The 115,343-nt window shown below is 59.2% G+C and carries 108 protein-coding genes (1 of these 108 running past the window's edge); 21 read left to right on the forward strand and 87 right to left on the reverse strand.

Translation table 11 applies throughout. The features are described 5' to 3' along the window. Positions 1–177 precede the first annotated feature (177 nt). A complete protein-coding gene (locus ACFOTD_RS00005) occupies positions 178–1,503 on the reverse strand; it encodes a hemolysin family protein (protein ID WP_378114649.1) in 1,326 nt (441 codons plus the stop codon). Positions 1,504–1,839: 336 nt separating this feature from the next. Between ACFOTD_RS00005 and ACFOTD_RS00010 the strand changes: the two genes are divergently transcribed. Next, positions 1,840–3,204, forward strand: coding sequence for a hypothetical protein (locus ACFOTD_RS00010; RefSeq protein WP_378114650.1), 1,365 nt, complete (start codon positions 1,840–1,842; stop codon positions 3,202–3,204). A gap of 141 nt (positions 3,205–3,345) precedes the next feature. Then, positions 3,346–5,361 (forward strand): Na+/H+ antiporter, encoded by a 2,016-nt coding sequence (locus tag ACFOTD_RS00015; protein WP_378114651.1) that lies wholly within the window; start codon positions 3,346–3,348, stop codon positions 5,359–5,361. A 27-nt stretch (positions 5,362–5,388) separates the two neighbouring features. Here the strand turns inward: ACFOTD_RS00015 and ACFOTD_RS00020 are convergent, their stop codons facing one another. The 5 genes from ACFOTD_RS00020 to ACFOTD_RS00040 all read right to left on the reverse strand — a co-directional run bounded on the left by ACFOTD_RS00020 (position 5,389) and on the right by ACFOTD_RS00040 (position 9,718). After that, positions 5,389–6,642, reverse strand: a complete 1,254-nt coding sequence (locus ACFOTD_RS00020) for a D-alanyl-D-alanine carboxypeptidase family protein (RefSeq protein ID WP_378114652.1) — start codon at positions 6,640–6,642, stop codon at positions 5,389–5,391. Between the two features lie 123 nt (positions 6,643–6,765). After that, a complete protein-coding gene (locus tag ACFOTD_RS00025; protein ID WP_378114653.1) occupies positions 6,766–6,942 on the reverse strand; it encodes a hypothetical protein in 177 nt (58 codons plus the stop codon). Positions 6,943–7,041: 99 nt separating this feature from the next. Beyond that, positions 7,042–7,692 carry a hypothetical protein gene (locus ACFOTD_RS00030; protein WP_378114654.1) on the reverse strand — a complete coding sequence of 217 codons (651 nt, stop codon included), beginning with the start codon at positions 7,690–7,692 and terminating at the stop codon, positions 7,042–7,044. Positions 7,693–7,757: 65 nt separating this feature from the next. Then, positions 7,758–8,792: a TIGR03943 family putative permease subunit gene (locus ACFOTD_RS00035; protein ID WP_378114655.1), complete on the reverse strand. Its 1,035-nt coding sequence runs from the start codon at positions 8,790–8,792 to the stop codon at positions 7,758–7,760. After that, positions 8,789–9,718, reverse strand: a complete 930-nt coding sequence (locus ACFOTD_RS00040) for a permease (RefSeq protein ID WP_378115664.1) — start codon at positions 9,716–9,718, stop codon at positions 8,789–8,791. The genes ACFOTD_RS00035 and ACFOTD_RS00040 overlap by 4 nt, the downstream gene beginning before the upstream one ends. Positions 9,719–9,915: 197 nt before the next feature. Here ACFOTD_RS00040 and ACFOTD_RS00045 point away from each other — a divergent pair, with 197 nt between their 5' ends. Then, a complete protein-coding gene (locus tag ACFOTD_RS00045) occupies positions 9,916–10,830 on the forward strand; it encodes a DMT family transporter (RefSeq protein WP_378114656.1) in 915 nt (304 codons plus the stop codon). A gap of 453 nt (positions 10,831–11,283) precedes the next feature. Here ACFOTD_RS00045 and ACFOTD_RS00050 read toward each other — a convergent pair whose 3' ends face one another. Together ACFOTD_RS00050 and ACFOTD_RS00055 are read right to left on the reverse strand one after the other, a co-directional pair. Further along, a complete protein-coding gene (locus ACFOTD_RS00050; RefSeq protein ID WP_378114657.1) occupies positions 11,284–12,078 on the reverse strand; it encodes a sugar phosphate isomerase/epimerase family protein in 795 nt (264 codons plus the stop codon). Between the two features lie 20 nt (positions 12,079–12,098). Beyond that, positions 12,099–13,097, reverse strand: a complete 999-nt coding sequence (locus ACFOTD_RS00055; RefSeq protein ID WP_378114658.1) for a phytanoyl-CoA dioxygenase family protein — start codon at positions 13,095–13,097, stop codon at positions 12,099–12,101. A gap of 217 nt (positions 13,098–13,314) precedes the next feature. Between ACFOTD_RS00055 and ACFOTD_RS00060 the strand changes: the two genes are divergently transcribed. Next, positions 13,315–14,139: a helix-turn-helix domain-containing protein gene (locus ACFOTD_RS00060; protein ID WP_378114659.1), complete on the forward strand. Its 825-nt coding sequence runs from the start codon at positions 13,315–13,317 to the stop codon at positions 14,137–14,139. On the opposite strand, the gene ACFOTD_RS00065 is transcribed toward ACFOTD_RS00060, so the two are convergent. Further along, a complete protein-coding gene (locus ACFOTD_RS00065; RefSeq protein WP_378114660.1) occupies positions 14,136–15,629 on the reverse strand; it encodes an MDR family MFS transporter in 1,494 nt (497 codons plus the stop codon). The genes ACFOTD_RS00060 and ACFOTD_RS00065 overlap by 4 nt on opposite strands. 498 nt (positions 15,630–16,127) lie before the next feature. Here ACFOTD_RS00065 and ACFOTD_RS00070 point away from each other — a divergent pair, with 498 nt between their 5' ends. The 4 genes from ACFOTD_RS00070 to ACFOTD_RS00085 all read left to right on the forward strand — a co-directional run bounded on the left by ACFOTD_RS00070 (position 16,128) and on the right by ACFOTD_RS00085 (position 19,347). Beyond that, a complete protein-coding gene (locus ACFOTD_RS00070) occupies positions 16,128–16,793 on the forward strand; it encodes an ABC transporter ATP-binding protein (RefSeq protein ID WP_378114661.1) in 666 nt (221 codons plus the stop codon). Further along, on the forward strand, positions 16,790–17,812 hold the full coding sequence (locus tag ACFOTD_RS00075) for an ABC transporter permease (protein ID WP_378114662.1): 1,023 nt from the start codon (positions 16,790–16,792) through the stop codon (positions 17,810–17,812). Before ACFOTD_RS00070 ends, ACFOTD_RS00075 begins: the two co-directional genes overlap by 4 nt. Before the next feature lie 93 nt (positions 17,813–17,905). Next, positions 17,906–18,580: a TetR/AcrR family transcriptional regulator gene (locus tag ACFOTD_RS00080; protein WP_378114663.1), complete on the forward strand. Its 675-nt coding sequence runs from the start codon at positions 17,906–17,908 to the stop codon at positions 18,578–18,580. Positions 18,581–18,654: 74 nt separating this feature from the next. Next, positions 18,655–19,347, forward strand: a complete 693-nt coding sequence (locus ACFOTD_RS00085) for a metal-dependent hydrolase (RefSeq protein ID WP_378114664.1) — start codon at positions 18,655–18,657, stop codon at positions 19,345–19,347. A gap of 85 nt (positions 19,348–19,432) precedes the next feature. Here the strand turns inward: ACFOTD_RS00085 and ACFOTD_RS00090 are convergent, their stop codons facing one another. The 5 genes from ACFOTD_RS00090 to ACFOTD_RS00110 form a co-directional block, all read right to left on the reverse strand. Continuing rightward, positions 19,433–19,885: a divergent PAP2 family protein gene (locus ACFOTD_RS00090; RefSeq protein WP_378114665.1), complete on the reverse strand. Its 453-nt coding sequence runs from the start codon at positions 19,883–19,885 to the stop codon at positions 19,433–19,435. 109 nt (positions 19,886–19,994) lie between these two features. Next, complete coding sequence (locus ACFOTD_RS00095; protein WP_378114666.1) at positions 19,995–20,189, reverse strand: cold-inducible protein YdjO-related protein; 195 nt, start codon at positions 20,187–20,189, stop codon at positions 19,995–19,997. A gap of 69 nt (positions 20,190–20,258) precedes the next feature. Next, on the reverse strand, positions 20,259–22,169 hold the full coding sequence (locus tag ACFOTD_RS00100) for an ABC transporter ATP-binding protein (RefSeq protein WP_378114667.1): 1,911 nt from the start codon (positions 22,167–22,169) through the stop codon (positions 20,259–20,261). Beyond that, positions 22,153–23,952 carry an ABC transporter ATP-binding protein gene (locus ACFOTD_RS00105; protein ID WP_378114668.1) on the reverse strand — a complete coding sequence of 600 codons (1,800 nt, stop codon included), beginning with the start codon at positions 23,950–23,952 and terminating at the stop codon, positions 22,153–22,155. Before ACFOTD_RS00105 ends, ACFOTD_RS00100 begins: the two co-directional genes overlap by 17 nt. A 21-nt stretch (positions 23,953–23,973) precedes the next feature. Then, positions 23,974–25,407 (reverse strand): aldehyde dehydrogenase family protein, encoded by a 1,434-nt coding sequence (locus ACFOTD_RS00110; protein ID WP_378114669.1) that lies wholly within the window; start codon positions 25,405–25,407, stop codon positions 23,974–23,976. Between the two features lie 202 nt (positions 25,408–25,609). On the opposite strand from ACFOTD_RS00110, the gene ACFOTD_RS00115 reads away from it, so the two are divergent. After that, on the forward strand, positions 25,610–26,065 hold the full coding sequence (locus ACFOTD_RS00115; RefSeq protein WP_378114670.1) for a Dps family protein: 456 nt from the start codon (positions 25,610–25,612) through the stop codon (positions 26,063–26,065). Positions 26,066–26,362: 297 nt separating this feature from the next. Here ACFOTD_RS00115 and ACFOTD_RS00120 read toward each other — a convergent pair whose 3' ends face one another. From ACFOTD_RS00120 to ACFOTD_RS00130, 3 genes are all read right to left on the reverse strand, one after another. Next, complete coding sequence (locus ACFOTD_RS00120) at positions 26,363–28,414, reverse strand: acyltransferase family protein (protein WP_378114671.1); 2,052 nt, start codon at positions 28,412–28,414, stop codon at positions 26,363–26,365. 410 nt (positions 28,415–28,824) lie between these two features. Then, a complete protein-coding gene (locus tag ACFOTD_RS00125; RefSeq protein ID WP_378114672.1) occupies positions 28,825–29,715 on the reverse strand; it encodes a radical SAM/SPASM domain-containing protein in 891 nt (296 codons plus the stop codon). Between the two features lie 29 nt (positions 29,716–29,744). After that, positions 29,745–30,338 carry a TVP38/TMEM64 family protein gene (locus ACFOTD_RS00130; protein ID WP_378115666.1) on the reverse strand — a complete coding sequence of 198 codons (594 nt, stop codon included), beginning with the start codon at positions 30,336–30,338 and terminating at the stop codon, positions 29,745–29,747. A 307-nt stretch (positions 30,339–30,645) separates the two neighbouring features. Between ACFOTD_RS00130 and ACFOTD_RS00135 the strand changes: the two genes are divergently transcribed. Next, on the forward strand, positions 30,646–31,350 hold the full coding sequence (locus ACFOTD_RS00135) for a PsbP-related protein (RefSeq protein WP_378114673.1): 705 nt from the start codon (positions 30,646–30,648) through the stop codon (positions 31,348–31,350). A 62-nt stretch (positions 31,351–31,412) separates the two neighbouring features. Here the strand turns inward: ACFOTD_RS00135 and ACFOTD_RS00140 are convergent, their stop codons facing one another. Further along, positions 31,413–31,685, reverse strand: a complete 273-nt coding sequence (locus ACFOTD_RS00140) for a DUF3886 domain-containing protein (RefSeq protein WP_378114674.1) — start codon at positions 31,683–31,685, stop codon at positions 31,413–31,415. Between the two features lie 125 nt (positions 31,686–31,810). Between ACFOTD_RS00140 and ACFOTD_RS00145 the strand changes: the two genes are divergently transcribed. Further along, on the forward strand, positions 31,811–32,458 hold the full coding sequence (locus tag ACFOTD_RS00145) for a metal-dependent hydrolase (RefSeq protein WP_378114675.1): 648 nt from the start codon (positions 31,811–31,813) through the stop codon (positions 32,456–32,458). A gap of 23 nt (positions 32,459–32,481) precedes the next feature. Here the strand turns inward: ACFOTD_RS00145 and ACFOTD_RS00150 are convergent, their stop codons facing one another. From ACFOTD_RS00150 to ACFOTD_RS00160, 3 genes are read right to left on the reverse strand one after another with little or no spacing between them, the layout of a single operon-like run. Next, a complete protein-coding gene (locus ACFOTD_RS00150) occupies positions 32,482–34,437 on the reverse strand; it encodes an LTA synthase family protein (protein WP_378114676.1) in 1,956 nt (651 codons plus the stop codon). Between the two features lie 16 nt (positions 34,438–34,453). Further along, positions 34,454–35,509 (reverse strand): M42 family metallopeptidase, encoded by a 1,056-nt coding sequence (locus ACFOTD_RS00155; RefSeq protein ID WP_378114677.1) that lies wholly within the window; start codon positions 35,507–35,509, stop codon positions 34,454–34,456. Beyond that, on the reverse strand, positions 35,506–36,048 hold the full coding sequence (locus ACFOTD_RS00160) for a GNAT family N-acetyltransferase (RefSeq protein ID WP_378114678.1): 543 nt from the start codon (positions 36,046–36,048) through the stop codon (positions 35,506–35,508). Before ACFOTD_RS00160 ends, ACFOTD_RS00155 begins: the two co-directional genes overlap by 4 nt. A 220-nt stretch (positions 36,049–36,268) precedes the next feature. Between ACFOTD_RS00160 and ACFOTD_RS00165 the strand changes: the two genes are divergently transcribed. Continuing rightward, positions 36,269–37,282 carry an LLM class flavin-dependent oxidoreductase gene (locus tag ACFOTD_RS00165; protein WP_378114679.1) on the forward strand — a complete coding sequence of 338 codons (1,014 nt, stop codon included), beginning with the start codon at positions 36,269–36,271 and terminating at the stop codon, positions 37,280–37,282. 162 nt (positions 37,283–37,444) lie between these two features. On the opposite strand, the gene ACFOTD_RS00170 is transcribed toward ACFOTD_RS00165, so the two are convergent. The 8 genes from ACFOTD_RS00170 to pyk form a co-directional block, all read right to left on the reverse strand. Continuing rightward, a complete protein-coding gene (locus tag ACFOTD_RS00170; protein WP_378114680.1) occupies positions 37,445–38,377 on the reverse strand; it encodes a manganese-dependent inorganic pyrophosphatase in 933 nt (310 codons plus the stop codon). A gap of 83 nt (positions 38,378–38,460) precedes the next feature. Beyond that, on the reverse strand, positions 38,461–39,135 hold the full coding sequence (locus ACFOTD_RS00175) for a DUF421 domain-containing protein (protein WP_378114681.1): 675 nt from the start codon (positions 39,133–39,135) through the stop codon (positions 38,461–38,463). Positions 39,136–39,240: 105 nt separating this feature from the next. After that, on the reverse strand, positions 39,241–40,887 hold the full coding sequence (locus ACFOTD_RS00180; RefSeq protein WP_378115668.1) for a family 10 glycosylhydrolase: 1,647 nt from the start codon (positions 40,885–40,887) through the stop codon (positions 39,241–39,243). 175 nt (positions 40,888–41,062) lie between these two features. Continuing rightward, complete coding sequence (locus ACFOTD_RS00185; protein ID WP_378114682.1) at positions 41,063–41,617, reverse strand: TraR/DksA C4-type zinc finger protein; 555 nt, start codon at positions 41,615–41,617, stop codon at positions 41,063–41,065. Continuing rightward, positions 41,614–42,333: a type 1 glutamine amidotransferase domain-containing protein gene (locus tag ACFOTD_RS00190; RefSeq protein WP_378114683.1), complete on the reverse strand. Its 720-nt coding sequence runs from the start codon at positions 42,331–42,333 to the stop codon at positions 41,614–41,616. Before ACFOTD_RS00190 ends, ACFOTD_RS00185 begins: the two co-directional genes overlap by 4 nt. Positions 42,334–42,429: 96 nt before the next feature. After that, complete coding sequence (locus ACFOTD_RS00195; protein ID WP_378114684.1) at positions 42,430–43,344, reverse strand: aldo/keto reductase; 915 nt, start codon at positions 43,342–43,344, stop codon at positions 42,430–42,432. Positions 43,345–43,410: 66 nt separating this feature from the next. Next, positions 43,411–44,835: an aspartate ammonia-lyase gene (gene aspA, locus ACFOTD_RS00200; RefSeq protein WP_378114685.1), complete on the reverse strand. Its 1,425-nt coding sequence runs from the start codon at positions 44,833–44,835 to the stop codon at positions 43,411–43,413. A gap of 220 nt (positions 44,836–45,055) precedes the next feature. Next, positions 45,056–46,471 carry a pyruvate kinase gene (pyk, locus tag ACFOTD_RS00205; RefSeq protein WP_378114686.1) on the reverse strand — a complete coding sequence of 472 codons (1,416 nt, stop codon included), beginning with the start codon at positions 46,469–46,471 and terminating at the stop codon, positions 45,056–45,058. A gap of 125 nt (positions 46,472–46,596) precedes the next feature. Here pyk and ACFOTD_RS00210 point away from each other — a divergent pair, with 125 nt between their 5' ends. Together ACFOTD_RS00210 and ACFOTD_RS00215 are read left to right on the forward strand one after the other, a co-directional pair. After that, positions 46,597–47,385: an AraC family transcriptional regulator gene (locus tag ACFOTD_RS00210; RefSeq protein ID WP_378114687.1), complete on the forward strand. Its 789-nt coding sequence runs from the start codon at positions 46,597–46,599 to the stop codon at positions 47,383–47,385. 143 nt (positions 47,386–47,528) lie between these two features. Further along, entirely contained in the window at positions 47,529–47,735 is a 207-nt protein-coding gene (locus ACFOTD_RS00215) for an alpha/beta-type small acid-soluble spore protein (protein WP_378114688.1), read from the forward strand. An 82-nt stretch (positions 47,736–47,817) separates the two neighbouring features. Here the strand turns inward: ACFOTD_RS00215 and ACFOTD_RS00220 are convergent, their stop codons facing one another. The 4 genes from ACFOTD_RS00220 to ACFOTD_RS00235 all read right to left on the reverse strand — a co-directional run bounded on the left by ACFOTD_RS00220 (position 47,818) and on the right by ACFOTD_RS00235 (position 50,624). Next, complete coding sequence (locus ACFOTD_RS00220; RefSeq protein ID WP_378114689.1) at positions 47,818–48,015, reverse strand: cation transporter; 198 nt, start codon at positions 48,013–48,015, stop codon at positions 47,818–47,820. 502 nt (positions 48,016–48,517) lie between these two features. Next, complete coding sequence (locus ACFOTD_RS00225) at positions 48,518–48,829, reverse strand: thioredoxin family protein (RefSeq protein ID WP_378114690.1); 312 nt, start codon at positions 48,827–48,829, stop codon at positions 48,518–48,520. Beyond that, positions 48,807–49,205, reverse strand: a complete 399-nt coding sequence (locus tag ACFOTD_RS00230; RefSeq protein ID WP_378114691.1) for a MerR family transcriptional regulator — start codon at positions 49,203–49,205, stop codon at positions 48,807–48,809. Before ACFOTD_RS00230 ends, ACFOTD_RS00225 begins: the two co-directional genes overlap by 23 nt. Positions 49,206–49,286: 81 nt before the next feature. After that, positions 49,287–50,624, reverse strand: a complete 1,338-nt coding sequence (locus tag ACFOTD_RS00235) for a deoxyguanosinetriphosphate triphosphohydrolase family protein (RefSeq protein ID WP_378114692.1) — start codon at positions 50,622–50,624, stop codon at positions 49,287–49,289. 257 nt (positions 50,625–50,881) lie between these two features. Between ACFOTD_RS00235 and ACFOTD_RS00240 the strand changes: the two genes are divergently transcribed. Next, entirely contained in the window at positions 50,882–51,418 is a 537-nt protein-coding gene (locus ACFOTD_RS00240) for a TVP38/TMEM64 family protein (RefSeq protein WP_378114693.1), read from the forward strand. A 482-nt stretch (positions 51,419–51,900) separates the two neighbouring features. Here ACFOTD_RS00240 and ACFOTD_RS00245 read toward each other — a convergent pair whose 3' ends face one another. The 15 genes from ACFOTD_RS00245 to ACFOTD_RS00315 form a co-directional block, all read right to left on the reverse strand. Then, on the reverse strand, positions 51,901–52,632 hold the full coding sequence (locus ACFOTD_RS00245; protein ID WP_378115669.1) for a FadR/GntR family transcriptional regulator: 732 nt from the start codon (positions 52,630–52,632) through the stop codon (positions 51,901–51,903). 28 nt (positions 52,633–52,660) lie between these two features. Further along, the gene (locus tag ACFOTD_RS00250; RefSeq protein ID WP_378114694.1) at positions 52,661–53,422 is read right to left on the reverse strand and encodes a LutC/YkgG family protein; all 762 of its coding nucleotides are present in this window, start codon (positions 53,420–53,422) and stop codon (positions 52,661–52,663) included. After that, positions 53,409–54,926 (reverse strand): LutB/LldF family L-lactate oxidation iron-sulfur protein, encoded by a 1,518-nt coding sequence (locus ACFOTD_RS00255; protein WP_378114695.1) that lies wholly within the window; start codon positions 54,924–54,926, stop codon positions 53,409–53,411. The genes ACFOTD_RS00250 and ACFOTD_RS00255 overlap by 14 nt, the downstream gene beginning before the upstream one ends. Next, the gene (locus tag ACFOTD_RS00260; protein WP_378114696.1) at positions 54,923–55,651 is read right to left on the reverse strand and encodes a (Fe-S)-binding protein; all 729 of its coding nucleotides are present in this window, start codon (positions 55,649–55,651) and stop codon (positions 54,923–54,925) included. The genes ACFOTD_RS00255 and ACFOTD_RS00260 overlap by 4 nt, the downstream gene beginning before the upstream one ends. A 240-nt stretch (positions 55,652–55,891) precedes the next feature. Further along, positions 55,892–56,662, reverse strand: coding sequence for a DeoR/GlpR family DNA-binding transcription regulator (locus tag ACFOTD_RS00265; protein ID WP_378114697.1), 771 nt, complete (start codon positions 56,660–56,662; stop codon positions 55,892–55,894). A gap of 23 nt (positions 56,663–56,685) precedes the next feature. Then, positions 56,686–58,161 (reverse strand): rhamnulokinase, encoded by a 1,476-nt coding sequence (locus ACFOTD_RS00270; protein WP_378114698.1) that lies wholly within the window; start codon positions 58,159–58,161, stop codon positions 56,686–56,688. A 29-nt stretch (positions 58,162–58,190) separates the two neighbouring features. Continuing rightward, positions 58,191–59,453, reverse strand: coding sequence for an L-rhamnose isomerase (gene rhaA, locus ACFOTD_RS00275; protein ID WP_378114699.1), 1,263 nt, complete (start codon positions 59,451–59,453; stop codon positions 58,191–58,193). Between the two features lie 96 nt (positions 59,454–59,549). After that, the gene (locus tag ACFOTD_RS00280) at positions 59,550–59,921 is read right to left on the reverse strand and encodes a sensory rhodopsin transducer (protein ID WP_282908988.1); all 372 of its coding nucleotides are present in this window, start codon (positions 59,919–59,921) and stop codon (positions 59,550–59,552) included. Positions 59,922–59,965: 44 nt separating this feature from the next. After that, positions 59,966–62,035, reverse strand: coding sequence for a bifunctional aldolase/short-chain dehydrogenase (locus tag ACFOTD_RS00285; protein ID WP_378114700.1), 2,070 nt, complete (start codon positions 62,033–62,035; stop codon positions 59,966–59,968). Positions 62,036–62,714: 679 nt separating this feature from the next. Continuing rightward, entirely contained in the window at positions 62,715–63,224 is a 510-nt protein-coding gene (locus ACFOTD_RS00290; RefSeq protein WP_378114701.1) for a GNAT family N-acetyltransferase, read from the reverse strand. A 101-nt stretch (positions 63,225–63,325) separates the two neighbouring features. Continuing rightward, positions 63,326–63,622 (reverse strand): antibiotic biosynthesis monooxygenase family protein, encoded by a 297-nt coding sequence (locus ACFOTD_RS00295; RefSeq protein WP_378114702.1) that lies wholly within the window; start codon positions 63,620–63,622, stop codon positions 63,326–63,328. Between the two features lie 51 nt (positions 63,623–63,673). Beyond that, positions 63,674–63,916 carry a hypothetical protein gene (locus tag ACFOTD_RS00300; RefSeq protein WP_378114703.1) on the reverse strand — a complete coding sequence of 81 codons (243 nt, stop codon included), beginning with the start codon at positions 63,914–63,916 and terminating at the stop codon, positions 63,674–63,676. A gap of 165 nt (positions 63,917–64,081) precedes the next feature. After that, positions 64,082–64,522 (reverse strand): GNAT family N-acetyltransferase, encoded by a 441-nt coding sequence (locus tag ACFOTD_RS00305; RefSeq protein ID WP_378114704.1) that lies wholly within the window; start codon positions 64,520–64,522, stop codon positions 64,082–64,084. 57 nt (positions 64,523–64,579) lie between these two features. After that, positions 64,580–64,804 carry a hypothetical protein gene (locus tag ACFOTD_RS00310; protein ID WP_378114705.1) on the reverse strand — a complete coding sequence of 75 codons (225 nt, stop codon included), beginning with the start codon at positions 64,802–64,804 and terminating at the stop codon, positions 64,580–64,582. 13 nt (positions 64,805–64,817) lie between these two features. Continuing rightward, entirely contained in the window at positions 64,818–65,660 is an 843-nt protein-coding gene (locus ACFOTD_RS00315) for a M15 family metallopeptidase (RefSeq protein WP_378114706.1), read from the reverse strand. Positions 65,661–65,803: 143 nt separating this feature from the next. On the opposite strand from ACFOTD_RS00315, the gene ACFOTD_RS00320 reads away from it, so the two are divergent. The 3 genes from ACFOTD_RS00320 to ACFOTD_RS00330 all read left to right on the forward strand — a co-directional run bounded on the left by ACFOTD_RS00320 (position 65,804) and on the right by ACFOTD_RS00330 (position 69,855). Further along, positions 65,804–66,622 (forward strand): SDR family oxidoreductase, encoded by an 819-nt coding sequence (locus ACFOTD_RS00320; protein ID WP_378114707.1) that lies wholly within the window; start codon positions 65,804–65,806, stop codon positions 66,620–66,622. Between the two features lie 92 nt (positions 66,623–66,714). Beyond that, a complete protein-coding gene (locus ACFOTD_RS00325) occupies positions 66,715–68,463 on the forward strand; it encodes an alpha-glycosidase (protein ID WP_378114708.1) in 1,749 nt (582 codons plus the stop codon). Positions 68,464–68,625: 162 nt separating this feature from the next. After that, positions 68,626–69,855, forward strand: coding sequence for a sugar phosphate nucleotidyltransferase (locus tag ACFOTD_RS00330; protein ID WP_378114709.1), 1,230 nt, complete (start codon positions 68,626–68,628; stop codon positions 69,853–69,855). 73 nt (positions 69,856–69,928) lie between these two features. Here the strand turns inward: ACFOTD_RS00330 and ACFOTD_RS00335 are convergent, their stop codons facing one another. Then, positions 69,929–70,918, reverse strand: coding sequence for an EAL domain-containing protein (locus ACFOTD_RS00335; protein WP_378114710.1), 990 nt, complete (start codon positions 70,916–70,918; stop codon positions 69,929–69,931). Positions 70,919–71,075: 157 nt separating this feature from the next. Next, positions 71,076–72,329, reverse strand: coding sequence for an NAD(P)/FAD-dependent oxidoreductase (locus ACFOTD_RS00340; RefSeq protein ID WP_378114711.1), 1,254 nt, complete (start codon positions 72,327–72,329; stop codon positions 71,076–71,078). Positions 72,330–72,596: 267 nt separating this feature from the next. Between ACFOTD_RS00340 and ACFOTD_RS00345 the strand changes: the two genes are divergently transcribed. Continuing rightward, a complete protein-coding gene (locus tag ACFOTD_RS00345; RefSeq protein ID WP_378114712.1) occupies positions 72,597–73,829 on the forward strand; it encodes an MFS transporter in 1,233 nt (410 codons plus the stop codon). A 17-nt stretch (positions 73,830–73,846) separates the two neighbouring features. Here the strand turns inward: ACFOTD_RS00345 and ACFOTD_RS00350 are convergent, their stop codons facing one another. Continuing rightward, positions 73,847–76,507 (reverse strand): ATP-binding cassette domain-containing protein, encoded by a 2,661-nt coding sequence (locus ACFOTD_RS00350; RefSeq protein WP_378114713.1) that lies wholly within the window; start codon positions 76,505–76,507, stop codon positions 73,847–73,849. Positions 76,508–76,606: 99 nt separating this feature from the next. Between ACFOTD_RS00350 and ACFOTD_RS00355 the strand changes: the two genes are divergently transcribed. Then, on the forward strand, positions 76,607–77,269 hold the full coding sequence (locus ACFOTD_RS00355) for a biotin transporter BioY (protein WP_378114714.1): 663 nt from the start codon (positions 76,607–76,609) through the stop codon (positions 77,267–77,269). 116 nt (positions 77,270–77,385) lie between these two features. On the opposite strand, the gene ACFOTD_RS00360 is transcribed toward ACFOTD_RS00355, so the two are convergent. Further along, positions 77,386–77,787: a hypothetical protein gene (locus ACFOTD_RS00360; RefSeq protein WP_378114715.1), complete on the reverse strand. Its 402-nt coding sequence runs from the start codon at positions 77,785–77,787 to the stop codon at positions 77,386–77,388. 157 nt (positions 77,788–77,944) lie between these two features. Between ACFOTD_RS00360 and ACFOTD_RS00365 the strand changes: the two genes are divergently transcribed. Next, entirely contained in the window at positions 77,945–79,009 is a 1,065-nt protein-coding gene (locus ACFOTD_RS00365) for a hypothetical protein (RefSeq protein WP_378114716.1), read from the forward strand. Positions 79,010–79,098: 89 nt separating this feature from the next. Here the strand turns inward: ACFOTD_RS00365 and ACFOTD_RS00370 are convergent, their stop codons facing one another. From ACFOTD_RS00370 to dapG, 35 genes are all read right to left on the reverse strand, one after another. Continuing rightward, positions 79,099–79,611, reverse strand: a complete 513-nt coding sequence (locus ACFOTD_RS00370) for a YlbF/YmcA family competence regulator (protein WP_378114717.1) — start codon at positions 79,609–79,611, stop codon at positions 79,099–79,101. A 40-nt stretch (positions 79,612–79,651) separates the two neighbouring features. After that, a complete protein-coding gene (gene miaB / locus ACFOTD_RS00375; RefSeq protein WP_378114718.1) occupies positions 79,652–81,256 on the reverse strand; it encodes a tRNA (N6-isopentenyl adenosine(37)-C2)-methylthiotransferase MiaB in 1,605 nt (534 codons plus the stop codon). Positions 81,257–81,428: 172 nt separating this feature from the next. Then, positions 81,429–81,614, reverse strand: a complete 186-nt coding sequence (locus tag ACFOTD_RS00380; protein WP_378114719.1) for a hypothetical protein — start codon at positions 81,612–81,614, stop codon at positions 81,429–81,431. Between the two features lie 100 nt (positions 81,615–81,714). Further along, entirely contained in the window at positions 81,715–82,581 is an 867-nt protein-coding gene (locus ACFOTD_RS00385) for a tetratricopeptide repeat protein (protein WP_378114720.1), read from the reverse strand. A gap of 29 nt (positions 82,582–82,610) precedes the next feature. Then, complete coding sequence (locus ACFOTD_RS00390; protein WP_378114721.1) at positions 82,611–83,567, reverse strand: ATP-binding protein; 957 nt, start codon at positions 83,565–83,567, stop codon at positions 82,611–82,613. Between the two features lie 145 nt (positions 83,568–83,712). Further along, the gene (gene pduL / locus ACFOTD_RS00395) at positions 83,713–84,291 is read right to left on the reverse strand and encodes a phosphate propanoyltransferase (RefSeq protein WP_378114722.1); all 579 of its coding nucleotides are present in this window, start codon (positions 84,289–84,291) and stop codon (positions 83,713–83,715) included. A gap of 135 nt (positions 84,292–84,426) precedes the next feature. Then, positions 84,427–85,014 carry an HAD-IA family hydrolase gene (locus tag ACFOTD_RS00400; protein ID WP_378114723.1) on the reverse strand — a complete coding sequence of 196 codons (588 nt, stop codon included), beginning with the start codon at positions 85,012–85,014 and terminating at the stop codon, positions 84,427–84,429. 551 nt (positions 85,015–85,565) lie between these two features. Beyond that, a complete protein-coding gene (locus tag ACFOTD_RS00405; protein WP_378114724.1) occupies positions 85,566–86,150 on the reverse strand; it encodes a hypothetical protein in 585 nt (194 codons plus the stop codon). Next, positions 86,140–87,921 (reverse strand): sensor histidine kinase, encoded by a 1,782-nt coding sequence (locus tag ACFOTD_RS00410; RefSeq protein WP_378114725.1) that lies wholly within the window; start codon positions 87,919–87,921, stop codon positions 86,140–86,142. Before ACFOTD_RS00410 ends, ACFOTD_RS00405 begins: the two co-directional genes overlap by 11 nt. Next, positions 87,918–88,598, reverse strand: coding sequence for a response regulator transcription factor (locus tag ACFOTD_RS00415; protein WP_378114726.1), 681 nt, complete (start codon positions 88,596–88,598; stop codon positions 87,918–87,920). Before ACFOTD_RS00415 ends, ACFOTD_RS00410 begins: the two co-directional genes overlap by 4 nt. Positions 88,599–88,752: 154 nt before the next feature. Beyond that, complete coding sequence (locus ACFOTD_RS00420; protein WP_378114727.1) at positions 88,753–89,619, reverse strand: 2-oxoacid:ferredoxin oxidoreductase subunit beta; 867 nt, start codon at positions 89,617–89,619, stop codon at positions 88,753–88,755. Continuing rightward, a complete protein-coding gene (locus ACFOTD_RS00425; RefSeq protein ID WP_378114728.1) occupies positions 89,619–91,364 on the reverse strand; it encodes a 2-oxoacid:acceptor oxidoreductase subunit alpha in 1,746 nt (581 codons plus the stop codon). The genes ACFOTD_RS00420 and ACFOTD_RS00425 overlap by 1 nt, the downstream gene beginning before the upstream one ends. A 217-nt stretch (positions 91,365–91,581) precedes the next feature. After that, entirely contained in the window at positions 91,582–92,523 is a 942-nt protein-coding gene (locus tag ACFOTD_RS00430) for a dipeptidase (RefSeq protein WP_378114729.1), read from the reverse strand. Positions 92,524–92,662: 139 nt separating this feature from the next. Continuing rightward, a complete protein-coding gene (locus tag ACFOTD_RS00435; protein WP_044877525.1) occupies positions 92,663–92,923 on the reverse strand; it encodes a stage V sporulation protein S in 261 nt (86 codons plus the stop codon). A gap of 217 nt (positions 92,924–93,140) precedes the next feature. Then, positions 93,141–93,935, reverse strand: coding sequence for a TIGR00282 family metallophosphoesterase (locus ACFOTD_RS00440; RefSeq protein WP_378114730.1), 795 nt, complete (start codon positions 93,933–93,935; stop codon positions 93,141–93,143). Positions 93,936–94,034: 99 nt separating this feature from the next. Next, positions 94,035–95,576, reverse strand: a complete 1,542-nt coding sequence (gene rny, locus ACFOTD_RS00445) for a ribonuclease Y (RefSeq protein WP_378114731.1) — start codon at positions 95,574–95,576, stop codon at positions 94,035–94,037. A gap of 337 nt (positions 95,577–95,913) precedes the next feature. Continuing rightward, on the reverse strand, positions 95,914–96,789 hold the full coding sequence (locus ACFOTD_RS00450) for a regulatory protein RecX (RefSeq protein WP_378114732.1): 876 nt from the start codon (positions 96,787–96,789) through the stop codon (positions 95,914–95,916). Positions 96,790–96,885: 96 nt separating this feature from the next. Beyond that, positions 96,886–97,944, reverse strand: a complete 1,059-nt coding sequence (gene recA, locus ACFOTD_RS00455; protein ID WP_378114733.1) for a recombinase RecA — start codon at positions 97,942–97,944, stop codon at positions 96,886–96,888. A 247-nt stretch (positions 97,945–98,191) separates the two neighbouring features. Next, on the reverse strand, positions 98,192–99,445 hold the full coding sequence (locus tag ACFOTD_RS00460; protein WP_378114734.1) for a competence/damage-inducible protein A: 1,254 nt from the start codon (positions 99,443–99,445) through the stop codon (positions 98,192–98,194). Further along, positions 99,442–100,059, reverse strand: coding sequence for a CDP-diacylglycerol--glycerol-3-phosphate 3-phosphatidyltransferase (gene pgsA, locus ACFOTD_RS00465; protein ID WP_378114735.1), 618 nt, complete (start codon positions 100,057–100,059; stop codon positions 99,442–99,444). The genes ACFOTD_RS00460 and pgsA overlap by 4 nt, the downstream gene beginning before the upstream one ends. Before the next feature lie 188 nt (positions 100,060–100,247). Then, on the reverse strand, positions 100,248–100,739 hold the full coding sequence (locus tag ACFOTD_RS00470; protein WP_378114736.1) for a YajQ family cyclic di-GMP-binding protein: 492 nt from the start codon (positions 100,737–100,739) through the stop codon (positions 100,248–100,250). Positions 100,740–100,884: 145 nt separating this feature from the next. Then, on the reverse strand, positions 100,885–101,046 hold the full coding sequence (locus tag ACFOTD_RS00475; protein ID WP_378114737.1) for a hypothetical protein: 162 nt from the start codon (positions 101,044–101,046) through the stop codon (positions 100,885–100,887). 80 nt (positions 101,047–101,126) lie between these two features. Beyond that, complete coding sequence (locus ACFOTD_RS00480) at positions 101,127–101,993, reverse strand: helix-turn-helix domain-containing protein (protein WP_378114738.1); 867 nt, start codon at positions 101,991–101,993, stop codon at positions 101,127–101,129. A 43-nt stretch (positions 101,994–102,036) separates the two neighbouring features. Next, positions 102,037–102,807, reverse strand: a complete 771-nt coding sequence (locus ACFOTD_RS00485) for a DUF3388 domain-containing protein (RefSeq protein ID WP_378114739.1) — start codon at positions 102,805–102,807, stop codon at positions 102,037–102,039. A 205-nt stretch (positions 102,808–103,012) separates the two neighbouring features. After that, positions 103,013–103,264 (reverse strand): DUF3243 domain-containing protein, encoded by a 252-nt coding sequence (locus ACFOTD_RS00490; protein ID WP_090115780.1) that lies wholly within the window; start codon positions 103,262–103,264, stop codon positions 103,013–103,015. Positions 103,265–103,345: 81 nt separating this feature from the next. Continuing rightward, positions 103,346–104,119, reverse strand: coding sequence for an elongation factor P 5-aminopentanone reductase (ymfI, locus tag ACFOTD_RS00495; RefSeq protein WP_378114740.1), 774 nt, complete (start codon positions 104,117–104,119; stop codon positions 103,346–103,348). Beyond that, on the reverse strand, positions 104,116–105,402 hold the full coding sequence (yfmH, locus tag ACFOTD_RS00500; RefSeq protein ID WP_378114741.1) for an EF-P 5-aminopentanol modification-associated protein YfmH: 1,287 nt from the start codon (positions 105,400–105,402) through the stop codon (positions 104,116–104,118). Before yfmH ends, ymfI begins: the two co-directional genes overlap by 4 nt. Beyond that, complete coding sequence (yfmF, locus tag ACFOTD_RS00505; protein ID WP_378114742.1) at positions 105,389–106,687, reverse strand: EF-P 5-aminopentanol modification-associated protein YfmF; 1,299 nt, start codon at positions 106,685–106,687, stop codon at positions 105,389–105,391. The genes yfmH and yfmF overlap by 14 nt, the downstream gene beginning before the upstream one ends. Before the next feature lie 90 nt (positions 106,688–106,777). Then, on the reverse strand, positions 106,778–107,584 hold the full coding sequence (gene sleB / locus ACFOTD_RS00510; RefSeq protein ID WP_378114743.1) for a spore cortex-lytic enzyme: 807 nt from the start codon (positions 107,582–107,584) through the stop codon (positions 106,778–106,780). A gap of 136 nt (positions 107,585–107,720) precedes the next feature. Further along, complete coding sequence (locus tag ACFOTD_RS00515) at positions 107,721–110,420, reverse strand: DNA translocase FtsK (protein WP_378114744.1); 2,700 nt, start codon at positions 110,418–110,420, stop codon at positions 107,721–107,723. A gap of 78 nt (positions 110,421–110,498) precedes the next feature. Beyond that, complete coding sequence (locus tag ACFOTD_RS00520; protein WP_378114745.1) at positions 110,499–110,771, reverse strand: YlzJ-like family protein; 273 nt, start codon at positions 110,769–110,771, stop codon at positions 110,499–110,501. After that, entirely contained in the window at positions 110,768–111,520 is a 753-nt protein-coding gene (locus tag ACFOTD_RS00525; RefSeq protein ID WP_378114746.1) for a ClpP family protease, read from the reverse strand. The genes ACFOTD_RS00520 and ACFOTD_RS00525 overlap by 4 nt, the downstream gene beginning before the upstream one ends. 246 nt (positions 111,521–111,766) lie before the next feature. Continuing rightward, positions 111,767–113,446 carry a ribonuclease J gene (locus tag ACFOTD_RS00530; RefSeq protein ID WP_378114747.1) on the reverse strand — a complete coding sequence of 560 codons (1,680 nt, stop codon included), beginning with the start codon at positions 113,444–113,446 and terminating at the stop codon, positions 111,767–111,769. Positions 113,447–113,680: 234 nt separating this feature from the next. Continuing rightward, entirely contained in the window at positions 113,681–114,556 is an 876-nt protein-coding gene (dapA, locus tag ACFOTD_RS00535; RefSeq protein WP_378114748.1) for a 4-hydroxy-tetrahydrodipicolinate synthase, read from the reverse strand. A gap of 56 nt (positions 114,557–114,612) precedes the next feature. Next, positions 114,613–115,343: the 3' portion of an aspartate kinase gene (gene dapG, locus ACFOTD_RS00540; RefSeq protein WP_378114749.1), read on the reverse strand. 487 nt of this gene lie beyond the right edge of the window; 731 of the gene's 1,218 nt are visible here — the last part of the coding sequence; the start codon falls outside the window, past its right edge — the gene reads right to left on this strand; it ends in the stop codon at positions 114,613–114,615.

Consider the following 115,343-nt stretch of genomic DNA (forward strand, 5'->3'; position numbering starts at 1 on the left):
GCCTCGAAGTCGGATGGCTTTGCCTTGCCCATAATCTGCTCAAAAAAGTCGCCATCGACCAAAAACGCAAACGGGACGAAGCAGGAAACTCCCCTGCTTCGTCCCGTTTGGCTATTTCGGCTTCATTTCAGCTTGTTGCTTCAACTTCAAAGGGCTTTTGGGACAGCCCCCCCAATATTAACCTTCCACCAGCGTCAACCTCGCCTGACCTTCCTGCCTCCGCGCGATTTCCAGCTTGCGGATCCGGTTGCGGTCTTTCTCGCGAATGATGAACGCCAGGTTCTCCTCCTCGTAAATCCACGGCACGTTCTTGGGCAGATCCGGCTGCATTGCGAACAGCCAGCCGCCGATCGTGTTGACTTCGTCGCTCGGCAGCTGCACCTCGAACAGGCGGTCGACTTCGTCGACGAGCGTCTTGCCGTCCAAGACGTACTTGTCCTCTCCGATCTCCTCGATCGGCTGAATCTCGTCCTCGTCGAATTCGTCGCGGATCTCGCCGACGATCTCCTCAAGGATGTCTTCGATCGTCACAAGACCGGCCGTACCGCCGTATTCGTCGTGCAGCAGCGCGATATGCTTGCGCTCGGCCTGCATCCGGATCAGCAAATCCTTGACGGGCATCGCGTCGGGTACGGAGAGCACCGGCTGCAGCAAGGCGCCAAAATCAAATTCGGGATTGTTGTCGTAATTCAAGAAAAACTGCTTCGTATTGACGAAGCCGATAATGTCGTCTTTGCTCTCGCCGGCGACCATGAATCGCGTATATTGCTCGCGCTTGATCGTCGCCAGATTTTCGGCGAGCGACTTGCTCCGGTGCAAGCACACCATATCGGTCCGCGGAATCATAATATCGCGCGCCAGCAGCCTGTCGAACTGGAAGATCCGGTTCACGTAGCCGAATTCCTCTTCGTTGATCTTGCCGCTCTCGTAGCTCTCCGACAGGATCAGACGGATCTCTTCCTCGGAGTGGGCTTCTTCGTGCTCGCTGGCCGGCTTCATGCCGAACATGCGGATGAGGCCGTTCGCGGAGCCGTTAAGCGCCCAGATAAACGGGTACATCACCTTGTAAAACCAGACGATAACCGGCGCGACAAGCAGCGAGATCGCCTCGGCCTTCTGGATGGCCAGCGTCTTCGGCGCCAATTCGCCGAGTACGACGTGCAAGTACGTGATAAGCGCAAATGCAATAATAAAAGAAAGCACGTGCGACACGCTCTCTCCGATCTGAAGCGAATGGAACAACGGCTCGAGCAGCTTCTCTACCGTCGGCTCCCCCAACCAGCCGAGACCCAGCGCGGTAATCGTGATCCCGAGCTGACAGGCGGACAGGTAGCCGTCGAGATTGGCGATCACTCGCTGGACGGCCACGGCATTTTTCTTTTTCTCCATCACCAGTTGGTCGACGCGGCTTGACCGGATCCGAATAATAGCAAACTCAGTAGCGACGAAGAAGGCAGTTAGCAGAATGAGCAACGCAACCCACACCAAGTTCAGCCCTAGCATTCGCAGTCACCCCCTTCAATCGCCAGACGGGCGATGGCTGCTGTGCGATAGACTAGCGGTCGTAAGCTGCGTAAATCAGATTCTGTGTCCACGTACGATTGTCTCCTCCTGCCCCAATATGGATTGTCCTTAATTGATCTAATTCATACATACGCTATAAACACCGATTTAGATTCAAAAAAATCCGATTTTTATCCCATACCCGGTTTTTTGAAACTTTAAACAGCCGCAACAGTCACTAATTTCCATTGACAACAAAGGAAACGCTTGCTAATATGTGAAAACAAATTATTCCTACATATTTTATGAGATTAATAAGGCGAAGGAGACTTTTTTATGAAAACAAACACGCTAGATACTCGCAAACTGCTTTTATCGGCTCTCGTCGCCGCTACGCTCGCAGGCGGATCGCATGCATTTGCCGCTGCGCCGGCCAATGCACAAAATCAAGCGCACGAGGTGCAAGCCTCGGAATACGCGACGTTTCTAAAGGATAAATTTTCGATCGCGCTGACGTCGGGCCTCACCAAAGGCGAATTCCTGTCCGCGCTTGCAGATGCCCTGAAGGCGCAGCCGGCTGAAAAGCCTCATACCTTCGCGGATCTCTCCGCCTCCGATCCGCTCTATCAGGATGCCGCGGCATTGTATGCCCTAGGCGTCATTACTGCGGATACCGTAGTGGCAGGACAACGCCTATCCGCCGTTAATGCGGTCCAAATCGCGGTCAAAGCAGCCGGACTCAAGGAACTGGCTTACACGTACCCGGCTTCCAAGACTGCAGCCGCGCTGGCCAAGGTTAAGCTGAAGCCCGAATGGCTCGGCACGACTGCCGCGCAGGAAGTAGCGGCCGCGATCGACACCGGTCTTCTGCCTGTCTCCTACTTCGGAGAAATAAAGCTTAAGGGCACGGCATCCCGCGAGCTCGCGGAAGTACTGATCGGCCAGACGCTTACCGTGCAAGGACTTTACAAGCACTTCCTCGGTTATGCCTCCGACGCCGACATTTACGCCAAGCTTCAGGACGCGTTCGCGCAGTCGGACATCATTCAGTCTCCCGAACTGCAAGCGGTCGTAGACGCCGCGCTGGAGCGCGACATCGTCACCGGCTACAACCTCAAGGACAGCCGGTACGAAGCTAACTTCGTCGACAGCCTGTCGCTCATCTACGGGCACTCCAACCTGAAGCATGCCCTTCAGCTGATCGGACTGCTGCGCAGCGAAGGCATCGATGCCAAGGTGCAGTTCGAGCCTAAAACGTCCGCCTTTATCTATTTAAAAGAATGGGGCGAGCCGGGCGTATCGGATCTGTACACGGTCAAGCAGATCGCGAACGGCAACTATATCGAATACGCCAAGGAATACGACATCGCGTTCGAATTCGCGAACGTCGCCGACAAGCAGCGGTTCGACGGCATCATCGCAGCCTTCGCCAAGAAAAACGAAGATGGGCAAACGGGCTTGCTGTACGGCTCGTGGTGGCAGCCGCTTTACTATTCGCTGACGGAGCTGCCCGGCTACAAGAAAATTACGAACAACAAGATCGAACACGGCCATTATTACGCGCAATCGTTCTCCCTTCAAAGCAGCTCGCAAGCGGTGGCCGCAGGCTTCCGCGAGATCGACCCGAGCGTCTCCGTGGAAAGCTACGATTTTTGGACGGACGTGCCTTTCTTTAATTATTTGAACGGCGAATCCAAATAATCGCACGATCCAAATGCTATACGTCGAAGGACCGCCAAAAGGCGGTCTTTTTCGCATGCACGAAATTGATCCGAAAATCCATTTGCGGGTAGTATATGTTAGGAAACGTTTCAACCGATATCGCGCGCGGAGGTCAGGCGAATGGAAGTCTTCGAAATCATATTGTTTATGCTCGCGATTATCGCCCTGTCGAACATCGTCAATCGGCTCCTGCCCGCCGTCCCCTTGCCGCTCGTGCAGATCGCGCTCGGCATGACGCTCGCGGTGCTGCCGATCGGTCATCATTTGAAGCTGGATCCGGAGCTGTTTTTTGTGTTGTTCATCGCTCCGCTGCTGTTCAACGACGGGCAGCGTACGCCCCGGGATGAGCTATGGGAGCTCCGCTTTCCCATTCTGCTGATGGCGCTAGGCCTTGTATTCGCTACGACCGTCGGGGTCGGCTACATCATTCATGCGATGATTCCGTCGATTCCTCTTCCCGCCGCATTCGGTCTTGCCGCGATCCTGTCGCCGACGGATGCGGTCGCGGTGACGTCGATGGCCGGCAGGGTGTCGCTGCCCAAGCGTATTTTGCGGCTGCTCGAAGGCGAAGCGCTCATGAACGACGCATCGGGCCTTGTCGCGTTCAAGTTCGCGATCGCCGCCGCCGTCACCGGCTCCTTCTCCCTCCTGAACGCCACTGGCAGCTTCCTTTTGATCTCGCTGGGCGGCCTCCTGTGCGGCACGATTATCGCAGCGCTGCTCATTCGGCTGCGGCTCTTTTTGAGGCGTTGGGGCATGGAAGACGTCACCGTACATATGCTCATTCTGATCCTTACGCCCTTCCTCATTTTCCTCGCCGCGGAGGAACTCGGCTTGTCCGGCATTCTTGCCGTCGTCGCCGGCGGCGTCGTCCATGCCGTCGAGAAGGACCGGATGGAATCCCGCATGGTGAAGCTGCAGATCGTCTCGAAGAGCACCTGGTCGGTCATTTTATACGTACTCAACGGTCTTGTCTTTCTGCTGCTCGGTCTGCAGATCCCCGAGGTCGTAAACGTAATCTTTTTTGAAAATCCGATCAATAACGGCATCGTCGTCGGCTATATCGCCGTCATCTTCGTCTCGCTGCTCGTCTTTCGCTTTTTGTGGGTGTACCTGTTCTGGGAAAATCGGTTCTCGCGAAAAAACGGCCGTTCCATGCGCGAAGGACTCGGAATGTCGGTGCTGACGTCGCTGTCCGGCGTGAGGGGGGCCGTCACGCTGGCGGGCGCCTTTTCGATCCCGCTCGTGCTCGATAACGGCGACGCGTTCCCCCAACGCGACCTCATCCTGTTTTTGGCTGCGGGCGTTATCCTCATCAGCCTCATCGTTGCCAGCATCTGCTTGCCGCTGCTCACGCGAAGCGAGGACGAAGGCCCGACCGAAGAAGAGGAAAAGCTCAACGCGGCGCGCATGGCCACGATCAAAGCGGCGCTGCGGTTTCTTGCCGAATCGATTAACGAAGACAACCGCCACGCCTCTCATGCCGTCATCGCCCAATACGAATCCAGACTGCGGCGCTTGTCCCTTCACGAAGAAGAGCAAACGGAGGGCTTCGAGCTCGCCTTCAGCGAAAACCAGGTCCGCTTGGTCGGACTTCAGGCGGAACGCAAAGAAATCGCGCGGATGTTCAAAGCCGGCGAAATCCCCGATTATGTGGCGAACCGCTTCAACGATTCGTTCGCGGCGCTCGAGGAGGCGTTGTCGCGCCGCTCCAGAATGCGCATATTGTTGCTGACCCGGGGGCTGAGAAAGCTTGGTGCGGCGATCATCAAGCCGAAGGAACAGGAACCCCGGCTGGACAAGAGCATCATCCGCAAAACGAAGCTGAAAACGTGCCAGGCCGCGATTGGCTCGATCCGCGCGCAAATGACGAAGGAGAACCGCAAAGCTGCGCTGAACGTGATCGGCCAATACCGGGAGATCATCCGCGCGATCTCCCGAAAAAACGAAAATCCGGAAGACGAGCTGCTCCAGCGCAAGCTCCGTCAAGAGATTCAGCTGCGCGCTTACCAAGTGGAACGGGATGAGATTCAAGCCTTGTACGAGCGAGGCGAAATCAAGCGGGACATGGCCAACGCGCTGCGCAAGACGATCAGCTACTCGGAGGCCAGCGTATTAGAAGGAGAGCTGGCTTAAGCCGGCTCTCCTCGTTCGTCTCATCGGTTATTCGCGATCGGATGTGCGCATGGACGGATCGCGGCCGCGCCTGACGCGCCGCAGCAGCAATATGGCTCCCCCTACGCCAAGCAAGACACCCGCGCCGAGTGCATAGACGCGAATGGAAGTACGGGAGGCCCCCGCGGTATCGAGCCCTGCGGAAGGTTCATTCTCGCCTTGCCGGCCCGCATAAGCGGAAATCGAAACCTCTTTTTTGACCGGAGACAGTTCGCCCGAATAGTAGGTCCCCTGCTCGCTCTCTAGCGCGACGTGACCGCTCGGGTCGACCGTCACGACCGGCGACGCGCTTTTCGGATAGACACCCCAAATCGGCTTGTCGGCGATCCATTCGCTTGCGGTTCCCGTCTCATTTTGCAGCTCGTAGCGCTCTCCCTTGGCAAAAAGCATCCGCACGCCGAAGTTCGCGAACCCGTAATCGAGCATCTCGGCCATATCTGCATAAGCGATGTTTTTCGAGCCGGCCTTAAGCACGACGCCGATGAGCGACATACCGTCCCGCTCGGCGGCTCCGACCAGCGTGTTGCCAGAGGCGATCGTATATCCGTTCTTAACGCCGGTCGCGCCAGGATAGTCGGTCAGCATTTTATTATGATTTTCGAGCGTAGTCGTCCATTCGAGACCTGTCCAAGGCAGCTTGCGCGTGGAGACGATCCGCCGAAATGTCTCGTTTTCCATCGCGTACCGGGTCAGCATCGCCATATCGGAAGCGGTCGTGTATTGATTCGGATCGGGCAGTCCGGACGGATTGACGAAGTTGGAGTCGTAAGCTCCGATCGTGTTACGCATAAACGCATTCATTCGCTCGGCGAACTTGTCCTTCGTGCCATCGACCTGCTCGGCGATCGCCGTCGCGGCGTCATTGCCCGAGTTGAGCATCATACCGTATAACAGCTTCTCCATCGTAACCTGCTCGCCTTCGGCCAGATAGACGCGAGTCCCCTCCTCGCCGCGGGCGGTTTTGGACACGGTCGCGATATCTGCCAAAGACGAATGCTCCAAGGCGATGATCGCCGTCGCAATTTTCGTGATGCTGGCCGGATACAGCCGTTCATTGCCGTTTTTAACGTAAAGCACGTTACCCGTATGCTGCTCGATGAGAATCGCAGCTTCGCTCTGCGCTTGCGGCGGCGCCGCTCGGTCGGACGAATCTGCCGCAGCTGCATAGCCTGCACTTATTATAGAAACGATCGTCGCGACGATCCAGGCTAACCCGATCCGCCGCCCGCCAAGCTGCCTCATCCAGCTTACCTCCGTCGCAATGTTCGACTGCCGACTGATTCCTGCGTTTTGCCTTTGTGCCGAAGTCCATACCCAATCGCTTCAATTCATATTTAATCGCGCATAAGTTGCCTTATGCCCGTTTTATTTCCTGCGCCGCTTGTAAATCGAGACGACGATCAGCATGGTAATGATAAGCCCGATGCCGAATACGATGGTAGCGGACATCGAAAATCCGGCGGCGCCCGCTTCCCCCGCTTCTCCCGCTTTTTCCTCGATAATCTGCCTGGCGCCCGAAGGCCATTCGATCGTTCCGTTCACGCCCAGTCTCCTTTCAGTTGACAAATAAAACCGCTAGCGGCAATAAGAAGGCGCCCTCTTCGCTAATCGAAGGGGGCGCCGGCTTGGCATGCCGTCGAATCAATCGAGCCCGTGCTCTTCGCGGATGCGGTACAAACCTTGAATCAATAAATCGGCCGGGTCGCGGTTAAGCAGATAATGCGCCATTAAAAAATGCAGCGGCATCGCGCACACGTTGTTCCCTTCCGTGATCGACGGGAACCCCGCCTCCACGACAGGTCCGTGCTCCTCGTGGAGCTCGAGATCCGCGTGCACCGGCTCCGGCGCGAACTCCTCGCGTACGGACTTGACGCAATGCGGCACGATGACCTTGTCGATCAACGCCTTCGCCTCGTCCTCGGACTGGGGCGGCATCGGCAGCAGCCTGCCTTCGGGCGACTTCATCAAATCGACGAAAAAGGATGACATCCACTGCGAAGGATCCTGCTTCGTCTGGAAGCCAGCGATCATCTCGCGCAGAAAAAATCCGCTGACGTAAGGCTTGCCCTCGGGCGACTTCACCATATAAGTAAAGATCGGACCGTATGCCTCGTGGTTCATCACCTGGCCTTCGACCTGTTCGTCGCCGAATTCCATTTTCAAGGCCGTCATGCCGTTGTAGTGTACGGCCGCGATCAGCTCCTGCGCCTTCTCGGCTTCGGTCTTGTCCGTTCCGGCCGCCTGCGCGTCCGGGTTCTGCTGCTCTTCTTTAAGATCGTTGTCGGTTGTCATCTTCTTCATCTCCTTGCCTTGCTACCATGATAGCATCCCGCGCCGAGAAGTGAAAGCGCTCTTCGTCAGAAATTCCGATAGACGTACGGATCGTCCGGCTTGGCGATCGGCTCCCATTCCTTGACCTTGAGCACCGGGATCATCTGCTTGAAAGGCTGATAGTATTCGCGCGTCAGCTTGCCGGTAACGCGGAGCCAGTCGTCGTCCGACAGCTTCGTGCCGGCCGGCATCTGGACGAGCATGCCGAACACGCCGGAGTCGGCGACGCAGTGTATGAAGCCGAAGCGAAATACGAAGTAGGACGAGGCGCCGACTTCGTCCCCTTTGTAGGCGAAGCCGTCGAACGTAATCGTTTTGTCCGCGAATTCGTCCGTGTAATTGTACAGAACCTCCATGCCCTTCAAATAATTCGTATCGTTCAATTCGACGGAGGACTGGGTCGCAAAGTCGGCCATGTCCTTCTGTTTTACTTTGTCGTAGTTTTCGGTGCTGTAGAACACGCTTGTGTCCGGCCGCAAAAACTGGTGATAGCCGGCGTCCTTGCGGCGCTGATCGAGCTCGGGAAAGGAGAAGCCCTTCGCCTTGACGAAGCTTGAATCCAGCGTCGCGACCGGCAGGAAGATGCCGGTAAATATAGGTACGGCAAGCACGAAATAGGTGAAAGCGCGCCGCCACCTGGTGCGGCCTACATGCGAATGGCCCGAATGCCCTTCATGATCGTGGCTATGGTCGTGATCGCGGCTATGGTCGTGATCGCGGCTATGGTCATGATCGTGGCTATGATCGTGGATATGGCGACTGCGTTGGCGGCGGTCATGGCTCGCATGGTTATGGCCCGCACGGTCATCATTCTCATGCTCGCGATCGCGCTCGCCCTCTCCCGCCGCGCCGCCCATCGCCGCCTGCGCCGCGGCCTCCTCGGATTTCCTTTCCGCCCGGTATACCTTGACGAATTGATACAGGCTGAGCAGCGCCAGCAGCACGATCGCGCTGACGGATAAGTAGGCGTATCTCATGTTAATATATTTGTCGAGATCCCCGGTCCGGTGCAGCAGCAGAAACATGAACGCCAGGCCGAACAAAATCGCGAATCGAATCATCCGAACAACCTCCCTACGATCAGCGAACCGCCTACGGTGAACGCCGCCACGAGCGCGATCAGCGCGACGACGAACCGCGTGCGGAAGGCGCTGAGCAGCATCAGGGTGTTTTTAATGTCGATCATCGGCCCGAACACCATAAAGGCGGAGAGCGATCCGATCGTAAAGCTGCTGCGGAACGATGACGCGATGAAGGCGTCCGCCTCCGAGCAGACCGACATGACGAATGCGAGCACGATCATGACGAGCGATGCCTTAAGCGGATCGCTGCCCAGCTCGAGCAGGTACGACGTCGGGATGTAAGTCTGCATCGCCGCGGCCAGAAAAGCGCCGATGACCAGGTACTTGCCGACGTCGAAAAATTCGTCGATGCCGTGCGATACGACCGAGGACAGCCTGGCGCGGGTCGATGGCTTGGCGGCCGTCGCGATCGACGGCTCGAGCGCGGCCGCGACTGGCGCGACGATGTTGCCGGAAGCCTCCGGCGCCTGTCGAAGCTGCGTTCCGCGGAAGATCAGCGCGACGGACAGCGACACGCAAAAGGCGACGGCGATCGCCAGTCCCGCGCGAATGCCGACCATCCGCCAATCGTTGCCGAAGGCGATAAAGGTGGCGAACAGGACGATCGGATTGATGATCGGTCCGGACAGCATGAAGGCGACGCCCGCGTTCAGCGGCATGCCCTTCATGATAAGCCTGCGGGTGATCGGGACGATCCCGCACTCGCAGGAGGGGAAAAGCAGGCCGATCCCGCAGCCGAAGCAGGTCCGCAGAAGGACGCCCTTCGGCATGATTCTGGCGATCCAGGCTTCCGTCACGAACGTCTGGATGACGCCTGATACCAGCACGCCGATCAGCACGAACGGAATGGCCTCCATGATCATGCTGATAAAGATCGTATTGAGTTGCAAAAACGAAGTCACTATAGAATCACTTCCGCTGAAAAAAGTATGAAGCCGATCCTTTCATTATGGATATTCTGCGTAAAATAGCAAACGCCGCAAGCAGCCATCGGGTGCAAGCGAACGCCTGCTTACTGGATTTAACTTCCACTTGCGAGACTTCCGATCGCCATATAAAATAATGTAATTTATGCTTGTTTGCCGAAAGGAACGTGCTTTCTTTGAACCCGATCTCCTCCAAGCCGCCCGTCGCTCCCGTTATCCCGCTGCTGGTCGGCATGATCGCGATCTCGTTCGCGCCGATTCTCGTCCGCTATTCAGACGCTCCCGTCTCCGTGCAGGGCATGTGGCGCATGCTGTTCACGCTCGTCCTCATGCTCCCCTTTATCCGGGGCGAACAACTGCGGGCGCTGCGGGCGATCAAGCTTGCCGACTGGTGGCTGCTGCTCGCCGCGGGCTTCTTTCTCGCCCTTCATTTCCTGCTATGGATGGCATCGCTTAGCTACACGTCCATCGCCAGCTCCACGTTGATCTTGTCGCTCGAGCCCGTATTCGTCATGATCGGCGCCTACTTCCTGTTCAAGGACCGCCTCACGCGCAAAGCGCTCGCAGGGCTCGCCGCAGCGCTAATCGGAATCGCGATCGTCGGAGCCGGCGATTCGGGCTTATCCGCGGACGCGCTGACGGGCGACCTGCTTTCCTTGCTGGGCACGGCAGCCGTCGCGGTCAACATGCTGCTCGCCAAACGAATCTTGGAGCGCGTGCCTTCCTTTTTGTACAGCCTGGTCGCGTTTGCCGTTACGGCCCTTTGCTTCTATCTATATAACGTCGGGACCGGCGCGGATATGACCGGCTATCCCTCGCGGGAATGGCTCGTCTTCGCAGGACTTGCGATCGTGCCTACCGTTTTCGGGCACTTGATCTTCAACTGGCTCCTACGCTACGTCAAACCGGCGACGATTTCCATGAGCGTGCTTGCCGAACCGGTCGGCGCGAGCATTCTGGGTTTGATATTGTTTGGAGAAGCGCTCGGCGTATGGCAGCTGGTCGGCGGCGCATTCGTCATCGCGGGCCTCGCGCTATATATGCGCTCCGAAGCGGAGGCTTACGATCGGCCGGCAGAAGCACAAAGCTGATAACGAAGCCATAATCGTCAAACGGGACGAAGCAGAGGAACTTCCCGCTTCGTCCCGTTTACGTATTTGGTCTGTCGTTACTTTTTCGAGCAGATGAATCCTTCCTTTCCTTCCTCGCTTCGCAACCGCTCTTGCATTCATTCTTTTGCCGTCAGTACGTCAGGCTTTTGGAGCTCTCCCGTTCTCCTTTGGCTTCGGTGCATGCCGTATTAAGCGGGCAGCCTTCGCAGTTTGCGCTGCGGTTCCAGATGAGGCTTTAGACATCCGGTGTCTGTCGGCCGCTGATGGACGCTGTAGCCGAGCGCGAATTCGCCTCGATTGTGCCGCGTTCTTGCGATGTAGCTCTACATAGAGCTTCCTCACCTTGGTTTTTATGGCGGTCTAGCCATGCAGACAAATAAATGAAAAGAGGCCGCCCTCAGTCATGTTCATGACTTTCGGGACAGCCCCACTTCATTTGGAAAACCGTTCGCGTACGCAATCGGTCATCCACTGGTTCACTTCCCACAGATCGGCAACGGGCTTATTCGTAAACGGCAGCGTGTGCATATAGCCCGGCGGCCCGAACTCGGCCGTAAAAGTAGCCTGCTCCGCCCCGCTTAGACGCTTCGCCTCTAAGATCCGCTCCCACCAGCCGAGATGGATCTCAAGCTCCGTCCGATATTCCGGAGCCCCCGGATGCGGCACCTGCGGCCCTTCTGGATAGCCGATCCGTCCGTGAATATGAATGGCGCGCTCGATCGCCAGCGTCAGATGCGCCTCCTGATCCTCGAGATGCGACTCGCATACGTTCATCCAATGGCTGAAATCGGCCGTTATGCGCAGCTCCGGAAATTTGCGGAGCAGCCTGGACGTCGTCCAGGGCGTAAACATCGCTCTCTGCCGATGAGTCTCATGCCCGATCGGGGTGCCGATACGCGACTCCGTCTCAAGCGCCGCTTCGAAAAAGCGGTCCTGCTCCGCTTCCGTCATGCTGTCTCGCGCGCTGTGCGAGACGATAAGCAGCGGCTTGAAAGAAGCCGCGTATGCCGCCCGCTCCGCGAAGCTGGACGCGTGATCGCCGTTCGTAAAAATTTGCGCGATGTAAGCCAGCCCGCGCTCCTCGAGCAATGTGCTGAATTCCTCGGCTTGCTCGGGAGCCGGCGGCGGCGTCTCGATACCTGCGTATCCCGCTTCAGCCGCACGGTTCACCTGCTCGGCCAGCGTTCCTTCCATGCCCCACAGCGCTTTAAAAAATTGAAGCCGCATCCCAATCATCCTCTCTTTTACTAACGCGATTCGTCTTTTCGTTCGCCGACCGGCATCATCATGCCATTGGGCATCCCCATCATGCGCACGTCGCCGCCTTCCGCTCCCTTTTCCGCCAAGTATACCTCTGTTCCAAACGACGGCGAAGCATACGGCTGATGCGTGGCGCCTCGCGCGAGAATCTGCTTGCCGTTTCCCGAATCTCCTTCAAAACCGTCATGATCCCAGGGAACCCACGATCTCGCATTGCAATAATGACACACGTAGGATCGGCGGAACCGGTCGTCCGTCTTGTTCGGGTACGAGCGGTGGAACAGATGCGAGTCGAAAAACAGGACGTCGCCCGGCTCCAGCACGACCGGGATCGGAGCCGGGTACTGGGCCACGATGCGGGACAACGTATTCACTTCGTCATCCAGATGGCTGACATTATGCACGGCATGCAGGTCCACGAAGGCATCGACCGCATGCACGTTGCCGCCCCCGACCTCTTCCGGCGGGTAAACCGGCTCGTGATTCGAACCCGGTACGACCCACAGGCAGCCGTTTTCCTCGTCTGCCCGTTCGAGCGCGATCCAGGCGCCGATCAGCGTATCCGGATGCGTCTTGATGTAGCAAGCATCCTGATGCCAGCCTTGGCCGCCCTTGCCCGGCGGATTCAGGAACATCATGGATTGCAGCGCATAAACGTCCGGACCGATCAGCGCTTCGACGACGTCCAGCACGTGCGGATTCAACATGCCTTGCTCGGCGGCGGCGTCGATCCGGGAGAGCATATGCACGCGCGTTGCTTGCGCAAACTCTTCTTTCAACGGATCGCGGCTGTTTTCCTGCACGGCAGCTTGCTGCTTTTTTTGCGTTCGCGTCTTTTCGGCCAAAGCATACAACGATTCGATGACTTCCTTGGAGAGCAAGCCCCGCACGATAAGAAAGCCCTCGCGATGATAATGCTTGTATTGTTCGACGGTCACAAGATGACGATCATGGGCTCTCGACTTCGGCGTATAAAAGACTGACATGACGCGCACGCTCCCTTTACAAGATGGAATAGCTATAATGTAAAGGTTTTATTCAAAACGCACCATGCATCGGATTAGCATTTTCGTATCTGATATTGACAATTGCCACAAGAATAACGGTATCTGTCACAAGTTTCTTATCCAAGTACAAATACTTTTTGTATCTCTCGTTGATTACAAGACGGATGCGCTTTAAGATAGTCATTGAGGTGAAGACATGACGTCCGGGATGCCAGATTTTTCGCTCGACCGCTTATCCAATGCCGTTGCCGGTTCGATCGTTTACCCGCCGGGCAGCAAGTTCGGACCGCGCATTCAGCAGGACATTCAGCTTGTCATGCTGTATGCCGGCGAGATGACCGTGACCGTGTCGGGCCGGCCGCTGCACGTTACGCCGGGACACGTTATTTTGCTGAAGCCGGGCTTGGAGGAATCGTTCGTTTTCTCGAAAAGAGAAGATTCCTGGCATCGCTGGATCGCCGTCCACTATGAGGGCTTGTCCGAACGGGATGTCGAGGCGCTGAATCGCCTCCCGGAATGCTTGCCGTTATCGGAAGAGATGAATCTCCTTGTGGATCTTATGCTTCGTCTTACCCGCCAAGGCGCTCCGACGGATGCAGACGTGCGAAGCCTGGGCCTCGCCGCGCTTCATCTATACCCCCGCGAGTCCGAAAAAGCGATGCTGCAGCGCGAAAAGCACCCCGCCGTCTACGCGGCGCTCGCCTATATCCACGAAAATTACGCAGAGGAAATGTCGTTGGCAGCGCTCGCGAACGCAACCGGGGCTTCGCCCGAGCATCTGGTCAGACTGTTCAAGAAGCACGAGCGAACGTCCCCGATTCATTACCTCTGGCAATACCGCGTGAACCGCGCCGTCGAATTGCTGACGCATACCGGCCTGACCGTCTCGGAGATCGCGGCGCGATGCGGCTTCAAGACGTCGCATCACCTGGCCCGTCTCGTCAAGGAAACGACGGGACGCACGGCTACCGACATCCGACGGGATTCCTGGAGCGGTTTTCGCGGCTCGCCGCAAACTTAATGCCCGGCCATCATGGCCGGATCGGGTTTATCTCCGCCGGCAGCTCCTTCATCCTGCTGCTTCGGCTTGCGGAGCAGCAGCGTCAGCGCTACGCCGCCGGTTACGATGCACGCGGACAAGAAAAACGTATCGCCGTAACCGGCTACAACTGCGCCGAGCGGATTGGCGTCCGCTCCCGCGCCGGCGGCGTGCGTTGCAATCTGAGACGTCAAATAGCCCGTCAGTCCTGCCACCGCGAATGACACGACGACCTGCTGCGCAGCCGTCGTCAGCGGCGTGACGCGGCTTACCAGGCGCCGAGGCGCGGAATTAAGCACATGCGTATTGAGCGGCATCATAGAAAAGCCCATGCCGAGTCCGATGAAGCAGATGCAGAGGATGATTTTCCACAGCGCCGTATCCACCGTTATGCCGGACAATACGAACAGCGAGACGGAAATGACGGTCAGTCCTGCAAAAGCGAGCGGACGCGCGCCGATCTTATCGAACAGCCGGCCGCTTATCGGCATGCCGATGCCAGCGCACAATGCCTGCGGCATCAGGATCCAGCCCGTCTCGAGCGCGGAATAATGCATGACGCCTTGCAGGTACAGCGGCACGATCAGCATCGCGCCGAACAGTGCGAGCTGAACGATCCACGTCAATATGATGCTGCGGGTGAAGTCGGACGATTTGAACACCTTGAGCTCCAGCAACGGCTGCTTCTGCTTCAGCTCCACGAAAATAAAGACGATCAGCGCGATGCCGCCGACGGTCAGGCCCGTAATCGTAGAAGCCTTGGACCAGCCGCTCCCGCCTTCGCTGACGCCATACGCCAGCATGGAGAAGGCGATCGGAGCGAGGCACATGCCGACCACGTCCAGATGCGGCGCCGCGTGGCGCTCGGACCGCGGCAAATACTTGGAAGCGAGCACCAGGGCGATTATGCCGATCGGCAGGTTGATGATAAATATCCAATGCCAGCTGACCGAATCGACGAGCCAGCCGGACAGCACCGGACCGAACGCCGGGGCCATCAGCATGGGAATGCCCAGGACGCCCATAATTGAGCCGCGGCGCTCGGGAGGCGCGATCTTGAACACCATGGCCATCCCGATCGGGGCGACCATGCCGCCGCCCAAGCCTTGCACGACGCGGAAAAGGATGAGCTGCTCCGGCGTTTGCGCGATGCCGCACAGCAGCGAGCCGACGGTAAATAGAGCGATCGTCAGCATGAAAATTTGCTTGGAGCCGAATTTATCCGTCATCCAGCCCGCGAGCGGAATAACGGCGGACAAAGCGAGCGTATAACCGGTGACGGTCCATTGAATCGTCTTGAGGTCGGTATTGAAATAGTCGACGAGCTTCGGAATCGCATTGTTGACGACGGTGCTGTCCAGAATAACCATGATCATGCCGACGATAATCGCCATCAGCGGCGGCAGTATCGCTTTTAAAGAGAAAGTGTCCTCCCCGGAGGCAATCTTTTTGGCGGGCGTAGAAGCTGACATAGGTTCCTGCTTTCTGCTCAATGAGCGGAATTTGGGCTTAGATGTACGGCCTGGAAGTCTGCAATAAATGGCTGATTGACAAATCAATGATCCAATAATATAATTGAAATAGAAATGTTATCGGATAGTTCATATTTTGATTTGCCTGGCAGCGCTAATGATTGTATCATAGCGTTATTTTTCGTTCAATTGATTTTTAGATTTTATTAGCAGCTTCAGTTAACCTACCATAAAGGTCCTCCTCGCGGAAATCAGAGGCGGGACCTTTTTTTTATTTCAAGCTTGCGCCTACGTTGATCGATCATCGTCTTTTTATCTTCCCCTTCTTCCAAACATTTGTTAAAATAAGACCGAAAATGAGTAAACACTCACTCGCAAGGGGCTGATCTGATGCCTTACACGCAAAACGAAATTCGAGACCCAAATGATCCGCCGTCAGAACCCCGCGACGCAATCACGCTCGAAGGCGTCGCCCGCAGCTTTGGAGACCGTCCGATTTTGAAAGAAATCTCCCTGCGAATCCGCCGCGGGGAGCTGTTCGGCCTGCTCGGCCCTTCCGGCTCGGGCAAGACGACGCTGATCAAGCTCATGACCGGCATCGATGCTGCGGACGCAGGGCGGATCACCGTGCTCGGCCACCGGGTACCTTCCCTCCCGCTGCTCGGCAAAATCGGCTATATGGCGCAATCAGACGCGCTTTACGGAGAGCTTACCGCCAGGGAAAATCTGAAGTTTTTCGGTGCGATGTTCGAGCTGCGCGGCGTCCGACTCGCAGAGCGGATCGGCGATGTCCTCGCGACCGTCGGCCTCACTGCGGATGCAGGCAAGCTCGTCTCGCGGTTTTCCGGCGGCATGAAGCGCCGTCTGTCCCTGGCCGTCGCGCTGCTCCACGAGCCCGAGCTGCTCATACTCGACGAGCCGACCGTCGGCATCGATCCGGCGCTGCGCGTGTCGATCTGGGCATCGCTGCTCGCGCTGCGCGAGCGCGGAACGACGATCCTGCTCACGACGCACGTCATGGACGAAGCCGAGCGCTGCGACCGGATCGGCTTGATCCGCGGCGGCTCCCTGACCGCCATAGGCAGTCCTGCCGACCTGAAGGCGGATACCGGGACGGAGACGATCGAAGAAGCCTTTATCCGTCTGGGAGGTGAACCCTCATGAGAGCCCGCGCCTTGTCCGTACGCATCTTCAGGCAATTCATGCGCGACAAACGCACGCTGGCGCTGCTGTTCGTCGCGCCGCTCTTCATCATGACGCTGGTCTACTGCATCTTCGGCGGTACGGGCAGCGCGCCCAAGATCGGAACGGCCGGTTTGCCCGATACGATCGCCGGCGCCTTGCGAACATCGGCGGCGGACATCGTTGCCTACGAATCCGAAGAGTCTGCTAGGACCGCGCTGGAAGATCGCAAGCTTGACGCATTGCTGACGATAAAGGACGACAAACCGACCTTGTTGCTCGAAGGCAGCGATCCTTCGCGCAGCCGCGCCGTGCTGCTTGCCGTGTCGGCCATGCAGCGGACGACGGCGTCAGCCGTTTTTCAGCCTGAGATCGCCTATCTCCACGGGATGCCGGGGATGTCCTCCTTCGACGCCTTCGGACCGGTCATGATCGGCTTTTTCTCCTTTTTCTTCGTCTTTCTGCTTGCGGGCGTCGCTTTTCTTCGCGAGCGTACGACGGGCACGATGGAACGGCTTATGGCGACGCCGATCCGCCGGCACGAGGTCGTGCTTGGTTACCTGGGCGGCTTTGGCCTGTTCGCGATTTTGCAGTCGGCGCTCGTCGCGTGCTTCGCGATCTATGTACTTGGCATGTTCATGACCGGCTCGATCTGGCTGATTCTCCTCGTCAACCTGCTGCTGACGCTCACGGCGCTCACGCTGGGCACGCTGCTCTCCGCGTTCGCGGGCTCCGAATTTCAGATCATTCAATTCGTACCGGTCGTCATCGTGCCGCAGGCTTTCTTTTCCGGCCTCTTCCCGCTGGACGGCATGGCGCCATGGCTGCACAAGCTGACGTATCTAATGCCGCTTTACTACGGCGGAGACGCTCTGAGAGGCATTATGATCAGAGGAGAAGGCTTCGGAGGTATCGCGGTCGATGTCGCCGTGCTGCTTGGCTTCTCATTGCTTTTCGCAGCGTTGAACGTCGTCGCGCTCAAAAAGCAGCGGGCCATTTAGCGCGGCGGCGCGGCGTATGTTACGATAGATCGGACAGGGCGCTGCACGGTGCGGCGCTCATGGCTTCATGACAAAAGAAGGAGCGACGGCTTGATGGACGCGAATGACGGCTCGATGGAGCCCTGGATGGAAGAGCTGCTGCAAGAGGGCTCGCTCGGCGAAGGCCAGCCGGTGAAGACCGAGAAGCAGGCGCGCATTCTGGCCGCCGCGATCGAAGTATTCGCCGCCAAAGGCTACGCCGGATCCTCCACGAGCGAGATCGCGCAGAAGGCGGGCGTTGCGGAAGGGACGATTTTCAGGCATTACCGGACGAAAAAAGAATTGCTCGTGTCCATCGTCACTCCGGCTATGATGCGGATGATGGCGCCGTTCGTCATTCGCGGATTCGGCGACGTGCTGGATGCCGAGCACGACAGCTTCGAGCAGTTCGTCCGCCGCATGATCGACAACCGCATCGCGTTCGTCAGCCGCAACAAGCGATTGTTTCGCATCGTCGCCCAGGAGCTTCCCTTTCACCCCGAGATGCGCGAGCAGTTCAAGTCGATCATCCTGACCAAGGTGCTCGCGCGCATGACGGCCGTGATCGAGAAGTTCCAGCGAGTAGGCCAGATCGCCCCGATGCCCCCGCATACGGTTGCGCGTCTGATGGCTTCGACCCTGATCGGTTATGTGCTGCCCCGGATGCTCCTGTCCGGCGAGGCCGGATGGGACGACGAGGCGGAGCGCGAAGCGACCGTTTCTTTTTTAGTCAAGGGCTTATCTCCGTAGTTTAGGCTTCGATCGGCACGGGTATATTTTAAAATTGCGAACCTATCCTCATTGATGGAAAGAAGGGAATCAGCTTGATCGTTACTTTTCTCGGACATGCATGCGTGAAGCTCGAGCAAGACGGCCGTTCGCTTATCATCGATCCTTACCTGACCGGCAACCCTCTGGCTTCCGCCTCCGCGGCCGACATTCAGGCGGACCACATTCTGCTCACCCACGGCCACGGCGACCATGTCGGCGATACGGTTGCCATCGCGAAGCGTACGGGCGCCCAGGTCGTCGGCACGCCTGAGCTGGCAACCTTCCTGGGCTGGCAGGGCGTCGAAAATACGGTCGGCATGAATATCGGAGGCACCTACGATCTCGGCTACGCAAAGGTCAAAATGGTGCAGGCGTTCCATAGCTCCGGCTATACGCTAACGGACGAACAGCGCATCGTCTACCTGGGGATGCCGACGGGCCTGATCGTCACCTGGGGCGGGCTCACCATTTTGCATGCGGGCGACACGGGACTTTTCGGCGATATGAAAATGATCGGCGAGCGCCACAAGATCGATCTCGCGTTCATCCCGATCGGCGATCATTTTACGATGGGACCCGAGGACGCGCTGACTGCCGCCGAGTGGCTCGATCCCAAGCAGGTCGTGCCCGTTCACTTCGACACCTTCCCGCCCATTCGCCAAGACGCCCAAGCCTATGCGCAAGCGCTTGAACAGAAGGGCATCAAAGGCACCGTGCTGAAGCCGGGAGATCGCCTGGAGCTGTAAGTATGCTTATGTATAAAAAGGAGACCCGAACTTCCGGCGCGACGCGCCGGGGCTCGGGTCTCTTTCTTTTTGAGCGGACAAAGGATCAGGCGTAGAACAGATAATAGACGGCCACGCCGATGCCGATGCCCCAGATCGCGCCTGCGAACACCTCGATCGGCCGGTGGCCGAGCAGCTCCTTCAGCTCCTTGACCGGATGAAGCTCGCCGTGCAAATCGGGCATTTTTCGCAAAAACCGATTCAGCACGGATGCCTGGAGCCCCGCATGCCGCCTGACGCCGGCCGCGTCGAACATGATGATCAAGCCGACGACCGCGGCGACGGCAAACGCCGGCGAATCGAGTCCGTCCTCGATGCCGAGCGCGGTCGCGAGTCCTGCCATGGCGGCGGAATGCGAGCTCGGCATGCCGCCGGTGCTGAAGGCCATGCCGGTCTGCCAGGAGCGCCTGCCGACGAACTGGATCGGCACCTTGACGGCCTGCGCCGACAGAATGGAGACGATCGCGGCGATGAGCGGAAAATTGGCGAGTAAGGACATAACGGCGGTCTCCCTTCTCCCGAGTGGGCGCTACCCGATCCTGCGGAGGCAGCCAATAGAGCTATTATAGCTTATTACACCCGAGAGGGGACAACCGATTCGCCTTGTGTCAGCGCGACCTCGATTTCACCTTTTTCACGAGCGCTGGCAGATGCTTCATCGTGCGGAGCATATCGCTCTTGCACATCGGGCACTTCTGTTCCTCGGTCGCGAACTCCTCGCGTACCCATGCCTTGCAGTCGGGACTTTTGCATTTCCAGATCTTCGTTAAAAACAGCTTGCCGCCTTCATCTTGCGATGTCAATCTCGGTGCCTTCCTTTCAAAACCCGTTATAAGTCAACTGACCTACTATAGGCCGTTCTGACGCCGGAGTCAAGTTCCGGTCGCCGAAGTCCCGCCGGACAACCCCGGCGCGGCGCCTGCGCCGAATTGGCTTTCGAACATGCGGAAGTATGCGCCTTTGCGCGCCAGCAGCGCCTCGTGCGTTCCCCGTTCGGCGATGCCGCCGTCCGCGATGACGAGAATCTGATCGGCGCCGCGGATCGTATTCAGCCTGTGGGCGATCACGAAGCTGGTTCGCCCCTTCATCACCGTCAGCAGCGCCTCTTGGATCTGGAGCTCCGTCCGGGTGTCCACGCTGCTCGTCGCCTCGTCCAGGATCAGGATCGACGGACGCGCCAGCATTACGCGGGCGATCGCCAAGAGCTGCTTCTGCCCCTGGCTCAGGCTGCCGCCGTTCTCGGCCAGCTGCGTGTCGTAGCGTCTGGGCAAGCGCCTGATGAAGGCATCGGCGCCGACGAGCCGGGCCGCTTCGGTCATCTCCTCGTCGCTCGCGCCGGGATTGCCGTATTTGATATTGTCGCGGATCGTCCCCGAGAACAGGTACGTATCCTGCAGCACGACGCCGAAGGCGCTGCGCAGGCTGCTTCGCGTATAGTCGCGGATGTCCCGTCCGCCGATGCGGATCTTGCCTTCGGTAACGTCGTAGAACCTGTTGAGCAGCTGCACGATCGTCGTCTTGCCGGCGCCCGTCGGGCCGACGAGTGCGACGCAGGTGCCGGCCTCCGCCTCGAAACTTACGCCGTTCAGAATCGGACGCGCCGTGTCGTAGCCGAACGATACGTCCTCGAAAACGACGTTCAGCGCCCCGGGCTCCAGCTCGGCGGCGCCCGGACGATCCGGCGTCTCCTCCGCCTCGTCCAGTACCTCGAATACGCGTTCCGCGCCAGCCACGCCGGACTGAAGCACGTTGTAAACGTTCGCGATGTCGTTAAGCGGTCTTGCGAACTGCCGCGAATAACTTAAAAAGCTGGCGATGATACCGACCGAAATATGACCTTTGACGGCGAGCACGCTGCCTACGACGGCAACCGTCGCGAAGCCGATGTTGTTGATCACGCTTAGCAGCGGCATGAGCAGTCCCGACCAGATCTGCGCCCGGATGCCGATCTCGCTCAAGCTGCGATTGACCTCATCGAATTCGGCAACGGACCGGCGTTCTCTTCCGAACGCCTTGACGAGCGACAGGCCCGTGACGCTCTCTTCGATCTGGCCGTTCAGCCTGCCGAGATAAGCCTGCTGTTCCTTGAACAGTCTGCCCGTCCTTCGGGTTACGACGCGCGCCAGCAGGTACACGAGCGGCACGGTCACGAGACCGGCCAGCGTGAGCAGCGGGCTCAGCACGAGCATCATGACCAGCGATCCGACGATCGCTACGGCCCCTCCCATCAGCTGCACGACCGTCTGGGACAGGCTCGTGCTCACGTTATCGATGTCGTTGGACAGCCGGCTCATGATCTCGCCGTGCCTGCGCTTGTCGAAGTACGACAGCGGCAGCCCGTGCAGCTTGGCGAACAGGCCGCTACGAAGCCGGCTTACGGCCCGTTGGGAGACGCCGGCCATGAGCCAGCTTTGAACGAAGGTGAGCGAGGCGTCCATCGCGTACGCCGCCGCCATTAACGCGAGCAGCACATGAAGGGCGCCGAAATCGACGGTGCCGGGGCCGTGCATCGCGTCGATGGCGCGGCCGATCAAATAGGGGCCGAGGAGCGCCGCACCCGCGCTCGCGAGCGTGAACAGAAAGACGATCGCAAGCAGTCTTCGCTCCGTCCGGAGATAAGACAGCAGGCGTCGCACGGTCGCGCCGAATGCCTTCGGCTTCTGGACGGGACCTCTGCCTCGCGGACCTGCCCCCGTGCCCCCGGCACCGCCCGGACCGCCGGGTCCGCGCACCGGCACGGCTTGCGCCGGCCGTTCGTTCGAGCGATCAGATGCCCGAGGCATGCGGAATCGCCTCCTCTCCGAATTGCGAGCGGCATATATCGCGATAGACGGCGCAGCTATGCAACAGCTCCTCGTGGGTGCCAAGCCCGACCAGCTCGCCGTCGTCGAGCACGGCGATTCGATCGGCATCGATGACCGACGAGATGCGCTGCGCGATCAACAGGCAGGTCGGCTTCGCGTCGCCGTTTTTGAGCGCCGCCTTGACCTTGCTCTCCGTGACGGCATCGAGCGCGCTCGTGCAGTCGTCGAGGATCAGGATCCGGGGATGCCGGATCAATGCGCGCGCGATCGAGAGCCGCTGCTTCTGTCCGCCGGACAGGTTAACGCCCCCCTGGCCAAGCATCGCGTCGTAGCCGTCAGGCAGCGCCATGATGAAGTCGTGCGCGCTGGCTGACCTCGCGGCCGCCTCCAGCTCCGACTGCGTAGCAGACTCGTCGCCCCAACGCAGATTGTCGGCGACCGTCCCCGTGAACAGGACGGTTCGCTGCGGCACGACGGCTACCATCTCGCGGAGCTGCGATACGTCCAGCAGCCGGTGATCGACGCCCCCGATGCGCACGACGCCTTCCGATTGGTCGTAAAGCCTAGGAACCAGCTGCACGAGCGTACTCTTGCCGGCGCCGGTCGATCCGACGATCGCAAGCGTCTCTCCGGGTTCGCAGGCAAGCGTCACGCCGCGCAGCGCCCGCTCGCCGTCCATCCCCTCATACGAGAATCCGACGTCTTCAAAAGAAACGCCGATCGGCCCGGAAGCCATAGTTGAGGCGGTAGGCATTCGTTGGCTTGCGGCGTCGATATGCGCTGCGGCGGGAGCGTCGTCGCGCCGGGGAGCGGACTCTCCTTCCGGAAGCGCCAGCACCTCCGCGATGCGTCCCGAGGAAGCTCGCGCCCGGATGAACATATTGAATACCCATGAGATCGTCATCAGCGAGAACAGAATCTGCGTCATATAGTTGACGAAAGCAATGATGTTCCCGACCTGCATCCCGCCATCGTCCACCCGGATGCCGCCGAGCCAGACGATGGCGACGACGCTCAGGTTCACGACGAGCGCGATCGCGGGGCCGAAGCCGGACATCGCGCGCAGCGTCGTCGTCGAACGCGTCTGATATTCGCCGTTGATCGTCTCGAATTTTTGCGACTCGTAGTCAGAACGGTTAAATGCCTTGACCGACCGTACGCCCGACAAGTATTCGCGCATCGCGCCGTTCAACCGGTCGAGCGCCGCCTGAACTTTGAGAAACAGCGGGAATCCGACGCGCATGTTTAAAATAATAAGCAAAACGACGAGCGGCACGACGACGACGAGCACGAGCGACAGCTGCGGATTAAGCCGAACGGCCATAAAAAGTCCCCCGATGCACAAAAGCGGCGCCTTTGCGAAAATCCGCATCATGCCGTTGGCAAAGTTCTGCACCTGGGTGATATCGTTCGTCAGCCTGGTCACGAGCGATGCCCGGTCAAAGCGGTCCGCGTCGCGGAGGGACAAATACTGCACGCGACGGAACAGATCGCCGCGCAGATCCGCCCCGAACCGCTGGGACACCCGGCTCGAGACGACGTTGCGTCCGAGCGCGGAGAGCGCGCCTGCGGCCGTAATCGCCAGCATCCAGCCGCCGTACTGGCCCACGACATGCAATTCGCGCGTCAGCACGCCCCGGTCGATCATATGAGACATGAGCGTCGGAAGCAGAAGATCGCATACGCCTTCGAGCGCGACGAGCGCGAGCGACAGCGAAAAAAGCAGGCCGTATTTCGACATGTATCTACGCAAATAGCGCAACTCGCTTGCCTCCCCGCCCTTCTAGTTGCCGGCCGAGCGCCAAATGATAAGCTTCAGCTCGGTCAGTTCCTCGACCGCGTAACGGACGCCCTCGCGGCCCAATCCGCTCTGTTTGACGCCGCCGTACGGCATATGATCGAGCCTGAAAGTCGGAATGTCGTTGACGAGAACCGTGCCGGCGACGAGACTGTCCGTCGCATGCATAGCCGTATCGATCCGGTTCGTATAGATGCCGACCTGCAGCCCGAAGTCCGAATCGTTAGCGCGGCTCACCGCCTCCGCGATCGATTCGACCTTGTTCACCATGACTACGGGCGCGAAGGCTTCGCGTCTCGACAGCACGGCATCGTCCGGCACGTCCGTCAGAACCGCCGGGGGCAGCATAGCCCCTTCCGGCGCGCCGCCGGCCAGAAGCATGGCGCCGCGGCTAACGGCGTCGTCGATCCAGTCCGCCGCGCGCTTCGCCTCCCGGGGCGCGATCATCGCCGAGAGATCCGTCATCGGATCGAGCGGATCTCCGACCACGAGCTTCGATACCGCGTCCGCAATACGGGAGGCCAGCTCGTCAGCAATAGAAGCCAACGCGTAAATCCGCTGCAAGGATATGCATACCTGCCCTTGATAACCGAATGCGCCTTCGACGCAGCGTCGGGCGACGGCATCGAGATCCGCGTCGTCGTCGACGATGACGGCGCTGTTCGAGCCGAGCTCGAGCGTCACGCGCTTAAGGCCGGCTTGCGCGCGGATGGATTCGCCCACGGCAGCGCTGCCCGTGAACGACACGGCGCCGACGCGGGGGTCGGCCACGATCTGCTCGCCGACGCGCTTGCCGTCGCCCGTCACGACGTTCAGCGCCCCGCCGGGAAGTCCCGCTTCATGGAGCAGCTGCGCGACAAAAAAAGCCGACAGCGGGGTCTGCGGCGCAGGCTTCAGCACGACCGCATTGCCTGCGGCCAAAGCGGGTCCGACCTTGTGGGCGACCAGGTTCATCGGAAAGTTAAAAGGCGTAATCGCGCCGACGACGCCGATCGGCTCGCGTCTCGTGTAGGCGACCCGTCCTTCGCCTCCCGGCGCTGCGTCCATCGGAACCGTCTCGCCATGGAGCCGCTTGGCCTCCTCGGCCGCGAACTTGTAGGTCGCCGCCGTGCGGTCAATCTCCGCGTAAGCGGCTTTCAGCGGCTTGGCCGCTTCCAGCGCGACGATGCGCGCCGCTTCTTCCCTGCGTTCGGTCAACAGATCCGACAGCCGCTCCAATATCGCCGACCGACGATAGCCAGGCATCGCCCGCATCGTCCTGGCGGCATCGGCCGCGGACGCGATCGCCAGGTCTACATCCTCGGGAGCCGCATCGGCGATCTCCGCCAGCTCCTCGCCGCCGTAAGGAGCGGTTAATTTGACGTACGACTTGGTCTCGTACCCGGCGCCGCCGATCCACAGATGCTTGCGTACGCTCATCTTGCATCGCTCCTTCATAAAAAGTATGTTAAACAACCATACTTCCAAGAATAGCACTTGCTGCGATGCGGTTCAAAAGTATAAAGCGGATGACCGGCGCGAAGCCATCTTCATCTGATCTTCATGCTTACTTTTGGAGGATGTGTTAAGATTGTTTCAGTACTTAGATTAAGTCTAAATATAATATTTGGAGGGATTCCGAATGACCGCAACCAAACAAATCGAACAACTGAGCGTCGTATTGAATCGTCAAGTTGCCAACTGGACCGTGCTGTACATGAAGCTCCACCATTTCCATTGGTACGTGAAAGGGAGCGAGTTCTTTACCCTTCATGCAAAATTCGAGGAGTTGTACACGGAAGCGGCAGATCGCCTGGATGCGATTGCCGAACGCCTGCTCGCCATAGGCGGCAGACCCGTATCTACGCTAAAGGAAAGTCTCTCGCTCGCGACCGTCGACGAAGCGGCGGGCGGCGAATCCGCCTCGCAGATGGTCGGCGCGGTCATCGCGGACTATGCCAAGCTCGCTAGCGAGCTCGCCGCCGGCATCGAGTCGGCGCAAGCAGCCGGCGACGAAGCGACGGCCGACCTGTTCATCGGTCTTACGGCCGAGCTGCAGAAGACGATCTGGATGCTGAACGCATTTTTGGGCAAATAATCGCGCAAAACGGGACAAAGCAGTAAGCAATTCTGCTTTGTCCCGTTTCTGTTTTTTCGTGAAAGGCTGCTCATGGGAGCAGTTTGCCTCTGGCGATACCGCGATCATGCCAAGTGCTGCTGTTCGACGCCTCTTTGCTTCGGTCGGCGAGGTATTCCAACCTTATAGTGCCCGCTCCATCTTTGCAGGCTACAAACCGAAGCGCAAACGGCAAACGGGATGAAGCAGGAACTTCCGCTTTCATCCCGTTTGCTTTGCTTGCTTTCCCGTATGCCTGATATGTCGGTCGCTTGACAACTATTGCTTGCTTCCGAGCAGGTCCGCAACCAATTTGGCATACGCCTGCGCACCGGTTTTCCCCAGATGCACGCCGTCCTTGCCGAAATATTCGTCGTGCTCCGCGCTCGCGTCGTACCAGTCGCCGATCGACACGTTCGGATAATCCGATGCGATATCGTTCAGCATGTCATTGACGGTATCCTGCCATTTGCGCGGGACGCGGGTATTCATCAAAATTACTTCGTCCTCGCCGGCCAGCGCGTCCAGCAGCTTCGTCAGCTGCTTTTTCGTAAACGAGCCGTTCGTGCCCAGCTCTACGACGATCCGGCTGCCAAGCAGCCCTTGGCTCTTGAGCGCGGCGATTCTGTCGGGCGCCTCGCGCATCTGCCGGCCGACCTCGCCGTCGACGACGATGCCGGGCAGCAGCTGCTCCAGATATGGCTTCACGTTCAGCATGACCGAATCGCCGATCACGGTAATGCCTTCCCCGCTGCGCGGTTTATCCGTGTCCTTGGTTCCGGAGCTCGCCCCGGTGCCTGGCGACTGCTGCGGGGCGGGCGAGTCGGACGGCCTTGGCGTCGGCGAAGGCGAGTGTGCGGGCTTCGCGGGCGGCTTGCCGTCCGCCGAAGGCTTAGGTGTAGGCGTCGGCTTCGCCGTCGGTCCTGCCGTCCCGGCGTGACCTTGCGCGGGACGCACGTCGGCGTCCCCTTTTCCTACGCCGCCCACGGCAGCTCCGGCGCCGCCGGCATGGTTGCCGGTGCCTGCGACGATGCCGGCATCGTCGATAACGCCCGCGGATCCGTTCGTTGCGGCGGCTGTGCCGCCTTGACTAAGCGGCTGCGCGCCGCCCGTGCAGGATACACACAGCAGGATCAGCGCCGCGACCGACAAGCAGGCGGCCTGACGGCTCGGCGCGGACGGACGTCCAGGGCGCAAGCCGATCGAAAAGCTTGCCGCGACGGCGAGCATGCCGTCTTTGACGGCGGCAAGACCGCGTCGGCGTATCGGGTTCTCGACGTAGCGGTACGATAGCGCCGCGAGGACAACGCTGACGGCAAGCTGAAGCGCGATGCGCAGCGGCTCCGGTCCGTCGGTATTGACCTGCTTCTCCGACAGGGCGATGACCGGGTAATGCCACAGGTAGATGCCATAAGAGCGCTTCCCGATCCAGCGCATCGGCGCGCAGCCCAGCCAGACGCCGAGGCGGCTGTCGGGGTGCGCGACCACGGCGACGAGCGCCGCGGCGCAGAGCGACAGCAGAACCAAGCCGCCCCGGTATAGAAAAGGATCGTATTCGCTCGTATATCGCATCATGAGCAAAACAGCTGCAAGCGCCACAACGCCGAAGGCGTCGAGGCCGGCGCGAGAACGCCGCGACAATCCCGCGGACAGCATGCCGCTCGGCCAGACGAGCGCGAGCGCGGCGCCGAGCAGAAGTCCGAACGCGCGCGTATCGGTGCCGTAATAAATCCGGCTCGGATCTTCGCCCGGCACATAGAGCACGGCCATCAGTACGGCCGATACAGCCGCGGCCGCAAGGACCGCCAGCGCCGTCTTGCCCCGGCGACCGAGCAGCATGGCCGCCGCAGGCAGCAGAAGCGGCCAGAGCAGGTAAAATTGCTCTTCGACGGCAAGCGACCATAGATGCCCGAACGGCGAAGGCGGCCCGAAGCTCTCGAAGTAAGAGACGTGATGAAAGATTAAGTACCAGTTGCTTGTATAAGTGACGGCCGACCACACGTCGCCTGCCAGCGACGGCAGCCGGTCACGGTCGAATAACAGTAAATATAACAATACGGCGGCCATGACAAGCAGCATGGCGGGCAGCAATCTCCTGGCGCGGCGCAGCCAGAACCCCTTCAGGTCAAGTCGACCCTCCCGGTGCAGCTCGGAGGCGATCTGATCCGTTATGAGGTAACCGGACAACACAAAGAACACGCCTACGCCCAATAGGCCTCCCGAGGCCCAGTCGAAGTCCAAATGATAGGCGATGACCGCAATGACAGCGATCGCTCTGAGCCCATCCAGACCCGGCATGTAGCGGGATGGTGCGGATTTAGTTGTATGCATGCTTAGCGGACTCCTTTGGCAGCTCTTGACACTTGCTTTTAAAAGCCTCGATTCAAATTCCATTCATTACTCATGGTCGTACGCGAAAGCCCCGTTACCGGGGATATTGCCGTTGCCGGTGCGATAGATGCCCGGGCGATGCCTGATCATGCGGCGTTCTAGCGGTCACTTGCGTGTCAAGGACTAGCGCTGCGTTCGGTCTAACATCCGACTATGCGATTGCTCCGGCATCCCTCCCCTTGTCCCGTGAATCGGACAATTTTCTTTCGTTTTTGACATTCAAACATTAGACGGCGAAAACCGCTCCAATGTTCAATTAAAAAAAGATTTTTTTAATGTTTTTTGTATACCAAAAAGCCTCTCTCCCCAACTTTACAGGGATAGAGGCTTGCCTCGCAATATGCGTTTGCTTAAGCTTGGCTCTGGAGTCCGAAGCGCTGCCGGTAGCCGCATTTTCTGCACAGCTCCTCGACGACTTCGCGCCGGGAAAATCCGTCGTACATACGCTGGGCACGCTCGCCCTCTATAATATCCGAGAACGGACGCTCGTGAATGTTGCCCAGATTAATGACGCCTTCGCCATCGAGGCAGCAAGGAATGACCGTGCCGTCGGACAGGACGCCCGCCTGGTTGCGCAGACCGTGGCAGAAGCCTCTGCCCTCGTCCTCCCGCTCGGCAAGATCCGGCCATTTGAACTCATGGTCCTGGTTCAAATAGATGCGGTCGGCCAGCTTCAGGCCCTTGCCCCGCTCCCAGCTCTCTTCGATCGGACGCGCCAGGCCGAACTCCCTTTCAAGCAGCGCGAGAATGTCCCGGTTGCGGCTGCGCGCCGCGTTCTCGGCGTTGTCCAGCTCCAGGTTCCATAGCCGCAGCGAGATCGTGACGCCTCCGCTCCGTACGGCTTCCTTCGCGAACGCGAGAATGCCGAGCACGTACTTTTCCTTGTGCGGCTCCTCCATATGCGGCCCCTCGCTGTGGAGGGAAAAATTGATTTGCCTGAGCGCCGGCTTCCCGAGGAGCTTGGGGCCGGCCTTGTGCAGCAGCGTGCCGTTGGTCGTCAGATTCACCTTAAATCCTTTTTCGTGGCTCAAATCCATTAGCTGATCCAGCTTCGGATGGAGCATCGGCTCGCCTTTTACATGCAAATAAATATGGTCCGTGTACGGTTTGACCTGGTCCAGCGTGTGAGCGAAGTCTTCGATCCGGATAAACTTCGCTTTACGCTCGGTCGGCGGACAGAACGAGCATGCCAGATTGCACACGCTCGTAATTTCGATATAAAACTTTTTGAATCTTTTCAAACGAATGTCTCTCCTTCTGCCCGTCCGGGTTAGACGCCTCTGGCTCGCCTGCGCTCGCGCATGAGCTGCGCCGCAAAAATGCCGGCCAGCGCCACGCAGAACAATAAATAGGAACCGATTAACAGCCCGATATCGGTCTCCGGAAATAAAATCGACGAGCTGATGATGCCGAACAGCCAAATATGGGACATCACGCCGACCAGAGACGATACGATGTACGACCTGTGGGAGATGTTGGACAACGACGCCATAAAGGAGATGACGTTGTTCGGCATGATCGGCAGCGTGCGCAGGAAGATGATCGACCATACGCCGTATTTCATGAAATAACCTTGCCACTTTTCGTAGCGGCCGGCTTTCGCCTTCATTTTGCGTTCGAACCAATCTGCGAAGAAGTACTTGCATGCGTAATAGACGATCAGCGATGCGACGATTCCCACGAGCCAGCTCGTGATCAGTCCGTTAACCAGACCCAAGGCGGAGATCTGCAGGAAGATCAGCGTTGAAAATGGAAAAATGCCGAAAAACCCTTGGATGACCGCCAGAGGCACGGTAAGGAGCAGCACATAGAATCCCTGGAGATTGGTCGACTCCAGCAGCCAATCTATGGCCTGGTTGATCATGTCGCTCAAACCCCGCTCCCCCTTTTACGCTCTCTTGTTCTTGCTTCCGTACCGCCGTTTTTGCGCACAGGATTTAATTGTACCTTACCACGATGTCAGGTATACAAGCAAAAGATTATACGCTGGGCGGGACAGATGCATGCATCGACCGCATGTTGCGCAAGCATGCAAAAATAATTTTTACGCTAAAAATTTCCTTAAAACCGTCTTTTTTGCGTTTTCGAATCGACAAAGCGGTGTACATTCAACAAGATACGATTTTTATCTGCTTTGAACATTCGATCTAAAAAAGGGAGAGAGAGAAATCATGAAAATCAAGGCGCATCAAACGAATTCTTACTTAAAATGGACCGCCCCGCTAGGTCTGGCGCTGATCCTTGCCGCCTGCGGAAATAGCGGAGACAACAACGATACGGCGGCGGCCGGGAGCCCGGCCGTCACGGCCACGGCCAGCGCAAGCGTCCCGGCCAGCCCTAGCGCAAGCGCGGCAGCGAGTCCGAGCGCAAGTACCGGTCCCGCCTCCGAAGCGGCCTCTCACCCCGCCGGCGAACTTAAATCGGGCTTTCAGCTGTACGAAAATGCCGACGACGGCTACAGCATTCAATATCCCAAGGACTGGACCGTTCAGACCGATATCCAAGGCGTGAGCGCGGCATTTTTATCGCCCGCCGACGGCGACTCGGATCTCTTTAAAGAAAACGTAACGCTGGTCGTCCAGGATCTCGGCGGCGCCGCTACGGGATCAATCGATCAATACGCGGACGAGACGCAAAAAGCGCTTGAAAAAATGATCACGAACTTTAAGCTCGTCAGCTCGGAAAAATCCGAAGAAAACCATTCCTTTTTCCTTGAATATACCGGCCAGCAGGGCCAGTACGATCTGCATTGGCAGCAAGCCGCGATCATCGGTGGCGACAAAGCGTATATCGTCACCTATACCGCCGAGCCCGGCAGCGTAGAAAAGTATCAGGACACGGTCGGAGAAATGATCGACACGCTCTCCTACGAATAAGATGCGGAAGGGACCGATCGCCCCGCTCGGGGCGGCATCGGTCCCTTTTTTTGTATGGTACGTTACTTGAACGATTTCCAATCGAGCCGGCTGTTGTCCAGCAAATGTCCGAAGTCGCCGGCAAGCCGCTTTTCCTCGGCCCGCTTCGCCTCTTCCTCCGCCGCCCGCTTTTCCTCAGCCCGCTTCCGTACCTCTTCCTTGATCGAATCCGCATGCGCCTTCAGCTTTTGCAGCGTCTCGGCGCTCAGCAGCTCCTTCAGCGTCGAACCCGACGCCGCCGTTTCTTCTTGTCTGGCTGCAGGCCGACGCGGCGCGCCCGCTTTTTTCTTTGCCATCGCGATCACCTCTGTTTCTATTATAACGAAGTTGTGGAAACTTCGTCCTCCAGTTATAATGGACAAACAAATGTTCGCATGACGATTCATGCGATGTGCAATCCAGTCCGACGGAGGTTCTCATCATGAAAGGTACGACTCATCTGGCCATCGGCCTCGTCGTCGGCGTCGCCGCGGCTTGTTATTATCCGCCGGGGCCCGTTCAATCCGCCGCCTATGTAGCGGCGGCAGCTTTTTCGGCGCTTGCGCCCGATCTGGACGGGACGAACATGCTGAGCGCCAAGCTCGGCGGACTCTCCAGGGCGATCCACCGCGGCGCGCTCGGAGGCGGCGTGGTCGCAGCTGCGGCCGCGCTCTATTTGTATGCGACCGGACAAGCCGTGCCGGCTATGCTTGGCTGGATCGGGATCCCGCTTATGCTCGTGCTCATGTCCGTCTCCTCGGGCACGATCCGCAACGGACTCGTCTCCTTGATCGGCATCGGTCTCGCCGTCGCGGGCTCGCGAAGCGGGGAGACGTGGCTGATCGGCCTCGGCGCATACACGGCCTGGGCGCCTTGGCTCAAGCACCGCGGCATGACCCACACCGTATGGGCGCTCGGCATCTGGTACTGGCTCGGACGGGAGCTCGAGACCGAGCGGGACATTCCCGGCATCGCGGTCGTCGCGACGGCCGGCTATGCGTCTCACCTGATCGCGGATACGCTGACCTCGCTTGGCGTCAAATGGCTGTACCCGCTTTACCGCAAGTCGATCAAGCTGCCCTTTTTTTAATCCGTATCTTGCTGGACGTTCGATCATCGCTTCGGCAGCAGGCGGACATATCGGTCCGACAGTCCCATCAGCTTCATGATATAGTCGTAGTCCCCGCGATACGGCGACAGGTCCTTCACCTGCTCCATCGTGTCCAGCGACACCGCCGTACCGTCCTCGAAGCCCGTCCCGGGCACATACAACACCTGGTCGTTGAAGAACGAACCGGTCGGTAAATAATAGCGGCTGCCGACGACGTTCCGGTCGATATTGAGCAGGTCCTGACCGAAGGCGACGATGCCGGCGTCGCTCGGCTTTTTCCCCAGCAGGTTGGCGATCGTGGTCATCATGTCGAGCTGGCCGCCGACCTGCTCCACCCGCTTGCCGCTCGACTGGCCGGGCGCGTGCACGATAAACGGAATATTCAGGCGGGAGACGCGCGAATCGTACTTGATGCCGAGCATCCGGCTCACCCAAGCCGGGTCGTTGTCGTCCGGCTGGAGACCGTAATGGTCCCCGTAGACGGCGAGCGTCGTACGGTCCCACAGTCCTTCCTTTTTTAGCCCCTCTATCAATTGGCCGATCGCATAATCCGTATAATTCGCCGCGATCAAATAATCGCCGAGCTGCGTTCCTTCAAGCTCAGCCGGCACCTGCAGCCTTTGGCGGTCCTTCGGCACCTTGAACGGAAAGTGACTGGACGCGGTCACGAATTGCGCATAGAACGGCGTTCCCGCCGCGCTAGTCTTCGCCAGCTCCTCCAGCCCGAAGCGGTACAGCTCTTCGTCGGAGGCGCCAAAGTCGTTAAAATGGTCGTTTTCATAATAAGGCTTGTCAAAATATTGATCGAAATGAAGCGCCGGATACAGCCGGTTGCGATCCCAGAACTTGACGTCGTTGACGTGGAACGTATACGCCTTGTAGCCGTCCTCCTGAAGCAGCCTCGGAAGGCTCGGCAGCGCTCTGTCGCCGTAGCCCGTGGACATCGCGATCTTCGCGGTCGGATAGATCGAAGTGTTCGCCATAAACTCGGCGTCCGACGTATTTCCCTGCCCGATCTGCTGGTAAACGCGCGGAAAATAATACGATTCGTCCGCCAGCTGGTTGAGGACCGGCGTTATCTCCCGCCCGCCGACCTTCAGATGAAGCGGAAAGTTCTGGAACGCCTCGAGCTGCAGCACGATCAGGTTGCTCCCGGCCGCTTCGCCGAAGTGCGCCGGCGCCGCCCCAGGGCTTGCGCTCTTGCGATAAGGAAACGACGCTTGCAGCGCTTCGATCTCGCCGACGGTCTGCGCGAGATCGGCCGCGGATGCCTGACGGGATTCGCGGTCCGCCTTGATGGCGGCGATCACCTGGTAGCTCAGGAAGCCTTCGCGGTCTGCTGCCGCCAGCTCGTTGTCGATGCCAAGCCCCTGGCGCACGTCGCCTGCTGCGATGCCTGCGCAAGCGACGAACGCGATCGCGGCCATCCATCTGACAGAAGAGGCGGAAACGACGGAAGCATCGCGCACGGCAGCGGGTCTCCGTTTTTTCATTCGCCATTGAATCAAGCCGGCAGCGGCCATAACGGGCAAATCGGCGAAAAACAAATCATAGAGCGGGTCCATCGTCGACTGCACGCTGGCCTGAACTTGCGCCACCTGATGGAGCTCCAGCAGCGCCGTATACGTCGGCATTGAGCCAAAGTGGGCGAAATAAAGCGTCGCTGCAAACAAAATCGTCGAGACGAGCGCGTCGAGCAGCCAGCATGCGACGAAGCGGCCGCGACGCGGCAGGATCATAGCCAGAAGACTCGTCAGCACGGCAACCGCGGCTGCGTCGGCGCCGAGATGGCTCCAGGCGATCTCGCCGAACGTAAAGTAACGGAGCATCGCCATCTTGATCCAGAGCAAAGCGGTCAAGACGAGGAAAACCGCCGGCACCCGAAGCGGCCTGCGCGCCATAACCCTTCCGCGGGGCTGTCCGGCGGAAGGGGATAACGGGCCCGTTCGGGATTCCAAGCTGCCGCCCTCGCGGTTACCGTTCATCCGTGACATATGCGATCAATAGCGCAGCCGTACCCAAAATTGCGTCCGCATGCGTGCGCTCCATACCGTGCGAGGCATGCACGCCTGGACCGATGAGCGCGGCGCGGATATTGCTGCCCCCTCTGAGCGCGGCCGTGGCATCCGAGCCGTAATGCGGGTAAATGTCGACCGCATGCGCAATGCCCTCCCGCTTCGCAAGCGCGATGAGACGCGACGTCATCCCGTAGTCGTAGGGACCCGAGGAATCCTTGGCGCAGATCGAAACGTCCCGCTCCGTCGCGGACAGGTCGTCGCCGAGCGCGCCCATGTCGACCGCAATCAGCTCCTCGATATCGGCGGGAATCCAGGCCGCGCCGTGGCCAACTTCCTCGTAGGTCGAGAAAACGAGCTTAAGCGTCCTGACCGGCGCTTGTCCCGTGCGCTTCAGCCATACGAGCAGCCCGAACAACGCGGCGACGCTCGCCTTGTCGTCGAGGTGCCGCGACTTGATCCAGCCGTTCGCGAAGATCCGGGTTCGCGGATCCCAAGATATAAAGTCGCCCGGAGAAATGCCCAGCGCGAGCGTATCGTCTTTGCCCCGAACGTCTTCGTCCAATCGGATCTCCATATTTTCTTCTTCGCGCTTCCATTCTCTCGCGTCCGAGTACACGTGAACCGACGGCTTCGTAGACAGCACCGTGCCTTCGTACTTGCGGCCGTCGCGGGCATGAACGGTACAATATTCGCCTTCGACCGTCTGCATCGCATAGCCGCCGATCGGCGTGAAGCGCAGCGTGCCCGATGCCTTGACGGCGCGAACCATCGCGCCAAGGGTGTCGACGTGGGCGGACAAGCCGATCGCGGGTCCGGCTTCGCGCCCCGGCACGGTGACGATCACATTTCCTTTGGGCGTCGTCTCGCTGGCATAGCCGAGTCTTGCGGCTTCCTCGCGCAGCATCGCGGCGATCTCCATGCAATAACCGCTCGGACTCGGACAACCGAGCAGACGTGCCAGCCACGCCAATATATAATCCCGGTCGAGCGACCGGTTCGCGGATTCCGTCATCTGAATGACCTCCTGTGAAACTCGCTGATATGTCGAAAAAGCGATTGGCCGTCCGGCGCCGCAAAACGATCCGGCTCGAAGTAGAGGACCATCGCGCGGTAGGGCTCGGGTACCCAAATGTATTGATGAACGTAATCCGTCCGCGCGAACCCGCATTTCTCCCAAAATCGGATGCGGGCTTTATTTTCCGCCGTGTCCTCGGCTTCCGCCTCGATCAATAGGCCGTCAAGCGCTCGTTCTCTAGCCCAATCGGCGATCAGCGACACGAATGCCGTGCCGGTGCCCTGTCCCCGATTGGTCTCGCGAACCGCCAAATAATCGATTAGCAGCAGCTTCGGCCCCGGCAGGATGCCGCATATGGCCATCGCTTTCATCTCGCCGTCATCGATGCCGGCGGCCAGCATGCTGATCCGCTTTTCGAACATGCGGTCCAAAATCGCGTCGGGCTTGCGTCCCTCGGCGGGAAAAGCCTCGCGGTAAAGCGCAAGCGCCTCGTGCCAGCTGTTGTCGTCAGGCTTTTCCTGCAGTGTCAGCTTCATAATAGGCACCTCCCGCGCTTCCGTTTTTTATCCCATCGTTTTTTATTCCATAATATTAGTTCACCGAATTTGAAAAGTCCAACCGCAGCGGCTCGCGCAGCTTCCTTTTTAAGTCAATGGCAATGCGCGCTGGCATTTTGTCGTTAAATGTGCGATTATGAATCACAGATAAACGTCGCTTGAAAAATTGCTCAAATTCGAATGCCGAGGTGAGGGCTTCATGAAATTAAGCATATTGGATCAATCCCAGATCGCAGAAGGACGCAACGCGTCCGATGCGCTTCGCGAAACGACCGAGCTGGCCAAGGAGGCGGACCGGCTCGGCTACCACCGGTATTGGGTAGCGGAGCATCATGCCTCCCACGCGCTCGCATCCTCCAGCCCCGAAGTGCTGATCGCTCATCTGGCTGCGAACACGCAGCGCATCAAGGTCGGTTCCGGCGGCGTCATGCTGTCCCATTATAGCGCGTACAAGGTCGCCGAGAACTTTCGGGTGCTCGAGGCGCTTCATCCGGGCCGCATCGACGTCGGCCTCGGGCGCGCGCCCGGCGGCATGCCGATCTCGACCCGCGCGCTGCAAGAAGGCAAAGTGTCTCATATCGACAACTATCCGCAGCAAGTGGCCGATCTGATCGGCTATTTGAACGACGCGCTGCCTGAAAAGCACAGATTCAAGGGACTGACGGCTTCGCCCACCATCCCGACGACGCCGGAGCTCTGGCTGCTCGGCTCGAGCTTCGGCAGCGCCGCGATCGCCGCGGAGATCGGAGCCGCCTACGGCTATGCCCAGTTTTTCGGCGTGCCCGAGAGCGAAGTGTCGGTCCAGCATTACAAGGATCGCTTCAAGCCGTCCGCGCTGAACGACGTTCCGAAGCTGCTCGCTGCCGTTTACGTCATTTGCGCGGATACCGAAGAAGAAGCGCGCCGCCTGGCTTCGAGCACCGAGCTGTTTTTCCTGTCGCTGGAGAGCGGGCGTCTGCTCGACCGCTTCCCTAGCGTCGAGACCGCGGAAGCGTATCCGTACACCGAATACGACCGCATGCGGATCGCATCCGGCGCGCACCGCCGAATCGTCGGCACGCCGGCATCCGTGAAGCGGCAGCTCGAAGAGATGTCCGAGCGCCTTGGCATCGACGAGCTGATGATCGTCACCGTGACGCATAACTTCGAGGCGCGGCTGCGCTCGTACCGCCTTATCGCCGATGCTTTCGGCTTGACTGAAGGCAGCGTTTAACCGGCTAGGCCGGTCCGCCGACCGGCCTTCCTGTCTGCTTGCCTTCCCGCCTGGCAGCCTCCCCTAACTTCCCCCTTGAATAAAGGACGCAAAGAAGCCGCCTCGCAAGGCGGCTTCTTCTGCTGGTACGCGATATGCGTTATACAATCGCGTCCGTTCCGATTACTGCTTGTTGAACGTGTCCGTCAGCACCGGCACGATCTGCGACTTGCGGGAGACGACGCCCTTGAGGGTCGCTTTGTTGCCGTCAAGCTTGACGCCGTATGCCTGCTCGACGACGGCCGCGGACTTGCCCAGCGCGACGCCCACCGAGTCGTTGTTCAGGATGTCCGTCACGACGAACAGGAACAAGTCAAGACCCTTGGCGGCAATAATGCCGTTCAGCTTGTCCTCGAGCTCGCCTTGGCGGGCCAGCACGTCGTTCACGTCGACGGCATTCACTTGCGCGATCTCGACCTTGGCTGCGCCCATCGAAAATTCCTTCGCGTCGAGGGAAACGAGCTCGTCGATCGACTTGTCGAGCAGGTTCGCGCCCGACTTCAGCATGTCGAGGCCATAAGTGTCGGCGTCGACGCCGGCGATCTCGGCCAGCTCGCGAGCGGCATCGATGTCTTCCTGCGTGCAGGTCGGCGACTTGAATAGCAAAGAGTCGGAGATGATGGCGGACAGCATCAGGCCGGCGACGTTCTTTTCGATCTCGACGCCGTTTTCCTTATACAGCTTCTTGAGGATCGTAGCCGTGCAGCCAACCGGCTCGGCACGGTAATACAGCGGCGCGCTCGTCTCGAAGTTCGCGATCCGGTGGTGGTCGATGACTTCGATAACTTGCACTTGATCGATATCGGAAGCGCTTTGCTGGCGTTCGTTGTGGTCGACGAGAATGACTTGCTTCGCTTCGGAAGCGACGGCTTCGACCAGACGAGGCGCGGCCGCGCCGAACGTGTCGAGCGCGAATTGGGTCTCGGCGCTGACGTTGCCCAGGCGGACGGCTTCGGCTTCGACGCCGAGCTTGTTCTTAAGCGCCGCGTAAGCGATCGCCGAGCAGATCGTATCCGTATCGGGATTTTTGTGTCCAAAGATCAATACTTTTCCCATCTTCATACTCCTCATTATTAGAATTGGCTCCAAAATTATAACGCACATGAAGCGAGCCAAGCAAGTCGGCCTGCCGATTTCTGTCAGGATTTGAACTGTACGTGCAGTCCCTCCCCTTCGCTCCACTCGGCGTACAACACCTTTTTGACGTCGTCGATCCCCTGCTCCAGCAGTTCGCCGACAAGCCAGCCGCCGTCTTTGCCAAGGTCGCGCAAGCCGGCGGCGTCGATCCGCCCGTTAACGACAAGCGCGACGGGAAGCACGACCTCCGCGGTCGGAGGCTGCAGGTCCTCGCGCGCTCCTTCCTCGACGTCGGACTTCAGCATGACGCTAAGACTCCCGTTCGTCTCCAGTACCGCGTATTCCACCTGGCTGATCGCGAACACCCCGTTCTGTCTAAGCATCGCATGCAGCTGCTCGAAATCCAGATTGTTGCGCCTCATCGCGGCAAAAATGATCTTCCGGTTATGTATGATCAGCTCGGGCCTGCCGCTCGCAAAACGGCCAAGCCGCGGAAACACGATGCTGAGCTTCTCGAGGCCGATCGACAGGCAAGTCCAGAGCGCGAGCGCGTACAGCAAATGGACCAGCTTCACGTCTTTGTCGTAGATCGTATTCCCGACCAGCTCGCTCAGCATGAGCGAGGATACAAAGTCGAAGGCGGTCAGCTGCGAGATTTCTTTTTTGCCGAGCAGACGCGTCATGACCCAAAGGCCGAAAATCGCGATGATTAGCTTGAAGGTTATCATCTCAATCATGGACAACGACTCCTCCCGCCCGAATGTCCCTTTTTACCCGCGATGTTCAGCTCCTTAAACCATGAAAAATCTCCCGCGCACGAAGCGCGGGAGATTCGCAGAGGGTTATGAGCTCGTGGATGAGTCGTAATAATTTTGGAGCGCCTGCACGATGCCGAGCGTATTTTTGAGCAGCGACGACGCGCTGTAATAAATATCGCCCTGCACCATCGGATGCGCGGCATTGTATTTAAGCTGATTAACGATCTCGCCCGACGACTGCCATCCGGCCTCCGCGGTGCCCAGCTTATAGGTCGCATGGCCGATATACAGCTTCACGCTCGATCCAGCGACTTCGCCGGACCACCAATCGACCAGCTTGTCGTACCGCGCCGCGGCGTAAGACATGCTCCAGTATACCTGCGGGGCGACGTAATCGATCCAGCCCTGCCTGATCCATGTCCGCACGTCCGCATACATGCTGTCGTACGCCGTTACGCCCGCCTTCGTGTCGGAGCCGGTCGGGTCTTTGGCCATGTTCCGCCAGACGCCGAAGGGACTGATGCCGAACGATACGCTCGGCTTGGCCGCATGGATCGAGAAGCCGAGATCGCGCACGAACGTATTGATGTTGTCGCGCCGCCAATCCGTCTTGAGCAAGATGCCGGACGGATTGTGCAAGGCGAACGTCGCATCGTCGCTGAACACGCCGCTCGAAGGATAGAAATAATCGTCCAGGTGCACGCCGTCGATATCGTATCCGTTGACGACTTCCATAATCGTATCGATGATGTGCTGCCGGGCCTCCGGAATGCCCGGATTGATGTACGAAGTCGTGCCGGTCGTCACGATCCATTCGGGATGCTGCACCGCCACATGATTGCCGGCAAGCGCGGCCGTCTTCGTATCCGTGTTCGCCCGGAACGGATTAAACCAGGCATGGAATTGCATGCCGCGACGATGGGTCTCCTCAATGAGATACGCCAGCGGATCGTAGCCCGGATCGCGCCCTTGCGTGCCTGTCAGCACCTTCGACCAAGGCACGAGCGTCGAGCGGTAGAGCGCGTCCGAAGCGGGACGCACCTGCAAGAAAACGGCATTTAAGCCCATCTTCTGAAATTGGTCCAGCATCGCCGAGAACTCTTGCTTCTGCTTGCTTTCATTGCTATACGCGGCAGTCGACGGCCAATCCAGATTATAGACGGTCGATACCCATGCACCGCGCAGGCCCTGGTCTGTCGAACCGCCGGCGCCTGGATCGCCGCCTCCGCTTTGCCCGCCGTTTTGGCCACCGTTTTCACCGCCGTTTTGCCCTTCATTTTGGCCGCCGTTTTCGCCGCCGCTCAATGCGCTCATGACGACGGATCTGGCTGACGGATCCCAGACGACGTATAGCCCGAGATTTTCGCCGATTAAGCGAAGCGGCACCATAATACGGCCCGCCTTGTTTTGCACGGAAGCATCGAGCGGCACCGCGCTTCCGTTCACGGTCGCCGTCTTCTTCCCGTTCGTCAGAACGATCGTGTCCGCGCCTTTTGCAATCGTCGCGGTCTGCGTCTTCTGCACCCACGTAATCGAAGCGCCCAGGCCTTCGCTCACGGTGCGAATCGGCACCATCGTGGCGCCCAGCTTGGGATCGATATAAGGCGGCACGTCGGCAGGCAGCTTTACGCCATCCAGGTAGACGGTAATGTCGGCATGCTTCGCGGCGGCGCTAGCCTGCGGCACGATCGGCAAGCTCAGCAGCAGCGCGAACAACAGCGGCATCGCCATTTTCCAAATCCGTTTCAATCGTATAGCCTCCAAGCACCCAAGTTGTGATCGATATAAGCTATCGACTCTATGATGTATAGACGACAAAGAGCGCCAATTGTTGCTAAAATAAAAAAACACGGCGGGATGAGAAAGCTCTCATCCGCCGTGTTGGCGCGCGTTCTGCGCATTCCGGTTAACGCTCCTGATTCGTCTCGACGCCGGTCGCCTGCGTATCCGAGGCGTTGCCGTATTCCTCCAGCGTCTTCCAGGCGTCCGCGTCGTCGAAGCGTCCGGCCTGGCGCTGGCGATGCTCGCCTGCGCCGGCAGGCGGCTTCGTCATGACGTCTTCCTCCACCGGCCGATACTCGCCTGGCGCGTTTTCCTCGCTCGGCACGTGCGCGATGCTGTAACGGGCGGCAGGCATCGCTTCGAGCCGCTCGTACCCGATCGGCTCCCCGCTGATCTCGCACAGACCGTAGGTTCCGTCCTCGATCTTGGAGAGCGCGCGCTCGACCTCGTCCCTGCGTTCGAAATAACGCTGGTCAATGGCGGCATCACGCTCCCGCTCGAACGTCTCCGTGCCGAGATCCGCGGGATGATTGTCGTAGGACGACAACTCGCCTGTATCGTCGGTTATCGATGTCACGCCGTCATTCGCCTCCCGCGCAAAGTGAAGGTCGATTTCGGACTTTTCGGCGAGCAGGAGATCCTTGAGCTTGGTTAGCTGCTTTTCGTTTAATCCGTTCATCGGGCCACACCTCCCGGTACGCGGCCTTGACGGTGCTCCAGCGGCTTTTCGGCGACGATCAGATCGGCTACAGCCTTCGCCGCAGCCCTGGAGGAAGCCGGATTTTGTCCTGTCACGAGACCGCCGTCGATCTCGATATGCTCGGCGTTGTCCGGACCCGCGACGAATTTCGCCTCAAGCGCTTTCAGCTTCGTTTCGAGCAGGAAAGGCAGCTTGCTCTGAAGCGGCGTCTTTTCTTCCTCCGAGTTGGTGAACCCGGTCAGTCGCTTGTTTTCTACGAGCGGATTGCTCGTGTCCAGCTTCGCGCCGACCAGTCCGGCGACGCCGTGGCAGACGGCGCCGATCGGCTTGCCGGCCGTAACGAAGTCCGTCAGCAGATTTTGCAAATGGACGTCGTGCGGAAAATCGAACATGGCGCCATGGCCGCCGGCGAGAAAAATCGCCTCGTAATCCTGCGTTTTCGCTTTGCGCAGCGGCATCGTGTCCGACAGCCACTTTTTATATGAATGCTCCGCTTTGTCGCCTGCGTCCTTCATGCTCGCCGGATCGACAAGAGCTTCGCCTCCTTTGGGACTCGCGATCGTCACTTCATAGCCCCGCGCGGCGAATTCCTCGATCGGCTCCGCGACTTCCGACCACCACACGCCGGCGAGCGGTCCGCCGTCCAGCTGTTTGCCGTTCGTCACGACGATCAGCACGCGATTCGTTTGATTCATATTTTATCACTCCCAGGTGGCAGAATGGATAGCTATGCTCCTTTCTTACCCCCTAGGCGTGCTGTGTAATCCTAAATGCGCAGAAGGAGCGGCAAATCAGGCTTCCGCAACGACGGAACCGGCCTCGGACAGTCTGCGCTTCGCCTCTTCGTATACATCCTGCGGCAGCGTTCCCCTGCCCGCCTGCGCGACGTTCTCGCGAAGATGCGCCGGATTTTTCGTCCCGATGATAATCGTCGAAACGTCAGGATGACTGAGCGTGAAGCGCAGCATAAATCCGGTCCGGCTCTCGCCTTCCTCGAGCAGCTCGCCCATGCGCGCGCGGTCCCAGAACGCCCATTGGTCCTGCTGGCCGAGTCCCGCGCCCGGCTCTCCTCTGCCGACGCCGCCCCGCACGATGATGCCGGCGCCTTGCGCGGCAGCCTCGGATATCAGCGCCTCGTGCGCCCGCTCCAACGCCGAGTACGGCATCTGGATCGTATCGAACTCGCCGGCGCGGATAAAATGCGGAACGGCCGGCAAAAAGCTGGAAATGCCGATCCATCGCACCTTGCCCGCCTGCTTGAGGCCTTGCAAAAACGCGACGAGCGATTCGCGCTCCGCGTCTTCAGGCATCGGACCGTGGAGCTGCAGCAGGTCCACGTAGTCCGTTTTCATCCGCCGCAGGCTCTCGTCGAAGCTCTCCGCCAAAAACCGCCGATCCCAGCAATGAGGCGTGTCGACATGGTCTCCGCGATCGATCACTTCCCGGCCGCATTTGGTCGCGAGCAAAAATTCGTCGCGCCGATGGGCAAGATGCTTGCCGATCAGTTCCTCCGCGATGCCGTAAGAATAAGCCGTATCGATAAAATTGATGCCTTGGTCCAGCACTTCGTTCAGCACGCGCCCCGCCTCCGCGTCCTCTACCGGCCGTCCGCTCCATACGCGGTCGCCGCGCAGTTCCATGGATCCGTATCCGATCGGCGTCACTTGCATTCCCGTGCGGCCCAGCGTTCTTTTTTTCAAATTCATTTTGCGTTCCCCTCCCATGGGTTTCAAATCTTTTATATATCGCCCCTCGGACACCGCGGCTCTCCGCTACAGATCCCCGTTTTTGCCGATCAGCCATTCCCCGGATATGCCCGGCGAAGTCATCTGGTACGGATCGAGAATGATATCGATCTCTTCGGGCGTCAGCAGCGCGCGCTCCAAAATGATGTCGCGAATCGGCTGCCCGGATTTGAGCGCTTCCTTGACCAGGCCCGCCGCAACTTCGTACCCGAGATGCGGATTAAGCGCGGTCACGATGCCGAAGCTGTCCCGCACGTACGTCGCGCAGCGCTCCAGATTGGCCTCCATGCCGTCCAGCGCGAATTGGATGAACACGTCGACGGCGTTGCGAAGAATGCGCAGCGACTGCAGCAGGTTGAGCGCGATGACCGGCCCCATGACGTTGAGCTCGAATTGACCTGCTTCCGAAGCCAGGCAAATCGTATGGTCGTTGCCGATCACCTGGAAGGCGGTCTGGTTCACGACTTCTGCCATGACCGGGTTGACCTTGCCGGGCATGATCGACGAGCCGGGCTGTCTCGGCGGGAGCACAAGTTCGCCGAGCCCCGCGCGCGGGCCTGAAGCCATGAGGCGAATATCATTGCAAATTTTGGATAAATTGACCGCGCACACCTTAAGCGCTGCGGACAACTCCGTGTAGGCGTCCGTGTTCTGCGTCGCGTCTACGAGATTGTCCGCGGATTCAAGGGCGATGCCCAAGTCCTCCGCCATCAACCGCACGACCTCTTTTATGTATTCAGGCTTGGCGTTAAGGCCCGTACCGACGGCCGTCGCGCCCATATTCACAGATAGCAGATGCCCGGTCGCGCTGGCGATGCGCTTGACGTCTCGTCCGAGTACGGCCGCATAGGCGCCGAATTCCTGGCCGAGCCGGATCGGAACGGCATCCTGGAGGTGGGTGCGACCCATCTTAATGATGCCGTCCCACTGCGAAGCCTTGCTCTCAAAGCCGCGTTGCAGCGCCTCCAGCGTCTCGAGCAAACGATGCGCCTGCAAGTAAGCCGCGATCTTGAGCGCAGTCGGGATCGCATCGTTGGTCGACTGGGACATGTTGACGTGATTGTTCGGGCTGCAGTAAAAGTAATCGCCCTTCTCCTTGCCCATCAGCTCGAGCGCCCGGTTCGCAAGCACCTCGTTCATGTTCATATTAATCGAAGTGCCCGCGCCGCCCTGAATCGAATCGACGATGAACTGGTCTGCCAGACCGCCGAGAATAATTTCGTCCGCAGCCTGCACGATGGCGTCCGCGATGGGCTGCGTCAGCATGTGGGTGGACGCGTTCGCGCGGGCGGCCGCCTTCTTTACGTGCGCCAAAGCGATGAACAGCTCATGATGCACGGGGATACCGGTAATCGGAAAATTCTCGACAGCCCGCATCGTTTGAATGCCGTAATACGCGTCGATCGGAACTTCTTTTTCTCCGAGAAAGTCCCGTTCGATCCGAAAGTTCATTTTGCTTCCCTCGCCTTCGTCGTAGTCGAATGCCCGGCGCCGTGCCGTTGGTGCCGATTGTAACATACCGGCTTAAATATCCATAATGAAAGAACGGTCCGGCTTCATTAATAGCTGCCATCAGAAAAAGCTGCCATCAGATCGCAAAACGGGACCCTGCGGATTTTCGTCCGCCGGATCCCGTTTTGCGCGCCTTGATCGACGCTTTAATTTAATGACCTTAAACAACCTGCTCGATCTTGATCAGATTGGTCGCGCCCGACTTGCCGATCGGCGTGCCCGCCGTGATGACGACATGGTCGCCCGAAGCGATCAATCCGCTTGCGCGGCCGTGCCGCACCGCAGCGGAGATGACTTCGTCGGTCGATTGTTCCTTCGTTCCCTTGACGGGGACGACGCCCCACAACAGACATAGACGCATCAGTGTCTTGTCGTCGTATGCGATCGCGACGACCGGCGCCTTCGGACGGTACTTGGACACCATGCGCGCCGTAAATCCGCTCTCCGTCGGCGTGAGGATCGCCTTTGCGTTCAGCTCGAGCGCCGAGCTGACGACCGCCTGGCTGATAACCTCCGTCGTCGCTTGCGGCTGAACCTTGGCCCGCTGCAAAAACTCTTCCTTGTAATCGAGCATCGACTCGGCCTTGAGCGCGATATTCGACATCGTCGCGACCGACTCGACCGGATACTTGCCGGCGGCGGACTCTCCGGACAGCATGACCGAGTCCGCGCCCTGAATGACCGCGTTGGCGACGTCGCTGACCTCGGCGCGCGTCGGGCGGGGATTGACCTGCATCGAGTCCAGCATGTGCGTCGCTACGATGACCGGCTTGCCCGCGCGGTTGCACTTCTCGATCATCTGGCGCTGGATCATCGGCACCTCTTCGACGGGAATCTCGACGCCGAGATCGCCGCGGGCGACCATGATGCCGTCTGACACTTCGATGATGGCATCGAGGTTTTCGACGCCTTCTTCGTTTTCGATTTTCGAGATGATCTGAATATGCGTCGCGCCAAGCTCCTCGAGCAAGCCGCGAATTTGCAGGATGTCCTCGGCGCGGCGCACGAACGAAGGCGCGATGATGTCGATGTTTTCTCCGACGCCGTACTTGATATGCATAATATCGCGCTCGGTCACGCCTGGCAGCGTCGTCTTGATGCCGGGCAGGTTAACGCCCTTGTTGGACTTGATGACCCCGCCGTTCACGACGCGCGTAATGACCTCGGTATTCGTCACGTCCGTTACGGTCAGTTCGATCAGGCCGTCGTCGATCAGAATCCGGTTGCCCGGCTTCACGACGAGCGGCAGTTCGCTATAGTTGACCGAAATGCGCTTCAAATCGCCCACGACGATCTCCGTCGTCAGCGCGAGCGTATCGCCGGCCTTCAGCTCGCCGGGCTCGGCCAGCTTGCCGATCCGGACTTCGGGTCCCTTGATGTCCATCAGAACGGGCACGAGCGCGTTCATCTCTGCCGCCGCTTCGCGGATGCGCACGATCCGGCCGCTGTGGTCGGCAAGCTCGCCGTGCGCCATATTCAGACGCGCGACGTTCATGCCCGCTCCGATCATTCTTTTCAGCGTCTCCGTAGAGTCGCAGGACGGTCCCATCGTACATACGATTTTCGTTTTTCTCAAGTTGCTCTTCCTCTCTTCATCGCCTGTTTCGACATTATCCTTCTATATTAGACTTTGAATTGCCCGATGGATATGAATCATAGTATGATTAACGAATTATTGCATGATCGGAAAGGAGTTTAGAGATGCCGGGCATCCGCATCATCGACTTCCGGCTTGACAGGGGGCAGGGGGGCTCGATCGCGAACGACGACTTTGAACCTCACGACTTATTGGCCGTCGTCACGTACGGCAAGCTCCACATCCGAATAGGCGACATGCCTTTAGCCGCAACGAAAGGCGACGTTATATACGTTCCCGCGGGAGCGTCCTGCGAAGCGGATAAGGCCGCCACTGCATTTCACGAAAAATATGTCGCCCTGTTGTCCCCGCGCGCGAACCCCACAGGTCTCCCGCTGCTCGACGACGGCATCGCCCGGATCGCAAAATACGCGCCGTTCGAATGGATGTCCGACCGTCTTCGTACGATGCATGGCGAATGGCAGGAGGGCGCGCCGTATGCCGCCGTTCGCTGCGAAGCGATATTGCTCGAGCTGGCCGCCGTTTGGAGCCGAGAGCTGCAAAAAGAACCGCCGAGCCCTTCGTCTCTGCTGCTTACCGAACGGATGAAGGCTTATATCGCCGGCCACTACCGGGAAAAAATTACGAAGGACGAGCTCGGCGCTGCGATCGGCCGCACGCCCAATCACGCGGCGGCGCTGTTCAAGCGTTCGACGGGCCAGACGATCAGCGAATACGCGCATGCGGTGCGGATCAAAACGGCTGTTTATATGCTTAAAGAATCGCTGCTTACGGCCGGCGAGATATCCGAATATCTCGGTTATCGGGACTTGTCTTATTTCCACAGAATATTCAAAAAACTGACGGGATTCCCGCCCGCTCACTTCATGAACGAACGAAATCCGAATAACTAATGACGTTAAACGTCATCGCAAGTCGATTAATGACATAAAATGTTGCTTCACGTGAAACAATTCGTATCCTTAATAGCCATTAACGCCTGCATAGAAGGAACTGCCAATCGATATAATAACCTCCATCAACGGAGGTGATAGACATGGCCAGAAGCAACCAACTCGTCGTCCCTGAATGCCGCGCCGCGCTCGAGCAATTGAAGTTCGAGATCGCGCAAGAGCTGGGCATCCATATTCCGCAGGACGGCTACTACGGCAATATGTTGACGCGCGAAGCCGGCCAGATCGGCGGCAACATCACAAAACGGCTCGTGCAAATCGCCGAACAGCAATTGGGCGGCAGATTCTGAACGTCGCCGCGCCATCGCATCTCTAACGCAAAAAAGGGGCCATCGTCAGATGGCTCCTTCGCAGGGAATCGCTTGTTACTTCTCAAACAACCTCGTAGCCTTGATCTTCGATCGCCGTCTTAATATCCGCGAGACCAAGCTTGCTCTCATCGTAGCTCACGGCTACCGATCCGGCCGCCAGATCGACCTTCGCCTCCGCGCCCAATTGCTTAAGCGCGCCCTCCACGCTATTGACGCAGTGTCCGCAGGACATGCCTTCTACTTTTAAAGTTGCATTCACGGTGATTCCTCCTCGGTTGGTTGTTAATATAAATATTATATACCCCCGTAGGGTATGTCAAGAGGATGCTTTATCGACCGTAAGATGAATTTCGGTTACATATGAGCACTCCCCCATTGAAACAGTGCAGCTGCTGCAACAAATATGCTTTCCATCGGCAGCACTTCGAAGCTTCTTCTCCTTGCCTCACCTCAAGTGCTTTCTATCGGCAGTACTTCGAGACTTCTTCCGCTCTTCTCTCCTCAAGTGCTTTCCATCGGCAGTACTTCAAAGCTTCTCCCGTTCGCCGCGCCTCAAGTGCTTTCCATCGGCAGCACTTCGAAGCTTCTCTCGCTCGCTGCACCTCTCAATCCCGCCGCGTCCATTTGCCGTCTGCTCGTGGTTCCCGATCTCACGAAGCGCGGCAGTGGCGCGCGACCGTACGTCTCCTTATCCCCGCTAACGCCAAAAGCCCTCAAGCCGATGCGCTCGGCCTTGAAGGCTTTCTCGTAGTCAAACTGCTTCAGACGTACTTGTTCAATGCCGTCCTGTACACATCGATCGGGCGAAGACCGACGAGCTTCTCCACCGGCTGGCCATCGTTGAACAAGATGACGGTCGGATTGGCCATCACGCCGAACGTCGAGGCCGTCTCGGGCGACTCGTCCGTATCGACCTTAACGACGGATACGCGCTCTCCGTATTCCTCCGCCAACGTCTCGATAATCGGCAGCAGCGCCTTGCACGGCGGACACCAGGTTGCCCCGAAGTCCACCAGCGTCACGCCCGCAGGCTTCACCGCATTTTCAAAATCAATATCGCTCGCTTCTCTCATCTCGCGCCGCATCTCCTTCGTCTTGCCCGGATTCGCCGCGGAAGGAAGAAATGCGGTCGACCAGGTTATCGCGAATGCGCTTCAGCTGCGCAATCTGCGCCTCGAGGTCCGACAGCTTGCTCTCGTATACCGGCAGCACTTGTGTGCAGAACGTCTCCGGCCTGCTGAGCACGCAGCTCAGAAATCCCGCGATCTGCTCCGTCGTCAGCCCCAGCTGCAAGTAAAAGCGGATCGTGCGCACCTGCTCCTCGGCCAGCGGCGAATACTCGCGGTAGCCGTTCGACTCGCGCAGCGGCGTGATCAGGCCCTGCGCCTCATAATAACGCAGCGAACGGATGCTCGCTCCCGTCCTGCGCGACAGCTCGCCGATTTTCACCTGGTCCGCCTCCTTCCTTCCCGGCTTACTCCAGCATACACCCTGCCATTAATGTCAGGGTCAAGCGGTGCGGCGACAAGATTAGTCGCGTTCGTAGATCGATCCCGAACGGCTGGCGTAAAATTCGGCGTACACTTTTTCCGCGTACGCGTCCGTCATGCCCGACAAATAATCCGCCACGAGCCGCTCCCATTGCCAGCTTCCCTTGTGCAGCTCGAAGCTCTCGTGCCAATCAGGCGGAATGATCAGCTTGCCGGTCTCGTATTCCTTGAAGCTGCTCCACAGCCTGCGGATCATCACCTCGCTGCGTTTGTGCAGCCGTTGCACGCGGAAATCCTTGATCAGCGTAACCCAAGCGAGCTTTTTCAGAATCTCCATCGTCCGCAGCAGCTCGATGTCCTGCGCGCCGTCGCGAATGAACGTCACCTTTTTCCAGCCCTTCGCCGGATCGTCCATGATGCCGACCTGGTTCGCGAACTTGCGCACCCAGCGCGCCTTCATCTCGCGCCTCGCCCGCGAAGGCTCGCCACCGCAATCGATGTAAATTTGCTCCCATTGCTCGAGGTAGCCGCTCAGCACCGTTCGAACCATCGAGGGGAGATCGATCTGCTCCCAATTCATGCTGTGGTTGCCAGGATCGTCGTTGATCTCCTGAATGAGCGCCGCCACGATGCGTTCGTCCTCGAAAAGCGTCCGGCTCATCGGAATCTTGCCCGCGCGGATGCCGTCCTCCAGGTCATGCGTCGAATAAGCGATATCGTCGCAAAGGTCCATAAGCTGGGCTTCGAGCGTCGCGCAGCCTTCGGGCATGCCCCACAGGTCGCGGAGGTAGCGTATGCCCTCCCATTCCATATGGTAGACGCCTTTAAGCCGCCCGGGCTCGTCGAGATTGTACGGATACTTGTTGATGCCGAGCAGCACCGATGCGCTTAAGTCTAGCCCGCTGTCGCTGCCGGCCCGTTTTTCCAGAAACATCAGAATCCGGAAGTTTTGCGCATTGCCCTCGTACTTCAGTCCGAACTCCTCCATCAGCAGGTCGTTCAGAACCTCTTCGCCCTTGTGGCCGAACGGCGGATGGCCGAGATCGTGCGCGAGCGCCGCCACCTCGACGACCTCGGGATCGAGCATGAGCCCGGGGTGCTCTCTTCTGCTAAGCAACTCGTACTGCTTGCCCAGTCGCCGGGCCACCTCGCGCGCGATCTGCGACACTTCGATGGAATGCGTCAGACGCGTCCGGTAATAGTCCCCGCTGCCCGCGCCGAACACTTGCGATTTGCCTTGCAGCCGCCGGAACGACGGGGATTGAATAAGCCGCGCGTAATCCTTTTCGTATTCGTCGCGGTCATCGCCGGAATGTATGTTTTCGGTATCGAAAAGTCTCATTTTGCGGAGATTCGTTTGTCCTTTTTGCAGGGTCATCGGCCTCTTGCTCCTCTACGGTCTGTACGGCTATGGTTGGTCCAACCGGCGTTGATATCGGGATTAGTATATGCGTCAACTGAAGATGAAGCAAGCCCGATGTAAGCTTGGCGGCAGCTTGTCTGCCCAATCGGCGGCGGTTGCGGGATTATAGCGATATGCGGTAGTCTGAGGAGAGCGATTGTCGGCGAAAAAATGACCGGCGGACGGCGCGAATCGGGAGAACAAACGGCGGTTCGGCGGCGAAAGGTGCAGCTATGAAAAAAATCGGATGGGCCATCTTCGTTTATGGCCTTGTCATAGGCGGATTTTGGATATACAAGGACGAGCTGCTCGCCCTCATGCAGCGCGGTTCGGGTTCATTATGGGTCATGCTGATACTGGCGGTTGCGCTCGCTTTTTTTCCAATTCTTCCTTATAAATTATTTATCGCCATGGCCGCTTACGCATACGGCGCGCCGGGCGGCGCGCTCATCAGCTGGTTCGGCGCCTCCGTTGCGGCCGTCCTCATGTACTTCTACGCGCGCCTGTTCCTCGCAGGCGCTGCCGAAGGCTGGCTGTCTCGCAGTCCGAAGCTGAAGGCTTTTGCCGAGCGTCTGGGGAGGCGGCCGTTCTGGTTCGTTTTTGCAGCCCGGCTCGTGCCTCTCCTGCCGCAGCCGCTCGTGAACCTGTACGCGGCGGCAGCCGGCATCCGGCCGCTGCCTTACATCGCCGGCACGGCGCTTGGCAAGCTGCCGATGATGGCCGTCTATGCTTTTGCGGGGGAGAAGCTGCTGGGATATTTGCTGGGATAGACGGTTGACGGTTCATGTGAGCAGGATGAAGCAGAAAGCGGCGCGACTTATCCGTCTCGCCCAGCTCACCAACGACCGTCGTTCCGACGAGCCAGCATATCGCCGTCAGCGTCGTATTTCGCCGCAAAGCCTGCAAATATACATCTTTTTTTGCCGACTTCGCCCCTCTTGTCTAGATTAGATGCAAAAGCGCAGGTATTTTCCTTCATCAGCCGGATTTTTGGCTTGTACGTTGCATTTACCTGCATATTTGCAGGCATTTCATCAAGTGTCGCGATCCGACAGAAAAAACCTGTACGGATGCAGGTTTTTACCCGCCACCCCCTCCACAACACTCCGGTACGCCGAAAATGCGCTTGGCCTTCCGCAAGTGGCCGCCCACGCATTCACTGTCCTACCTTCACAAAAAAGCCAAACGCGACGAAGCGGCAGACCTTCTGCTCCATCGCGTTTGGCTTTTGTTGCACAGCTGTATGGCTTGCTCACAAATGACGCAGCAGCATCCGCTCCACATGCGCGAGATGCTCGTTCATGCGCAGCGATGCCGCGAGCGGCTCCTGCTCCGCAACGGCGTCAAGGATCGACGAGTGCTCTTCGAACAGCCTGCGCGCGACCGAGCGGTTCGCGTACAGCTCGACGCGGCGAATGTCGCGGATCGCCCGCTCCATCTGACCCGTGATCGATGCGAATAGCGAGATCATGATCTCGTTTTTCGTCGCTTTGGCGAGCAGCAGATGAAACTTGAGATCGGTCCGCTCTCCCTCGACGTCGTCGCCGATCGCGGCCTCCATCTCGACCTGAAGCGCACGCAGCTCGGCGAGATCCTCTGCCGTTCGCTTGGCAGCGGCGATCGAGGCGATCGACACTTCCAGCGTCTGCCGCACCTCGAGCAGCTCGAGCAGCGTTTTGCGATCGTCTCGCAGAGACGAGAGCTCGGGAGGTTCGACGCCGACCGCGCCCATTGGCGAAGTTCCGGGCGGCGGAGCGGCGGCGACCCTGCAGCCGCCGCCCTGCCGGATGTCGATGAGACCCATCGCCTTCAGGGCGCTGAGCGCTTCGCGCGTCGTCGACCGCCCCACGCCGAACTGCTCGGAGATCTCCCGCGTCGACGGGAGCTTGTCGCCCGGCTTCAGCCGCCCGTCCTCGATCTGGCGGCGGATCTGCATCGCGATCTCTTCATAATGGTTGCGCTTGGTCAGACGCTTCGCTTCGATCGGTCTCGCCTCCTTGAACGGCTGCGCTTCAGCCGATGATTACCGCATAGACGACGCCGGGACCATGCACGCCGATCGTCAGATCGTTCTCGATGTCCGAGGACCGGCTCGGCCCCGTGATGAAATGGACGCCTGCCGGCAGCGCTTCGCGCCCGCCCTCGTCCATCGGGATGAGCGCTTCGCCGAGCCGGGTGCCAAGCCGCTCGACCGGAATCAAGATGAACAGCACGGTCGGCAGCAAAGAGACCGATCGGCCCTTGTTCGCCGCCGAGCGCACGACGACCGTTCCCGTATAGGCGAGCGCCTGATCGGCAATAACGACCCCGATATCCGCTTCGGCAGCCCGCGCTTTCCAGGCGACGTCGTCATCCGCGTTCCAGACCGACACCTCGGCCTCCGGCACGGACGCTTCGAGGCCGAGCGTTGCCAGCTCGGCCTGGTCCTGCCGCACGATGATGCGCGCGCTAAGCTCCTGCGCCCGCTCGGCGATAAAGCGGCCCGCTTCGGCCAGATCCTTCGCGCGCGCGGTGTGGCCGCCGACGCTCCGCCAGTTCGCCTCGAAGCGATCGACGCGCTCCTCCGGCGTCCAGTCGAACGCCCGCCAGAAATCCGGCGCGCCCCGCACCGGCTGCACCGGCCTCGACGTCATCCGCGGATGGCGAAGCCTGGCTGCAATGCCGTTCATGAACGATTCCTGCTTGGCCCGGGACGCCCGCTCCATCTCCGCCAGCCACGCTGCGTGCTCAGCTTCTCCGCCGACCATACCGGCTTGCTGCTTAATGTCCGCCATGTCCGCTGCCTCCTTTTCCCCGCTCCTTGACGATCTGTTCCATTCTGCGTTTCATATCCGGCGCCATCTGCGGGCGATCGGCGTCGACCTCCCGGTTAAGCTTCTCCCAACGATCGCGGAAGGAACGTCTCGGCAGGCTCGGCGTTACCCGGTAGCTGTTCCAGCCCTTCAGAGGTCCTAGCTTGGTGCGGATCTCGCCGCCTCGGACGACGAGCCGCTGGCCGATCTTGCCGATCGCAAGCGCGGCCTTCATCGCCGCGCTCGAGCCGGTGAGCGCCGCGAAGCCCTTCATGCCGGCCGTTTCGACCGCCTTGCCGTTGCCGGTCTCCACCTTGCGGCGCCGCAAGTAGATGAGCATCTCGTGCAGCGGAATTTTGACCGGGCAAGCCTCGTAGCAAGCGCCGCACAAGCTCGACGCATTGGCGATATCGTCCCATTCGGAGACGTTTTTGTTAAGAGCGGGCGTGAGCACCGCGCCGATCGGACCGCTGTACGTGCTCCCGTAAGCGTGTCCGCCGATATGCCGGTATACCGGGCATGCATTGAGGCAGGCGCCGCACCGGATGCAGTTGAGCAGCTCCTGGAACTCGGGATCCCCGAGTTGCAGCGAACGCCCGTTGTCGACGATGATGATGTGCATCTCCTCGGGACCGTCCGCGTCTGCCGTCCGTTTGGGACCGGTGATCGCCGACATGTACATCGTCAGCTTCTGCCCGGTCGCCGAGCGCGGCAGCAGCGTCGCCATGACTTCAAGATCCTCGAACGAAGGAATGATCCGCTCCATGCCCATCAGCGTAATTTGCGTCTTCGGCACAGTCGTGACCATGCGCGCGTTGCCTTCGTTTTCGAACAGCACCATCGAGCCGGTCTCCGCGATCGCGAAGTTGCAGCCGGTCATGCCGATGTCCGCCTCGAGGAACTTCTCGCGCAGCTTCTTGCGCACGAAGCCCGCGAGCACGGTCGTATCCGCCTCCAGCTTCTCTCCCGCCACTTCGGATAGCAAGTCTGCGATCTGGTAGCGGTTTTTGTGAATGGCAGGAATGACGATGTGCGAGGGCATCTCGCCGGCCAACTGAATGATGTATTCGCCGAGGTCGGTCTCGATCGCCTCGACGCCGATTTTCTCAAGCGCGTGATTCAGATGCAGCTCCTCGGATACCATCGACTTGGACTTCACGACTGTTTTGGCCGCCTTGCGCTGCGCGATGTCCATCGAGATGGCGACCGCGTCCTCGCCCTTGTCGGCGAAGTGCACGTGCACGCCGTTCGCCCGCGCGTTCTCGACGAACAGATTCAAATAATAGTCGAGATGGGCGATCGTATGCAGCCGGATTTGCCTTCCCCGCTCCCGCCACTCATCCCAATTCCCGTGCTCCGCCGAAGCATTTTTTTTCCCGTTGCGAAGCCGCTCGGTCGTGAACTTGACCGCCTTGACGAGAAACTCGTCGTTCAGCGCCAGCTCCGCCCGCTCTTTGACCGTCGCTCTTCCCTTTTGCGCGCTCATGCCAGACCCGCTCCTTCCGCCAGCACCTCTGCCAGGTGCATGACCCGCACTTGTTCGCCGCGATAACGCAGGTTGCCCGCGATGTTCATGAGGCAGGCCATGTCGAGCCCGACCAGCACCTCCGCATCGGTCTCCTTCACGTGATCGACCTTCTCGGACACCATCGCCCCGGAAATATCCGCCATCTTGACCGCAAACGTGCCGCCGAACCCGCAGCAGTCCTCCGCAAACGGCAGCGGCACGAACTCGAGACCGCGGACGTTCGACATGAGCGCCATCGGCTCGTTCTTGACGCCGAGCAGCCGCGTGCCGTGGCAGGACGGATGATAGGTCACCTTGTGCGGAAAGCTGGCGCCGACGTCCGTCACGCCCAGCACGTTGACGAGAAACTGGGTAAATTCGTACGACTTGTCCCGCAGCCGTTCCGCCCGCGCGAGCTGGACCGGATCCGACTCGAACAGCTTCGGATAATGGTGAATCATGCCCGTGCAGGAGCCGGACGGCGAGATCACGAAGTCGCTGTCCTCGAACGCGTCGAGAATCGTCTTGGCGCTCGCGCGCGCTTCCTGCCAGTAGCCGCTGTTGAAGGCAGGCTGGCCGCAGCAGGTTTGAAGCCTTGGAAATTCGAGCGACACGCCGTACTGCGCGAGCACCCGAACCATCGCCTCGCCGACGCGCGGATAGATGGCGTCTCCGAGACAGGTGATGAACAATGAGACCTTCATAGCGTGACACCTCGCGTTTTCGATTAAGATATGTCAGGTTGTCAGACAAGTCGATGACGGGAAAAGCGCAGACAAGTCTGCGCCGGGATTCTATGACCGTACTGCTTCATTCATGTTATTGATTGTAAAGCCTTATTGACAATGGATCGTACGGTTGCATTTCACGTTGTTGTCACAATATGAACGCAAGCCGCCGGATGTGACGATCGGACGAATGCGGCATCGACCGCTTGGGCAGCGTCAGGCAATGCTTACGGCAATGCCGCGGGACTCCAGCTCGCGCACGATCTCGCCCGGCAAGCGCCTGTCGGTGACGATCCGGTCCACCTCGGACAAGTCAGATACGTGCGTAAACGCCTGCACGCCGAACTTGCTCGAATCGGCCAGCACGTGTACGCTGTCGGCCATGCCGATCATCTTGTGCTTGATGCGCGCCTGCAGCTCGTTGGATTCGCTGATCCCCCGCTCGAGGTGGACGCCCTTGCACGACAGGAACAGCTTGTCGACATGATAGGCGTCGAGGGAGCGCTCGGCGAGCGGCCCGACGTAAGACAGCGACCTGCGCGCTAGCAGCCCCCCCGTCGAAATGACCTCGATCTTCTCCTTGCCGGAAAGCTCGAGCGCCACCTTGATGGAGTTGGTCAGCACGGTGAGCGGAATATCCGGCATCTCGCGCGCCATGTACCACGCCGTGGAGCTCGCGTCCAGCAGAATCCGGTCCTTGGGCGAGATGAGCTTGATCGCCTCGATGGCGATGCGCCGCTTGTCGTCCGCGCGGATGATCTCCCGCTCGGAGTATGGCGTCTCGGGCTGCGTCTGCACGTCCAGATCCTTGACGCTCACGGCGCCGCCGTGCGACCTCCGCAGCCGGCCGGCCTGCTCCAGCCGGTCGAGATCGCGGCGGATCGTCTCCTCGGTGACGCCGCATTGCTCGGACAGCTCGGACACGCGGATGCTGCCGCGTTCGTTAACGAGCTCTACGATTTTTTCATAACGTTCCGCGACGAGCATTCGGCGTCCTCCTTTCTTCTATCCTACTGCGACAGTGACGTCGTCCGCAAGAATTTTCCGTAAGCGTCTTCCCAGCTACCCGCATTCTCGGGACCGTAGGCCACCACGTCGAACGAATCGCGGATAACCCGGCGCGCCTCCCTAAGGTCAGCCAATTCGCCGGACGCGATCCATTGGACCGCGAGATTGCCGATCGCGCTGCCTTCGGCCGGACCGGCCCAGACCGGCTTGCCGATGGCGGAGGCGGTCCAGCGGCATAGCAGCGTATTCTGAATGCCGCCGCCTACCATATGAAGACCGCTATATCGCACGCCGCTTAGTTCCTCTACCCGCTCGAGCGCGTACCGGTACTTGAGCGCGAGGCTCTCGAGAATGCAGCGCATCGTCTGCCCGACGCCTTCCGGCGGCTGCTGGCCGGTGCGGCGGCAGTACTCGGTGATTCGTCCCGGCATGTCGCCCGGCGGGAGAAAGAGCTCGTCGTCCGGATCGATAAAGGAAGCGAAAGCCGGCGCCTCTTCGGCCATCGCGACCAGCTCGGGGAACGAATAAACGGCGCCTTGCCGCTCCCAAGCTCTGCGGGATTCGTTGACGATCCACAAGCCCATGATGTTCTTGAGCAGTCTGTACGTGCCGTATGCGCCGCCTTCGTTCGTGAAGTTCAATTCGCGCGCGCGGTCCGTGAGCACAGGCTCGGTCACTTCCGTGCCGATCAGAGACCAGGTTCCGCAGCTCAGATAGGCGAAATGTTCGTCGAGCGCAGGGACTGCGACGACGGCCGAGCCCGTGTCGTGCTCGGCGACCGCATAGACCGGGATCGCCGGCAAGCCGAGCTCCTCGGTCACCGCCTCGCTCAGCGCGCCTGCCCGATCGCCGGGAACGAGCACCGGACCGAACCATTCGGCAGGGATGCCGAGCTTCGCGAGCAGCTCCCGATCCCAATCTTTTGTCGTCGCGTTGAACAGCTGAGTCGTCGTCGCGTTGGTGAACTCGGCATGCATGTCTCCCGTCAGGAAGTAACGCAGCAGATCCGGTATCATCAGGAAGCGCCTCGCTTCGCGCAGCAGCGGATTGCCGGCGGACTTCAGCGCGTACAGCTGAAAGATCGAATTGAACGGCAAAAACTGGATGCCGGTTTTGGCGAACAGCTCGGCTTCGGGAATTTCCGCGAAAAGCGCGGGCATGATGCCTGTCGTATGATTGTCCCGATAGTGATACGGATTGCCGAGCAGCTCGCCGCTCTCGCCGACGAATCCGAAGTCGACGGCCCAGGAGTCGATGCCGATGCTCTGGATCTCGACGCCGCGCTGTTTGGCCTTGAGAAGCGCCTGCTTCATCTCGTGCAGCAGCCGGAGGACGTCCCAGTGCAGCCTGCCGCCGACCTGGACCGGATCGTTCGGGAACCGGTGCAGCTCCTCCGTCTCGATCCGGCCGTCTTTCAGCCTGCCGAGCAGCGCCCGGCCGCTGCTCGCTCCCAGATCGTAAGCCAATATGTCGGCCATCTTCAGCTACCTCCAGTATCTATCCTTGCTTAGCCGCGCGCGGCGAGGACGTCGCGTTCGTACGATTTGACTTCTTCGAGCCAACGCTCGCGGACCGGCACGCCTTGCGATTCGCAGTAGTAGTCCCAGATCGCGCCCAGCGGATAGGTCTTGAACTCCTCGGTCAGCGCGAGACGGGACGTATAGTCGCCGGCGAGTTCCGCCTTGCGCAGCAGGTCCGTCGGCTCGAGCAGCGCCTGAAGCAGCGCCTTGATCGTGTTGCGCGTGCCGATGACCCATGCCGCGACGCGGTTGATGCTGGCGTCGAAGAAGTCCAAGCCGATATGCGTCTTGCCGAGCAGATCGCCGCGAACGAGCTCTTTGCCGATCTCGTAGAGCTCGTCGTCAAGAATGACGACGTGGTCGCTGTCCCAGCGAACCGGACGGCTCACGTGCAGCAGCATGCCTTCGGCGAACAGCGACAGCGAAGACAGCTTGCCGGAGATGACCTCCGTCGGATGGAAGTGGCCGGCATCCAGGCAGATCAGCTTGTTATTTTGCAGGCCGTAGCCCATGTAAAATTCATGCGAACCGACGGTGTAAGCTTCCGCGCCGAGTCCGAACACCTTGCTCTCGACGGCGTCGAGGTTGTGCGCCGGGTTCAGTTCCTCCGCGAAAACTTCGTCGAGCGCATCCTTCAGACGCTTGCGCGGCGCGAGACGGTCGACCGGATTGTCCTTAAAGCCGTCCGGAACCCATACGTTGGTGACGCAGGTCTGTCCAAGCTGCTCGCCGAAGTAGGCGCCGACGCGGCGGGAGCGCTTGCAGTGCTCGATCCAAAAATCGCGGACCTTCGGATCGGCATGGCTGAGCGTGAAGCCGTCTTTGGAATTCTCGTGAGAGAAGCAGGTCGGATTGAAATCGAGTCCGAGGCCTTGCGCCTTCGCCCACTCGACCCAACGCTCGTAGTGACGGGGCTCGATCGCGTCGAGATCCACTTTTTCGTCGGTATCCGCGTAGATGGCATGCAGGTTCACCTTGTGCTTGCCCGGAATGAGCGAGAATGCTTTTTCCAGATCCGCACGAAGCTCGTCAGGCGTACGCGCCGCGCCCGGATAGTTGCCCGTGACCGCGATGCCGCCCGTCAGATCCTGGTCGCGATTCAGGAAGCCGCGCACGTCGTCGCCCTGCCAGCAGTGCATGGAGATTTTGATCTCGGACAGCTTCTCTAGCGCTGCGTCGACGTCGATGCCATGGGCCGCATATTGGGCCTTGGCCGCTTCGTACTGCTTGGTCGTTTCGTTGGATGGCAAAAGGTTCTCCTCCTTGTATAAGCCAGGCGAGCGACGCGGGTGGTGCGCCGCGCCGCTCGGGCTTTCTATCGCTTTAAAGTTATTGAATCCGTAAAGTTAGTGAATAGGGAAAGCCATGACCGACATGAGCGCGTTTTCCGCTTGGGTCGCGTCTAGCCGGCTGTATTGCACGATGACCTTGATGTCGCTGCGCACTTCGATCGCGTACGGCACGCCGGGCGGAATGCTCTTGCCGTCCTTGGCCAGCGAGGATGTGCGGATATGACGCGTGCGCCGCGCCGGTACGACGACCAGAATGTCCTCGATCGGATCGCGGTCCTCGAAATAAATGGTGAACTGGAGCAGCGCGTCGTCGGATGCCGTGTTCAGCACGCATACCGATTCGTGGCTCGTAAGCTGGCCTGCGCTGTGCTCGGGAATGTAGGCGTCCGGTATGAACCAGCGTTTTTCGCCAGTCGCTTGTGGCATGCGCGAATCCTCCTTCGTCGGCTATTGAACCGCCAAGCGGGCGATTAGCGCGTAAACGCGGCCGGAACGCCGCCGTCGATCGTTAGCATGCAGCCCGTCGTCTTTTCGGCCTTGGAGGAAGCGAAGAACGCTACGCCTTCAGCGATGTCGCGCGGGTAGATGTTGACTAGCAGCGTCGTGCGCTTGCGGTAGTACTCTTCGAGCTGGTCGGGCTCGATGCCGTAAGCCGCTGCGCGCTCGTTGCGCCAGCTGCCGTTCCAGATAGCGGAGCCTTGCAGGATCGCGTCGGGCAGAATCGTGTTGACGCGGATGCCGTGCTCGCCGCCTTCGGCTGCGATACAGCGTGCCAGATGCGCTTCGAGCGCCTTGGCCGCGCTGTAGGCGGTGGCGTTTTTACCGGCGTAGACGGAGTTTTTGGAGCCGATGAACACCATGCTGCCGCCGACCGCTTGCGCCTTCATCACCTTGAACGCTTCGCGGGCGACCAGGAAATAACCGGTGCCGAGCACGTTCATGTTCAGGTTCCATTCCTTCAGCGACGTCTCTTCGAACGGGCTGGAGGTCGCGAGACCCGCGTTGTTGACGATAATGTCGACGCCGCCGTAGGCAACCGCGGTAGCCGCGTAAGCGGCCTGAACGGCTTCTTCGCTGGTTACGTCCATCTTGACCGCGATCGCGCGGTTGTCGCCGTAGCGGGCGTTGATCTCTGCCGCGATCTTCTCGGCGCCTTCGAGGTTAAGGTCGGCCAGCACGACGTGCGCGCCTTCGGATACGAGGCGGCGAGCCGTCTCGCTGCCGATACCGCCCGCGCCGCCGGTGATGAACGCCACCTTGCGCGAGAATTCGGCTTCGGCCGGCGCCAGCGTCAGCTTGTAAAGCTCGAGCGGCCAGTACTCGACGTTATACGACTCGTTCTCGCTGAGCGAAACGAATTCGCCGAGCGCCGTCGCGCCGCGCATAACCGCGATTGCGCGGTGGTAGAGCGCGCCGCTTACTTGGGACATCGCCCAGCTCTTGCCGGTGTTGATCATGCCTACGCCCGGGATAAGGATGACGCGAGGCGCCGGTTCGAACATGACGTCGCCTTCGTTTTTGTTGCGCTCGAAGTAGGCTTTGTACTGCTCCTTGTAAGCCGCGACGCTTTCCTTCAGGATCGTCTTCAGGCTTTCGACGTCGTCCGCGTTCGGCGTCCAGTCGATGAACAGCGGCACGACCTTCGTGTGTACGAGGTGATCGGGACAAGCGGCGCCGACCTGGGACAGCTTCGGCGAGCTCTCGCCGCCTACGAATGCCAGCACGTCGTCCGCGTCGTCGAACGACAGGATCATTTTCTTGGCGTCGGAGACGGCGCCTCGAATCGTCGGCATGACCTGCGCAGCGATGCTGCGGCGAACGTCGGCCGCCAGCGCCTCGTGCTTAACGCCGCCGAACAGCGTCGCTTCGTTCACGCGCGCTTCGATGAACGCTTCGGCTTCGCTGATGATCTTGATCGTCTGCGCGTAAGCTTCCTCGCTCGTCTCGCCCCAAGTGACCAGTCCGTGCTTTTCCATCAGGACGAGCTCGGCGTTCGGGTTGGCTAGCACGCCTTCAGCGATCATCTTGGACAGCTTGAAGCCCGGACGGATGTAAGGAACCCATACGAAGCGGTCGCCGAAAATTTCCTTCGCCAGCTCCTTGCCGTTGTCGGCGCAGCACAGGCTGATGATCGAATCCGGATGCGTGTGGTCGACGTGCTTGAAAGGCAGGAACGCATGCAGCAGCGTCTCGATCGAGGCGCGCGGGTGCTTGACGTCGATCATGCAATTGACGAGGTAAGCGACCATCTCTTCGTCCGGCATCTCATCTTTCTCGAACAGCGGGCGGATATCTTCCATGCGGAGGCCCGTAAAGTTGCCGGCCTTCATCGACGCGAGGTCGGAACCGCTACCCTTCACGTACATTACTTCGACGTCGCGGCCGCGGAAGTCCTTCACGATCGTCTTCGCGGACGTATTGCCGCCGCCCCAGTTGCAGACGCGGCGATCGGCGCCGATGATGTTGGAGCGGTACACGAGCTGATCCAGCGCGTTTTCTTGCTTCGATGCTTCCGAGGAATTCCACAAGCTTTGAACCATGAGATGAGACCTCCGAATAAATGTTTTGTTTTCTTTTGTTTTCACTATATCATCTTTGTTTGTTTTTGAATACGCATTTTCGGATAAAAACAAAAAAACATCCTCGGTTACGAGGATGTACGGTAAAGATAAAAAAACATGTTGGTGTTTTGCCGGCTCGAATGGACGTGATTAAGCATGCCGCAACGTGCCATACCCTTTTCGCCTCACCCAAGTTAGCGGTACAGCTTGCCGCTATTGCTCGCGGCTGCGGCGCTTCGGAGCATTAGCGGCACAGTATGCCATTATTGCTCGCCGGCGGCAGCGCCTCGGAGCAATATCGGCACGGATTGCCGCTATTGCTTGCCGGCAGCGGAGAATTGAGGCATTAGCGGCACAGTATGCCGTTATTGCTCAACGGCAGGGGCGCTTCGGGGCATTAGCGGCACTGGTTGCCGTTATTGCTCGCGGGCGGCGGCGCTTGAGGACATTAGCGGCACAGTATGCCGTTATTGGTCACCGGCGGCAGCGCTTCGAAGCAATAGCGGCACAGTATGCCGTTATTGGTCACCGGCAGGGGCGCTTCGGGGCATTAGCGGCACTGGTTGCCGTTATTGCTCAAAATACGCCCCCGCGTCAGTGGCCCAACGCGCCGGCCTGCTTCGCTCCCCATTCTGGCGCGCAAATGCCGCAAGCCACTTCACCAAACGCGCAGCCCGACGATGACCAGATCCCGCTCGATGCCGTCGAGCTCCGCGACGCGAGGCAGCCGGCCCCACTGTTCGAAGCCATGTTTGCTCAGCAGGCGAAGGCTCGGCTCGTTGTGTCCGAATACGAGTCCGATAAGCGACTTGATGCCGAGCGGCGGAGCGGCCGCGATCGCATGGCGGATCAGCACGCCGCCGAGGCCCAGCCCTCGGGCGGACTCCGCCAAGTAAATGCTGAGCTCCGCCGTCGCATCGTATGCGGCCCTGCTATGATAAGCCGAGAAGCTCAGCCAACCCGCGACGCGCCCTTCTCTGCGCAATACCCATAACGGGTGCCGGTCCGGCCGATGCGCTTGGAACCAACCGATCCGGCTCTCGACCGATACCGGCTCCAGATCCGCCGTCACCTGCCTGCCCGCGACGGTCGAATTGTAAATCGAGACGATATCGGGCAGATCCTCGATGCGGGCAATTTCAATGCGATCGTTTTCAGACAGCGACAATGTTCTCCCTCTTTTCATGTATTGGAAACGGCTATTTTTCATGTCATGCATGGAAGACAACTTTTTTTCAAGTATTGAAAACTACTATTTATAGAAGACGATTACTCCAAACGTATGCGGATATAATGGTCGGTCTCCGTCTCGCGCTCGTAATAATCCTGCAGCGCCGACGCCCACTCCGCGCCGGCCGGCGCGTTCAAGAAGCCGACGGCGTGGTCGCCGAGGTTCTGCCATTTGACGAGCAGCATGTACCGGCCCTCCTGTTCCACGCATTTGTGAAGCTCATGAGACAGATAGCCTCGCGTACCGGTTAACAACGCCTGGAATTTGCGAAAGCTGCTCTCGAATTCGCTTGCCATGCCTGGCTTGACCGTAAGCATCGACGATTGCAGGATCATCGGTACACCTCCAATAATAGGTATGAACGAACGGCGGCCTGAAGCCCTCTCCTACAATTCATCGGCGACTTCCTCATCTTTAAGCGTACTGAGCACGATGCGATCGTTCTCTTGGACGGCTGTCAGTCCGATCGCGCCAAGCATGACATAGGCATGGCCGTCCAGCGAGAATATGGCCGCACCGCCAGCGTACAATCCGGCACTGCGGAGAATAACCGCTTTGCGGCCCGGCAGGGAGAAGGCGTACCGGTCGTCGACGTGCTCCATATACATTCTGAACGCCCGCGATCGCATGTTTATGTCGCCGTTTAGATCGATCCATGCGTACTCGGCGTCGGCAGAAGGATAGATATCGATGCCCGCCCCTTCGACGGCGTATTCCGGCGCGTCCCGCCGATCAGGATCAAATAGCCATCAAATCAAGCAGCGTCCGCATTCAGTAGTCACTCCTCGTCCGGCTTAGTCTTCCTCCTCTTCTTCCGGCGACACGACATAGACGCAGCGGAAACGCTCGGTGCCCGGATATTTCTCCCCCAGGCTATGTACGGCAAATCCGATGCTTCGGTAAAAATTGACGGCTTCTTCGTCGGTCTCCGCCTCGATGCGCTCGGGCTCGGCAGCGCTTAGCAGATGAAGCACCATGCCTCTGCCGTATCCCTTCCCGCGTTCATCCGGGTGGACTGCGATATGACGGATGATCGCAACGCGGTCTTCGTCCGATTCGTATCCGATGATTCCGATGATCTCACCGTTGTCTTCGTAGCCTTGAAGATGAAGACTGGGGTTCTCCTTATATTCGTCCAACACCTTCAGTAGACGGTCCGGATCCGGAAAAACGGACAGCTCGAGCAGCTCGTAGATTGGGCGTTGTTCCAATCGGTCTTTCACGTTAACCAGCATTCGATTCACCTTTTCCTAGTCATTTAATTGCATTAATTATCGTCGTTAAATATACACTTAGTGTCTCCATCTGATATCCGATTTAGAAAATTGGTACACCGTCCAGCCCGCCGAGGCCAGCGCGCACAGAACCGGATTGCCGTGCGCGAAAAAAACGGCAAAGATCAAACAACCCACGGTCGTCGTTTGCGCCAAGCTGCCTACCAAGCGGCCTTCCTTTTCCGAAAAAGCCGCAAGAATCGATAACAGCAGCAGCATTACGATCAAGAAAACCCACAACATCGCGCATCCGCTCCTACTCTACGTCGAAGTTAAAATACGTTTTCGGATAGGGCTCCTTCGCCAGCGTATAATGCCACCATTCCTTACCGTAAGCTTTGAAGCCTCGTTTCTCCATCGCCTTCTTCAGCAGGTTGCGGTTCGCCGTCTGCGCCGAGAGAGCTAGCTTCGCGCCATGCGCCGAAACCGGACCGAGAAAGTCGAAGCTGCCGCCCATGTCGACAAGCTTGCCCGTCTTGACGTTGGCCAGCGACAGATCGACCGTGCTGCCTCTGGAATGCCCCGATTTGCCGGAGAGATAACCGAGCTTGAACAACTTGGCCTTGTCGGCGTCCGGATAGAAGATCGACTTCGTCTTCTGGTCTTTCGGATCCTTCGACCACCGGATGAAGTGATCCACCGCCTTCTGCGGGCGGTAAGTGTCGTAAATAACCAGCTTATAGCCTTTGACGGCGAGATCGTCGGAGACTGCTTTTAGCGCCTTCGAGGCTTGCTGCGTCATGACCGCGTATGGCGCTTTATAACCGTCTACGCGGGCGCCTACGAAATTGTAGTCGCTATAGTACCGAATGTCGTATTCGGCCGAAGGGATAACTTCGTCCAGATAGACGAATCCTTTAGGCAGCTTGTTCTTCTTGGCAGGCGGGCGCTCGTCGGCCCCTGTGACCCGGGCGTCCGATGCCGCGCCCCCGGCAGTCGAAGCGTCTCCTCTATCGGCCGGAGCCGAGATCGTGCCGATCCGTGCGGAGACGGCGACGGCCGTTGCCGCCGACATGCCCAGCGTACCGGCGGCGACCGCGGGGCCGGCGGCGACGGTCAAGGCGACTGCGGCGAGCGGAACGATCCACTTGCTGCGCATAGGCCGGACTCCTCCTTCTCGCGATCGTAACCATCATTATAGCATCATTCCTGCGCGGAAAAAGAGCGAGTTGTTGCAGCCTGCAAAGCGACGGGTATACCTTTTTGAGTAAAACTATCGCGTAAACAAAGGAGCGATCGAACATGGCGAACGCCGCACAATTCGGAGCCGTTAACGGCGATCTTGCAGGAAAGGTAGCGCTGGTCACCGGCGCCGCTTCGGGTATCGGCCTTGCGTCGGCCGTCAGGCTGGCCCTCGACGGCGCGAAGGTAGCGCTTCTCGGTCGAGGCGGCGACGACGAGCTTAAGCAGGCGGTACAAAAGATCGCCGATGCCGGCGGCGCAGCGATCGCCGTCGAAGCCGACATCTCCGTCGAAGCCGAGATGCAAGCCGCCGTACAGCAAGTGCTTGACCAATGGGGAAGGCTCGACATCGTCGTCGCCAATGCGGGCGTCAACGGCGTGTTGCTGCCGATCGAGGACATGGGCATGGACGATTGGAGCACCACGATCGGCATCAACTTGACCGGCACCTTCCTTACGGTCAAACATGCGGTGCCAGCGCTCAAAAAGCAGGGCGGCAGCATTATCATTACAAGCTCCATTAACGGCAATCGCGTGTTTTCAAACTTCGGCTTCAGCGCTTACAGCACGTCCAAGGCGGGCCAAGTCGCCTTTATGCAGATGGCGGCGCTTGAGCTCGCCAAGTACCGCATCCGCGTCAACGCGATTTGTCCGGGCGCGATCGAGACGAACATCGAGGAAAATACGGACCGCCGTCCCGAAGTCGACGAGATCGCCATTCCCGTGGAATTTCCCGAAGGCGACCAACCGCTGCGGCACAAACCAGGCAGCGCCAAGCAGGTCGCCAGCCTCGTCAAGTTCCTCGCTTCCGACGAGTCTTCGCATATTACCGGTACGCCGATTTACATCGACGGTGCCGAATCTCTCATACACGGCTGATTCCGGTTTCCCGGACGCAGATCGCTTTTCGTACATTCAAGCCAAGCCCAGACCGACTGACGCAAACATACCAGCCAAAGAAGGTGCGCGACATGCAGCTCGAGTGCTTCTACCATTCCCCGCGCAGCAACTGGGCTTATTCCTACGATAAGGACACTTTCCATCTGCGACTCCGGACCAAACGGGACGACGTTGACGGCGTCGTCGCCGTAACCGGCGACAAGTACGATTGGGCGCATCATCATCACGATTGCCGCATGGAGAAAATCGCCAGCGACAGCTTGTTCGATTATTGGGAATGCGAAGTCAAACCTGAACGAAAGCGTTTTTCGTACGGCTTTAAGCTGATGTCCGGCGACGATCGGGTATGGATGATCGAATCCGGCATTTTCGGCGAAGAGCCTTCTCCCCCGGGCGGTTATTACGAGATGCCGTTCATTCACGAGATCGATATCTTCACGCCGCCCGAGTGGACCAAGTCCGCCGTTTTCTATCAGATCATGCCCGACCGTTTCGCCAACGGCGACCCAGCCAACGATCCTGAAGGCGTTCTCCCTTGGGGCGGCAAGCCGACGCGGGAGAGCCACTTCGGCGGCGATCTGCAGGGCATCGTCGACCGCATCGATTATTTGACTGAGCTTGGCGTAACCGCCGTTTATTTGACGCCAATCTTCGAATCTCCCAGCAATCATAAATACGATACGATAGATTACCGAAAAATAGACCCGCATTTCGGAGACGTCAAAACGCTTAAGAAGCTGGTCGACGTCGCGCACGGCAAAGGCATCCGCATCGTGCTCGACGCCGTTTTTAATCACACGAGCGTGGACTTCCCGCCGTTCCGGGACATTGTCAAAAACGGCGAAAAATCCAAGTACAAGCACTGGTACCATATTTACGATTATCCCGTCCGGATCGAGGAAGGCAACCCGAACTACGATACGTTCGGCTTTTTCGCGCAAATGCCCAAGCTCAACACGGCCAATCCGGAGGTTAAGAACTATCTGCTCGGCGTCGCCGAATATTGGCTCAAGGAAGTCGGCATCGACGGCTGGCGTCTGGACGTCGCCAACGAGATCGACCATACGTTCTGGCGAGACTTCCGGCGGACGGTCAAGCGGGTCAATCCGGAGGCCTATATTATCGGCGAGGTATGGTCCGACTCGCTTCGCTGGCTTCTTGGCGACCAATTCGATTCGGTCATGAATTATCCGTTCGCCGATCGCGTGAACGCGTTTTTCTCTCCGGGCGAAGCCGATGCCGGCGACTTTGCGAACAAGATCAACCATGTGCTGATGCGTTACCCGCAGCAGACGAACGAGGTCGTCTTCAATATGCTGAGCAGCCACGATACGCCCAGAATATTGACGATGATGGGATCGGACAAGCGCAGGCTCAAGCTGGCGATCGTGTTTTTGCTCACCTTTATCGGGACGCCTTGCATTTTCTACGGAGACGAAATCGGACTCGCCGGCGACGGCGACCCGGATTGCCGCAAATGCATGGAGTGGGACCTCGAACGCCAGGATCGCGAGCTGTTCGACTTTTACCGGTTGTTGATCGATCTGCGCAAATCGAATCAGGCGCTTCGCTCCGGACGCTTCCGCTTCCTCAAGGCCGATACCGGCGACAGCGCCATCGTCTATGAGCGGATCGACGCCGACAAGCATTTTACCGTATGGATGAACAACGCGGACAAAGAGGCGGTCCTCGCTCACCCGATGGTTACGGGCGACTGGATCGACGCGCTGAGCGGCGAACCGGTCAAGCCGGAGGACGGATGGCTGCGCATCGGGCTAGACCCGCTTGGTTACCGCATATTAAGCCGCTCGATCGTCTAATAACAACACGGGGATATCTGCATCTCGCATGCAGGTATCCTTTTTTTCGGACACATTATGTTCACAAATGAAAAAAAAGTTCGAGTTTCAAGTAATATATGCGCTGGTTAATAACTATCTATGATTGATCTGGCAGTCATTTTCAAGGAGGAAGAGCAGAGGATGAGCAAGCAAAACGTTCTAGCCATGCTATTAGCCGGAGGGGAAGGCAAACGGCTGCATCCGCTAACGCAGCAATGGGCCAAACCGGCCGTACCTTTCGGTGGAAAACAACGCATTATCGATTTTCCGATCAGCAACTGCTTAAACTCCTTCATCGATAATATCGGCATCGTCACGCAATATCGAGCCGAATCCATTCACCAATATTTGAGCGAAGCTAAATCATGGAGCGGCGGTCCGCAAGCTCAGCGCGGTCAAACCTTGCTGCCATCCGATCGGATCGGCAGCGAAGGCTACGCTGGAACAGCCGACGCGATCTATCAAAATATAGATTACATCGACAGCCATTCCCCCGAGGACGTCCTTATCCTGTCCGGCGATCATATCTATCAAATGGACTATGCTCCCCTTCTTTCCGCTCACCGCAAGAGCGGCGCGAGCGCGACGATCGTCGTCAAGCACGTCGCTTGGGAAGAAGCGAGCCGATTCGGCATTATGAGCACGGATGAAGAAGACCGTATCTTCGACTTCGCCGAAAAGCCGGCCGCGCCGAAGAGCAATCTCGCTTCGATGGGCGTCTACGTCTTCCGCTGGAGCGACCTGCGCCGTCTCCTGCTGCAGGATGCCGCCAATCCCGCTTCCTCGCACGACTTCGGCAAAGACTTGATTCCGCAAATGCTGCAAGACGGCGAAGCGCTCCACGCTTACAAGTTCGGCGGCTACTGGCGCGATGTCGGCACGATCGGCAGCCTATGGGAAGCCAACATGGATCTGCTCGACGGCGCGGTACATATCGGCACGCCGGAATGGCCGATGAACGCTTCCGCTCTATCGTCGGTCGTGCACTTCTCGTCCGGCGTCCATGCGCAAATCCGCGGTTCGCTCATTCACCAGGGCGTATCGGCCCGCGGGGAGATCGATCGATCGGTCATCTCGATCGGCAGTCAGATCGGCGCGAACAGCCAGGTCCGCGACAGCGTAGTAATGCCGCACGCGAAAATCGGCAAGCACGCGAAGATCAACCGCGCGATCATCGGCGAAGGCGCCGTTATCGAGGATTATGCGGTGGTCGGCGACGGCTCGGATATCGTCGTCATCGCGCCGGGCGAACGCGTCAAGGCGAACGTATTCATGGCGCCGGCATTCGACCGCATCAAGGACATGAAGGATCGCATCGTCGGCGCAGGCAAGCTCGATCAACCGGCCGCGCTGCTGACGATCGCCGAATAATCGCCGCGCTTATATTAAAAAGAAGGCGGGCTCCTACTCCGGAGTCCGCCTTCATCTTGCCTTGGATCCATTCTTAAACGCTGCCTGGCACAATCGGCTCCGGCCTCCCCCATAAAAAACCTTGAAACAGACGGTACCCGAGCGCCTGAAGCCAGCGGTAGTCCGCCTCTTGCTCGATTCCCTCCGCCAGCGGCACGGCGCCGACCTGCAAAGCTGTCCGGAGAAGCTCTTCTGCAATCTCCTGCTTGGCCGGATCGCCGCTCACGCCGTCAGCGGCACCGCGGTCCAGCTTCATATAATGAGGCTTGATCTCGCGGAGCAGCTCCGGCGTACTGAAGCCTTCCCCCACATCGTCCAGCGCGTAACTGAAGCCTTGTTCGGTATAGTATGCCAAGATCGACTTCAGATGCGCCAGATCGTCGACCCGCTCGCTTTCCACCACTTCAAAGACGAACCTCGACGCATCCAACCCCAGCTCCCGCGTCAACGCGGTCGTCGACCGCAAACAATGCTGCGGAGAATAGATCGACGTCGGAATGAAATTAATGAATACGATTCCCTGTAAATAAACGGCGCTCCGTACGGCAGCCATACGGCACATGCGATCGAGCGCATACAGCCGGTTGCGCCGCTTCGCCGCTCCGAACACCTCGGCGGGCGACAGCAGCTTGCCGTCTTCGTCCAGAAATCTCGCCAACACCTCATAGCCGTAAACGCTGCCGTCCCCGCTCACGATCGGCTGGGCGTACGGCACGACGCGTTCCTCCGCGATGACGCCTTCGACCCATTGCTCCCGCAGTTCTTCCGGCAGCGTCGTCAGCGGCTTCCACTCGCCTTCGTTCAGTCGATAGGACATCGCCGCAGGGTTCATATGATCGAGACAAAAATCGTAAAAATCGGCGACCGCGGATTCGCGAATCACAATCGCGTCCGGTTGATTTTGCTTGGGCGCGCCGCGTTCCTCCAGGAACCTGGCGATCTCGCCGGCTACGGCTTCGTTCGCGGGATCGGCGAGCCGGAATTCGTACAAGGGCTCTCCCGCCATGCATTGTCGGCAACTCATCTGCACACTTCCTTCGATGTCGAGCGGGATTAAGGTCCGACGCTATACATTCGCCGCATGCGTCTTTAATCCTACCTTTTAAGCAAAAGTTCCTAAAATAACAAGAAAGACAGCCGACGGCTGCCTTAAAGATCCTATCTTGCGCACGATTTTTAAGCTATGCCCGCGGCACCTGAAGCTCCGCGAACAGCCTCCCTAGCTCGCCATCGATATCCGCTGGTTCGAAGGCGTAATTGTACATGCCCAGAAAGGTGCGCGTCGCCTGTTCGTCCGTGCCGATCAGTCGATAAGCGCCGAGCAGCTCCGGCGGCAGCGGCGCAATGCGAGTCATTTGGCAGCCGATCTCAAAGCGGCTCCTAAGCTTCGCTTGCATGCCTTCCTCGTATTTGGCCGCCATCTCCTCCGATGCTTCAAGCCAGTCCGCGGGCCGGTATGCGGAGAGCGTCCGCGCGAGCAGCCCTGCGCCAAAAACCGCGTCATGCATACCTTGGCCGACCGCCGGATCCTTGAAGGAAAAAGCGTCTCCGACAAGCGCCCAGCCTCTGCCCATGCCCTCGTGCCAATCGTTGTCGTAGCCGAGAAGCGCGCGGATTCGCCCTTCGAACGACGCGTTCCGCAGCCGATCCGGAAATTCCGTCGCGGCAAACCCTTCCTCAGCCAGCGCCCGCAGCCCCTGCTCCGGTTCGGTACGCAGACTCTCGATGCGAGCGGCGTCGGTTAACGGGAACATAAAACCAAGGACGTATTGCGCATCGCTCGTCGGGAAAGCGATGGCGATCTTGTCGCCCTGCTTGTAAAATTCCACGTATCGATCCCCGTCTTGCTCATAGCCGTCTACATAGGCGACATAAGAAGCATAATCGGTCGGCACGACCAGCCGTCTCTCGGCGCCTGCCCACTGCCGTACGGACGATCGGCGACCGTCCGCGCCCACGACGAGCGATGCCGAGAAAGACAGAACCTGCCCCTCTTTCGCAACGCCGGTCACCCCCGTCACTTCGCCGCCCGTGCCGCGAATGAGCGAGGTCGCCCTAAATCCGCTGACCGCCGTAACGCCCGGCTGAGCGCGCGCCAGACGGAATAGGATATCGTCGATATATTTGCGTTTAACGCACAGACAACCGTCGATGCCGTCCACCGCCGGAAAACGTCCGTCGATGATCGATCCCTCGAAGTTAATGTGCGCTCTGTTGTAGAGCGGGGTACCCGTAGCCAGCAATTCGTCCAGTACGCCCATTTCTCTGAATTTGGACAGCGTGTTGGCATACACATTGTGCGTGGATAAAGTGTCGCTCGGAAATTCGGCGCGGTCGAGCAGCAGCGTCCGCAGCCCCAGCCGCGATAGCTCCCAAGCCAGCGAGGTACCCGCGATTCTGGCTCCTACGATGATAACGTCGTATGACGCGTTCATCCAATCCCTCCTCTTCTACCTTGACGGGAAGAGTATAGCGCCGGACCTCGTCACGAAGACAGTTACGGCGGTCACCGGATTCGTCACGTGTTCGAGGAGGTCGTACGAAGCAGATGACTTTTGGCATAGGTCTCGAAATATGAGGCATGGGACGCTCATCGTCCGCAGCGGTCAGAGCTGCTTCGCGAGACGTCGCATTTGCGGTCTTCCCCTCTCCGACCCGCTCGGTTACAGTAGAAGAACCGGTTAAGGAATGGAGGCTTTATTTTGAAAACGCCGTTATCGTCGGAACGCCGCGCCGCAGCGCTGCAGCGCCCGATTGCCGCTCGGGACCATGTCGTGTTCGCGGCCGCGACGCTGCTCTATTGGGCGACCATGTATATTTATGTGCCGATTCTGACTCCGTTTCTCGAGGATCGCGGCCTGCCGCTCGGCACGATCGGCCTGATCGTCGGCAGCTACGGCTTGACGCAGGTGCTCATCCGCTTCCCGCTCGGTCTCTTCTCGGACCGGCTCAGCAAGCGCAAGCCGTTTTTGTTCGCCGGCATGGCTGCAGGACTTGTGAGCTGCGCTTTGTTTTTTTATGTAGGCGGCTGGATCGGGCCGCTGTCCGGGAGGCTTGTCGCCGGCATTTGCGCATCGACCTGGGTACCGTTCACGGTGCTCTACGCCTCGTATTATCCGCCCGCGCAATCCGGCAAGGCGATGAGTACGCTGAGCTTCCTGACGGTCGTCGGACAACTGGCCGGCATGACGCTGAGCGGCTATCTGGCGGGGGCGGGCGGCTGGAACGCCGCGTTCGCGGCCGGCATGATCATTGCCGCAGCAGGCGGCGCGGTCGTCGCTTTCGTCCGCGAACCGAGGTCGGCTTCAACGGCGGATGAAGAATTTATCGGCGGCGAAGAACCCGGCAAAAGGCCGGCATTGACGCTCCTCCGGCATTCTCGGCAGCTGCAGCTCGTTTCTTTGCTGTCGTTACTCGCTCACTGCGTGCTCTTCATTACCATGTTCGGCTTTACGCCGCTGCAAGCCGTTGAATACGGAGCCGGCAAAAACGGACTTACCGGCCTGGTCGTCTCCTTCATGGTCCCGCATGCGCTCGTCTCTCTTTGGACCGGCCGCTATATTGCCCCTCGCTTCGGCACACGGCGCGTATTGATCTGCGGCTTCTTGCTGGCTGCCCTCTGCACGGGGCTCATCCCGTTCAGCGGCAACTATGTCGGCCTGCTCGCCACGCAGGCGGTCAACGGCATCGCGCAGGGGCTGTACTTGCCGCTGCTGCTCGGCCTCGCGATCAAGGACATCCGGCCTGCCGAGCGCGCCACGGCTATGGGGTTCTATCAATCCGTATACGCCATCGGCATGTTCGCCGGTCCTTATCTGGCCGGGTGGCTGAATGCCGGCGGCGGGCTGAAGGCGGGCTTCGCCTTCGGCGCCGCGATCGCCGTCATCGCCGCCGTTGTCGCGCGACTTGGAATAAAGGCGGAACGCGCCGCTTAAGTTGTCGCGCAATGGACCTAATAGAGCCTGCCTTGCATCGTCAAAGCGAGACAGGCAAGCGCGACCAAGATCAGCAGCACGCCGTCCCGGGCATGCCAGCGCAAACGCTCGGCCTCGCTCGGCGCGTCCCGCCGGCCGACCCCGCGGCTCTCGAGCGCCAGCGTCACGGTCTCTCCCATCCGGAACAAAGAGAGCATAAACGGCACGGCCGTGCTGCGAAGCCTGCGCAGCATCGCCGCGGGCGAACGCCCCGTGTCCTTGCCTCTGGCGACAGCGATGCGTGCGAAGCGGTCCCACTCCGAGAGCAGCTGCGGCACGAATCGCAGAAGCAGCGTCACCGTCAGGACAAGACGCTGCGCCCGTCTCCCTGCGCCGCCCCTACGCGGCAAAACCTGCGCGAGCGCGCGGCGCAGACGGAGCGGCGGGATGGCTGCCGGCAGGGCAATGCCGATCGCGAGCACGAGCCAGGTTTTCGCAAACGAACGAAAAGTAGCGACGCTGTCCGCGGCATGCCACCAATCGCCGCTCTCGCCGCTGCTTCCCGTCAAACCGGACAGCGCCGTCGACGCGACCGTGAACAACGCAATCGCGGCGAGCGGACCTTTGTATTCGCGCAGCGGCAGCCGGGCGAGCCCCGCGATCGCCGCCGTCAGCACGGCGGACGCCGCCAGTCCTTCCCATCCCCGCGCTGCGAACATGGACAGCGACAATGCCACATATCCGAGCCATATCGCTCTCGGATCGAATCCGGACAGCCGGTTGCGCTTGGCCCCGGATATGGAACGCCTTCTTGCGTTTTGTCTAGGTCGGACATCGGCTTCACGCCCGCCCGCCCCATTTTCTTCCTGATCCCTCCGCCCGTCAGTTACATACAGTTCATCACTCAGTTCGTCACCGTCATCTAGCTCCATTGACAGTCGAAACGCCGCAATGTCCGTCGCCTTCCAGATTCGCTCTTCCGCCAGTCCAAGCCGCCATGCATCGCGGGCGGCTCTATACGATTCCGGGCAGCGAAGTCCGGCTTCCTCCCACCATTCGGGATGTTCCAGCAACGCGCGCCGGCTGCAGCGCCGTATCTCGCCGTCAGCCCCGAGCAGCAGCAGCTCGTCCGCAAGCGGCAGCGACCAATCGGGATCGTGGGAGACGAGCAAAACGCCGCGTCCGCTCCGACGCTCTTCGATCAGGCTTTGCGCCAGCTTTTCGCAGCCGAGCGAATCGAGGCCCGCGGTCGGCTCGTCCAGCAGCAGCCAGGACGCCGGCGCCGCCAGCGCGCTAGCGAGCGCCGCCCTTCGCCGCTCTCCGCCGCTCATGGCATACGGATCCCGCGCTAGCCAGGAATCTCCCCATCCGACGGACTGCAGCGCATGTTCCATTCGCGCCCGCCGCGTCGCCGCATCCGGCCTGTAGGGCCGAACCACATAATCGAACTCCTCCTCGACCGATCGGGCAAACAGCTGCTCCTCCGGGGATTGACTCGCATAACTGTATGCCAGCAATCGTTGCCGGCGAGCGGGCGAACCGCTGGCTGCGTTCTTTATATGTCCCGAGGCGAGAAACTCGGCTCGCGTCTCCGCGTTCTTCTGAAGCCCTGCCGCAATCTCGAGCAGCCGCGTCTTGCCCGAACCGTTCGGGCCGAGAAGAACGACGATACGCCCCGGCTCGAGGGTTAGCGAGTTTATCGCGGACAGGGACGCGTCGGCGCCGCTGCGCAGTTGAAGTCCCTCTAGACGCAGCAGGGAAGTTTCGCAAGACGTTTTCCTTTTCAAAGCGGCTTGGTCGGGCGTTACGGCGCCTGCTTTCGTTGCCCTTTCGGTTTCGCGAGAATGCCAGGCCATCCCAGCGTTGCCCCTCTCCCGGCGTCGCAGCGTCATTTCATGCTCCAACTCGGCGGCGTAAGGAAGCCTGAGACCGGCCAGCAGGCAGGGCGGAGTGATCGCGGCTCCAGCTTCTGACGCATCTCCGTACAAAAATCCGCGCACGCTGCCGTCGTAAACCAGTCTGCCTCCAGCAATTGCGAGGACGCGTCGCTCCGGATCCGCTTCGAGCTCTTCGATTCGCTGCGTAATCCAGACGATCGCTGCCCCTTCGCGCTGCCTCTTCAGCGCAAGCCGCCGCACGAGCGACTGCGAATGCCCGTCGAGCATCGAGGTCGCCTCGTCAAAAACGAGCAACGGCGCGTGTCCCGCCGCCGCGGCAGCGACGGCTGCCAGCTGCCTTTGTCCCCCGGACAGCGCGCTCCACGGCAGATCCGCCGCTTCCTTCAGCCCGGCTTCGGACAGCGCCTCATCCGCCAGCCGCAAAATATCGGGGCCACTGGCGCCGAGCCACTCCAGCGCAAATACGATCTCCTCGCGCGGGGTCGTCCCGAATAGCTGCGCATCGGGCTGCTGCATTACGTAAGGCGCCGGCTCTTGCCCTGCGAAGCCGCGTTCCCAATGCTGGGCGCGAATCTCGCCGTGAACGCCGAGTCCTGCGACAACTTTGCCCAAGGTCGATTTTCCGCTGCCGTTCGTTCCGACGACATAGACCCATTCGCCTGGCGACAGCGTCATATCGACCCGATCGATCAGCGCCGGCGCATCCTCCGCGGCGCCCTCCCTATAGGCCGACATTCCCGCTATAACAAACTGCGATTCGGCCGACGGCCGTTCCGGGCGCGAATCTACCGTTGCCGTCATTTTTAAATTCCTTCTTCCCAAAGCGGTTGTCTCATGCTAGAATTCCATTTGTTAACCACACATTCGATTTCAGGTTAACATTTGAGAGGAGAATTGACAATGACTGATCCCAATCGAACTTCTTCCGCTTCTGGCGGCGGCGCCGACCGAACTGCAATCGTGACCATCGTGCAACAAAACGCTACAGCCGCCTGGATCGGAAAAACCGTATTCACTGCCCTCTTCGCCGCTTTATTCATCGCTTTTAGCTATGTATCGATACCGCTCGGCTTCACGAGCGTCCCGATCACGCTTCAGACGCTAGCCGTCATGCTCGCCGGCGGTCTGCTCGGGGCGCGCCTCGGCTTTGCCAGCATCGCGCTCGTCGTACTGCTCGCCGCCGCGGGATTGCCGCTGCTTCATGGTCAGGGCGGGTTGTCGATCGTATTCGGACCAACCGGCGGCTTCATCTGGATGTTTCCGTTTCAAGCGCTGCTCATCGGAATAACGGCTGACCGGCTGTTCCGGACAGGCCGCAAGGCAACGCGACCTACATACATTCTTCTGATCGTTTCGCTCGTCCTGTTCGGCGTTGCGCTCTCATACGTAGGCGGTGTGCCCTGGTATGCGCACAAGGCGCATCTCTCGTTGCACGCGGCGCTGATCGGCGCCTGCTATCCGTATATTCCCGGCGATCTCGTCAAAGCCGCCGCCGCCGTCATCATCATCGCCGCGCTGCGTCCTGCGCTCTCCGGCACGTTGAAACGTCTGTCCGGTCGGTAATAAATGACCTACCCTCTTTACTGCTAGCTTCCTAATTCCCTCACATCAAAGATCGCCCCCTCCTTCAGGCCCGAAGCCTTGGGACGGGGCGATCTTTACATATTGCGAACGCTATGCTAGATCACCGTCAATCCGCCGTATTTTGCCAGCTCCTCGATTAATCGCTTGTAAATCGGAAGCCTGAATTCCATCGGCCCCGTGCGATGAATGCCTCCGCGATGATGCACGACGACTTCCTTTGCATACAATGCGTAATAGGCGCTCCCCGCTGCGATCGAGCCGTAGGCGATCTCCCCGCTGGCTGTGCGGGCCGCTCTTATCGCCTTGCGGTCTAGACGGACGCTCTCGCAGGGAACGACGCTCACGATATGCTCGAACAGGATGTAGTAGTTCATGTGCGGCTTTTGCACGACCAGCTCCCGCGTCGACAAGGTCAGCCCGAAGGGACCTTTTTTATGCGAAATTTTAAGTTCTCCGGTCAAGCCTTTGATTTGCAGAAAATCCGAGATCGGAATCACCTTCTTCCCTGGAAATGTAGTCCGGGCCACTTGACCGGCAGGCCCGATCAGGCGTTAGACAAAGGTACAGGCAGCGGTCGGCGCGTCGGCATATGCTAAAGACATGCGGCTGCCGCGCGGCAGCAAAGTCCTGCAATCGGGAGCGTGAAACGGTACGATGATCAGCAGCATACTGGACCTTATCGTCAGCGATCTGCCGGAACGAACGGTCCATATGACGTCCGGCTGTGCGTACGGCGAAGAGAACGCCTTAACGGAGATCGGAGACGGTACCGAGGTCACGCTTGTAAACGGAAATTATTCCGGAAAAGCGGTCGTTCGCTTGCGCAGCGGGGGAGAATGCTTCCATGGCAGCTTCGAGCTCGGCGCTCCCTTGGCGAGACAACTCCGGTTGACCGGCAACAAACGCTTTAAGCTCGTTTACGATCCGGACCGCAAGACGCTTAAAATCGGCTCGTCGCCGATATCGGCGGCATCCGCCTCGATCGGGAGCGATACGAAAGTCGGCTCCGGCCGGTTGTCGATCGGATACGCGCTGCTCAGTCAGCTCGGCTTGCCCGACGATAGCAGGGACCATACGCTGACGATCAGGCACGGCGGCGCAGTCCGGCGCCTAGCCGTTCGCTCTCCCGCCAATCTGTTTGAAGGCGGCTTTAGTCTGCACCCCGATTCGGTTCGCGCGCTTAAGCTTCGGTCAGGCAAGGCTTATAGGCTTAGCTACGATCAGCGGGCCAAAGAGCTTGTCGTTATACCGGCAGGCGGGGCAGCCGGCAAAGCGGTACAAGGTAAAAACGAAGCCAACCGCTCCGGCGGCACGAACCCTTCCAGCGGTACGAACCGTTCCAGCGGGTCAAATCGATCCAGCGAAAAAAATCGTTCCACCGATTCAAATCGTTCCAGCGGCATAAACCGCTCGGGCGGCGGCTCCGTTTCCAACCCGCCCGCATCCGCTAAGGACCGCGCGAAGGGCGACGCCGACCGCCGCGACCGCAGGCCCGCCGCGCCGCAGCGTACGCGCGCACGGACGAGGCGGCCAGCGGCGGCCGGCACGCCTCGCGACGACCGCCGGCCGACGGCCGGCGCTTCGAAGCCGTCCCGTCCGGAAAAAAGCCCGAATCCGGCCCCCGTCTTCCACACACCCAAGGGCAGCGGCTCCGGCAAGCAAGCGGCAGCCGGTCGAGCCTTCCCGTCCAAGCCGTATATGCCAAAGGGCCGCGCATAATGCCGCGGCCCTTCTTGCCGTGAGCCGAGAAATCCTGCGGGGCAGGCTCGCGCTACGTGAATCCTCTTGCCGATCGTACAGTCGTGCGGTCAGTCGATGCAAGTCTCCGGCTCTTCGGCCTGAGGCGTCGCCGCTTCGACGTCGAGCTTCTCCGCGACCGTGTCGCGAATGATGCTGACGATGGATTGCAGCATATAGTTGACGTCGGTCTGGCTTTGCTGGAACTGCTGGACGACCGGCATGCCGTCGAGCTCGTCTTGAAGCACCGCGATCTCGCCTTCGATCTTCTCGACCATCGTCGGATTTTTGAACGTCTTCTGGAACGCGACGAGCTCTTTTTGCTTCTTTTTAATCTGGGAGATCAGGACCTGCACTTTATCATGGCGCTGAATGAGCCGCTCCGCGTTCTGGTACGTCTGCACCTCGTCGGCCGTCGTGATCAGCTGCGCCAGCTCCTTGGCCCGCGCGAGGATGTCGTCCCGCAAGATGAGCTCCCGGTTGTCGAACTCGGGAATGATATAGCCTTCGGGCTGTCCGAGATCGGGTACGCCGTGGCTGCAGCCGTCGTGGCCGTGATCGTGATCGTGCGAATGCTGAGACATGTATTGGGTTCCTCCCGAATGTGATCTACCTTTTGCTAGTTTAAACGCCGCCGGCCGTTTGAGGCAATTCGCGCTCCGGTTCGGCGAGGCCGATCGCTTCGGCCCGGATAAACCAGGTCTGCGGCTGCGTAACGCGCACATGGGCGAATTGTCCGATCCACGACTTGGGTCCCTCGAAGTGAATCAGCTTATTGCCGCGCGTACGGCCGGACAGCACGTTCGCGTTGTTTTTGCTCTCGCCTTCGACGAGTACCTCGACGACCTGGCCGTCCAGCTCCAGGTTGCTGGCCAGACTCATCTCGGCAATCACCTCGTTAAGCCTCGCGAGTCTGCGCTGCTTCGCCTCGTAAGGCACATTGTCCTCCATCTCGGCGGCCGGCGTGCCGGCGCGCGGCGAATAGATGAACGTGTAGGCCATCGAGATGCCCGCTTCGCGAACGACTTCAATCGTCTCCTCGAACTGCGCTTCGGTCTCGCCGGGGAAGCCGACGATGATATCGCTAGATAACACGGCGTTCGGCATGGCGGCACGGATGCGTCCGACCAGAGACAGAAACTGCTCGCGCGTATACTTGCGGCTCATGCGCTTGAGCACTTCGCTGCTGCCCGATTGGAAAGGCAGGTGAATGTGCTCCACCAGATTGCCGCCCTTGGCGAGCACCTCGATCAGATGGTCGTCGAAGTCCCGGGGATGGCTCGTCGTGAACCGTACGCGCGGGATGTCGATCTTGCGGATATCGTCCATCAGGTCGCCGAACCGGTAGTTCCGGTCCGCGAAGTCCTTGCCGTAGGCGTTGACGTTCTGCCCGAGCAATGTGATCTCCTTGAAGCCTTGACGGGCGAGATCGCGCACTTCCGCGATGACGTCCTCCGGTAGCCGGCTGCGCTCCTTGCCGCGCGTATACGGAACGATGCAATACGTGCAAAACTTGTCGCAGCCGTACATGATGTTCACCCATGCACGGAGGCCCTCCCGCTTCTTCGGCAGATTCTCGATGATGTCTCCTTCTTTGGACCAGACCTCGACGACCATCTCCTTGCCGTAATACGCTTCCTTCAGCAGCTCGGGCAGACGATGAATGTTGTGCGTGCCGAAAATGAGATCGACATGCGGATGCTTTTCCAGAATACGGTTGACGACCGACACTTCCTGGGACATGCAACCGCATACGCCGAGCACCAGCTCGGGCTTCTCGAGCTTTAGCCGCTTCAGATGGCCCAGCTCGCCGAACACTTTATCCTCCGCATTTTCACGGACCGCGCAAGTATTGATCAGGATGACGTCCGCCTGCTGCTTGTCTTCGGTGGCAGTATAGCCCATCTCCTCGAACAAGCCGCGCATAATCTCCGTGTCATGCTCGTTCATCTGACAGCCGTAAGTGAAGATGCAATAATACCGGCCCGCGCCGAACGTCTTCATGTCCTCGCCGATGCCCGTATCGTAGTGGACCCGGATCTCTTCCTTGCCGCGCTTCTTGCCTTCGCGAAGATCGGGCGGCGAAGAGATCGCCACGTTGCGTCCATTAATGCGATATGTCGTCTTTCCGTCCTCTTGGGCGATGACCTTCGCGCCCGAGAAGTCGAAGTATTTGGCATAATCTTTAGCCTGACCGGCGGCTTGCCGTCCTTGGCCTTCCTTCGTCATGCGAAGAGATACCTCCTGTCGTCCGCCCTCATAGCGATGGGACCATTCGATTCTCCATTATAGCATAGCAAAGAATGGGGCCCAAGCCTATTTCCTCCCGTAAAAAACGCGCATGGCCGCCGTTCGCGCGAAAAACCCGGCAGCGCTGGCTGCCGGGTCGCGGTACGCACATCTATTTGCGCAAATTGCGCGTGTCTATCATACGATTCTGCCTGTCGGGGTGACTGTTAGTGCCGACCGGACGCTGCTCCTTGACCGCATCGAAGTTCGACTTCGCCCTGTCCGCGTGAGCCTGCCACTGCTTGCCTTCCTCTTGTACGTCGATACCTTGCCTGTCCAACCTGCCGTTGTTCGTCATGCGAATCCACCTCCGGGTTGAATAAGGACAAGGAATATTTACCCGAGAAAGCGCAATCTTAAGCAGGCGGATACTCGTTCTTCTTGCAAGCGCGGGACCTTTATCTGCGTCGCCAGCCGAATACGCGCACATGGACGAGCGCCTTCGTTCCCAATTTAGATATGGCGTACAATACGATTAAAAGAAGGACCAAAGGTCTGAACAATATCCACGCTGCGATCCAGGCGACCCAAATTTGCCAAGGTTTCATTCTGCGGATGTATTTGCCGGGCACCGTAAAGATCCGGAACATCGGATGGGCAAGCTGCAGCGCCTCCAGGTATTCGTCCTGGAACTGCTTTTCGTCCGGATTGAGCCGGACCGCGCTTTTCATGTACGTCTCGTCAAGCTTGAAGTCTCCGCGCGTGCGGGCGGCCCAGGCCAGGTGGAGCAAAACATGCGGCGTCTCGGCGTCGATACGGATTGCCTGGGCGTCTATTCTCGCGGATTCCTCAAAATGGCCGAGCAGCGCCTCGACGTAGCTGAGCAGGGCGAGATACACGGCATTGTGAGGTTGAATCTCCAACGCGCGCAGCAGCTCCGATTTGGCGAGCGGGAACTGGCCTTTTTTGTTGTAATAATTGGCGTTCAAGTAATAATAGAAGGACTCGTAGGGATCGAGCCGCAGCGCTTCGGTCAGCGCCTCTTGAAACGCCTGGAGCTGGCCGCTCTCATAGTAGGCGGTTACGCGCACGAACCAGGCCAGCAGGTGCTCCGGATCGCGGCGCAGCGCCTCCGTGGACCAATGCAGCCCTTCGGTATGCCGGTCCATAAGCACATAAATGCGCCCGGCAAGCGCCATCGCGTCCGCGTCCTCCGGATCGAGCGCCAGCAGCCGCTGCGTCTCCTCCAGCGCTTCCTTATAGCGATTCCATTCAATCAGTTGTTCAGCCGTCTGATAGGACGACTGCCAAGCTGCATCTTCCAAGCTTGCCGCCTCCCGCCTGCCGCACCCGCTTATTTAATGCCGTGCTTTTTCGCGTAGTCGAGCACGATCCGGTAATCCCCGTTGGCGTCGCTGAACGTTGCGTAGTTTTTGGCCGTCGAAAACCACTCCAGCGTCGTCGCCTTGCGCGTCTTGGCCGATCGCCGCAAGTCGTCATTGGTGATCGGCTCTATTTTCCCAGAACCGAGCATGCGCTCCATGGCCGTCTCGACCGCGTCCTTGACGACCTGCTCGAGATCCGCGCCCGAGAAAAGCTTCGTCTCCGCCGCGATTTTCGCCAGCTGCAGTCCCTCCGCCGGCTTGCCGGACATTTTGAGCTCGAGTATGCGCTCCCGTTCGGCTTCCTCGGGCGGCGGCACGAATACGAGATGGTTGAACCGTTCCGGACGCCGCAGCGCCGAGTCGAGATACCAAGGGGTATTCGTCGCGCCGATGACGAACACATTTTCATTTTCCGCCTGCAAGCCGTCCAGCTCGAGGAGCAGCTGGTTGACCAGCATGCGGTCGTGATGCTGCCTCATCTGATGCCGGCTGCCGCCCATGGCGTCGAGTTCGTCGATGAAGATGACGCAAGGCTTGCTCTGCCTGGCTTTGTCGAAGATATCGTGCAAATTGTGCTCGCTCTGTCCTGCATACATGGACAAGATGGCCTGCAACTCGATATGCATGAAGTTCGCGTCGATCTCGCCCGCGACGGCTCTCGCGAGGAAGGTCTTGCCGCATCCCGGCGGGCCGAACAGCAGCAGGCTCCCGCCCGCTTCCTTGCCGTAAGCCGCGAATAGCTCGGGCTGCTGCAGCGGTAATATGAAGTTCATGCGGATTTTCTTTTTGACCTCTTCCAGACCGCCGACGTCGGCGAACGTTTCCTTCGGCTTATCCGATTCGACGAGCGACTGGTCGTCCTTGCTGAATTGAATGAGTTTCAGGTTTTTCCTTCTTTGCTGCGCAATCTCGTCCCGGTCGGACATCTCGTTACCACCTCGGCTTCTATGATAAGGAATATACACAGTTTACCATATCTATGAAAAGTCCAAAGCGCCGATTGTGCATGGAAACGATAAAGAAAAAGCGCGTCCTCCGCTTGTTTAGCGGAAAACGCGCCATTTGTGCTTGCTATTCGAGCAGCTCGGCAAAATCGCCCGTAGCGGCGCCGGAAGCGTTGCCTTCGTCGGTGTCGATGTGCATGTCCAGCGCGAACGACGGCGAGACGCGCGCGATGACGTTCTCGAACACCAGTCCGCGGTCTCCGCCGACCCGCACCTTGAGCAGCTGCTTGTCCGAGACGCCCAGACGCTCCGCGTCCGACGTATGGAAGTGGATGTGACGGGCTGCGACGATGACGCCTTCGTCCACCGTTACTTCGCCGGCCGGACCGACGATCCGGATGCCCGGCGTCCCGTCGATGTGGCCGGATTCGCGCACCGGCGGCTTCAACCCGAGCGAGAAGGCGTCCGTGCGCGATACTTCCAGCTGCGTGGCCTTGCGGACGGGTCCGAGGATGCGGACCTTGGGAAAGGAGCCCTTCGGACCGTGCACCGCTACCGTCTCGTTGGCCGCAAACTGTCCGGGCTGCGACAATGGCTTCATTTCGGTGAGCTCGGCGCCTTCGCCGAACAAGATCCGAACGTGTTCCTGCGTCAAATGAATGTGTCTGGCAGACACGCCAACCGGTATTTTTCTGTCTTCGTTCATCGTCAAGACCTGCCTTTCGCGAGCGATGCGTATGCTTAACATGTACACGAACCCATTATATCGCAAACAGCGGCCGAGCAAGGAGGTTGCCGCCATAAGTTCACGAGCCGTCCACGCGGACGTCAACGATCTGCCTTATTCTCCCTTCAGCCAAGCTTCCGCATGCGCGATCCAGGCGCCGTCCTCGGCCGCCAGCAGCGTCTTCCAACCGAGCGCGGCGCCTTGAGGCAGATTGTCTTCCGTATCGTCGACGTATAAAATGTCCGCGAAGCCCGAGAGGCGCGCATTCATGCGGTCATATATTTCCGGCTCCGGCTTGCGGCAGCCGACCTCGGCCGAGACGAGCACATGGTCTAATAATGGCCGTAGCGGTTCGATCACCGGAGAGATCCATTCGGTCCGGTGATTGCTGAGGATGTTCAGACTGGCCCGTTCGCGCCATCCGGATAGAAGTTCGAGCGCGGGCAGCGGACGAATCTCCGAGACGAGCCTCGATCTGGCGTCAGCCGGACTTATTCGGGGAAAGCGCTCGTTCAAGCGTTCCCAAAATGCCGACTCCGCAATTGCGCCCGTCCATAAGACGGCCCTTACGTCTCTGCGAAATTGCATTAGCGCCGCATACGGCACGTTATAGTCGCTAGAAAGAGATTCCCAGAATTGCGGTGTATAGTTCGTCGCAAGCACGCCGCCGACGTCGAGCACGAACGCTTTCTTTTTTGTCATATTTTTTGTTCCTTCCCCTACGATGTCTACGAAAGTATAACATTCGTTGCGGGTACAGGTCTGCTTTCGCTTTGCGGCGCATTTGGAACCAGAAATCGAAGTGTGAAAAACCGCCAGGGGGAAATCACCCTGACGGTCCGTTTAAGCTTTTGCGGACATCCGAAACCGGGTTGCGCGGAACGCCTATCGACGGCACACCCGACAGCCGTTCCGTTCGGCCGGCAGATCGCTACCGCACCCTTCTTTTGCGTTTGCCTGCAAATATACATCTATTTATTCCGATCTCGACTATTTATAGAAGAAAAGATGCGAATATACATCTATTTTCTACTATTCATCCGATTTCCGGTTTGAGCTGTGCATTTACCTGCACAATTGCAGGCATTTCATCAAGCGGCGCGAGCCGACAGAAGATACCTGTACAAATGCAGGCTTTTCGGCTCATCCAACATCCGAAAACGCCGCATGTCGCACGCACGCTCCCCTGTCATCATATGCAGCCGCCCGAATCAGGCTTTATCCCCTTCGAACAGGTTTATTTGACCGAAGCCTCATTTCAACGTGATTTTTTTCGTCCAGGACTTTTCCTTTCCGTTGTCGTCCTTGAACAGGAAGCTGACCTCGCCCTCCTGCCCCTTCATCTTGTCCGGGTAGAAGAAACCCATGAACTGGCCGTCGCCGCTGATGTAAAATCCGTCCTCGCCGTTGCCGCCGTGCGCGATCGCGTCCTGCAGCGTATTGACGATTTTCGTATCGCCGGACATCCAGCTCATCTCGGACAGCATATACCCGGTCGGAAGCTGCTTTACGAAAAAGTCGAAGCTGTTGCCCTCGATCGGCTTTTGCGTCTGATCGATGACGATCAGAATCTTCTGGTCCGCCGGTTCCTCGGAAGCGGCCGCCTCCGTCCCGTTCGCGGTCGAGGCTGCCGGAGATGAAGCCGGCGCTTCGGTCGAGGCGCTCGCGGAAGGCGATGCCGGCAGGGACACACTCGCGGTTGGCGATGGGCTCGCCTGAGCGGCCGTCGAAGAAGAGCCTGCCGAAGCCTGCGCGCCTGTATTCGTTTTTTCGCCGCAGGCGCTCATCGTCAGCAGGGCGGCTACTATAGCGGCATACATCCATTTTTTACGGTTCATGTCGATCTCCTCCGCTTTCTTCTAAGGTTTCGTTTAAGATTTCGTTTAAGGTAAAGTAAAATGCAACGCCTCGCGCCGTGTTGCGGACGCCGAATTCGCTCTCATGAAGCGTCAGGATATGATTCACGATGGCAAGGCCCAGGCCCGTCCCGCCGGATTTGCGGTCTCGCGACCGCTCGGCCCGGTAAAATTGCTCCCAAATCCGTTCCAGATCCGCTTCGGCGATGCGTGGCCCCTCGTTTTCGATGGTCGTTCTAATTTGGCCCAGCTTCGTCCGCTTCACTTCAATGGCGAGCGTGCCGCCTTCTCCAGCGTGCCGGATCGCATTGCTCAATAAATTCATCAGCACCTGCTCGATCCGCTTCGGGTCCGCTCTAACCAGCCACTCCCCATTCGCTTCCGTTTCCAGGCGCAGCGACTTTTCCTCGATCTGACCGGAGAACGACCGCAGCGCTTTTCGAATCAAAGCCGTCAAGTATATCGCTTCCCGCTGCAATTGAACGGCGCTCACCTCGAAACGGGACAGCTCCAGCATATCCATAATGAGCGCGTTCATCCGGTCCGTCTCCGACACGATCAGGGACAGGTACCGCTCACGTTTGTCGGCGGCAACGCCGTCCTGCAGCCCCTCGGCAAAGCCCTTCACGATGCCCAGCGGCGTCTTGAGCTCGTGGGAAATGTTCGCGACCAGTTCCTTGCGCAGACGCTCGGACCGCTCTTTTTCCTTGACGTCCCGCTGTAGCTGTGCGTTCGCGCTTCTAAGCTCCGCGAGTGCCGACTCCAGATTCCGCGACATCGCGGTCATGCGGCGCGACAGCTCGCCGAATTCGTCCTTCGACCGAAGCTCTTCGTGACCCGCAAAGTCGAGCGCCGAGAGCCGCGTCGCCGAGCGGGTCAATCTGAGGAGCGGGCGCGAGACCATTCTCGAATATATCCAGGACAACACCAGTCCCAGGACCAATACGACCGGCGCTAAAAAAACGATATAACGCTTCAGCATATGGACCGCTTCGCCGACCGGCTGAAGTGAAGTCATGGCGAACAAATATCGGACGTCTCCGCTTGCCGGCGCCAACGGCTTCAGAAGGGCTGCATAATGGACGCCGCTCCATGGATCGGTCCATTCCGTCTGCGCGATGCCCCCGTCCATCGTCCGGATCGAAGCCTGCTCCGCGTCGGTCAGCCAGGACGAGAGCGCCTCTTTCACTTGCAGATCCTGATAGAAAGGATTGTAAGAACGGCGCTCGGGAACCATGAGGTCCGTGATCGTCCCTTTTACCCTGACGAGTCCTTCCTCCAACTCGCGTCCCCGCTCTCCGATGGCGACCGGCTGCATAATCGTATCTTCCTCGTCCATATAAATGCCGTCGACCGTCAGCGGATCCCCGACCTTCAGGCCTTGCGGCAGCGCGTCCGCCGTCATCCCTTCGCTCGCGAGCGGCACGGTGACCGTTTTGCCGTCGGCCCGCAGCTCCAAAAAATAAGGATTGACGGAAACTTGCTCGAACCGGTCGTCCAGCAAAGCGAGGCTGGCGTCGTTTCGGTTCATGAATTCGCCAAGCAGCCGCGACCCGCTTCCCGCTCTTGCCCGTTCGGCCAGCCGGTATTCGCCGGCGAACGCCGTCATGCTTTTTTCGATTACGTCATTTTTGGCCGTTCGATAAAACCGTTCGAAAAACAGGCTTTGCGCCAGGAACAGGAGCACGAATACGAGAACGATGAGAGCCGCAGTCACCGCAAACAGCTTCAAAACGACGCTGTTTTTTCTCATGATTCCCTCTCGAACTTATACCCCAAACGAATGACGGTGGCGATCAGCCTGCCTTCATGACCGAGCTTGGCACGCAGTTTTTTGATATGAGTATCCACCGTGCGCGGATCTCCGTCGTATTCGTAGCCCCATACCGAATCCAAAATATATTCGCGGGCGAGCACCTTGCCTTCGTGTTTCGCGAGAAACGCGAGCAGCTCGAACTCCTTGGGCGAAAGTGAAAGCGGCTCGCCTGCCACGTTTGCAGCATGTGCGTTTCTGTCGATCGTCAGATCGCCGAATATGAGCAGCTCGCCGTCCCGCCCGACCGTTCCTTCGGTCCGGCGCATGAGCGCCGCGGCCCGGGCCACCAACACGCGCGGGCTCAGCGGCTTCGTCACGTACTCGTCCGCACCCAGCTCGTATCCCAGAATCTGGTCGTCGTCCTCCGCGCGGGCCGTGATGATGATGACCGGCACGTCCGACTTCTCCCGGATGCGCCTGCATGCCGTCCAGCCGTCCATTTCCGGCATCATAAGATCGAGCACGACCAGGTCGACGGCGTGTTGCTCGAACAATTCCAGCGCCGTTCGCCCGTTCTCCGCCTCGAGCACATCCCAACGTTCCTTGATGAAATAATCCGTTATAAACTCTCGCATAAGCGCATCGTCTTCCGCCAGCAGAATCGTTCGCTTCATCGCCCCTTGCCCCCGTCTCTGCCCGGCCATCCGGTACGTCTATAACCTTATCGTACCCTTGTGTCCTTCGTGTGTACGCGACAAAACTAAAAATAGCGGCAGCCGGGACCGGATTCCATGTCCCGAACTGCCGCTATGATGGGGCTTGCGTATGTTATCTAAACTCCGCGAGCAGCTTGTCGAACTCCGCTTGAGGAAGCGTCAGATCCTGCTTCGCAAGCGCTTCTGGCTTGAAGCCCACCGCCATATCCTCGTACGATTTGCGCGTCGTGTCCTGATAGATCAGGCCCGTCAGCATGCCGCCCGTCTCCATGATCTTCGTCATCGCCGCGATGCGGTTGCTCGGATCGTAATCGGGGAACTGCTCTAGGTTCACGATGTTCTCTTTAAACCAATCGTAGGTGTTGACTTTATTGAACGTTACGCAAGGCGAGAATACGTTGATTAGCGAAAAGCCTTTATGCTGAATCGCCTGCTCAATGAGCGAGGTCAGCTGCTTCAGGTCGCTGGAAAACGACTGGGCGACGAACGTCGCGCCTGCGGACAGCGCGATCTCTAGCGGCGACAGCGTCGTCTCGATCGAGCCTTCCGGCGTCGACTTTGTCTTGAAGCCTTCCGCGCTGCGCGGCGACGTTTGGCCCTTGGTCAGACCGTAGATCTGATTGTCCATGACGATGTAGGTGATGTCCAGGTTGCGGCGGATCGCATGCACCGTATGGCCCATGCCGATCGCGAAGCCGTCCCCGTCGCCGCCGGACGCGATGACGGTCAGCTCGCGGTTCGCGAGCTTGACGCCTTGGGCGATCGGCAGCGCGCGGCCGTGAATGCCGTGCAGTCCGTACGCATTGATGTAGCCCGAGATCCGGCCGGAGCAGCCGATACCCGAAATGACGGCGAGCTGCTCGGGCTCGAGGCCCACGTTCGCGGCAGCACGCTGAATTGAAGCCTGCACGGTGAAGTCCCCGCAGCCGGGACACCAGTTCGGCTTGACGTTGTTGCGGAATTCCTTGAATGTAGCCATTACAGCTTCAGCTCCTTGCAAGCTTGGTAGACTTCGGAAGGAAGGAACGGCGTGCCGTCGTATTTGAGCAGATTCACGATTTTATCGTGATGTCCGACGTTTTGCTTGATCAGGTTGGCCAATTGGCCCGTCGCGTTGTTCTCGAGCACGACGACCTTGCTTGCACTCTCCAGGTAAGGCGCCAGCAGATCGCTCGGGAACGGGTGCATCTGGCGCACCGTCACGTGGTTCGTCGCGATGCCCGCTTGCGTCAGGCGATCCTGCGCTTCATTAATCGTGCCGCCCGTAGAGCCCATCGACACGATGAGCAGATCGGCCGGCTCGCTCGGCCCGTCCGGTTTGACGGCATCGGCAATGCGCAGCGCGCTCAGCTTGTTCAGTCTCTTGTCCATCATCTTGCGGCGGTTGACCGCGCTCTCGGACGGGCGGCCTTCCTCGTCATGCTCGACGCCGGTCACATGGTGAATGCCATGCTTCGCGCCCGGCAGCACGCGGGGCGAGACGCCGTCCTCGGTGAATTCGTAACGTTTGAACAGCTTGTTCGGCTCCGTAGGCGCCAGCTCCTGCTCGAGCGGAATAAGCTTGCCGCGCTTGATCTCGATGCGCTTGTAGTCGAGCGGCTCGCACGATTGCTTGCCGAGCGACAGCTGCAGGTCGGTCGCCACGATAACCGGCACCTGGAACTCCTCGGCGATATTAAACGCTTCGATCATGTCGTAGAAGCATTCCTCGATCGTGCTCGGCGCGATGACGACCTTCGGAATCTCGCCGTGCGTGCCGTAGATCAGCGCGTTGATATCGGATTGCTCCTGCTTCGTCGGCAAGCCGGTCGAAGGGCCGCCGCGCTGCGTGTCGATGATGACGAGCGGCGTCTCGGTCATGCCCGACAGGCCGATCGCCTCCATCATGAGCGACAGGCCGGGGCCGGCCGAAGCCGTCATCGTACGCACGCCGCCGTAGTTGGCGCCGATCGCCATCGTGACCGCCGCGATCTCGTCCTCCGTCTGTACGACGGTGCCGCCGAACTTCGGCAGCTTCTTGATCAGGTACTCCATGACTTCGGACGCCGGCGTGATCGGATAGGCGGACATCAAGCGGCATCCGGCCGCGACGGAGCCGAGCCCCATCGCTTCGTTGCCGATCATGAACAGCTTCTGCTTGCCGTCGGCTTCCGCCAGCTTAAACGCTTCGATAGGTCCGCCGGCCTGCTCGAGCACGAACTCGGCGCCGCGCCGTACGGCCTCCACGTTTTTCTCGACGACGGCCGCGCCCTTGCGTCCGAACTCCTCCTCCACCGCCCGGTTGAACACCTCGATCGGGAGGCCGAGCAGCGCCCATGACGCGCCGGACGCGACCATGTTCTTCATTAGCGATGTACCAAGCTCTTCGGCGATCGCCGTGATCGGCACCGCGAACAACTGGGCGTCTACGCCCTCCGGCACGACCGGCGAGAACTTGGCATCCGCGACGATAACTCCTCCCGCACGGAGCTCTATGGCGTTCAGATCGATGCTCTCCTGGTCGAACGCGACGAGAATGTCCAGATCGTCCGAGATCGCCCGGATCGGATGCGTGCTGATCCGAATTTTGTTGTTCGTGTGGCCGCCCTTGATCCGGGAGGAGAAGTGACGATAGCCGTATAGATAATAGCCGAGCCGGTTAAGCGCCGTCGAGAAAATACGGTCCGTACTTTCGACGCCCTCCCCTTGTTGGCCGCCTATTTTCCAAGAAAGTTGATCGATCAATGCTTCCATCTCCTCATGCTTTAATTCACTGGTATCGATAATGGCAAAACTTGACGATTGTGCTATATACAAAACGGATTTTGATCTTATACAAATGTTGATCTAATAAATTTTATGATTCGTTATGTTAAATTGCAATAGTTTCAGCTCATTTGACGCGATATTAATTTTCAATTTTGTCACAACTTCTCCTATACAAACGATGCGACTCACGCCTTTATTTAAGGTTTTCCGTCAAAAAGCGCCGCGCGTTTCCGGACATCCATCCGCGGACGAGCGGCTCGGCATGGCGAGCCAGCAGCGCGTCGGTTAGCGCCGAATAATCGCCCGGTCCGGCGAGTCCGAGCGTATAGGTATCGATGCCGTCAAAGTCAGAGCCGAACGCAATATGGTTCGCTCCGCCAAGCGCGCAGATATGGTCGACATGCCGCAGCACGTCGTCGATGCCGGCCGGTCTCAGCGCCTGCAGAAAAAACGGCACGAACGTAATTCCGATCAGGCCGTTTGCGGAGACGAGCGCGCGAATCTGGTCGTCCGTCAAGTTGCGCGGATGCGGACATTGCGCGCGGGCATTGGCGTGCGATGCCAAAAAAGGCTTTCTCGCGAGCTCCGCCGTTTCCCAGAAGCCCTTTTCGGATATATGGGACACATCAATCAGAATGCCGAGCGCCTCGCACTCCGCGACAAGACTGCGCCCTTCCTTTGTTAACCCGGCCCCTCTCGGTTCCATAATACCGTCGCAAGCCCAGTTGGCCTCATTCCAGGTAAGTCCGAGCATTCGGAGCCCGAGCCGATGAAGCAGCCGCAGCGCCCATCGCTCTCCGCGCAGCGCATCCGCGCCCTCCAGCGTGAGCAGCGCTCCTCTTTCCGCCGCGTCCGGCCCGAGTACGGCATCCACGTCGGCGCGGCTCTTCACGAGCCGCATGCCCGGCGCCGACAATATTTTCTCGTGCAACAGCTCCGCTTGGCGCAGTGCGCTTTCAGGCGTTTTAGCCGTTCCTGCCGGCACCCAGATCGCAAAGGCCTGAAGGCCGACATTTCCGTTCGCAAGACCCTCGGCGGTCACATCCAGCCCGCTGCCGGACGGACCGTCCCACGTAAGCTTCGGGTCGCGATCTAGCTTGCTGAGTGCGTCGCAATGCAGATCCGCGATTCGCATGCGTCTCCCCCTCTCGTTTTCCGGGAACAACAAAAAAACCTGCGGTCACGCGAGAAGCGAGCAGCGCGGCAAGCTCCGCGGCATCCGCACCATGCGATGGCAGGTCCAATGTTCCTATCGGTCGGTCGCTTCCCGCGGGTTATCTGGGCTCGACGATGAGCTTGATAGCCGTTCGGTCCTCCCCGTCGATGACGATATCCGTAAATGCCGGTATACAAATCAAATCGACGCCGCTCGGCGCGACAAAACCTCTCGCGATTGCCACCGCCTTGACCGCCTGATTCAGCGCGCCGGCGCCGATTGCCTGCAGCTCAGCCCCTCCACGCTCACGTAGCACCCCTGCCAATGCGCCTGCAACGGAGTTTGGGTTCGATTTTGCCGATACCTTTAATACATCCATGACCAGTTCCTCCTTGGGGTTAAGGATGGGCTCACTAACCGATCATATTCGGGATTCCGGCGATTAATTCCTGCCCGCCCGGATTGGTGGCGCAATCAAATTTCAAATTATTCTGAAATTTTCAGCTTTTCATGATCCAAGGAATTGCAAAACATTTTCCGACACGAAAAACCGCACCCTGGGGTGCGGCTCCTAACGATGACGACGAATTCCTTACTTATGCCGGAATCCAGCTATCCTCGTCCACGCGAATCGTACGAACGCTGACGGCTTTGCCCGTCGCTTCGTCGATGTCGACGAACAGTCCGTTCAGATGCCACTTCGTCTCGGCAACCTGGAACCGCGTAGGCATGCCGGTGATGAATTTGCGCAGCACGCTCTCACGCTCCATGCCGAGCACGCCGTCGCGCGGCCCGGTCATCCCGGCATCCGTCACGTACGCGGTGCCCTCCGGCAAGATCCGGTCGTCGTTCGTCTGCACATGCGTATGCGTGCCGAGCACGACCGAGGCGCGTCCGTCAAGATGCCAGCCCATCGCGATTTTCTCGCTGGTCGCTTCGGCATGGAAGTCTACGAGGATGCACTTCGTCTTGCGCCTGAGCTCGTCCACGATCTCATCCGCCTTGCGGAACGGGCAATCGGAAGGCGGCAGGAAGGTGCGACCGATCAAGTTGACGATAGCCAGCTCCCGGCTGCCGCTCTTGATGATCGTATACCCGCGGCCCGGGGTTCCCGGCGGCAGATTGGCCGGGCGGACCATCCGGGCTTCGTCGTCGATAAATTCGAAGATTTCCCGATTATCCCACGTATGGTTGCCCATGGTGATGCCCTGCACGCCGGCCGAGAACAGCTCGCGCGTAATCGCGGCATTGATGCCCCGTCCCCCTGCGGCATTCTCGCCGTTGGCGATGACGACATGCGGCTGATACTTATCCTTAAGCCACGGCAGCAGCCGCTTGACGGTATCCCGGCCGACTTGGCCGACGATATCTCCGATAAAGACGACTTTCATGTCATCCACCTTTCTGTCTTTCACTGTCATTTCCCGTTGGTCCGAAAACGGAGAAATGGCCGCCAATCGTGGCGGCCACTCCCCGGTATAGCCTTGCTGTTACTTGGCGTATTCGACCGCTCGCGTCTCCCGAATGACCGTGACCTTAATATGTCCCGGATAATCGAGTTCGCTCTCGATCTTCTTCGTGATATCCCGCGCGAGTCTGAATGCCTCGCCGTCGTCGACCTTCTCCGGCTGTACCATGACGCGAACCTCGCGTCCAGCCTGAATGGCGTACGACTTCTCGACGCCCTCGAACGACTCCGAGATGGCTTCCAGCTTCTCCAGCCTGCGAATATACGTCTCGAGCGTCTCGCGGCGCGCGCCCGGACGGGCTGCGCTTAGCGCGTCGGCCGCGCCGACCAGCATCGCGATGACCGAAGTCGCCTCCACGTCGCCGTGGTGGGACGCGATACTGTTGATGACGACCGGATGCTCCTTGTATTTCTTCGCCAATTCTACGCCGATCTCGACATGCGAACCTTCCACTTCGTGGTCGAGCGCCTTGCCGATATCATGCAGCAAGCCGGCGCGTTTGGCGAGAGAAATGTCCTCTCCGAGCTCGGCTGCCATCAGTCCGGTCAGATACGCGACCTCCATCGAATGCTTAAGCACATTCTGGCCGTAACTCGTACGGAACTTCAGGCGACCGAGAATCTTGATGAGGTCCGGATGGAGACCGTGAACGCCCACCTCGAACGTCGCTTGCTCTCCGTATTCGCGGATCCGCTCGTCCACTTCGCGACGGGACTTCTCCACCATCTCCTCGATGCGGGCGGGGTGGATGCGTCCGTCGGCGACGAGCTTCTCGAGCGCGGTACGGGCAATCTCGCGACGGATCGGGTCGAAGCCCGACAGGATAACGGCCTCCGGCGTATCGTCGATAATAAGATCGATGCCGGTGAGCGTCTCCAGCGCACGGATGTTGCGGCCTTCCCGGCCGATGATCCGCCCCTTCATCTCTTCGTTCGGCAGCGTTACGACGGATACCGTCGTCTCCGCCACGTGATCCGCGGCGCAGCGCTGAATCGCGAGCGAGATGATATCGCGGGCGCGCTTGTCGCCTTCTTCCTTCGCCTGTTGCTCGATGTCTTTGATCAGTTGAGCGGTCTCGTGACGCACTTCCTGCTCGACCGTGGACAGAATCAGCTGCTTGGCGTCTTCCATCGTCAGGTTGGAGATGCGCTCGAGCTCCGTTATCTGCTGCTTATGAAGCGTCTCGATCTGTTCTTGGGTCTCTTCGATCCGTTTCTCTTTGTTGGCGACTTGCTCCTCCTTGCGTTCCAGCTGCTCCAGCTTGCGGTCCAGCGATTCTTCCTTCTGAACCAGCCGGCGTTCCTGCCGCTGAACCTCGTTGCGGCGCTCTCTAATATCGCGTTCCGCTTCGTTCCGGAGCTTGTGCACCTCGTCTTTGGCTTCCAGTACCGTTTCCTTGCGGAGAGCGTCGGCCTCTTTCTTGGCATTCTCTACGATCTGCCTGGCCGCCTCTTCAGCGCTGGATATTTTAGCTTCCGCAATGGACTTGCGTACAACATAACCGATCCCAAAGAAAAGCACGCCAACAACGATTAAGATCAAGACCCAGATCCATGACTCCATGGTCTTCACCTCCTCGTTGTATCACCAAGGCAAATCTTGGGACACCTATTTAATTGTGCTCCGGTTTCAGAACCGTTCCGTAATCTCGTGTAAATCGTCGAAAATTCACTATCCGAATCGTTTTTTGGAAGGAAAAAGAATCGGTAGCGCGATGATGGAATACTCACTCATTGTATCTTTTGTGAAAATGGATTGTCAAGCAATGCAGGGACGTCCCCTCCCCCGCTTGCCGCCTTGGACGATTACGCGCGGCTGGAGCCGCCTATCGCAGATTGCTGAAAGCCTGAACTGCCTGTTCGGACGGCAAAAAACGAGCCTGCTTCGCGCCTGAAGCGCATTATTCCAGACCATCCTCGTCGTAGGGCTCCTCGGGCGTATCCCATTCGTCAGCTTCGGCTGCCGAAGCTGAGGCTTGGCGCACGGCTTCGCGGGCCGCGGCGCCGGGAAACCCCCTGCGCAGAAGCATGTTCATCAGCTTCATTTGCCGCTCCCGCTCGCTCTTGCCTTTGACGGACGGCCAGCGCTTCATGGCCAGCGCCAGCGCGGAGCTCCGCTCCGCCTCTTCGTCGAGGCCCTTGATCGCTTCGTCGATCTCCCGCTTGTCGACGCCGCGCTGCATGAGCTCCTGACGGACCAGACGGCTCCCTTTCTTTTGTCCCGTCACGCGCTGCTCTGCGAAGCGCTGCGCGAACACGGCGTCGTTCACGTATCCTTGTCTCGCGAGCCGTTCCAGACAGCCGTCGATCGCTTCGGCGGCATAACCCTTGCGCTTCAGTCCTCGCCGCAGCTCCGCTTGCGTGCGGGCTTTAAAATCGAGCATGTAAAGCGCCGAGCGATAGGCTTCTTCTTTTTCTTGCTCCTTGCGGAGCATTTCCCACTCCTCGGGTGACAGCCGCCGGTCCTTAAGAAGCCGCCAGGCGACAAGCGTGTCCTCGTGAACGCTGATCAGCGCCTGCTCCGTCTGGCCATCCACCGCAATCGCAAGCTTGTACATGGCGGGCCGCTTCGCGTCGGCCTCCACCGCTACGATGACGGCGGCTGCCGGTCCCGAAGACGCAGCGTCCGCTTCTCCGGTTGCCTCTTCCTTCGATTCTTCCTTTGAATAACGGTGCGGCGCAGTAGCGCGCTGCGTGCGGGACCGCTCCCACTCCCGCTCGTCCGAAATATCTACGATGCTGTCGGCCGGATTCGGCTCTGTTTTTTTTCTGACCATCGCCGGTCAACCTCCTCGCCTTTCATTGCTGCCAAACTGAAGCCGCATATGTCCAAAAGGGCATCCGCGGCTGCGGACGCCCTCAAGCTGTACCTATTATTCGTTCTCGAAGTCCGGTTCTTCCTCGTCCTCATCCTGCTCCGCGGCGCTCGTACGAGCCGCCACGGCCACTTCGTTCAGCGTGGCTTCGCGGATTTGCCGTTCGATCTGTCCGCACAGATCCGCATGATCTTTCAGGAACTGCTTGGAATTTTCCCGGCCCTGTCCCAAACGCTCGCCATTGTAGGAGAACCATGCGCCGCTCTTCTGTACGATATCCAGCTCGACGCCGATATCGATGATGCTGCCTTCGCGCGAAATGCCTTCGCCGTACATGATGTCGACTTCCGCTTGTTTGAACGGCGGAGCGACCTTGTTCTTCACGACCTTGATGCGCGTCCGGTTGCCCACGATGTCATTGCCTTGCTTGATCGACTCGATACGGCGTACGTCCAGACGTACGCTGGCATAGAACTTGAGCGCGCGGCCGCCCGGCGTCGTCTCGGGATTGCCGAACATGACGCCGACTTTCTCGCGAAGCTGATTGATGAAGACCGCGATCGACTTCGACTTGCTGATGGCGCCGGACAGCTTGCGCATCGCCTGCGACATCAGTCGGGCCTGCAGGCCGACAAACGAGTCGCCCATGTCGCCTTCGATCTCCGCCTTCGGCACCAGCGCCGCGACCGAGTCCACGACAACGATATCTACCGCGCCGCTGCGTACGAGCGCTTCTGCGATCTCCAGCGCCTGCTCGCCGGTATCCGGCTGGCTCAGCAGCAGTTCGTCGATGTTGACGCCCAGGTTGCGTGCGTACATCGGATCGAGCGCATGCTCTGCGTCGATAAAGGCGGCTTGTCCGCCGGATCTTTGCACCTCGGCGATCGCATGCAGGGCGACGGTCGTCTTACCGGAGGACTCCGGTCCGTATACTTCAATAATCCGGCCCCGCGGGAATCCGCCGATTCCGAGGGCGATATCCAAAGCCAGCGCTCCGCTGGAGTATGTCTCGACTTGGAGGTTGGCTTGCTCTCCCAGCTTCATAATCGAACCCTTGCCGAATTGCTTTTCAATCTGGCGCAATGCCATCTCTAATGCGGCGCGACGATCGGACAACACACCCACATCCTTATCATTTGATAGTTATATTATAACTTTTTATAAACCGTTTGCCAAGCTTTTTACGAACATTTGTTCGAAAAACTTCCAAAAAAGAACCGTAGCAAAGTATTCTTCGCTACGGTTCTTCCGCAACTTTCCTTTACAATCTATCATAATTCGACAGCCCGCGCAAGCCTGTACCTTGTCTAACAAAACTTCGCATGCCCGTTAACCGAACAGCGGAACTTGGCAGCGCCCGCCCTCAATCCTTGCCGGTCAACCTTAGCCAAGCCAAGTACAACGCCCGCTTAGCGGCCCTGATCCGGATGCCTTCGCGGTCTCCTTGGAGCTGAAGCTTCTCTGCGCGGACAGGTTTGCCGCGTTCGGAGATCCCGATGTAGACGAGCCCGACGGGCTTGCCTTCGGAGGACGCGGGTCCCGCCACGCCCGTAACCGACAATGCCAGATCCGTATCGGTCGCGCTGCGCACGCCGTCGGCCATCGCTTTCGCGGTTTCCTCGCTGACGGCCCCTGGCGCGCCTTCGCCCTCCAGCAGCGCCTGGTCGACGCCCAGCAGGTCCCGCTTGACAGGATTGCTGTAGCTCACCACGCCGCCCAGAAAAGCGTCCGCGCTGCCTGGTATCGTCGTGAGCAGCGTCGCGATCAAGCCGCCGGTGCAGCTCTCCGCGCAGGAGATCGTCCGCCGCTGCTCCGCGAGCAGCCGAATGACCTCGGCTTCGAGCGCCACGTCGCTCTCCGAATACAGATACCGCTCTCCGCGCCTGCGAATCTCCTGAAGCGTCGGCTCCAGTCTGGCGAGCGCCTCTTCGGCCGTCGCCGCCTTCGTGGACACGCGCAGCGTGACTTCGCCTTCCTTGGCGTAGGTGGCGAGCGTCGGATCGCGCTGCGCCTCGATCAAGTCCTTGTAGAGCTCTTCAAGCGCGGACTCGCCGATCCCGCAGAAGCGAAGCATAGCCGAATGCAGCGAATCTGCATCGCCGAGCTTTTCCTTCAGCCAGGCGCTGCCGTCGTTCAGGAACATCGGCTTCATCTCGCGCGGCGGTCCCGGCAGCAGCATATAATGCGTGCCGTTCGCCGTGAGCGCGCTGCCGACGGCCAGGCCGGCGTCGTTGCGGAGCGGCGAAGCGCCCTCCACGAGCATCGCCTGGCGGCGGTTGATCTCGATGAGCGAAGGCGCCCTGCCGGCGAACATCGCTTCGATCTTGGCGAGCGAAGGCTCATGCATGTCGATGCCGACGCCCAGATGGGCGGCCAGCGCATCGCGCGTCAGGTCGTCCATCGTCGGTCCAAGACCGCCGGTAAAAAGAACGAGGTCGGCCCTGGTCTCGGCAACGGCGATCGCTTGCTTCAGACGGTCCGCATTGTCCCCGACGACCGTCTGGAAGTATACGTCGATACCGAGATCCGCGAGCCGCTGCGACAAAAACTGCGCGTTGGTGTTGACGATCTGGCCGAGCAGCAACTCCGTGCCGACCGCGATTATCTCCGCTCTCATGCGCCCGGGCGTCCTCCCTTGCCTTCGCCGGCCGGTGGATCGGACAGCGGGATCAAATTTTTGTTTTTAACGAAATAATCGACGCCGGAGTATACCGTGATGGCTGCTGCGGCCCAGACGGCGATCGTATCGAGCGGGAAGTGCAGGTAAGTGAACGGGAAGTTGTTCAACAGAAGCACGATGATCATCGCGATCTGGATGGCGGTTTTCCATTTGCCCCATTTGCTGGCGGCAAGTACGGCGCCTTCGAGCAAGGCAACCTGGCGCAAGCCCGTTACCGCCCATTCGCGGCTGATAATGACGATGGCCACCCATGCGTCCAGCTTGCCCATCTCGACGAGAGAAATCAGGACGGCCGCCACCAGCAGCTTGTCCGCGAGCGGATCTAGCAGCTTGCCGAGGTTCGTGACGATCTTGTGCTTGCGGGCGATGTACCCGTCAAGACCGTCCGTGCTCGCCGCGATGATGAACAAGAGCAGCGCAAACACCTGATTGTAGGAAATCGAATAGGTCCCGATGGTGAGCGGAGACACGTCCAGCTTGATCAGTAGGAAAAAGGTCATGATCGGCACGAGGAAGATGCGTACGAGCGTGATTCGGTTCGCCAGATTCATGCGGACACCTTCCCTTCGTCATGCCGGCCGCGGCGAGGCGCGGTACGGTGCGGGTTGCGGAGCCATGTTCCGCGGACTGTCTCTACCATGAATGACTTCCCCCAGGTTTTTCGCCAGATTAAATGTTCAAGTCAGTATAAATGAAGCTTCGCCGCAGTGTCAAAATTTGACGAATTGCGCATGCGACCTTAGCGATAGTTCGTAAACTGCAGCTCGAGCGGCAGCTCGGCGCCCTTCAAGAGCGACATGATCGCTTGCAGATCGTCTTTGCTTTTGCCCGTCACGCGAAGCTGATCGCCTTGGATCTGGCTTTTTACCTTGATCTTCGAATCCCGAATCAGAATATTGATTTTTTTTGCATTTTCTTGATCGACGCCCTGCTTGAGCTTGATATTCTGGCGAACCGTGCTGCCGGACGCGGGCTCGATCTTGCCATAATCCATATTGCGAATCGGTACGCCGCGCTTGATCAGCTTGCTCTGCAAAATATCGATGACGCTCTTCAGCCGGTACTCGTCGTCCGACGCTACCGTCAACGCCTCGCCTTCGAGCGCGATGCTGCTCTTGCTCCCCTTGAAGTCGAAGCGGGTCTCGATTTCTTTAACAGCCTGTTGTACGGCATTGCTCACTTCTTGGAGCTCAACCTTGGAGACGATGTCGAACGAATATTCGGATGCCATATGTAGTCTTCCTTTCCTTATCTTCGATTGTGTACATTATAAACGAAATGAAGCGGGGTTTCCAAGACGGCGGACAGACGCAGGCAACGAAGCTGCAAAAAAAAGAATGAGTGCTTTTTCGCGCTCATTCTCTTCTCGGTTCGGACTATCTGCCGCGGGCGGGCTCTCGGAACAGATCGAGCAAGCCCAGCGCGATCCATGCGAGCCCGAAGCCTAAAATGCCGTACCCCCAGGCGCTCGGCGTCATCAACCACCCCAGCAGGCTGACGACGACGCCGATTGCGACCACGATCCAACTGATTGCCATGCGTCACAACCTCCAAGCTAGCGTATTCGTTGCTTACACTAGCCTGTCTCGCTGGAATCGGGAATATTCGCCGACAGAGGTCAAGGCGTCGGGGATGCGGATCCGCCCGCGCCGTCCGTCACCGTAAAAATGAATCTTCTGCGGCCCGGAACGTCCTCGTCGTCGACGGCGATGCCGTCGATCTCGATGAGCGCGCCTTTGGCGAAGCCCAGATTCACGTACAGCGGCGTCTCGCCAAGCTCGAACGTCAGGACCTCGCTTTGCTCCGGCGTTTTCCCGTAAATCGACTTGCCGGAAGAGTTGTTTTCGTTCACCCCTACCCAGCTCTTGCCGCCCGGGAACGTAATTTTCATTACGTGATTGCCCGCAGGAGAGACGTCGAAATAATAACGGCTGTTCTTTTTCTCGCGGAACGTGACCGTCGTCTGCGGCGGCGTGGGCGTAGGCGTCGGGGTCGCAGTAGGCGTCGGCGTGGCCGCGGATGAAGGCAACGCGGTCTCCGTGGTCAGCGACGGCGGAGGCGTCGTCTCGGACGGCTTGTTCGTCTCCGTCTTATTGTTCGCGTAATAGACGTAGATCACGACTGCGATCAATATAGGGAACAGCCACATCAACGAGGTGACGACCACTTTGCCGACCCGGTCGTTGTGCTGCACTCTTCGGCTTTTCGGTTGGATATAAGGCTCCGGCGCGCCCGTCTCGGACGCCTGGGCCTTCGGAAGCTCCTTGTGATAGAGACGCAGCACCTCTTCGGCGTCCAGGCCCACCGTTTCGGCATACGTTTTCACGAAGGCGCGAACATAAAACGATCCAGGAAGCACTTTGTAATCGCCGGATTCGATGGCTTCAAGGTAACGTTTGCGTATCTTCGTAATTTCCTGGATGTCGTCGAGGGTATACCCCCGTTGCTCCCTCGCCTTGCGAAGCAGCAATCCCAGATCTGACACAAACTTCACCTCCTGCCGTTTCCATTACAGTTTGCTCGATTCGTCAAAAACCGCCGTCCAGTCCCGCGGTCGTGAAGTTCTCGTACGTGATCTCCTCGTCAGGCGTATTGCGCAGTTCGATGATGCAGTCGAATACGTCGTAGTCAAAGACCGATTCGCGGACGAAAATGTCGGGATGCTCGATCACCTTCGTGGAAGGCATCGCCATAATGTCCTGCAGCAAGTTGTAATGCTTGTCGTTCGAGCGGATCGTGCTCACGATGCCGTCGATGATGAACACATTGTGCGGGTTCATTTCCTCTTCGGAGAGCTGGCTGCGAACCGTCTGGCGAAGCAGCGTCGAAGACACGAACGCCCAGCGCTTGTTCGCGCATACGCTACCAGCGATGATCGATTCGGTCTTGCCGACGCGCGGCATGCCGCGCAGCCCGATCGTTTGATTGCCGTCCTGCTTGAAGAGCTCGCCGAGAAAATCGACCAGCAACCCCAGCTCGTCCCGCGTGAAGCGGAACGTCTTGCGGTCGTCGGAGTCTCTCTCGATATATCTTCCGTGACGGACGGCCAGAATATCCGTCAGCCGCGGCGGACGCAGCGTCACGATCGAAATATTTTCGACCTTGGCCAGCATTTTGCCGAGCAGCTCGATCTTTTCGTCGTCGTCGGTCTGCAGCAGCATTCCCCGTGTCCGGTCTTCGACGCCGTTGATGGTCAGAATGTTCACTTCAAGCATGCCGAGCAGGGACGCGATGTCCCCGAGCAGACCCGGACGGTTTTTATGTATCTTATATTCCATATACCACTGTTTCGTATTCATTAGACACCTCGTCGCCGATTCCTTCAAACTTCATTCTACAACGGTGGACCCGCTCCTGCAAAAGCCAGCAAAAGATTCCTACTAAAGTCCTATACAAGCCCATTGCGTTCCTTCTAAAGACGTTCCCCCCCGCACAGCCGCGAACAGCAATAAGGAAGGCTCCGCCATCGATCGGCAGAGCCTTCCTTCATGTCCGTCGTCCAGCTCAGCTATGCTTGGCGAGCTTGACCATAAGCGCGGCCATCGTCTTGCGCTCGGACTCGTCGCCTACGTCCCAAAGCTCCTTCAGGACGCGCTGCTCTTCGTTTTTCGGGTCGACCTTGTTGTCCAGGAATTCGCCGATCTCGTACGCGAGCTTGGCAATCGCGTCTTCGCCGATCCCCAAGTCCTTCGCGGCCTCGATCCGGTCGCCCAGAAATTTTTTCCAGGACTCAAAGTTGCTCAGCACGGTAGACATCCGACATCCTCCTTGATGGGTGGGATCAATGCATGGATAGGATGTCCCCTGCCGCATTGCTTTATTCGAATCGCAGCTTCGTTACATTCGCCAGCCGCCGGAAAGCCCTATGACCTGCCCCGTGATATATCCGGCATCGCCAAGCGTCAAAAAACGAATCAGCTCCGCTACTTCGCCGGGATCCGCGAAACGCTTCATCGGGACCTCCTCGCGAAGCTGCTCTTGCTCCGAGGCGTCCAGCTCCGCCAGCATGTCCGTGTCCACGAGTCCGGGCGCAACGGCATTCACCGTCACGCCGGCGAATGCCATCTCCCGCGCCAGCGCTTTGGTCAAGCCGTTCAGGCCGCCTTTGGCCGCGGAATAGGCGGCTTCGCCGGCAGCGCCGACGACGCCCCAGACGCTGCTGACGTGCACGATCCGGCCGTGCCGCCGCCACGACATCGTCGGTCCGAAGCGCTTGGCCAGGCCGTAGGCGGCTTTGAGGTGGACGTGCTGAATGTCGTCCCACTCGTCCTCCTCCAGATCCTCCAGCAGGCCGTAATGCGCCGTTCCGGCCGCATGCACCAGAATGTCGGGCATGCGCCCTGCCTGCTCGAGACCGGTCTTGAGCGCGGCAATGTCCGCGCTTGACCGGACGTCGGCGCCCGCCGCCTCCGCGAACGGCGCTCCGAGCGCCAGACAGTCCGCCGCTACGGCTTGAGCCAGCTCGCGCGAGCGGTGATAGTGCACGATCACGCCGACGCCTTCCCGGGCCAGCCTGCGCGCGACCGCTGCGCCGATGCCCCGCGAAGCGCCGGTGACAAGCGCGCAATAAGGCGCCGTGCGCGCGCTTGACCCTTGTCCTTCAATCGTCACTCGGCGTCCGACCTGACGATGCAGACCGATCTGCGTTCGGTATCCGCCAGCGTACGAAGACGCTCGTGAACGTCGTCAAGCGTGATGCTCTCGTACAGGCGCACGACGTCGAACAGATCTCCGCCCTTGAAGCGATAACGGGTAAATTCGCCTGCGATCGCTTCGGGACTGTTTAGCATGCGAAGATAAGCGCCGATTTTTTTGGCACGGGTCCGTTCGAACGACGCCTGCGGCAGTCCGCTCCGGATCGCTTCGTCGATCGCGGTTACGACGCGCTTGAGCAATTCGTCGGGATCGCGGGTATCCCCGCCGATTACCGTGAACGCATAGCCGGGGCCCGTGTTATATTCGTGTCCGAAGCTGTCCGAGATTAGGTTGTCGTCATACAGACGCTGATAAGCCGGAGAACTCGAGCCGATTAAAACGTCAAGCATCAGCTTCGTCGCGAGTTCTCTGCGAATGCCTTCTTCTCCTTCCGGAAACGGACCGGATTCCTTGAAGCCGATCATGCATTTGGGCAGCGATACCGGCAGCTTCACGACGCGGCGTTCCTCCCGCACGGCGGACGGTTCGGTTTCGAACAGCCGTTCGATTTCTCCGCCAGGCGGGAACGTCTTGCGCCCCTGGTTGCGCCGAACGCGCTCAAGCGTTTCCTGCGGGTCTATCCCTCCAACGACGAACAAGGTCATATTGGACGGATGATAAAAGGTTCGGTAGCAGTCGTAAAGCTGCTCCTTCGAAATCGAACGGACGGATGCCTCCGTGCCGGCGATGTCGATATGCACGGGATGCTTGGCATAGAGCGCCTCGATCAAGCCGAAATAGACGCGCCAATCGGCATTGTCCTTGTACATATTGATCTCCTGGACGATAATGCCTTTCTCTTTTTCCACGTTCTCGTCCGTGAAGTACGGGTTCTGAACGAAATCGAGCAGCGTATCCAAGCTCTCGAGCGGGTCTCCCGCCGTGGAAAACAAATAGGACGTCCGGTCGAAGCTCGTGAACGCATTCGCGGATGCGCCCTGCTCGGCGAAGCGGGAAAAGACGTCGCCCTCGGGCTCCTCGAACATTTTGTGCTCCAGAAAGTGGGCGATGCCGTCCGGCACGGCCCGCGCTTCTTGCCCATCGGGCCGGAAATGATTGTCTACCGAGCCGTATTTGGTCGTAAAGGTCGCGTACGTTTTCGTGAAACCGGGCTTTGGCAGCACGAAAACTTCGAGTCCGTTATCCAGCACCTCATGGTACAGCGTCTCCTGCAGCTTCGGATAATCAAGCTTGGACATGGGCCGCCTCCTCCTTCAGGTCGCGCAGGAAGTAGATCGTATCCAGTCCGACGCCCGCCGCGACCGCGGCTGCGCGGTCTGCCGTCACGGACTCGATCGCCGCGATCAATTCGTCCGCGCTGCGCTGCTTGCCCGAGACGACGCCGTTATAATCGAAAGCGATCCGCTCGAAGGCCGAGTCCTGAATTTCGCGAAGCTGATTGACGAGCATCGCCTTCGTCTTGGAGAGCTCCTGCTCTTCGATGTTGCCTGCGCGCATCTGCTCAAGCTGCTGACGGATGATTTCCAGCGCCCGTTCGTAATTGGCGATCTCGATGCCGGACTGAATCGTGAGCAAACCTTTATGGCCATCTAGACGCGACGAGGCGTAGTAAGCGAGACTGGCTTTTTCGCGCACGTGAATGAACAGCTTGGAATGCGGAAATGCGCCCAGAATGCCGTTGTATACGAGCAGGTCGGGGTATCGGTCGTCGGAGTAGGCGACGCCGGTCCGAAGTCCGAGATTGAGCTTGCCTTGACCGACATCGAGCCGCTCCACGATCGTCCGCGGTTCCTCCGATGCCGTCCTAATCTCGGCCGGCCGATAAGCGCCCGGCTGTCCGTCCGGGAGCTTGAAGTACTGCCCCGCCCACGCTGACACCTGCTCAAGCGAAGTGTCGCCGGACACGTACAGGTCGAACACCGCTTCGTCCAGCCATTTGCGGTAGCTTTCGTACAAGGAAGCCGGCGTAATTTGCGGCAGCTCTTCCTTGCGGCCGAGCGCGAGCAGCCTGTATGGCTCGTTTCTGCACATCTCCTCGAGGCAGCGCTCCGCCGCATAGCGGATTTTATCGTTAATAATGGACTCGATGCGTTTTTGCACGGTCGTTTTTTCCGATTCGACGTACTTGGAGCTGAATGCGCTGCCTTCAAGCGCAGGCTCCGTCAATGCCTCTCCAAGAAAACGGAGCGCTTCCTCCAGCAGCGATTGGCGCGAGGAAACGAATGCGTCGTTAATGATATCGAGGCGAAATTGAACGATCTGGTAGTCGCCCCGCTTGTAAATATCGAAGCCGAAGCCTGCGCCGTAAAGCTCGTCGAGACGTTCGCGGAATTGGATCGTCTCCGGATAGGAGCGGGTGCCGCGACGAAGGACGAACGGCGCGAGCGCAACCGGCGTGACGCGCGATTCGTTAAGCGGCACGCCCGCGAACAGCGACAACGAAAAGGTTTTGAATCGGGTGGTCGGCAGTACGTGGATACGCATCCGGCCGACGGCGCCGCGCTGGAACACTTCAGTCTGCAAGGCCTCAGATCCCTTCCCTTATTCTGGATTCAAGCCCATTCTAGCGCATGGTCAAGCCCGAAGCAAATAAGGCGCCGCAGGAAAGTTGGGTCAATAGCAAAAAATATGCTGACCGATCGTCTTGTACTGCGGCCTCGACCATATCCATTTCGAGGTCGCCGTCTTCGGGTTGAAATAGTAAAGGCACCCATCCGTCGGATCCCATCCGGACAGTGCGTCCTTAACGGCCTTGGCCGCCGTCTCGTTCGGCGTCAGATAGATCTGCCCGTCCGCCACCGCGGTAAAGGCCCCTGGCTGAAAGATAACGCCCGACACCGTATTGGGGAATTCCGATGCGCGCACGCGATTCAGAATGACCGCCGCTACCGCAACCTGTCCTTCGAACGGTTCGCCGCGCGATTCGCCGTATACGGCGTTCGCCATCAACTTCAGATCGTTCGCCGACAAGCCCATGTTGTTCGATGCGGGCAGGTTGGCTTCGTTTGAAGCGCCGGCGCCGTTGCCGGCGTTGGCGTTTTGATTCGAGCCTTGGCTCGGCCCGGTCTCCTTGCCCAGGTCAGCCGCCGTCGGCTTCCAGTCCTTCGTCGCTTCCCAGAGCTTCAGCTTTGTTTTGCCGCCCACGACGCCGTCCGCCTTCATGCCGAATTTCCACTGAAACCATTTGACGGAATTCAGCGTAGTCGACCCGAAGTTCCCGTCCACTTTGCCGCTGTAATACCCTAAGTATTTAAGTCTCCCTTGCAGTTCGTAAACGTCCTTGCCTGAGGCGCCGCTCTTGATGACTGCGCTGCTGAAAGCCTCGCGCGCCGCCTCGGGCTTGTCCAGCCGATTCAGCGTATACAGGCCGAAGAGGCAGCAGACGAGGCATACGGTCAAAATTACTAAACGATAGCGCATCTTGATTCACGCCTTCCTCTCATTTTTCGCGATTCGTGCGCGCCGGCTCCGATGGGCCGCGGGCATGCGTGAGGTTAGTATGAGGAAGGTCATGGATGGCTATTCATGGACAAAAAAAACGCTCGCTCCCGACATGTCAGGAGGAGCGTTGTTGAAATTGTTCGAGCGTGACGAGCACTTCTCTGGGCTTGCTGCCTTCGTACGGACCGACGACGCCTCTCGCCTCCATCGAGTCGATCAGGCGCGCGGCCCGCGTATAACCGATGCGCATGCGTCGCTGCAGCAGCGAGACCGATGCCTGCTTGGCCTCAAGCACGATGCCTACCGCCTGATCGAACAGCTCGTCGAGCTGCTCGTTGTTCGCCGCGTCGTCCGACTCCTCGATCTCAGGCACGAGCTCCTCGTTGTATTCCGCTTCGGCTTGACCGCGGGAATAAGCGACGACGGATTCGACTTCATTGTCGGACAAAAACGCGCCCTGCACGCGAACCGGCTTGGAAGCGCCCATCGGCAGGAAAAGCATGTCCCCGCGTCCGAGCAGCTTCTCCGCCCCGACCATGTCCAGAATCGTGCGGGAGTCTACCTGAGAGGAGACGCCAAAAGCGATCCGGCTCGGGATATTCGCCTTGATGACGCCCGTAATGACGTCGACCGACGGTCGCTGCGTCGCGATGATCAGATGAATGCCCGCCGCACGCGCCATTTGCGCGAGACGGCAGATCGCGTCTTCGACGTCGCCGGCGGCCACCATCATCAGATCCGCGAGCTCGTCCACGATGACGACGATGTACGGCAGCACGCCGTCCGGGTTGTCGCCGCTCAGCATCAGGTTATTGTAGCCTTCGATATTTCTTGTTCCCGATTTAGAAAACTTCTCGTACCGCTTTTCCATCTCGACGACGATCTTCTTGAGCGCGAGCGAAGCGCGCCGCGGATCCGTCACGACCGGGGCGAGCAGATGCGGAATGCCGTTGTAAACGTTCAACTCGACCATCTTGGGGTCGATCATGAGGAACTTCACTTCGTCGGGCTTGGCCTTATAGAGCAAGCTGGTAATGATTCCGTTGATGCATACGGACTTGCCGGAACCCGTCGCGCCCGCTACCAGCATATGGGGCATGCGGGCGAGGTTGCCCACGATCGGCTGTCCGGAAATATCCCTGCCGAAGGCGATCGTCAGCTTGCTTGGCGCCTCCTGGAAGGTGGGCGTCTCGAGCACCTCGCGCAGCGTCACGACGCTGACCTCGTTGTTCGGCACCTCGATGCCGATGGCCGACTTCCCCGGGATCGGCGCTTCCATGCGAATATCCTTCGCGGCCAGCGCCAGGGCGATATCGTCGGTCAGACTGACGATTCGGCTGACCTTGACGCCGACGTCCGGCTGCAGCTCATAACGCGTAACCGCCGGGCCTCTGGCCACGTCGAGCACCTTCGCGCGCACGCCGAAGCTCTCTAGCGTCGCTTCCAGCTTGCGCGCCACTTCGCGCCCGCTGTCGCCGGCGCCGCCTTTGGCGCCGCCTTGCGGCTTGCCGAGCAGATGCATCGGCGGCATCCGGTATACCCGCTTCGGTTTGACCGGCGCAGGCGCAGTCGTCGAATCGGCACCGTCGGCGGCGGCGCCGTCGGCTCCAGGCACGGCGGCCTGAACAGGAACGGCTTCGCCGTCCGGCGGATCGGACAATGCGCCGGCATCGGGTGCGGGTTCGACTGCTGCCGTGTCATCGTCCAACTCCATCTCGGACTGGCTCCAAGCGGATTCGTCGGCTTCTTCGAAGGCAGGCACTTGATCGGCAAAATCGTGGAAACGCGGACCTGCGTCCGGCTGCTCCGCGGCCACAGGCTCCCACTCGTCCGTCGGCTCTATGTATGGCGTTTGGGCAATCGGCTGCGTCGCCGGAACGTCTTGAGTTTCCGCTTCCTTTTTTCTGCTCTTGGCGCGTCCCTCCGGCCGGGCCGAAATGTTGACCGCCGGCGCGGACGGGTAAAGGGCAGGCTCGTCGTCCAGATCGTCCTGGTCCGCGGTCTCGGCTCCGCCAGGCTTGCCGTGAAACAGCTGAAAGAAGTAGGGCTTCTTCGCATCGGCGCTGCGCGCAACCGGCTCCTCCTGCAGGTCGTCGTCGCCGATCGCCGCCATCGCAGCGGCGACTTGTCCTTTCCTGGCCCTGGGCTTCACCGGCACCGCCTTGGCTCTGGTCAGTTTGCGTCCGCCGGACAGCCGCTGCGCGAGCAAGGGCAGCAGACGCATCGCAAAGGTGCGGATGCCCTTCATCATATCGACATAAGAGCGATTCGTCAGCAGCATAAAGGCGATGACGAACTCCACGATCAAGACGAACTTTGCGCCGTAATAGCCGAACAACCAATAAAAAATCGAATATTGCATCGCCCCGAGCAGCCCGCCGCCGATATCTTTGCCCGAGATCCGGGCTTCGTTTTCAATAGGCGCGTTCCACAGCTGTTCGTAAAGCTGATGCGTCGTCTGGCTGAAAATCGCAGACGGGCGAATCGCCTCCAATGGGCCGAGGCGCGAATCGACGAAGCTCATGGAGCTAAGCAGCGTCAAGCCGCAGCAGACCATGACGAAGCCGCTTCGGCGGATCGTCCATCCGCGCGGCCAGGCTCTGCGGATCATCACGTGGAGCCCGAGCCAAATGCCCGCGATCGGCAGCAAAAAGTAAAATTTACCGAGCAAATACCCAAACAACTTGGAGAGCGAACGTCCGCCCGCCGCTTCGCCGTACATCGCGATGACGGAAATCGTTATCAGCAGAATGCCGTATATTTCATATTTGAGGCTTGCGCCCAGCGTGTCCTTTTTTCGTTTGCGCTTGGCCAACTCCGTCACCTCCGGTCACCCATTATACCATAGTTTACCGAAGAGACGCATGAGCCGGGGCATCGGCCGTACGACGGTCTAAAGTCCCCGTTCCCCGTCGTCGATCGACGGCGTTCCCGCTACCGCATTCGATGAGGCGGCACCGAAATAAATCAGTTTGCCAGGCTCGAAGGCAGGCAGCAAATACGCATCGAGCGGCGCGGAAACCAGACGCACGAGCTTACCGACGCCGGGGGCGACCGGCGTCAACAGCATGCGAAGCGCGCCATACTCCACTTCGATCATCGGCTCCTGACCGTCGCTCCAACCTTCGAGCACCAGTTCTAGCGGCATCGGCGTGTAAAGCGTCATTGCACCTCGCCTCCTTGCGGCGCGGCGAAAGCAAGCTTGCGCTCCGCGATTCGCCGATTGAGCTCGCGCAGCGCTTCGCCGATCCCCCCGATCGCGTCGATCAGTCCATACGACACCGCATCCGGACCGACGACCGTCGTGCCGATATCGCGGGCAAGCTCGCCCGTTTTAAACATCAGTTCCTTAAACTTCTTTTCCCCTACCCGGCTATGCCTGGTGACGAAGCGTACGACGCGCTCCTGCATTTTGTCCAAATATTCGAACGTTTGAGGTACGCCGATGACAAGACCGTTCATCCGGATCGGATGGATCGTCATCGTCGCGCTTTCCGCGATCAACGTATAGTCGGCCGCAACGGCGATCGGCACGCCGATCGAATGTCCTCCGCCCAGCACGACCGCCACCTTCGGCTTGGAGAGCGACGAGATCATCTCCGCGATCGCGAGACCGGCCTCGACGTCGCCGCCCACCGTATTGAGAACGATCAGCAAGCCTTCTACCTTCGAGCTCTGCTCGGCGGCTACCAGCTGAGGAATGACGTGTTCGTACTTGGTCGTCTTGTTCTGCGGCGGCAGCATCATATGGCCTTCCACCTGTCCGATAATCGTGAGGCAAAATACGTTCGACTCGGCCTGCGGCACGCTCGCCGTGCCCAGCTGAACGATATTTTCTGCGGCGACCGAGCCTTTCCGCGCTTCGTCTGGCGTTGCGGGCTGTTCCGAAGTGCCGGGCTCTTCATTGTTCTTCAAGTTGCCACTTCCTTCCCGAATCCTCCGTCGCCGTTCTGCTTGCGCGGAGCGCAGCCGACGGCGGTCCGACATAGTATGAACGCTAAGGCTCACATTATGCGATTGGAAGGTTCCGTTCTCCCGGCAGATTGGCAACTTGCTTGGACGCAGAAAACGGATCGCATGCGACGCCAAAAAGGCCGCCTGCCCGGACATATCCGGGGAAGCGGCCTTCGGTTTGAGTGTGGGGGTTGCTTGTTCTTTCGTTTATACTTCCATGATGATCGGCAGGATCATCGGTCTTCTTCTCGTTTGCTCGTAGAGGAAACGCCCGAGCGCGTCCTTTACGTTGGTCTTAAGCGAAGCCCATTCGTTGACATTGTCGCTCATCAGCTTGTGGAGCGTGCCCGTTACGATGCGGTTGGCTTCATCGAGCAAGCCTTCGGATTCGCGTACATATACGAAGCCGCGGGAAATAATGTCCGGACCCGACAATATCGTGCCGTCCTGCTTGGACAACGTCACGACGACGACCAGAATGCCGTCCTGGGACAGCAGCTTGCGGTCGCGGAGCACGATGTTACCGACGTCCCCCACGCCCAGTCCGTCGATCAGCACGTTGCCGGATGGGATCTTGCCTGCCTTGCGCGCGGTCCCGTTCTGGAACTCCACGACGTCGCCGATGTCGCACAGGAAGATGTTCTCCCGCTCGATGCCGACCGACTCGCCGAGCAGGGCGTGATGGCGAAGCATCCGGTATTCACCGTGAATCGGAATAAAGTACTGCGGACGAATCAGGTTAAGCATGAGCTTCAGCTCTTCCTGGCTGCCGTGACCCGATACGTGAACGCCGGATACGGAGCCGGGCCCGTAAATGACGTGCGCGCCGAGGCGCATGAGCTCATCGACCGTACGGCCGACATATTTCTCGTTGCCGGGAATAGGCGTCGCCGAGATAATGACGGTGTCGCCGGCAAGGATGTCCACCTTGCGATGCGTCGAACGCGCCATGCGGGACAACGCGGACATCGGCTCGCCCTGACTGCCCGTCGACAGAATCACGACGCGGTCCGCAGGCAGCTTGTTCACTTCTTCGGGCTCGATGATCATGCCTTCCGGAACGTCAAGATACCCCATTTCCGATGCGATCGTAACGACGTTCACCATGCTGCGGCCGACGACGGCCATCTTGCGGCGCGTCTCGGCAGCGGCGTTGATGACCTGCTGAACCCGGTGGACGTTCGAAGCGAACGTAGCTACGACGACGCGCTGCTTCGCCCGGCGGAAGATCTCCTCGAATTCCTTGCCGATATTGCTCTCCGACGGCGTGAATCCGGGACGCTCCGCGTTCGTGCTGTCCGACAGCAATGCGAGCACGCCGCGCTTGCCGATCTCGGCCATCCGTTGCAGGTCAGCGTATTGATCGTTGACAGGCGTATGGTCGAACTTAAAGTCGCCCGTGTGTACGACGACGCCTTCGTGCGTCTCGAGACAAACGCCGACCGAGTCCGGGATACTGTGGTTCGTGCGGAAGAAGGACGCCTTGATCGAGCCCATCTGCACTTCCGAATCCGCGGTAATCAGGATGCGCTTGGTGTCGCCCAGCAATCCCGCTTCCTTCAGCTTGTTTTCGATGAGCCCCGTCGTCAGACGCGTAGCGTAGATCGGAACGTTAAGCTGCTTCAATACGTAAGGAAGCCCGCCGATATGGTCCTCGTGACCGTGCGTGACGAGGATGCCGCGAACCTTCTCTCGGTTGTCGAGCAGGTGGGTAATGTCCGGAATGACCACGTCGATGCCGAGCATCTCTTCTTCCGGGAATTTAAGGCCCGCGTCGACGACGACGATATCGTTCCCGTATTGAACGACATACATGTTTTTCCCGATCTCGCCGACGCCGCCAAGCGCGTAAATCAATAATTTGTCTGTGCTGTTTTTCTTGGACAAGTCTAGTACCTCCTACGATAATTCGACGATCCCGATCTATGGAATTGTCAAGTTGCAAATTTTGGCCGCACCCATTCACTCCATCCCATTATACATGATGCCAATCCACTCGTACAAGTCAGGCTAACGAATACGGCCGAATACGATTAATTTCTCCATTTAACGCAAAACCGATGCCGTAGGCATCGGTCGCTCGAAGCGCATATGGAATAAGACCCAACGATCGGCCGGGGTTCAGTTGAACAAGGCTTCGATAAAAGCCCGTTCGTCCTCGGTAGCGGGAGCGAGCGGCAGTCTCACACCGCCTACGTCAAGCCCTTTGGCAGTCAGGGCATGCTTGACGGCGACGGGATTCGGCACGGGATGCGGACACTGGAACAAGCCTTTGAAGACCGGGAAAAGCTTGGCGTTGAGCTGTGCAGCCTCCGCGATCCGTCCTTCAAGGAAAGTATCGATCAATTGCTTCATCTCAGCGCCGACGACATGGCTCGCCACGCTAATAATGCCATAGCCGCCTACGGCCAGCGTCGGAAGCGTAATGCCGTCGTCCCCGCTGTACACGATAAAGCCTTCAGGCGCTCCTGCAACCAGCTCGGTAATTTGTTCGACGGACGCGCATTCCTTGGTTGCCACCACGTTCGGAAGCTGCGCGAGCCTAAGCGTCGTGGCTGTCGATAAACTCACGACTGTGCGGCCCGGCACATTGTACAAAATAACCGGCAGCTTCGTCGATTCGGCGATCGCTTTAAAATGCAGGTACAGACCCTCTTGATTCGGCTTATTGTAATAAGGCGCGACCAGCAGCAGTGCATCGACGCCCGCTTCTGCGGCTAGCTTGCTTAGATGAATAGAATGCGCCGTGTCGTTGCTGCCCGTACCCGCGATAATCTTGGCGCGTCCGGCTGCGCGGCGTACCGAGAAGCGGAACAGCTCAAGCTTCTCCTCTTCGGTCAATGTCGGAGATTCGCCCGTCGTGCCGGATACGACCAGGCTATCCGACTTTTGAACCTCGATAAGCTCGTCGATCAGCCGGCCCGTCGCTTCCCAATCGATTTGCAGTTGCTCGTTAAATGGCGTCACCATCGCTGTAATCAGGCGGCCGAAATCCATACCCGTATCCTCCTTCGTCTAAAAGCCGATCCCTATTGTCTAATCCATTATAATCTTCATGATACCGCATGCAAGGCAAAAGCGGAATGAAGCGCCGACAAGGCGGCCGCCATATCCGTCTCGCGCACGAGCACCCAGATCGTGGTGTTCGAATCCGCGGATTGCAGGATCGGGATCTGCCGGTCGGCAAGCGCCTCCACGATCTTCGCCATGACGCCCGGTTCCCCGTTCATCCCGCCGCCGATGACCGAAACCTTGGCACAGCCGCTGCGTACGCGCGGCTCGAAGCCCATCTCCGCAAGCAGCCGCAGCGCAAGCGGCGCGTCGACGTCCGTTACCGTATAAAGAACGCCGGCAGGCATGACATTGATAAAGTCGACGCTGATGCCGTTCTTCGCCATTGCCCTGAACACTTCAAGCTGCGGATTAAGCGCCGTGCCTTCGGCCGAAACGGCAATCTGCGTTACGCCTTTGACATGCGCAAGCCCGGTCACCGTCCGGTCGCTCCAGCCGATATGGCCTTCTGCTGCATTCGCATGCGTGACGAGCGTCCCCTCTCCGTCTGAAAAGGTGGAGCGAACGCGCACCGGGATGCCGGCTTTCATCGCAATCTCGACAGCTCTCGGGTGGATGACCTTGGCCCCGTTATGCGCCATGTTGCAAATCTCGTCGTAACTGACGACTGCGAGCTGGCGGGCTTCGGACACGACCCTCGGATCTGCGGTTAATATGCCGTCGACGTCCGTGTAGATATCCACTACGTCCGCTTGAAGCGCGGCGCCGAGCG

Origin of the sequence: Cohnella sp. GCM10012308, assembly GCF_042649185.1 — a bacterium.
Taxonomy (GTDB): domain Bacteria; phylum Bacillota; class Bacilli; order Paenibacillales; family Paenibacillaceae; genus Cohnella.

Excerpts from the sequence above, each read along its gene's own strand:
- ACFOTD_RS00330 (WP_378114709.1), top strand. The coding sequence starts at position 68,626 with ATGAGCAAGCAAAACGTTCTAGCCATGCTATTAGCCGGAGGGGAAGGC.
- ACFOTD_RS00090 (WP_378114665.1), bottom strand. The coding sequence starts at position 19,885 with ATGTCCTTACTCGCCAATTTTCCGCTCATCGCCGCGATCGTCTCCATT.
- ACFOTD_RS00225 (WP_378114690.1), bottom strand. The coding sequence starts at position 48,829 with ATGAGAGAAGCGAGCGATATTGATTTTGAAAATGCGGTGAAGCCTGCG.
- ACFOTD_RS00030 (WP_378114654.1), bottom strand. The coding sequence starts at position 7,692 with ATGACAACCGACAACGATCTTAAAGAAGAGCAGCAGAACCCGGACGCG.
- aspA (WP_378114685.1), bottom strand. The coding sequence starts at position 44,835 with ATGAACTTTCGGATCGAACGGGACTTTCTCGGAGAAAAAGAAGTTCCG.
- ACFOTD_RS00320 (WP_378114707.1), top strand. The coding sequence starts at position 65,804 with ATGGCGAACGCCGCACAATTCGGAGCCGTTAACGGCGATCTTGCAGGA.
- ACFOTD_RS00185 (WP_378114682.1), bottom strand. The coding sequence starts at position 41,617 with ATGAACGGATTAAACGAAAAGCAGCTAACCAAGCTCAAGGATCTCCTG.
- ACFOTD_RS00260 (WP_378114696.1), bottom strand. The coding sequence starts at position 55,651 with ATGAAGGTCTCATTGTTCATCACCTGTCTCGGAGACGCCATCTATCCG.
- ACFOTD_RS00215 (WP_378114688.1), top strand. The coding sequence starts at position 47,529 with ATGGCCAGAAGCAACCAACTCGTCGTCCCTGAATGCCGCGCCGCGCTC.
- ACFOTD_RS00305 (WP_378114704.1), bottom strand. The coding sequence starts at position 64,522 with ATGCTGGTTAACGTGAAAGACCGATTGGAACAACGCCCAATCTACGAG.
- pduL (WP_378114722.1), bottom strand. The coding sequence starts at position 84,291 with ATGAACGAAGACAGAAAAATACCGGTTGGCGTGTCTGCCAGACACATT.
- ACFOTD_RS00280 (WP_282908988.1), bottom strand. The coding sequence starts at position 59,921 with ATGCCACAAGCGACTGGCGAAAAACGCTGGTTCATACCGGACGCCTAC.
- ACFOTD_RS00255 (WP_378114695.1), bottom strand. The coding sequence starts at position 54,926 with ATGAGCGCGCAAAAGGGAAGAGCGACGGTCAAAGAGCGGGCGGAGCTG.
- ACFOTD_RS00195 (WP_378114684.1), bottom strand. The coding sequence starts at position 43,344 with ATGAATTTGAAAAAAAGAACGCTGGGCCGCACGGGAATGCAAGTGACG.
- dapA (WP_378114748.1), bottom strand. The coding sequence starts at position 114,556 with ATGGATTTCGGCCGCCTGATTACAGCGATGGTGACGCCATTTAACGAG.
- ACFOTD_RS00390 (WP_378114721.1), bottom strand. The coding sequence starts at position 83,567 with ATGTCCGACCGGGACGAGATTGCGCAGCAAAGAAGGAAAAACCTGAAA.
- ACFOTD_RS00240 (WP_378114693.1), top strand. The coding sequence starts at position 50,882 with ATGAAAAAAATCGGATGGGCCATCTTCGTTTATGGCCTTGTCATAGGC.
- ACFOTD_RS00405 (WP_378114724.1), bottom strand. The coding sequence starts at position 86,150 with ATGAACCGTAAAAAATGGATGTATGCCGCTATAGTAGCCGCCCTGCTG.
- ACFOTD_RS00250 (WP_378114694.1), bottom strand. The coding sequence starts at position 53,422 with ATGGCGGACATTAAGCAGCAAGCCGGTATGGTCGGCGGAGAAGCTGAG.
- ACFOTD_RS00075 (WP_378114662.1), top strand. The coding sequence starts at position 16,790 with ATGAGAGCCCGCGCCTTGTCCGTACGCATCTTCAGGCAATTCATGCGC.
- ACFOTD_RS00270 (WP_378114698.1), bottom strand. The coding sequence starts at position 58,161 with ATGGCCGACATATTGGCTTACGATCTGGGAGCGAGCAGCGGCCGGGCG.
- ACFOTD_RS00365 (WP_378114716.1), top strand. The coding sequence starts at position 77,945 with ATGATCAGCAGCATACTGGACCTTATCGTCAGCGATCTGCCGGAACGA.
- ACFOTD_RS00035 (WP_378114655.1), bottom strand. The coding sequence starts at position 8,792 with ATGATTCGATTCGCGATTTTGTTCGGCCTGGCGTTCATGTTTCTGCTG.
- ACFOTD_RS00485 (WP_378114739.1), bottom strand. The coding sequence starts at position 102,807 with ATGAATACGAAACAGTGGTATATGGAATATAAGATACATAAAAACCGT.
- rny (WP_378114731.1), bottom strand. The coding sequence starts at position 95,576 with ATGGAGTCATGGATCTGGGTCTTGATCTTAATCGTTGTTGGCGTGCTT.
- ACFOTD_RS00135 (WP_378114673.1), top strand. The coding sequence starts at position 30,646 with ATGAAAATCAAGGCGCATCAAACGAATTCTTACTTAAAATGGACCGCC.
- ACFOTD_RS00490 (WP_090115780.1), bottom strand. The coding sequence starts at position 103,264 with ATGTCTACCGTGCTGAGCAACTTTGAGTCCTGGAAAAAATTTCTGGGC.
- ACFOTD_RS00190 (WP_378114683.1), bottom strand. The coding sequence starts at position 42,333 with ATGAATCAAACGAATCGCGTGCTGATCGTCGTGACGAACGGCAAACAG.
- ACFOTD_RS00100 (WP_378114667.1), bottom strand. The coding sequence starts at position 22,169 with ATGCCTCGGGCATCTGATCGCTCGAACGAACGGCCGGCGCAAGCCGTG.
- ACFOTD_RS00350 (WP_378114713.1), bottom strand. The coding sequence starts at position 76,507 with ATGACGGCAACGGTAGATTCGCGCCCGGAACGGCCGTCGGCCGAATCG.
- ACFOTD_RS00110 (WP_378114669.1), bottom strand. The coding sequence starts at position 25,407 with ATGAGCGTACGCAAGCATCTGTGGATCGGCGGCGCCGGGTACGAGACC.
- ACFOTD_RS00470 (WP_378114736.1), bottom strand. The coding sequence starts at position 100,739 with ATGGCATCCGAATATTCGTTCGACATCGTCTCCAAGGTTGAGCTCCAA.
- ACFOTD_RS00180 (WP_378115668.1), bottom strand. The coding sequence starts at position 40,887 with ATGGCGATGCCGCTGTTGTTCGCGCTGCTGCTGAGCTTGCCGATCGTG.
- sleB (WP_378114743.1), bottom strand. The coding sequence starts at position 107,584 with ATGCGCTATCGTTTAGTAATTTTGACCGTATGCCTCGTCTGCTGCCTC.
- ACFOTD_RS00170 (WP_378114680.1), bottom strand. The coding sequence starts at position 38,377 with ATGGGAAAAGTATTGATCTTTGGACACAAAAATCCCGATACGGATACG.
- ACFOTD_RS00325 (WP_378114708.1), top strand. The coding sequence starts at position 66,715 with ATGCAGCTCGAGTGCTTCTACCATTCCCCGCGCAGCAACTGGGCTTAT.
- ACFOTD_RS00285 (WP_378114700.1), bottom strand. The coding sequence starts at position 62,035 with ATGGTTCAAAGCTTGTGGAATTCCTCGGAAGCATCGAAGCAAGAAAAC.
- ACFOTD_RS00420 (WP_378114727.1), bottom strand. The coding sequence starts at position 89,619 with ATGGCTACATTCAAGGAATTCCGCAACAACGTCAAGCCGAACTGGTGT.
- ACFOTD_RS00440 (WP_378114730.1), bottom strand. The coding sequence starts at position 93,935 with ATGAAAGTCGTCTTTATCGGAGATATCGTCGGCCAAGTCGGCCGGGAT.
- ACFOTD_RS00210 (WP_378114687.1), top strand. The coding sequence starts at position 46,597 with ATGCCGGGCATCCGCATCATCGACTTCCGGCTTGACAGGGGGCAGGGG.
- ACFOTD_RS00175 (WP_378114681.1), bottom strand. The coding sequence starts at position 39,135 with ATGATTGAGATGATAACCTTCAAGCTAATCATCGCGATTTTCGGCCTT.
- ACFOTD_RS00055 (WP_378114658.1), bottom strand. The coding sequence starts at position 13,097 with ATGTCAGTCTTTTATACGCCGAAGTCGAGAGCCCATGATCGTCATCTT.
- yfmH (WP_378114741.1), bottom strand. The coding sequence starts at position 105,402 with ATGTCCAAGCTTGATTATCCGAAGCTGCAGGAGACGCTGTACCATGAG.
- ACFOTD_RS00165 (WP_378114679.1), top strand. The coding sequence starts at position 36,269 with ATGAAATTAAGCATATTGGATCAATCCCAGATCGCAGAAGGACGCAAC.
- ACFOTD_RS00380 (WP_378114719.1), bottom strand. The coding sequence starts at position 81,614 with ATGACGAACAACGGCAGGTTGGACAGGCAAGGTATCGACGTACAAGAG.
- ACFOTD_RS00020 (WP_378114652.1), bottom strand. The coding sequence starts at position 6,642 with ATGAGGCAGCTTGGCGGGCGGCGGATCGGGTTAGCCTGGATCGTCGCG.
- ACFOTD_RS00295 (WP_378114702.1), bottom strand. The coding sequence starts at position 63,622 with ATGATCCTGCAATCGTCGATGCTTACGGTCAAGCCAGGCATGGCAAGC.
- ACFOTD_RS00335 (WP_378114710.1), bottom strand. The coding sequence starts at position 70,918 with ATGAGTTGCCGACAATGCATGGCGGGAGAGCCCTTGTACGAATTCCGG.
- ACFOTD_RS00340 (WP_378114711.1), bottom strand. The coding sequence starts at position 72,329 with ATGAACGCGTCATACGACGTTATCATCGTAGGAGCCAGAATCGCGGGT.
- ACFOTD_RS00145 (WP_378114675.1), top strand. The coding sequence starts at position 31,811 with ATGAAAGGTACGACTCATCTGGCCATCGGCCTCGTCGTCGGCGTCGCC.
- ACFOTD_RS00450 (WP_378114732.1), bottom strand. The coding sequence starts at position 96,789 with ATGGTCAGAAAAAAAACAGAGCCGAATCCGGCCGACAGCATCGTAGAT.
- ACFOTD_RS00410 (WP_378114725.1), bottom strand. The coding sequence starts at position 87,921 with ATGAGAAAAAACAGCGTCGTTTTGAAGCTGTTTGCGGTGACTGCGGCT.
- ACFOTD_RS00430 (WP_378114729.1), bottom strand. The coding sequence starts at position 92,523 with ATGCGAATCGCGGATCTGCATTGCGACGCACTCAGCAAGCTAGATCGC.
- ACFOTD_RS00315 (WP_378114706.1), bottom strand. The coding sequence starts at position 65,660 with ATGCGCAGCAAGTGGATCGTTCCGCTCGCCGCAGTCGCCTTGACCGTC.
- ACFOTD_RS00235 (WP_378114692.1), bottom strand. The coding sequence starts at position 50,624 with ATGACCCTGCAAAAAGGACAAACGAATCTCCGCAAAATGAGACTTTTC.
- pgsA (WP_378114735.1), bottom strand. The coding sequence starts at position 100,059 with ATGAATCTGGCGAACCGAATCACGCTCGTACGCATCTTCCTCGTGCCG.
- ACFOTD_RS00155 (WP_378114677.1), bottom strand. The coding sequence starts at position 35,509 with ATGACGGAATCCGCGAACCGGTCGCTCGACCGGGATTATATATTGGCG.
- ACFOTD_RS00355 (WP_378114714.1), top strand. The coding sequence starts at position 76,607 with ATGACTGATCCCAATCGAACTTCTTCCGCTTCTGGCGGCGGCGCCGAC.
- ACFOTD_RS00005 (WP_378114649.1), bottom strand. The coding sequence starts at position 1,503 with ATGCTAGGGCTGAACTTGGTGTGGGTTGCGTTGCTCATTCTGCTAACT.
- ACFOTD_RS00435 (WP_044877525.1), bottom strand. The coding sequence starts at position 92,923 with ATGGATGTATTAAAGGTATCGGCAAAATCGAACCCAAACTCCGTTGCA.
- ACFOTD_RS00120 (WP_378114671.1), bottom strand. The coding sequence starts at position 28,414 with ATGCATACAACTAAATCCGCACCATCCCGCTACATGCCGGGTCTGGAT.
- ACFOTD_RS00010 (WP_378114650.1), top strand. The coding sequence starts at position 1,840 with ATGAAAACAAACACGCTAGATACTCGCAAACTGCTTTTATCGGCTCTC.
- ACFOTD_RS00140 (WP_378114674.1), bottom strand. The coding sequence starts at position 31,685 with ATGGCAAAGAAAAAAGCGGGCGCGCCGCGTCGGCCTGCAGCCAGACAA.
- ACFOTD_RS00415 (WP_378114726.1), bottom strand. The coding sequence starts at position 88,598 with ATGAAGCGAACGATTCTGCTGGCGGAAGACGATGCGCTTATGCGAGAG.
- miaB (WP_378114718.1), bottom strand. The coding sequence starts at position 81,256 with ATGACGAAGGAAGGCCAAGGACGGCAAGCCGCCGGTCAGGCTAAAGAT.
- ACFOTD_RS00115 (WP_378114670.1), top strand. The coding sequence starts at position 25,610 with ATGACCGCAACCAAACAAATCGAACAACTGAGCGTCGTATTGAATCGT.
- ACFOTD_RS00310 (WP_378114705.1), bottom strand. The coding sequence starts at position 64,804 with ATGTTGTGGGTTTTCTTGATCGTAATGCTGCTGCTGTTATCGATTCTT.
- ACFOTD_RS00130 (WP_378115666.1), bottom strand. The coding sequence starts at position 30,338 with ATGATCAACCAGGCCATAGATTGGCTGCTGGAGTCGACCAATCTCCAG.
- ACFOTD_RS00265 (WP_378114697.1), bottom strand. The coding sequence starts at position 56,662 with ATGCTCGTCGCGGAACGTTATGAAAAAATCGTAGAGCTCGTTAACGAA.
- ACFOTD_RS00475 (WP_378114737.1), bottom strand. The coding sequence starts at position 101,046 with ATGGCAATCAGTTGGATCGTGGTCGCAATCGGCGTCGTCGTCAGCCTG.
- ACFOTD_RS00460 (WP_378114734.1), bottom strand. The coding sequence starts at position 99,445 with ATGAGAGCGGAGATAATCGCGGTCGGCACGGAGTTGCTGCTCGGCCAG.
- ACFOTD_RS00065 (WP_378114660.1), bottom strand. The coding sequence starts at position 15,629 with ATGTCAGCTTCTACGCCCGCCAAAAAGATTGCCTCCGGGGAGGACACT.
- ACFOTD_RS00300 (WP_378114703.1), bottom strand. The coding sequence starts at position 63,916 with ATGCGATCGCGGGCGTTCAGAATGTATATGGAGCACGTCGACGACCGG.
- ACFOTD_RS00370 (WP_378114717.1), bottom strand. The coding sequence starts at position 79,611 with ATGTCTCAGCATTCGCACGATCACGATCACGGCCACGACGGCTGCAGC.
- ACFOTD_RS00060 (WP_378114659.1), top strand. The coding sequence starts at position 13,315 with ATGACGTCCGGGATGCCAGATTTTTCGCTCGACCGCTTATCCAATGCC.
- ACFOTD_RS00520 (WP_378114745.1), bottom strand. The coding sequence starts at position 110,771 with ATGACGCTTTACACGCCGATGCCGCTAGAACTGGTGCTCGAAGGTTGG.
- ACFOTD_RS00160 (WP_378114678.1), bottom strand. The coding sequence starts at position 36,048 with ATGAAGCTGACACTGCAGGAAAAGCCTGACGACAACAGCTGGCACGAG.
- ACFOTD_RS00050 (WP_378114657.1), bottom strand. The coding sequence starts at position 12,078 with ATGCGGCTTCAATTTTTTAAAGCGCTGTGGGGCATGGAAGGAACGCTG.
- ACFOTD_RS00080 (WP_378114663.1), top strand. The coding sequence starts at position 17,906 with ATGGACGCGAATGACGGCTCGATGGAGCCCTGGATGGAAGAGCTGCTG.
- ACFOTD_RS00400 (WP_378114723.1), bottom strand. The coding sequence starts at position 85,014 with ATGACAAAAAAGAAAGCGTTCGTGCTCGACGTCGGCGGCGTGCTTGCG.
- ACFOTD_RS00015 (WP_378114651.1), top strand. The coding sequence starts at position 3,346 with ATGGAAGTCTTCGAAATCATATTGTTTATGCTCGCGATTATCGCCCTG.